This is a genomic window from Streptomyces sp. NPDC050085 (assembly GCF_044460595.1).
Classification (GTDB): Bacteria; Actinomycetota; Actinomycetes; order Streptomycetales; family Streptomycetaceae; genus Streptomyces.
This window is the reverse complement of the sequence record NZ_JBITJZ010000002.1, coordinates 299,409-412,864: the sequence shown is the minus strand read 5'-3', so window position 1 is coordinate 412,864 and position 113,456 is coordinate 299,409. Positions and strand designations below refer to the sequence as shown.

At 71.4% G+C, this 113,456-nt stretch carries 99 protein-coding genes, 1 tRNA gene and 1 pseudogene (1 of these 101 only partly in view); 49 read left to right on the top strand and 52 right to left on the bottom strand.

Features of this window, described 5'->3' with window-relative positions; genetic code table 11:
- Positions 1-17: 17 nt before the first annotated feature.
- Positions 18-2,210, bottom strand: coding sequence for a glycosyltransferase family 39 protein (locus ACIBUY_RS10210; protein WP_399152333.1), 2,193 nt, complete (start codon positions 2,208-2,210; stop codon positions 18-20).
- Positions 2,211-2,370: 160 nt separating this feature from the next.
- Here ACIBUY_RS10210 and ACIBUY_RS10205 point away from each other — a divergent pair, with 160 nt between their 5' ends.
- Positions 2,371-6,111 (top strand): ABC transporter ATP-binding protein, encoded by a 3,741-nt coding sequence (locus tag ACIBUY_RS10205; RefSeq protein ID WP_365563858.1) that lies wholly within the window; start codon positions 2,371-2,373, stop codon positions 6,109-6,111.
- Positions 6,112-6,162: 51 nt separating this feature from the next.
- Here ACIBUY_RS10205 and ACIBUY_RS10200 read toward each other — a convergent pair whose 3' ends face one another.
- The gene (locus ACIBUY_RS10200; RefSeq protein WP_365563860.1) at positions 6,163-6,639 is read right to left on the bottom strand and encodes a hypothetical protein; all 477 of its coding nucleotides are present in this window, start codon (positions 6,637-6,639) and stop codon (positions 6,163-6,165) included.
- 203 nt (positions 6,640-6,842) lie between these two features.
- Here ACIBUY_RS10200 and ACIBUY_RS10195 point away from each other — a divergent pair, with 203 nt between their 5' ends.
- Positions 6,843-7,256, top strand: coding sequence for a hypothetical protein (locus tag ACIBUY_RS10195; RefSeq protein WP_399152332.1), 414 nt, complete (start codon positions 6,843-6,845; stop codon positions 7,254-7,256).
- Positions 7,257-7,346: 90 nt separating this feature from the next.
- On the top strand, positions 7,347-8,744 hold the full coding sequence (locus tag ACIBUY_RS10190; RefSeq protein ID WP_365563862.1) for a S28 family serine protease: 1,398 nt from the start codon (positions 7,347-7,349) through the stop codon (positions 8,742-8,744).
- A gap of 96 nt (positions 8,745-8,840) precedes the next feature.
- Here ACIBUY_RS10190 and ACIBUY_RS10185 read toward each other — a convergent pair whose 3' ends face one another.
- From ACIBUY_RS10185 to ACIBUY_RS10175, 3 genes are all read right to left on the bottom strand, one after another.
- On the bottom strand, positions 8,841-9,449 hold the full coding sequence (locus ACIBUY_RS10185; protein ID WP_365563864.1) for a hypothetical protein: 609 nt from the start codon (positions 9,447-9,449) through the stop codon (positions 8,841-8,843).
- A 138-nt stretch (positions 9,450-9,587) separates the two neighbouring features.
- Positions 9,588-11,501, bottom strand: a complete 1,914-nt coding sequence (locus ACIBUY_RS10180) for a glycoside hydrolase family 3 protein (protein WP_399152331.1) — start codon at positions 11,499-11,501, stop codon at positions 9,588-9,590.
- A gap of 546 nt (positions 11,502-12,047) precedes the next feature.
- Complete coding sequence (locus tag ACIBUY_RS10175) at positions 12,048-12,959, bottom strand: LysR family transcriptional regulator (protein ID WP_365563868.1); 912 nt, start codon at positions 12,957-12,959, stop codon at positions 12,048-12,050.
- A 121-nt stretch (positions 12,960-13,080) separates the two neighbouring features.
- Here ACIBUY_RS10175 and ACIBUY_RS10170 point away from each other — a divergent pair, with 121 nt between their 5' ends.
- A complete protein-coding gene (locus ACIBUY_RS10170; protein ID WP_399152330.1) occupies positions 13,081-14,046 on the top strand; it encodes an EamA family transporter in 966 nt (321 codons plus the stop codon).
- Here ACIBUY_RS10170 and ACIBUY_RS10165 read toward each other — a convergent pair.
- Together ACIBUY_RS10165 and ACIBUY_RS10160 are read right to left on the bottom strand one after the other, a co-directional pair.
- Positions 14,030-14,830 (bottom strand): sugar phosphate isomerase/epimerase family protein, encoded by an 801-nt coding sequence (locus tag ACIBUY_RS10165; RefSeq protein ID WP_365563872.1) that lies wholly within the window; start codon positions 14,828-14,830, stop codon positions 14,030-14,032. The two genes, ACIBUY_RS10170 and ACIBUY_RS10165, sit on opposite strands and share 17 nt — an antisense overlap.
- Positions 14,831-14,933: 103 nt before the next feature.
- Positions 14,934-15,869 carry a GNAT family N-acetyltransferase gene (locus ACIBUY_RS10160; protein ID WP_399152329.1) on the bottom strand — a complete coding sequence of 312 codons (936 nt, stop codon included), beginning with the start codon at positions 15,867-15,869 and terminating at the stop codon, positions 14,934-14,936.
- 359 nt (positions 15,870-16,228) lie between these two features.
- Between ACIBUY_RS10160 and ACIBUY_RS10155 the strand changes: the two genes are divergently transcribed.
- Positions 16,229-17,656, top strand: coding sequence for an alkaline phosphatase family protein (locus tag ACIBUY_RS10155; RefSeq protein ID WP_399152328.1), 1,428 nt, complete (start codon positions 16,229-16,231; stop codon positions 17,654-17,656).
- A gap of 7 nt (positions 17,657-17,663) precedes the next feature.
- Here ACIBUY_RS10155 and ACIBUY_RS10150 read toward each other — a convergent pair whose 3' ends face one another.
- The 6 genes from ACIBUY_RS10150 to ACIBUY_RS10125 all read right to left on the bottom strand — a co-directional run bounded on the left by ACIBUY_RS10150 (position 17,664) and on the right by ACIBUY_RS10125 (position 21,795).
- A complete protein-coding gene (locus tag ACIBUY_RS10150) occupies positions 17,664-18,050 on the bottom strand; it encodes a DUF6294 family protein (protein WP_365563880.1) in 387 nt (128 codons plus the stop codon).
- Positions 18,051-18,111: 61 nt separating this feature from the next.
- Positions 18,112-18,444 carry a hypothetical protein gene (locus ACIBUY_RS10145; protein ID WP_399152327.1) on the bottom strand — a complete coding sequence of 111 codons (333 nt, stop codon included), beginning with the start codon at positions 18,442-18,444 and terminating at the stop codon, positions 18,112-18,114.
- Positions 18,435-18,821, bottom strand: a complete 387-nt coding sequence (locus ACIBUY_RS10140) for a hypothetical protein (RefSeq protein WP_399152326.1) — start codon at positions 18,819-18,821, stop codon at positions 18,435-18,437. Before ACIBUY_RS10140 ends, ACIBUY_RS10145 begins: the two co-directional genes overlap by 10 nt.
- Positions 18,822-18,914: 93 nt before the next feature.
- A complete protein-coding gene (locus tag ACIBUY_RS10135) occupies positions 18,915-19,724 on the bottom strand; it encodes an inositol monophosphatase family protein (protein ID WP_399152325.1) in 810 nt (269 codons plus the stop codon).
- A 36-nt stretch (positions 19,725-19,760) separates the two neighbouring features.
- Positions 19,761-20,483 carry a hypothetical protein gene (locus tag ACIBUY_RS10130; protein ID WP_365563888.1) on the bottom strand — a complete coding sequence of 241 codons (723 nt, stop codon included), beginning with the start codon at positions 20,481-20,483 and terminating at the stop codon, positions 19,761-19,763.
- Between the two features lie 262 nt (positions 20,484-20,745).
- A complete protein-coding gene (locus ACIBUY_RS10125) occupies positions 20,746-21,795 on the bottom strand; it encodes a LacI family DNA-binding transcriptional regulator (RefSeq protein WP_365563902.1) in 1,050 nt (349 codons plus the stop codon).
- A gap of 153 nt (positions 21,796-21,948) precedes the next feature.
- Between ACIBUY_RS10125 and ACIBUY_RS10120 the strand changes: the two genes are divergently transcribed.
- From ACIBUY_RS10120 to ACIBUY_RS10110, 3 genes are read left to right on the top strand one after another with little or no spacing between them, the layout of a single operon-like run.
- Complete coding sequence (locus ACIBUY_RS10120; protein WP_365563905.1) at positions 21,949-23,106, top strand: Gfo/Idh/MocA family oxidoreductase; 1,158 nt, start codon at positions 21,949-21,951, stop codon at positions 23,104-23,106.
- A complete protein-coding gene (locus tag ACIBUY_RS10115; protein WP_399152324.1) occupies positions 23,103-24,260 on the top strand; it encodes a dihydrodipicolinate synthase family protein in 1,158 nt (385 codons plus the stop codon). The genes ACIBUY_RS10120 and ACIBUY_RS10115 overlap by 4 nt, the downstream gene beginning before the upstream one ends.
- Positions 24,261-24,262: 2 nt before the next feature.
- Positions 24,263-25,090, top strand: coding sequence for a sugar phosphate isomerase/epimerase family protein (locus ACIBUY_RS10110; RefSeq protein ID WP_365564015.1), 828 nt, complete (start codon positions 24,263-24,265; stop codon positions 25,088-25,090).
- Between the two features lie 55 nt (positions 25,091-25,145).
- On the opposite strand, the gene ACIBUY_RS10105 is transcribed toward ACIBUY_RS10110, so the two are convergent.
- The 6 genes from ACIBUY_RS10105 to ACIBUY_RS10080 form a co-directional block, all read right to left on the bottom strand.
- Positions 25,146-25,568 (bottom strand): DUF937 domain-containing protein, encoded by a 423-nt coding sequence (locus tag ACIBUY_RS10105; protein WP_365563911.1) that lies wholly within the window; start codon positions 25,566-25,568, stop codon positions 25,146-25,148.
- A 225-nt stretch (positions 25,569-25,793) separates the two neighbouring features.
- Positions 25,794-26,183: a D-ribose pyranase gene (rbsD, locus tag ACIBUY_RS10100; RefSeq protein WP_399152323.1), complete on the bottom strand. Its 390-nt coding sequence runs from the start codon at positions 26,181-26,183 to the stop codon at positions 25,794-25,796.
- Positions 26,180-27,079 carry a ribokinase gene (locus ACIBUY_RS10095; protein WP_365563916.1) on the bottom strand — a complete coding sequence of 300 codons (900 nt, stop codon included), beginning with the start codon at positions 27,077-27,079 and terminating at the stop codon, positions 26,180-26,182. Before ACIBUY_RS10095 ends, rbsD begins: the two co-directional genes overlap by 4 nt.
- A gap of 126 nt (positions 27,080-27,205) precedes the next feature.
- Complete coding sequence (locus ACIBUY_RS10090) at positions 27,206-29,149, bottom strand: substrate-binding domain-containing protein (RefSeq protein WP_365563919.1); 1,944 nt, start codon at positions 29,147-29,149, stop codon at positions 27,206-27,208.
- Positions 29,139-30,683, bottom strand: coding sequence for a sugar ABC transporter ATP-binding protein (locus ACIBUY_RS10085; protein WP_365563922.1), 1,545 nt, complete (start codon positions 30,681-30,683; stop codon positions 29,139-29,141). Before ACIBUY_RS10085 ends, ACIBUY_RS10090 begins: the two co-directional genes overlap by 11 nt.
- Positions 30,680-31,780 carry a LacI family DNA-binding transcriptional regulator gene (locus ACIBUY_RS10080; RefSeq protein WP_365563924.1) on the bottom strand — a complete coding sequence of 367 codons (1,101 nt, stop codon included), beginning with the start codon at positions 31,778-31,780 and terminating at the stop codon, positions 30,680-30,682. Before ACIBUY_RS10080 ends, ACIBUY_RS10085 begins: the two co-directional genes overlap by 4 nt.
- Positions 31,781-31,893: 113 nt before the next feature.
- Between ACIBUY_RS10080 and ACIBUY_RS10075 the strand changes: the two genes are divergently transcribed.
- The 3 genes from ACIBUY_RS10075 to ACIBUY_RS10065 all read left to right on the top strand — a co-directional run bounded on the left by ACIBUY_RS10075 (position 31,894) and on the right by ACIBUY_RS10065 (position 34,068).
- Entirely contained in the window at positions 31,894-32,190 is a 297-nt protein-coding gene (locus ACIBUY_RS10075; protein WP_399152322.1) for a hypothetical protein, read from the top strand.
- The gene (locus ACIBUY_RS10070; protein WP_365563928.1) at positions 32,187-32,759 is read left to right on the top strand and encodes a hypothetical protein; all 573 of its coding nucleotides are present in this window, start codon (positions 32,187-32,189) and stop codon (positions 32,757-32,759) included. The genes ACIBUY_RS10075 and ACIBUY_RS10070 overlap by 4 nt, the downstream gene beginning before the upstream one ends.
- A gap of 223 nt (positions 32,760-32,982) precedes the next feature.
- Positions 32,983-34,068 carry a serine hydrolase domain-containing protein gene (locus ACIBUY_RS10065; protein ID WP_399152525.1) on the top strand — a complete coding sequence of 362 codons (1,086 nt, stop codon included), beginning with the start codon at positions 32,983-32,985 and terminating at the stop codon, positions 34,066-34,068.
- A 3-nt stretch (positions 34,069-34,071) separates the two neighbouring features.
- On the opposite strand, the gene ACIBUY_RS10060 is transcribed toward ACIBUY_RS10065, so the two are convergent.
- The 3 genes from ACIBUY_RS10060 to ACIBUY_RS10050 form a co-directional block, all read right to left on the bottom strand.
- Complete coding sequence (locus ACIBUY_RS10060) at positions 34,072-34,731, bottom strand: DUF5701 family protein (protein ID WP_399152524.1); 660 nt, start codon at positions 34,729-34,731, stop codon at positions 34,072-34,074.
- Positions 34,732-34,875: 144 nt separating this feature from the next.
- Complete coding sequence (locus tag ACIBUY_RS10055) at positions 34,876-35,091, bottom strand: DUF4287 domain-containing protein (RefSeq protein WP_399152321.1); 216 nt, start codon at positions 35,089-35,091, stop codon at positions 34,876-34,878.
- A gap of 117 nt (positions 35,092-35,208) precedes the next feature.
- Positions 35,209-36,003: an aminoglycoside adenylyltransferase domain-containing protein gene (locus ACIBUY_RS10050; protein WP_399152320.1), complete on the bottom strand. Its 795-nt coding sequence runs from the start codon at positions 36,001-36,003 to the stop codon at positions 35,209-35,211.
- An 85-nt stretch (positions 36,004-36,088) separates the two neighbouring features.
- Between ACIBUY_RS10050 and ACIBUY_RS10045 the strand changes: the two genes are divergently transcribed.
- Both ACIBUY_RS10045 and ACIBUY_RS10040 read left to right on the top strand, forming a co-directional pair.
- Positions 36,089-38,347, top strand: coding sequence for an ATP-dependent RecD-like DNA helicase (locus ACIBUY_RS10045; protein ID WP_399152319.1), 2,259 nt, complete (start codon positions 36,089-36,091; stop codon positions 38,345-38,347).
- Positions 38,348-38,546: 199 nt separating this feature from the next.
- Positions 38,547-39,836 (top strand): citrate synthase, encoded by a 1,290-nt coding sequence (locus tag ACIBUY_RS10040; RefSeq protein ID WP_365563941.1) that lies wholly within the window; start codon positions 38,547-38,549, stop codon positions 39,834-39,836.
- Positions 39,837-40,309: 473 nt separating this feature from the next.
- On the opposite strand, the gene ACIBUY_RS10035 is transcribed toward ACIBUY_RS10040, so the two are convergent.
- The 3 genes from ACIBUY_RS10035 to ACIBUY_RS10025 all read right to left on the bottom strand — a co-directional run bounded on the left by ACIBUY_RS10035 (position 40,310) and on the right by ACIBUY_RS10025 (position 43,947).
- Positions 40,310-42,535 carry a heavy metal translocating P-type ATPase gene (locus ACIBUY_RS10035; protein WP_399152318.1) on the bottom strand — a complete coding sequence of 742 codons (2,226 nt, stop codon included), beginning with the start codon at positions 42,533-42,535 and terminating at the stop codon, positions 40,310-40,312.
- Positions 42,536-42,598: 63 nt separating this feature from the next.
- Positions 42,599-42,913: a heavy-metal-associated domain-containing protein gene (locus ACIBUY_RS10030; RefSeq protein WP_365563946.1), complete on the bottom strand. Its 315-nt coding sequence runs from the start codon at positions 42,911-42,913 to the stop codon at positions 42,599-42,601.
- 89 nt (positions 42,914-43,002) lie between these two features.
- The gene (locus ACIBUY_RS10025; protein ID WP_365563948.1) at positions 43,003-43,947 is read right to left on the bottom strand and encodes a PrsW family intramembrane metalloprotease; all 945 of its coding nucleotides are present in this window, start codon (positions 43,945-43,947) and stop codon (positions 43,003-43,005) included.
- A gap of 76 nt (positions 43,948-44,023) precedes the next feature.
- Between ACIBUY_RS10025 and ACIBUY_RS10020 the strand changes: the two genes are divergently transcribed.
- The 3 genes from ACIBUY_RS10020 to ACIBUY_RS10010 all read left to right on the top strand — a co-directional run bounded on the left by ACIBUY_RS10020 (position 44,024) and on the right by ACIBUY_RS10010 (position 50,049).
- Positions 44,024-45,238, top strand: a complete 1,215-nt coding sequence (locus tag ACIBUY_RS10020) for a cation:proton antiporter (protein ID WP_365563951.1) — start codon at positions 44,024-44,026, stop codon at positions 45,236-45,238.
- A gap of 56 nt (positions 45,239-45,294) precedes the next feature.
- Entirely contained in the window at positions 45,295-46,335 is a 1,041-nt protein-coding gene (locus ACIBUY_RS10015; protein WP_399152317.1) for a zinc-dependent alcohol dehydrogenase family protein, read from the top strand.
- A gap of 102 nt (positions 46,336-46,437) precedes the next feature.
- Positions 46,438-50,049 (top strand): ABC transporter ATP-binding protein, encoded by a 3,612-nt coding sequence (locus tag ACIBUY_RS10010; protein WP_399152316.1) that lies wholly within the window; start codon positions 46,438-46,440, stop codon positions 50,047-50,049.
- A gap of 22 nt (positions 50,050-50,071) precedes the next feature.
- Here ACIBUY_RS10010 and ACIBUY_RS10005 read toward each other — a convergent pair whose 3' ends face one another.
- From ACIBUY_RS10005 to ACIBUY_RS09995, 3 genes are all read right to left on the bottom strand, one after another.
- A complete protein-coding gene (locus ACIBUY_RS10005) occupies positions 50,072-50,269 on the bottom strand; it encodes an AlpA family transcriptional regulator (RefSeq protein ID WP_046731498.1) in 198 nt (65 codons plus the stop codon).
- A gap of 392 nt (positions 50,270-50,661) precedes the next feature.
- Positions 50,662-51,690 carry a helix-turn-helix transcriptional regulator gene (locus tag ACIBUY_RS10000; protein WP_365563959.1) on the bottom strand — a complete coding sequence of 343 codons (1,029 nt, stop codon included), beginning with the start codon at positions 51,688-51,690 and terminating at the stop codon, positions 50,662-50,664.
- A 12-nt stretch (positions 51,691-51,702) separates the two neighbouring features.
- Positions 51,703-52,593: a sugar phosphate isomerase/epimerase gene (locus tag ACIBUY_RS09995; RefSeq protein WP_365563962.1), complete on the bottom strand. Its 891-nt coding sequence runs from the start codon at positions 52,591-52,593 to the stop codon at positions 51,703-51,705.
- 155 nt (positions 52,594-52,748) lie between these two features.
- On the opposite strand from ACIBUY_RS09995, the pseudogene iolC reads away from it, so the two are divergent.
- The 5 genes and pseudogenes from iolC to mmsA form a co-directional block, all read left to right on the top strand.
- Positions 52,749-53,699, top strand: a pseudogene (gene iolC, locus ACIBUY_RS09990) (5-dehydro-2-deoxygluconokinase); the annotation flags it as partial.
- 447 nt (positions 53,700-54,146) lie between these two features.
- The gene (locus ACIBUY_RS09985) at positions 54,147-54,926 is read left to right on the top strand and encodes a deoxyribose-phosphate aldolase (protein WP_399152523.1); all 780 of its coding nucleotides are present in this window, start codon (positions 54,147-54,149) and stop codon (positions 54,924-54,926) included.
- 39 nt (positions 54,927-54,965) lie between these two features.
- The gene (gene iolB, locus ACIBUY_RS09980; RefSeq protein ID WP_399152315.1) at positions 54,966-55,790 is read left to right on the top strand and encodes a 5-deoxy-glucuronate isomerase; all 825 of its coding nucleotides are present in this window, start codon (positions 54,966-54,968) and stop codon (positions 55,788-55,790) included.
- A complete protein-coding gene (gene iolD, locus ACIBUY_RS09975) occupies positions 55,787-57,721 on the top strand; it encodes a 3D-(3,5/4)-trihydroxycyclohexane-1,2-dione acylhydrolase (decyclizing) (RefSeq protein WP_365563966.1) in 1,935 nt (644 codons plus the stop codon). The genes iolB and iolD overlap by 4 nt, the downstream gene beginning before the upstream one ends.
- Positions 57,722-57,751: 30 nt before the next feature.
- Positions 57,752-59,269 carry a CoA-acylating methylmalonate-semialdehyde dehydrogenase gene (gene mmsA / locus ACIBUY_RS09970; protein ID WP_365563968.1) on the top strand — a complete coding sequence of 506 codons (1,518 nt, stop codon included), beginning with the start codon at positions 57,752-57,754 and terminating at the stop codon, positions 59,267-59,269.
- A gap of 58 nt (positions 59,270-59,327) precedes the next feature.
- Here the strand turns inward: mmsA and ACIBUY_RS09965 are convergent, their stop codons facing one another.
- Positions 59,328-60,833 carry an endonuclease/exonuclease/phosphatase family protein gene (locus tag ACIBUY_RS09965; protein WP_399152314.1) on the bottom strand — a complete coding sequence of 502 codons (1,506 nt, stop codon included), beginning with the start codon at positions 60,831-60,833 and terminating at the stop codon, positions 59,328-59,330.
- Between the two features lie 420 nt (positions 60,834-61,253).
- Between ACIBUY_RS09965 and ACIBUY_RS09960 the strand changes: the two genes are divergently transcribed.
- Complete coding sequence (locus ACIBUY_RS09960; RefSeq protein ID WP_365563970.1) at positions 61,254-62,648, top strand: APC family permease; 1,395 nt, start codon at positions 61,254-61,256, stop codon at positions 62,646-62,648.
- Between the two features lie 10 nt (positions 62,649-62,658).
- Here ACIBUY_RS09960 and ACIBUY_RS09955 read toward each other — a convergent pair whose 3' ends face one another.
- A complete protein-coding gene (locus ACIBUY_RS09955) occupies positions 62,659-63,102 on the bottom strand; it encodes a GNAT family N-acetyltransferase (protein WP_399152313.1) in 444 nt (147 codons plus the stop codon).
- A 147-nt stretch (positions 63,103-63,249) separates the two neighbouring features.
- On the opposite strand from ACIBUY_RS09955, the gene ACIBUY_RS09950 reads away from it, so the two are divergent.
- The 3 genes from ACIBUY_RS09950 (at position 63,250) to ACIBUY_RS09940 (ending at position 68,861) form a co-directional block, all read left to right on the top strand.
- Positions 63,250-65,964: an alpha/beta fold hydrolase gene (locus ACIBUY_RS09950; protein ID WP_399152312.1), complete on the top strand. Its 2,715-nt coding sequence runs from the start codon at positions 63,250-63,252 to the stop codon at positions 65,962-65,964.
- On the top strand, positions 65,961-66,839 hold the full coding sequence (locus tag ACIBUY_RS09945) for an ABC transporter permease (RefSeq protein ID WP_399152311.1): 879 nt from the start codon (positions 65,961-65,963) through the stop codon (positions 66,837-66,839). Before ACIBUY_RS09950 ends, ACIBUY_RS09945 begins: the two co-directional genes overlap by 4 nt.
- Before the next feature lie 390 nt (positions 66,840-67,229).
- Positions 67,230-68,861, top strand: a complete 1,632-nt coding sequence (locus ACIBUY_RS09940) for a von Willebrand factor type A domain-containing protein (RefSeq protein ID WP_399152310.1) — start codon at positions 67,230-67,232, stop codon at positions 68,859-68,861.
- A 73-nt stretch (positions 68,862-68,934) separates the two neighbouring features.
- On the opposite strand, the gene ACIBUY_RS09935 is transcribed toward ACIBUY_RS09940, so the two are convergent.
- On the bottom strand, positions 68,935-69,705 hold the full coding sequence (locus tag ACIBUY_RS09935; RefSeq protein WP_399152309.1) for a class I SAM-dependent methyltransferase: 771 nt from the start codon (positions 69,703-69,705) through the stop codon (positions 68,935-68,937).
- A gap of 49 nt (positions 69,706-69,754) precedes the next feature.
- Positions 69,755-70,648 carry a sigma-70 family RNA polymerase sigma factor gene (locus ACIBUY_RS09930; protein ID WP_365563985.1) on the bottom strand — a complete coding sequence of 298 codons (894 nt, stop codon included), beginning with the start codon at positions 70,646-70,648 and terminating at the stop codon, positions 69,755-69,757.
- 115 nt (positions 70,649-70,763) lie between these two features.
- Here ACIBUY_RS09930 and ACIBUY_RS09925 point away from each other — a divergent pair, with 115 nt between their 5' ends.
- Entirely contained in the window at positions 70,764-71,225 is a 462-nt protein-coding gene (locus tag ACIBUY_RS09925; protein WP_365563988.1) for a carboxymuconolactone decarboxylase family protein, read from the top strand.
- A gap of 12 nt (positions 71,226-71,237) precedes the next feature.
- On the opposite strand, the gene ACIBUY_RS09920 is transcribed toward ACIBUY_RS09925, so the two are convergent.
- Positions 71,238-71,750 carry a hypothetical protein gene (locus tag ACIBUY_RS09920; RefSeq protein WP_365563990.1) on the bottom strand — a complete coding sequence of 171 codons (513 nt, stop codon included), beginning with the start codon at positions 71,748-71,750 and terminating at the stop codon, positions 71,238-71,240.
- Between ACIBUY_RS09920 and ACIBUY_RS09915 the strand changes: the two genes are divergently transcribed.
- Positions 71,749-71,958 (top strand): hypothetical protein, encoded by a 210-nt coding sequence (locus ACIBUY_RS09915; RefSeq protein ID WP_399152308.1) that lies wholly within the window; start codon positions 71,749-71,751, stop codon positions 71,956-71,958. The two genes, ACIBUY_RS09920 and ACIBUY_RS09915, sit on opposite strands and share 2 nt — an antisense overlap.
- Positions 71,959-72,055: 97 nt before the next feature.
- Here ACIBUY_RS09915 and ACIBUY_RS09910 read toward each other — a convergent pair whose 3' ends face one another.
- Positions 72,056-73,267: an acyl-CoA dehydrogenase family protein gene (locus tag ACIBUY_RS09910; protein WP_399152307.1), complete on the bottom strand. Its 1,212-nt coding sequence runs from the start codon at positions 73,265-73,267 to the stop codon at positions 72,056-72,058.
- Positions 73,268-73,287: 20 nt separating this feature from the next.
- The gene (locus ACIBUY_RS09905; RefSeq protein ID WP_365578734.1) at positions 73,288-73,755 is read right to left on the bottom strand and encodes an SCP2 sterol-binding domain-containing protein; all 468 of its coding nucleotides are present in this window, start codon (positions 73,753-73,755) and stop codon (positions 73,288-73,290) included.
- 108 nt (positions 73,756-73,863) lie between these two features.
- Here ACIBUY_RS09905 and ACIBUY_RS09900 point away from each other — a divergent pair, with 108 nt between their 5' ends.
- From ACIBUY_RS09900 to ACIBUY_RS09880, 5 genes are all read left to right on the top strand, one after another.
- Positions 73,864-74,535, top strand: coding sequence for a TetR/AcrR family transcriptional regulator (locus ACIBUY_RS09900; RefSeq protein WP_365578736.1), 672 nt, complete (start codon positions 73,864-73,866; stop codon positions 74,533-74,535).
- Between the two features lie 111 nt (positions 74,536-74,646).
- Complete coding sequence (locus ACIBUY_RS09895; RefSeq protein WP_399152306.1) at positions 74,647-76,578, top strand: AMP-dependent synthetase/ligase; 1,932 nt, start codon at positions 74,647-74,649, stop codon at positions 76,576-76,578.
- A 59-nt stretch (positions 76,579-76,637) separates the two neighbouring features.
- Positions 76,638-77,375 carry a response regulator gene (locus ACIBUY_RS09890; protein ID WP_399152305.1) on the top strand — a complete coding sequence of 246 codons (738 nt, stop codon included), beginning with the start codon at positions 76,638-76,640 and terminating at the stop codon, positions 77,373-77,375.
- 124 nt (positions 77,376-77,499) lie between these two features.
- The gene (locus tag ACIBUY_RS09885; RefSeq protein ID WP_365578742.1) at positions 77,500-78,255 is read left to right on the top strand and encodes a sigma-70 family RNA polymerase sigma factor; all 756 of its coding nucleotides are present in this window, start codon (positions 77,500-77,502) and stop codon (positions 78,253-78,255) included.
- Positions 78,252-79,187 carry an SPFH domain-containing protein gene (locus ACIBUY_RS09880; protein WP_399152304.1) on the top strand — a complete coding sequence of 312 codons (936 nt, stop codon included), beginning with the start codon at positions 78,252-78,254 and terminating at the stop codon, positions 79,185-79,187. Before ACIBUY_RS09885 ends, ACIBUY_RS09880 begins: the two co-directional genes overlap by 4 nt.
- A gap of 29 nt (positions 79,188-79,216) precedes the next feature.
- Here ACIBUY_RS09880 and ACIBUY_RS09875 read toward each other — a convergent pair whose 3' ends face one another.
- From ACIBUY_RS09875 to ACIBUY_RS09855, 5 genes are all read right to left on the bottom strand, one after another.
- On the bottom strand, positions 79,217-80,533 hold the full coding sequence (locus tag ACIBUY_RS09875) for a peptidoglycan-binding protein (protein WP_399152303.1): 1,317 nt from the start codon (positions 80,531-80,533) through the stop codon (positions 79,217-79,219).
- A gap of 96 nt (positions 80,534-80,629) precedes the next feature.
- Positions 80,630-81,421, bottom strand: coding sequence for an ABC transporter permease (locus tag ACIBUY_RS09870; RefSeq protein WP_399152302.1), 792 nt, complete (start codon positions 81,419-81,421; stop codon positions 80,630-80,632).
- Complete coding sequence (locus ACIBUY_RS09865; RefSeq protein WP_399152301.1) at positions 81,418-82,479, bottom strand: ATP-binding cassette domain-containing protein; 1,062 nt, start codon at positions 82,477-82,479, stop codon at positions 81,418-81,420. Before ACIBUY_RS09865 ends, ACIBUY_RS09870 begins: the two co-directional genes overlap by 4 nt.
- Before the next feature lie 114 nt (positions 82,480-82,593).
- Positions 82,594-83,442, bottom strand: a complete 849-nt coding sequence (locus ACIBUY_RS09860) for a DUF4097 family beta strand repeat-containing protein (protein ID WP_365578752.1) — start codon at positions 83,440-83,442, stop codon at positions 82,594-82,596.
- A gap of 106 nt (positions 83,443-83,548) precedes the next feature.
- Positions 83,549-84,070 carry a hypothetical protein gene (locus tag ACIBUY_RS09855; protein WP_365578754.1) on the bottom strand — a complete coding sequence of 174 codons (522 nt, stop codon included), beginning with the start codon at positions 84,068-84,070 and terminating at the stop codon, positions 83,549-83,551.
- Positions 84,071-84,420: 350 nt separating this feature from the next.
- On the opposite strand from ACIBUY_RS09855, the gene ACIBUY_RS09850 reads away from it, so the two are divergent.
- Together ACIBUY_RS09850 and ACIBUY_RS09845 are read left to right on the top strand one after the other, a co-directional pair.
- A complete protein-coding gene (locus ACIBUY_RS09850; RefSeq protein ID WP_365578756.1) occupies positions 84,421-84,906 on the top strand; it encodes a DMT family transporter in 486 nt (161 codons plus the stop codon).
- A gap of 3 nt (positions 84,907-84,909) precedes the next feature.
- On the top strand, positions 84,910-85,413 hold the full coding sequence (locus tag ACIBUY_RS09845; protein WP_399152300.1) for a DMT family transporter: 504 nt from the start codon (positions 84,910-84,912) through the stop codon (positions 85,411-85,413).
- Here ACIBUY_RS09845 and ACIBUY_RS09840 read toward each other — a convergent pair.
- From ACIBUY_RS09840 to ACIBUY_RS09815, 6 genes are all read right to left on the bottom strand, one after another.
- On the bottom strand, positions 85,401-86,915 hold the full coding sequence (locus ACIBUY_RS09840) for a carotenoid oxygenase family protein (protein WP_399152299.1): 1,515 nt from the start codon (positions 86,913-86,915) through the stop codon (positions 85,401-85,403). The two genes, ACIBUY_RS09845 and ACIBUY_RS09840, sit on opposite strands and share 13 nt — an antisense overlap.
- A gap of 42 nt (positions 86,916-86,957) precedes the next feature.
- Positions 86,958-88,349, bottom strand: a complete 1,392-nt coding sequence (locus tag ACIBUY_RS09835; RefSeq protein WP_399152298.1) for a lipase family protein — start codon at positions 88,347-88,349, stop codon at positions 86,958-86,960.
- Positions 88,350-88,598: 249 nt separating this feature from the next.
- On the bottom strand, positions 88,599-89,153 hold the full coding sequence (locus ACIBUY_RS09830) for a GNAT family N-acetyltransferase (RefSeq protein ID WP_365578764.1): 555 nt from the start codon (positions 89,151-89,153) through the stop codon (positions 88,599-88,601).
- A gap of 30 nt (positions 89,154-89,183) precedes the next feature.
- Complete coding sequence (locus tag ACIBUY_RS09825; RefSeq protein WP_399152297.1) at positions 89,184-89,492, bottom strand: hypothetical protein; 309 nt, start codon at positions 89,490-89,492, stop codon at positions 89,184-89,186.
- A 5-nt stretch (positions 89,493-89,497) separates the two neighbouring features.
- Positions 89,498-90,049, bottom strand: coding sequence for a DUF5994 family protein (locus ACIBUY_RS09820; RefSeq protein ID WP_399152296.1), 552 nt, complete (start codon positions 90,047-90,049; stop codon positions 89,498-89,500).
- 335 nt (positions 90,050-90,384) lie between these two features.
- Positions 90,385-90,879: a DUF5994 family protein gene (locus ACIBUY_RS09815; protein WP_399152295.1), complete on the bottom strand. Its 495-nt coding sequence runs from the start codon at positions 90,877-90,879 to the stop codon at positions 90,385-90,387.
- Positions 90,880-91,247: 368 nt separating this feature from the next.
- Between ACIBUY_RS09815 and ACIBUY_RS09810 the strand changes: the two genes are divergently transcribed.
- The 5 genes from ACIBUY_RS09810 (at position 91,248) to ACIBUY_RS09790 (ending at position 94,798) form a co-directional block, all read left to right on the top strand.
- On the top strand, positions 91,248-92,234 hold the full coding sequence (locus ACIBUY_RS09810) for an acyl-CoA desaturase (RefSeq protein WP_365578770.1): 987 nt from the start codon (positions 91,248-91,250) through the stop codon (positions 92,232-92,234).
- Between the two features lie 58 nt (positions 92,235-92,292).
- Positions 92,293-92,682, top strand: coding sequence for a DUF5994 family protein (locus ACIBUY_RS09805; RefSeq protein WP_365578772.1), 390 nt, complete (start codon positions 92,293-92,295; stop codon positions 92,680-92,682).
- 10 nt (positions 92,683-92,692) lie between these two features.
- Positions 92,693-92,869 (top strand): hypothetical protein, encoded by a 177-nt coding sequence (locus ACIBUY_RS09800; protein ID WP_399152294.1) that lies wholly within the window; start codon positions 92,693-92,695, stop codon positions 92,867-92,869.
- Between the two features lie 274 nt (positions 92,870-93,143).
- Positions 93,144-93,410 carry a DUF6959 family protein gene (locus ACIBUY_RS09795; RefSeq protein WP_399152293.1) on the top strand — a complete coding sequence of 89 codons (267 nt, stop codon included), beginning with the start codon at positions 93,144-93,146 and terminating at the stop codon, positions 93,408-93,410.
- An 830-nt stretch (positions 93,411-94,240) separates the two neighbouring features.
- On the top strand, positions 94,241-94,798 hold the full coding sequence (locus tag ACIBUY_RS09790) for a nuclease-related domain-containing protein (RefSeq protein WP_399152292.1): 558 nt from the start codon (positions 94,241-94,243) through the stop codon (positions 94,796-94,798).
- A 105-nt stretch (positions 94,799-94,903) separates the two neighbouring features.
- Here ACIBUY_RS09790 and ACIBUY_RS09785 read toward each other — a convergent pair.
- Positions 94,904-94,976 (bottom strand) — tRNA-Arg (locus ACIBUY_RS09785).
- A gap of 540 nt (positions 94,977-95,516) precedes the next feature.
- Between ACIBUY_RS09785 and ACIBUY_RS09780 the strand changes: the two genes are divergently transcribed.
- From ACIBUY_RS09780 to argG, 5 genes are all read left to right on the top strand, one after another.
- Positions 95,517-97,160, top strand: a complete 1,644-nt coding sequence (locus tag ACIBUY_RS09780) for a dynamin family protein (protein WP_399152291.1) — start codon at positions 95,517-95,519, stop codon at positions 97,158-97,160.
- 5 nt (positions 97,161-97,165) lie between these two features.
- Positions 97,166-99,022, top strand: coding sequence for a YfjP family GTPase (locus tag ACIBUY_RS09775; protein ID WP_399152290.1), 1,857 nt, complete (start codon positions 97,166-97,168; stop codon positions 99,020-99,022).
- Between the two features lie 108 nt (positions 99,023-99,130).
- The gene (locus ACIBUY_RS09770; RefSeq protein WP_399152289.1) at positions 99,131-99,595 is read left to right on the top strand and encodes a single-stranded DNA-binding protein; all 465 of its coding nucleotides are present in this window, start codon (positions 99,131-99,133) and stop codon (positions 99,593-99,595) included.
- Positions 99,596-100,015: 420 nt separating this feature from the next.
- The gene (locus ACIBUY_RS09765) at positions 100,016-101,500 is read left to right on the top strand and encodes a TQXA domain-containing protein (protein WP_399152288.1); all 1,485 of its coding nucleotides are present in this window, start codon (positions 100,016-100,018) and stop codon (positions 101,498-101,500) included.
- 154 nt (positions 101,501-101,654) lie between these two features.
- Positions 101,655-103,100, top strand: a complete 1,446-nt coding sequence (argG, locus tag ACIBUY_RS09760) for an argininosuccinate synthase (protein ID WP_365578786.1) — start codon at positions 101,655-101,657, stop codon at positions 103,098-103,100.
- A 168-nt stretch (positions 103,101-103,268) separates the two neighbouring features.
- Here the strand turns inward: argG and ACIBUY_RS09755 are convergent, their stop codons facing one another.
- A complete protein-coding gene (locus ACIBUY_RS09755) occupies positions 103,269-104,996 on the bottom strand; it encodes a VanW family protein (protein WP_399152287.1) in 1,728 nt (575 codons plus the stop codon).
- Positions 104,997-105,210: 214 nt separating this feature from the next.
- Between ACIBUY_RS09755 and ACIBUY_RS09750 the strand changes: the two genes are divergently transcribed.
- From ACIBUY_RS09750 to ACIBUY_RS09735, 4 genes are all read left to right on the top strand, one after another.
- Positions 105,211-105,921, top strand: coding sequence for a hypothetical protein (locus tag ACIBUY_RS09750; RefSeq protein WP_399152286.1), 711 nt, complete (start codon positions 105,211-105,213; stop codon positions 105,919-105,921).
- Between the two features lie 279 nt (positions 105,922-106,200).
- Positions 106,201-107,865, top strand: coding sequence for an energy-dependent translational throttle protein EttA (ettA, locus tag ACIBUY_RS09745; protein ID WP_365578794.1), 1,665 nt, complete (start codon positions 106,201-106,203; stop codon positions 107,863-107,865).
- Positions 107,865-108,284 (top strand): thioesterase family protein, encoded by a 420-nt coding sequence (locus ACIBUY_RS09740; RefSeq protein WP_365578796.1) that lies wholly within the window; start codon positions 107,865-107,867, stop codon positions 108,282-108,284. Before ettA ends, ACIBUY_RS09740 begins: the two co-directional genes overlap by 1 nt.
- A complete protein-coding gene (locus ACIBUY_RS09735; RefSeq protein WP_365578798.1) occupies positions 108,281-108,970 on the top strand; it encodes a hypothetical protein in 690 nt (229 codons plus the stop codon). The genes ACIBUY_RS09740 and ACIBUY_RS09735 overlap by 4 nt, the downstream gene beginning before the upstream one ends.
- Before the next feature lie 27 nt (positions 108,971-108,997).
- Here the strand turns inward: ACIBUY_RS09735 and ACIBUY_RS09730 are convergent, their stop codons facing one another.
- Complete coding sequence (locus tag ACIBUY_RS09730; RefSeq protein ID WP_365578800.1) at positions 108,998-109,402, bottom strand: globin; 405 nt, start codon at positions 109,400-109,402, stop codon at positions 108,998-109,000.
- 79 nt (positions 109,403-109,481) lie between these two features.
- Between ACIBUY_RS09730 and ACIBUY_RS09725 the strand changes: the two genes are divergently transcribed.
- Entirely contained in the window at positions 109,482-110,441 is a 960-nt protein-coding gene (locus ACIBUY_RS09725) for a methyltransferase domain-containing protein (protein WP_399152285.1), read from the top strand.
- Between the two features lie 173 nt (positions 110,442-110,614).
- Here the strand turns inward: ACIBUY_RS09725 and ACIBUY_RS09720 are convergent, their stop codons facing one another.
- The 3 genes from ACIBUY_RS09720 to ACIBUY_RS09710 all read right to left on the bottom strand — a co-directional run.
- Complete coding sequence (locus ACIBUY_RS09720) at positions 110,615-111,850, bottom strand: FHA domain-containing protein (protein ID WP_399152284.1); 1,236 nt, start codon at positions 111,848-111,850, stop codon at positions 110,615-110,617.
- A gap of 97 nt (positions 111,851-111,947) precedes the next feature.
- On the bottom strand, positions 111,948-113,300 hold the full coding sequence (locus tag ACIBUY_RS09715) for a VWA domain-containing protein (RefSeq protein ID WP_365578806.1): 1,353 nt from the start codon (positions 113,298-113,300) through the stop codon (positions 111,948-111,950).
- Positions 113,301-113,370: 70 nt separating this feature from the next.
- Positions 113,371-113,456, bottom strand: the 3' end of a protein-coding gene (locus ACIBUY_RS09710) for a PP2C family serine/threonine-protein phosphatase (protein ID WP_399152283.1). It continues 1,237 nt past the right edge of the window; 86 of the gene's 1,323 nt are visible here — the last part of the coding sequence; the start codon falls outside the window, past its right edge — the gene reads right to left on this strand; the stop codon is at positions 113,371-113,373.

The window sequence follows — 113,456 nt, the reverse complement described above, 5'->3', positions numbered from 1 at the left end:
GGGCCCTTTTGAGTCGACTACTTCACGTCGGACGGGTCCAGTCGGTAGAGCGACGCGGAGTCGGAGGAGTCGGAGGAGTCGGACGAGGCCGAGGAGTTCGACGACGAGGTCTTGCTGTACTCGCTCGCCTTCACCGCCGTGCCGTGCTTCTTCACCCACGCGGTGACCGCGGAGCTGACGTCGTTGCCGCCGCCCATGCCGCCCATGCCGCCCCCGCCGACCTGGATGTAGTGCAACTGGCCGCTCTCCACCAGCTTTTCGAGCTTGGCGACCGTCATGCCCCGGTCCGAGCCGGTGAAGCCGTACATGGAGATGACCGGCTTCTTGGTGCTGAGGATGAGTTGCGCGGCGGACTGCGAATTGGATACCGCGAGCAGCCACTTGGCGCCGTCCTGGTGCTTCTCCAGGTACGCGATCAGGTCGCTGTCGACGCTGCCGCCCATACCGCCGCCCATACCGCCGCCCATTCCGCCGCTCATGCCACCTCCGCCCATGCCGCCGCCACCGGGACCGCCGCTCGTGCCGCCGCCGGGTGCCTCGCCGCCCGCCTGGCCGTCGGGCATCTCGCGGCCGCCGGGGAAGCCGCCGTTCCCGTTCGGGGGTGTGCCGCCGGGGAAGCCGCCGTTCCCGTTCGGGGGTGTGCCGCCGGGGAAGCCGCCGCGGCCGACGCCACCGCCTCCGCCGGGTCCCCCCATGCCGCCGCCCGTCGTGGGTCCGGCCGTCGGGTTCGTGCCGCCCATGCCACCGGCCCCGCCGGAGGAGAACGGCTCGGCGAAGGCGTACGCCGCCGGGCCCGCGACCGACGCGACGACCGCGGCCGTCACCGCCGCCGCGAACAGCCGCAGCCGCTGCCCCGATGCCGTACGGAAGACGAGCAGGCCCGCGATCGCGAGCGCCGTGACGACGGCGACGGCGATCCACAGCCAGGTGTTCCAGCCGGAGGCGCGGCGCAGCAGCACGACCGACCAGAGCCCGGTGACACCGAGCGCGACCGGCAGCACCCATGCCCACCGCTTGTCCGCGCGGAAGGCGCGCACGAGCAGCACGCCGCCGCCTCCGCACAGCGCCGCGATGCCGGGGGCGACCGCGGTCGTGTAGTAGGGGTGCATCGTGCCCTCGGCCGTGGCGAAGGTGACGTAGTGCAGGAGGAGCCAGCCGCCCCACAGGACGAGGGCGGCGCGCGTGAGGTCCGTGCGCGGGGCACGGCCGCGCAGCACCAGACCGGCGACGAGCGCGATCGCCGCGAACGGGATCAGCCAGGAGATCTGGCCGCCGAGGGTGTCGTTGAAGAGCCGGCCGAGGCCCGCGGCGCCGGAGAAGCCGCCGCCTCCACCGGGCATGCCGCCACCGTTGCCCTCGCCGCCGAGGACGCGGCCCAGGCCGTTGTAGCCCATGATCAGGTCCCAGGCGGAGCCGTCCGTCGAGCCGCCGATGTACGGGCGGTCGGACGCGGGGACGAGGGAGACGGCCGTCGCCCACCAGAAGCTGGAGACGGCGAGGACCACGGCGGCCAGCGCCAGGTTGCGGGCCTTCTTCGCCCAGCCGAGCCGGGACGCGTACAGGTACACGGCGAAGACCGCGGGCAGGGCGATGTAGCCCTGCAGCATCTTCGTGTTGAAGGCGAGGCCGAAGCAGGCCGCGGAGGCGAGCAGCGGGAGCAGCCTGTCGTTACGGGTGGCGCGCAGGGCGAGGGCCGCGCCGCCGACCATCAGGAGCACCAGGACGGTGTCCGGGTTGTTGTCCCGGTTGATCGCGACCGTGATCGGCGTCAGGGCGAGCACGAGGGCGGCGATCGCCGCGGCCGCGTGGCCCCAGACCCGCTTCACGGACGCGTGCAGGATCCAGATCGTGCCGAGCCCGGCCCCGATCTGCGGCAGCATCATCTGCCAGGTGCCGAAGCCGAAGATCCGGCAGGACAGGCTCATCACCATCAGCGCGAACGGCGGCTTGTCCACGGTGAGGAAGTTGCCCGCGTCGATGGACCCGAAGAACCAGGCCTTCCAGCTCTGGGTGCCGCTGTAGATCGCGGCGCTGTAGAAGCTGTTGAGGCCGTTCGACGACAGGTTCCAGGCGTACAGCACGGCGGCGAGCGCCAGGATTCCGAGCAGCGCGGGCAGCGACCAGCGCGGCGTGCGGTGCACGGTCGGCGCGGCCGTCGGCAGCGGCGGCGGGGCGGGAGCGTGGGGGAGCGGTTCGGTCGCAGAGGTCACCAGTGCACTGTGGGCGGGGCGGGTGGGTGCGGGCTGTGGCGAACCTGGGTGCCACCTGTGGATACCCGAGTCGGAGGCCCCCGATTGTTGCGGCGGGATGAAATCCGGACCGGCCCGCGTTGGGGCTTTCGGCAGGTAGAGCGAGCGGGAGGCGGCACAGGTGGCGGAGACACGGGGCTGGGCGAAGAGACTGTGGGGCTACGCCATGCGCCACCCCAAGGACGTCTTCCTCGCGCTCGGGGCCTCGCTCGGCGGCATGGCCGTCATGGCGCTCGTCCCGCTGATCACCAAGGTCATCATCGACGACGTCATCGGCGACCACTCCCGGTCCATGGGCGCCTGGGCGGGCATCCTCGTCGGCTCGGCCGTCGTCGTCTACGTGCTCACGTACATCCGCCGCTACTACGGCGGCCGCCTCGCCCTCGACGTCCAGCACGACCTGCGCACGGAGATGTACGGGACGATCACGAAGCTCGACGGGCGGCGTCAGGACGAGCTGTCCACCGGGCAGGTCGTCGGCCGCGCCACCAGCGACCTGCAGCTCATCCAGGGCCTGCTCTTCATGCTCCCGATGACCATCGGGAACGTGCTGCTGTTCGTCATATCCCTGGTGATCATGGCGTGGCTCTCGCTGCCGCTGACCCTCGTCGCGCTGGCCGTCGCCCCCGCCCTGTGGTTCATCGCCAAGCGCAGCCGCTCCCGCCTGCACCCCGCCACCTGGTACGCGCAGGCGCAGGCCGCCGCCGTCGCGGGTGTCGTCGACGGTGCCGTCAGCGGCGTACGCGTCGTGAAGGGGTTCGGGCAGGAGGAGCAGGAGACCGGGAAGCTGCGCGAGGTCGGGCGCAAGCTGTTCGCCGGGCGCCTGCGGACCATCCGGCTCAACTCGAAGTTCACCCCGGCCCTGCAGGCCGTGCCCGCTCTCGGGCAGGTCGCCATGCTGGCCCTCGGCGGCTGGCTGGCCGTGCGCGGGCAGATCACGCTCGGCACCTTCGTCGCCTTCTCCTCGTACCTCGCGCAGCTCGTCGGCCCCGTGCGCATGCTCGCCATGGTCCTCACCGTCGGACAACAGGCCCGCGCGGGTGTCGAGCGCGTCCTCGAACTCATCGACACCGAGCCGTCCATCGAGGACGGCACGAAGGAACTGCCCGCCGACGCGCCCGCGACCGTCGAGTTCGACGACGTCGCCTTCGAGTACGCGGGCAGCGACCGGCCCGTCCTCGCCGGACTCTCCTTCGAGATCCGCGCCGGTGAGACCCTCGCCGTCGTCGGGTCCTCCGGCTCCGGCAAGTCGACCGTCTCGCTGCTCCTGCCGCGCTTCTACGACGTCACGCACGGCGCCGTCCTCATCGGCGGCCACGACGTGCGCGAACTGACGCTGGACTCGCTGCGGGCCGCCATCGGTCTCGTACCGGAAGACTCCTTCCTCTTCTCCGACACCGTCCGCAGCAACATCGCGTACGGAGTGCCGGACGCGACGGACGAGCAGATCGCGGCCGCGGCGCGCGCCGCGCAGGCCGACCGGTTCATCGCCGAGCTGCCCGACGGGTACGAGACCAAGGTCGGCGAGCACGGCCTGACCCTCTCCGGCGGCCAGCGCCAGCGCCTCGCACTCGCCCGCGCCATCCTCACCGACCCGCGGCTGCTCGTCCTCGACGACGCCACCTCCGCGGTCGACGCCCGCGTCGAGCACGAGATCCACGAGGCGCTGAAGTCGGTCATGGCCGGCCGCACCACCCTCCTCATCGCGCACCGCCGCTCCACCCTGAACCTCGCGGACCGCATCGCCGTGCTCGACGGCGGCAAGCTCGCCGCCATCGGTACGCACGAGGAGCTCGAGGCCGAGTCCCCGCTGTACCGGCGGCTGCTGACCGACCCCGACGAGCTCGGCGGCGTCTCGCCCGGGCACGCCCTGCCGACCGCGCCCGCCGAGGAGGACACCTCCGTGCGGGCCGAGCTGGACGCCGAGTTCGACGCCGAGCGCGGGGTCACCCCCAGGCTGTGGACGGGCGACCGCGACCCCAAGACCGCCAAAGATCCAGCGCTCACCGGGATGCCCGCGACGCCCGAGCTGCTCGCGCAGGTGGACGCGCTGCCGCCCGCCCTCGACACCCCCGCCATCGACGAGGCACGGGCCGTCGCGGCCGAGGACTCGTACGGCCTGCGCAGGCTGCTGCGCGGATTCGGGGCGCCGCTGCTGATCAGCCTGGGCCTGGTCGCGGTGGACGCCGGGGTGGGCCTCCTGCTCCCCGTCCTCATCCGGCACGGCATCGACAAGGGCGTCTCGCAGCTCGCGCTCGGCGCCGTGTGGGCCGCGGCCGCGCTCGCGCTCGTCGCCGTGCTCGTGCAGTGGGTCGCGCAGATCGGTGAGACCCGGATGACGGGACGCACCGGCGAGCGGGTCCTCTACTCGCTCCGCCTGAAGATCTTCGCCCAGCTCCAGCGGCTCGGACTCGACTACTACGAGCGGGAGTTGACCGGCCGGATCATGACCCGCATGACGACGGACGTCGACGCGCTCTCGACGTTCCTGCAGACGGGCCTCGTCACGGCCTTCGTCTCCGTCGTCACCTTCTTCGGCATCATGGTCGCCCTGCTCGTCATCGACGTACAGCTCGCACTCGTCGTGTTCGCGACGCTGCCGCCGCTGATCGTCGGCACGTTCTTCTTCCGCCGCTCCAGCGTCAAGGCGTACGAGCTGGCGCGCGAGCGCGTCTCCGTCGTCAACGCCGACCTCCAGGAGTCGGTCGCCGGGCTGCGCATCGTGCAGGCGTTCCGGCGCGAGAAGGACGGCGGCGAGCGGTTCGCGGCCGGCAGCGACAGCTACCGCGCGGCCCGCATCCGCGGCCAGTGGCTGATCTCGGTCTACTTCCCGTTCGTACAGCTGCTGTCGTCGGTGGCGGCCGCGGCCGTCCTGATGGTGGGCGCGCACCGGGTCGACGCGGGCACGCTCACGACGGGCGCCCTGGTCGCGTACCTGCTCTACATCGACCTGTTCTTCGCCCCCGTGCAGCAGCTCTCCCAGGTCTTCGACGGCTACCAGCAGGCGACCGTCTCGCTGGGCCGCATCCAGGAACTGCTGCGCGAGCCCACCTCCACGAAGGCCGCGCGCGAGCCGCTCGACGTGCTGTCCCTGCGGGGCGAGATCGCCTTCGAGGACGTCGAGTTCGCGTACGGGACGGACGAGGCGGCGCTGAGCGACGTGGCCCTGCGCATCCCCGCCGGGCAGACCGTCGCCTTCGTCGGTGAGACGGGCGCGGGCAAGTCGACGCTGGTCAAACTGGTCGCCCGGTTCTACGACCCGACGGGCGGCCGGGTCACCGTCGACGGCACCGATCTGCGCGACCTCGACATCACCGCGTACCGGCACCGGCTCGGCGTCGTCCCGCAGGAGGCGTACCTCTTCCCCGGCACGGTCCGCGACGCCATCGCGTACGGCCGCCCCGACGCCACCGACGCGCAGGTCGAGGCGGCGGCACGGGCGGTCGGCGCGCACGAGATGATCGCGACCCTGGAGGGCGGCTACCTCCACGACGTCGCCGAGCGCGGCCGGAACCTGTCGGCGGGCCAGCGCCAGCTGATCGCCCTGGCCCGCGCCGAACTCGTCGACCCCGACGTCCTCCTGCTCGACGAGGCCACCGCCGCGCTCGACCTGGCCACCGAGGCCCAGGTCAACCTGGCCACCGACCGCCTGGCGGGCCGCCGCACGACCCTGGTCGTCGCCCACCGCCTGACGACGGCGGCCCGCGCGGACCGCGTCGTGGTGATGGACCACGGGCGGGTCGCGGAGGACGGGACGCACGACGAGTTGCTTCAACTGGGCGGGAAGTACGCCGAGCTGTGGCGCACGTTCATCGGCGAGGCAGAATCCGAAACGGAGGCTGCCGTCAGTACGTCGCCGTGATCAGTACGGCGTCGCGATCAGTACGTCGACGTGCTCAGTACTTCGACGTGCTCAGTACTTCGACGTGATGTCGGAGATCTTGCGGGTCTCCAGGTCCGAGCGCACCGTCAGGTACGTGTACCGCACGTGCTTGCCGGTGCCCCAGGTCAGCCGGACCGTCGAGCGCGTGTGGCCCATGCCGCTGTCGCCCGCGGTCACCTGCCAGGCGTGGGGAACATTCTGGGCGCGCAGAACACCGTCCGCATCGTTCTTCTTCTCCCAGTCGACGAGGCGCTTGCGCAGGGCCGGGGTCAGATAGAACTTCCTGAGCTGGGCCGCGAGCGCGTTGTCCCCGGGGGCACCTCCCTCTGCGGCGACGTCGATGTACGCGCCGTAGAAGTGTGCGACCCGGTCGTAGGCCGCGTCCGGGCCGCCGCTGCGGGCCGGGGCGCCGGACGGGCCGCCGTCGGCGGCCGCCGTGGGGACGGCGACGGCGGCGACCAGCAGACCGGCGGCGAGGAGATATTTGGCGTGCTGGGTGTGGCTCATGACGGGACCCGCCTTTCGCGTTCTGTCCTGTCTGTTCTGTTGTTGTCGACGCTGTTCTGTTGTCTTCGACGACGGGTGGACAGCCAGGGTTGTCCCAAACATGGCAAAGATGCGGTATCGGTGCAGGTCGTGGGGAACCGGTCGGGCCGTGTGCCGCGTCCGTTCATCAGTACCCTGGTGCCGACGTGACGGGAGGGCCCACAGTGGTAAGAGGTGAGGACGGCGGCATAGGCGGCGGCCTGCGACGGGTGTGCGCGCTCGCGCTGACCGCTCTGCTCGGATCCGCGCTGCTGGTCGTCGCGGGCCCCGGCGTCGGCGGCGCCCAGGCCGCGTCGCTCTGCGCGGGACACAAGGTCCACACCCTCACGTTCGCCACCGGCTCGACCGTCGTCTACCGCAACCGCGACTACCTCTGCGCCGTCACCCTCGCCAAGCGCCCCGGCCGCCGCCAGGTCATGTCGGTCAGCATCCAGGCCCGCGGCAGCCGCGCCGTCGTCGACTCCGGCAGCTTCACGCACCACGCGGGACCCGTCACCGTGCACGCCGGTCACCGCTGTGTCCGTCTGAAGGGACGAGTGGGGTCGAAATCGGTCAGTTCGGGCTGGATCTTGTGCTGACCTTGCGCTGAGCGAACAACAAGTGCCTCTGGTGGTACGCCTGTTGCTCCGATAGTTTCCGGGGCGTATTCGGGTCTCCAGGGAGGGTGCATGCGCAGGACGCTCAGATGGCTGTTGTCGCTCGTGGTGCTGATAGGCACGATGAGCGCGGCGGGAACCGCCGCGACAGCCGCCACGGCCGACACCGGCACGGACATCAAGGACAGGCTGCTCGCCGTACCCGGCATGAGCCTCGTCGAGGAGAAGCCGTACACCGGCTACCGCTACTTCGTCCTCAACTACACCCAGCCGATCGACCACAAGCACCCGTCCAAGGGCACGTTCCAGCAGCGCATCACCGTGCTGCACAAGGACGTCAGCCGCCCGACGGTCATGTTCACCAGCGGCTACAACGTCTCGACGAACCCGTCGCGCAGCGAGCCGACCCGGATCGTCGACGGCAACCAGGTCTCCGTCGAGTACCGCTTCTTCACCCCGTCCCGGCCGCAGCCCGCCGACTGGTCCAAGCTCACCATCTGGCAGGCGGCCAGCGACCAGCACCGCATCTACCAGGCCCTCAAGCCGATCTACGGCGCCAACTGGCTGACCACCGGCGGCTCGAAGGGCGGCATGACCGCCACGTACTACGAGCGCTTCTACCCGCGCGACATGGACGGCGTCGTCGCCTACGTCGCCCCGAACGACGTCGTCAACGACGAGGACTCGGCGTACGACACCTTCCTCGCCGACGTCGGCCCGAAGGACTGCCGCGTCGCCCTGCAGAAGGTGCAGCGCGAGACGCTCGTGCGCCGCACCGCCCTGGAGAAGAAGTACAAGGACTACCTCGCGGCGAACAACTACACCGTGAACACGGTCGGTTCGCTGGACAAGGCGTACGAGGCGACCGTCCTCGACCTCGTGTGGGGCTTCTGGCAGTACCAGCCGGAGTCGGCCTGCGCGGACGTCCCGGACGCGGCGACCGTCACCGACCAGGCGCTCTTCGACTACGTCGACGCCGTCGGCGGCTGGTCGTCCTACGCCGACCAGGGCCTGGAGCAGTACACGCCGTACTACTACCAGGCGGGCGTGCAGCTCGGCTCGCCCGACATCAAGCAGCCCTGGCTCGGCCACCTGTCGCGCTACGGCTACCAGCCGCCGCGCAACTTCGTGCCGCGCTCCATCTCCATGAAGTTCGAGCCGTGGGCCATGTACGACGTGGACAGCTGGGTGCGCCACCACGCCACGCGCATGCTGTACGTGTACGGCGACAACGACCCGTGGGGCGCGGAGCGCTTCCGCCTCGGGGCCGGCGCCCGTGACTCGTACGTACTGACGGCGCCGCACGCCAACCACGGCGCGAACGTGGCCGGTCTGACCGCCGACGACAAGGCCCTCGCCACCTCGCGGATCCTCGCGTGGGCCGGTCTTTCGGGCACGACGGCGAAGGCGCCGAAGGACGCGAAGCTCGACCGGCCGGAAACGGTACGGGAGTTCAGCCTGCGCCCGTGACCGTCAGGTCATGAGCACGCTGTGACGGAAGGGGGCCGCGCACCACGCGGCCCCCTTCATGCGTTCTGTCCACCGTCACAGCTCACAGCTCACAGCTCACAGCTTCTTCGCGCAGCCGACCGGTTCCGCCCCGCCCAGCGTCACGTAGAGCGCCGTCGACGGCGGGCACGCGGTGCGGGCGGTCGTCGCCGAGGCCACCCGGTACTGCGGGGCGCGCTCGCCCGAGCCGTCGCACGCGGTCTCGCGGACCTGGCCCCTGCCCGCGGAGTACACGCAGTCGCCGACGATCGTGCGCGGGCCGCCCCCGCCGCCGGGATCGCCCGGGTGCGGTGCCTCCAGATTGCGCATGCAGGCGTAGCCCTGGGCGATCGTCCCGTCGCCGTTCTCGTCGGACGCCGGCCGGTTCTCGCTGATGTGCAGCACGAAGTCCGTGGTCCGCGGGCACGCCGGGCCCTCCGCGGCGCTGCCCTCGAAGCGGGCCACGACCCGCGCGACAGCGCTCTCGCTGCCGCACGACACCTCGTCGAACGACGTACGCCCCCGGGAACTGCACTCGCCCACCGCGAGGAATATCGCCCCGTACCCGGACGGGGAGCGCAGCGGATTCGCCGACGAGGGCGACGAACCGCCCCCCGACCCCGACGAGCCCTGACATCCGACCAGCGCGAGCGCCAGCAACGACGCCGCGCACACCACCCCAACCATCCGCGCAAGCATGGCAATCCCCCCGATATACCCATCCAGCGTGACCCGCCGAGGCGGGCGCACGCCAGACGTGCAAGGGGCTTTGCGCCAGTTGGGGGTGGTGCGCCGGTAGTGCGGCGTACGCCCCCTACGGCCGGATCAGTACCGCAGGCCGTACCCGATCGGGTAGAGCACCTGCGTCGGGTCGTCGGCCTTCTGCACCGGCACGGGCAGCTTCCCTCGCGGGTCGACCCGCCCGGCGATCACCCGCACCGCGGCCCGCAGTTCGACATCGATCCAGGAGTACGCGGCCACGTGCGCGCCCGTGGACGGCAGTTGGGCGATGTCGTACGGATTCCGCATCGACAGGGTGACGACGGGGACGCCGGTCGCGGCGAGGGCGTTCACCAGCTTCTGCTGCGCGCTGCCCGCGGCCACGTTGTACGTCCCGATGAGCACGGCGTCCTTGCCCTTGGCCGCCGCGACCGCCTGGTCGATGACGGCCTGGGTGGGGGCGGTGCCGGTCGGCAACACCGTTGCCGCGAAGCCGAGTTCGGTCAGGGCGGCGCCGATGACCGTGGTCGGCGGACCGTCGCTGAGGGAGGGGGAGGCCGGGTTCGCGCCGAGCACGAGGACGTTCTTGTGGCGGCGCCTGGACAGCGGCAGCAGCCCGTCCTTGTTCACCAGGAGCGTCGTCGTGCGCTCGGCGATCCGGTCGGCCGCCGCCAGGTGCGCACGGGTGCCCACCGTGCGGTCGACGCCGCGATGGGTGACGTACGGATCCTTGAACAGGCCCAGCTTGGCCTTCATCCGCAGGATGCGCAGGATCGAGACGTCCAGGCGCTCCTCGGTCAGCTCGCCGCTGCGCACCGCGTTGAGCACGGCGTTCCAGGAGACGTCCAGGGTCGGCGGGTTGAGCAGCTGGTCGACACCGGCGTTCAGCGCGAGCACGGGCACGCGCTCGTCCCCGTACTTCGTGCGTACGCCCTCCATGCCGAGCGAGTCGGTGATGACGACGCCGTCGTAGCCGAGCTGTTCGCGCAGGATGCCGGTGAGGATGGGGCGGGACAGGGTCGCCGGGTCCTCGGCCGGGTCGAGGGCGGGCACGACGATGTGGGCCGTCATGATCGAGTCGATACCGGCGGCGATCGCCGCCTCGAAGGACGGCCGGTCCAGCTGCTCCCACTGCTCGCGCGTGTGCGTGATGACGGGCAGTCCGGTGTGGGAGTCGGTGGCCGTGTCGCCATGTCCCGGGAAATGTTTGGCAGTTGAGGCGATGCGGGCCGACTGATAGCCCTTGACCTGGGCGGCGACCATCTTCGCGACGGCCGTGGGATCCGCGCCGAAGGAGCGGACGCCGATCACGGGGTTGGCCGGGTTGACGTTGACGTCGGCGTCGGGCGCGTAGTCCTGGACGATGCCGATCGCCCGCAGTTCGGCCCCGGCGATGCGGCCCGCCTCGCGCGCGTCGGACGTCGAGCGGCCCGCGCCGAGGGCCATGGCGCCGGGGAACAGGGTGGCGGGCTTGCCGACCCGGTCGACGATGCCGTGTTCCTGGTCGGTGGCTATCAACAGCGGTATTCGGGAGGGGTTCTGGGCCCCGGCGGTCTGTATCCCGTTGCTGAGGTCGGCTATCTGGTGCGGGTCGCGGACGTTGTGCGCCCACGCGAAGTAGATGATGCCGCCGAGCTTGTACTTGGCGATCATCTCGGCGGCCGTGCGGACGCCGATCTCCTTGAGGTTGGCGTCGATGTCGGCCTGGTCGGGGGCGGTGGCCGAGTGGCCGTACACCCGCATCACGAAGAGCTGGCCGACCTTCTCCTCCAGGGACATCCCGGAGATGATCTTCCTGAGGGCTTTGTCGCTCGGGGCGGTGGCGGCAGCGGCCTGGGCGGGGTCAGAAGGGGCGGCCCGAAGGGCCTTCCTTGAAAGGGTGGTGGCGGGAGACGGGTGGGCACTCAGGGTGGCGGCGGCGACACCGGCGGTGGTGGCCGCGAGCAACGTACGTCTGGAGAGGTGTTCCACGTGCGCTCCGTCCGAGGGGAAGGGCTGAAGGAAACTTCCGAGGGTCATGAATATGGGGAAAGTTTCTGCCAGTCAAGGGAGTCGGCGCGGTGGACTTCGCGCGGCAAGGGCCGAGTGACGGGGCCGGTGGAGGGTTTCGCTGAAGGGGCCGTCACCGGCGCTGTTGGAGGGGGGCGCGCCGGTGACGGCGTGCTGCCGGCCGCGTGCGGCGGAGAGGGTGGTCAGCGTTCGCAGCCAGCAGCGAGGCCGACACCGCACTACGGAGACTCACCGGCAGCGTGCCCTTTGGACGGGGCTCGCCGCGCCCCGGTTCCCCTCATTTGAAGGTTCTGGGAAGTTGGTGTGGAGGGGGCGAGGAGGGGTTGGGGTGACGGGGGGCGCTGCCGTGCCGGGCCAACTCACCGTTGCCGGAGGGGATTTCGTCGGCGACTGCGGGCCGGTGGTCCTGCTTCGCGCAGTACCCCGCGCCCCTGAAGTGCAGGCGCTTCGCGCCGCATTTCCCCGAGATGCCGCAGGCATCTCCGGGGCGCGGGGCTGTGTCATCAGCGGCTCCGCCGCGGGGCGCGACCAGCCCCCACCGGCCCGCAGCCGGGGTCACTCCTGCAGTAGGCAGACGGATCCCTGGGCGCGCAGCGCGGCGATCGTCTCCACGATCGCCGGGCGACGCGAACTCCCGCTGCGCCACAACGCGTACAGCCGCCGCCGCGGCATCGGATCCAACCCCACCGCAACGACCCCCGCCGGCAAGGCCCCCCGCCCGAGCCGAGGGATCAGCGCAACCCCCAACCCCGCCGCGACCAGCGCGGTCAGCGTCGGATTCTCCTCGGCCTGATGCACGATGAACGGCTCGAACCCGGCGGAGCGCATCGTGCGGACGAGCCAGTCGTGGCACACCCGCCCCGGCGGCTGCGACACCCACCGCTCACCCCCGAGCTCCTCCCGCCGCACCGCACGACGTCCGGCCAGCGCATGACCGGCCGGCACCAGCAGATCGCACAGGTCGTCCCCGATCACGGCCTGTTCCACCCCGGCGGGGGCCGGCAGGGGAGCGATGTCCCAGTCGTGCGCGACGGCCAGGTCTACGGCGCCCTTCGCGACGAGGTCGACCGACAGGTGCGGGTCGACCTCGCTGAGGCGGGCGTCGAGCGCGGGGTGTCGGGCGGCGAGGTCGGCGAGCGCGGCGGGCAGCAGGCCGCGGGCGGCGGAGGCGAACGCGGCGATGGTGAGCCGCCCGGCGGGCACCCCGCGCCGCTCCTCGAGGCCGGTCTCGGCACGCTCCACGAGGGCCATCAACTCCCGTGCGGTGTCGGCGAGTTGGAGCGCCTCGTCGGTCAGTCGGACGCCCCGCCCCTCCCGCTCGAGCAGCACCGTCCTGGTCTCCCGCTCCAGCTTCGCTATCTGCTGCGAGACGGCGGACGGGGTGTAGCCGAGGGCGGCCGCGGCGGCGCCGACGGTGCCGTGGACGGAGACGGCGTGCAGAGCGCGCAGCCGCTGAAGGTCCAGCATCGCTTCCCCTCCTTCATGGGGCTGCATGAGGCCGCTGCGTAGCTTCATGTAGCAGTGCTACATCCAACCATGCAGCAATCTTCGCTGGTGCTACATGGTCGTACGGAGTGATCCTCGACGCATGAGACCTGCGCACACCGGACTCGCCGTCCTCGTCGCCGCCCTGTGGGGCGTGAACTTCGTCGTCATCGACATCGGCCTCGACCACTTCCCGCCGCTGCTCTTCTGCGCCCTGCGGTTCCTGCTGGCGGCGCTGCCCGCGGTGTTCCTCGTGGGGCGGCCGTGCGTGCCGTGGCGCTGGATCGTCGGGGTCGGACTCGCCCTGGGCGTCGGCAAGTTCGGGCTGCTCTTCATCGGCATGAACACCGGGATGCCTGCCGGTCTGTCCTCGCTGGTGCTTCAGGTCCAGTCGGTGTTCACGGCGCTGATCGCGTTCGCGTTCCTGGGTGAACGCCCGGGCCGGGTAAGGGTGTTGGGGATGGCGGTGGCGCTCGCGGGCATCGCGGTGGCGGCCGTGGACGAGGGCGGTTCGGGACCCCTTGGCGCCTTCGTGCTCGTCCTGGTCGCGGCCGCGTTCTGGGGCGTGTCGAACGTGCTGACCCGCAAGGCGTCGCCGCACGCCCCGTTCAACTTCATGGTCTGGTCGAGCGCGGTCCCGGTCCTGCCCCTGCTCGCGCTCTCCTTCGTCTTCGAGGGCCCGACGCGCGACGCCGACGCCCTGTCCTCCCTGGACCTGCCGGGCGTCGGCGCCATCGTCTTCGTCGCGCTCGTCTCCACACTCTTCGGCTTCGGTGCGTGGAGCCGCCTCCTCCAGCGCTACGCGGCCTCGACGGTCGCCCCGTACTCGCTCCTGGTCCCGGTGTTCGGCATGTCCTCGGCGGCGCTGTTCCTGGGGGAGCCGGTCAGCGGCTTGCGGTGGTGCGCGGGGGCGCTGCTGGTGGGAGGCGTGGCGCTGACGTCATGGAGCGCACCGAAGGGGCGCGGGGCCGTATCGATCAGCGGGGCCGCATCGATCAGCGGTTCCGCATCGATCAATGGTTCCGCATCGATCAGTGGTTCCGCCGCGCAACCTACGCCGACTCGTTGAGCAGCCGGGCCAAGTGCTCCCGCCCCGACCGCAACAACGCGGGAAGCGGCTCGGCCGACTCGTACCACCTGGCCTCGTACTCCCAGCACAACCACCCGTCCCACCCCTCGCGACTGAGCACCTCCACGCACTCGGCCAGCGGCAGCACCCCCGTCCCGAGCGCGAGCGGCGTCGTGTCGTCGGGCCCCGCGATGTCCTTGACCTGGACGTATCCGAGGTAGGGGGAGAGGGAGGCGTACGAGACCGCGGGCTGTTCGCCGCCGAGCCAGGTGTGCATGACGTCCCACAGCACGCCGACGTTGCGGTGCCCGACGGGGCCGACGACGCGGGATGCGGCGGCCCCGGTGCGGTGCGAGTCGTGGGTCTCGAGCAGGACGCGCACACCCCGGTCGGCCGCGTACTCGGCGGCCACCCCGAGCCGCCGGGCCGCCGTGGCGTCGGCCTCCTCCGGGCCCTGTTCGTCGCCGCCGCCGGGAAAGACGCGGACGAACGGGGCGCCCAGGTCGCGCGCGAGGTCCACCAGGGCGCGGACGTCGTCGAGCACGGGGCCGTCCTCGCCGGGCGCCGCCACCCGCGCGTACCCGGCGACGCCGAGCACCTCGACGCCGGCCGCCTTGAACTCGGCTGCCGCGTCGGCGCGTTGGGCCGCAGTCGTGCCGGGATGCAGCGGCTCCTCGGGGTGGGCGCGCAGCTCCACCCCGTGATAGCCGTGCTCGGTCGCGAGCCGGAGGACGTCGGCCAGCGGGAGGCCGGGGACACCGAGGGTGGAGAACGCCAGTTTCATGGGGCGGACCCTACCCGCGCCGCCGGATCTCTCACTCAGGAGATTGCTCGGCGGACCACTCAGGGGACTGCTCAGGGGATTACTCGGGGGGCTACGCAGGGGATCACTCAGGGGCTTGGTGAAGCGGCAGCCGCCAGTCCTGCCCGATGAGGTCGGCGCCGAACGACCGGTGCGGGGTCTCCCCGACGAGCACGAAACCGTGACGCTGGTAGATCGAACGGGCCGACTTGAGCACGTCGTTCGTCCACAGCACCAGCTCGCGGTAGCCGACCCCGCGCGCGAAGTCGATGACCGCCCGCACCAGCCGGTCACCGACGCCGAGCCCGCGCGCCTCCGGCTCCACGAGCAGCAGCCGAAGCCGTGCGGTGCCGGGCGCCTCGTCCCGTACGCACATCACGCACCCCACGGGACGCCCGTCCAGCTCGGCGATCCACACCCGCTCCAGGTACGGGTCGTGGTCCTGCGCGAAGTCGGCGACGATGCGGGCGACCAGTCCCTCGTAGTCCGCATTCCAGCCGAACTCGGCTGCGTACACCGCCCCGTTGCGCGCCACGATCCAGCCGAGATCACCGGGGCCCGGCTCCCGCAGCAGTACGTTCTCGGGGTGCGGGGCGGCGCGGCCGTCGCCCAGGATCTCGCGCACGGTGCGCAACGCCTCGGCGAGGCGCGTGCGTTCGGCGGGCGGCACCGTGGCGAGCAGCGTGCCGACCGATTCCCGCGAACGCTCGTCGAGCAGCTCGGCCGCGGTGCGCCCGCGGGCGGTGAGGGTGATGCGGCGGCGCCGCGAGTCACGCTCGGACGAGGCGCGCTCGACCAGTCCTTCGCGCTCGAACTTGCCGAGGATGCGGCTCAAGTACCCGGCGTCCAGGGAGAGTTGGGTGCGCAGGTCGGCGGCGTCCACCACCTCCGCGTGCGCCAGCTCGTACAGCACGCGCGACTCGGTGAGGGTGTACGGGGCGTACAGATGGCGGCTGTAGTCCAGCGCGCCGATGACGTTCGTGTAGAAGCGGTTGAAGGACCGGATGTCCTGCACGGTCATGGCCACCTCGCGACAGGGTTCGCCGGATCATGGATCGTTGACTCAGTCAGAGGTTGAAAGTGTCGCCAGCGTACGCCGAGCGCCGCCGCGCGTCCACGATTCGGACGTATCGGCGGCGGGCCCGGCGGTGGACCGGGCGGCGGACCCGGCGGCACCCGGGTCAAGTCCGTGTATGTGGCAGGTATAGCGCTTCGGGGGTGCCTCAAGGGCGGCCCAAGGGTTGGCCAAGTCATTGCCGTGCGTTGTCGGCCATTTCATCGGCGGCCCCCTCCGCCCCACGTCCGACTCCCACCAGAGTGGTCCCAACGGCCCGTCGCACACGGGCCGTTGGCATGCCCGACACTCCAGAGGGGACTCCCATGACCGAGCTGACCCGACGCAGACTCCTCGGCTCCGCGGCAGGCGCCGTGGGCGGCGCCGCGGCCCTCGCGCTGCTGCCGCCCAGCGTGCAGAAGGCGGTGGCGGCGGGCCCGCCCCGCAAGGGCTCGCTGCGCGACATCGAGCACGTGGTGATGCTCATGCAGGAGAACCGGTCCTTCGACCACTACTTCGGCACCCTCAAGGGCGTCCGGGGCTTCAACGACCCCCACGCACTGCGGCTGAGCACCGGCCGCTCGGTCTTCTACCAGCCCGACGCCCAGAACCCGAAGGGCTACCTGCTGCCCTTCCACCTCGACACGCACTCCACCAGTGCCCAGGCCATCCCCTCCACGAGCCACGCCTGGTCGGTCCAGCACGAGGCCTGGAACAACGGCGCGATGGACCAGTGGCTGCCCGCCCACCGCAAGGCCGACGGCGTCAACGGGCCCTACGTCATGGGCTATTACACCCGCAAGGACATACCGTTCCAGTTCGCCCTCGCGGAGACCTTCACCATCTGCGACCACTACTTCTGCTCGGTCTTCGGCCCGACCTGGCCCAACCGCCTGTACTGGATGACGGGCACCATCGACCCGGGCGGCACCCGGGGCGGCCCCATCCTCAACAACACGGCACCCACGCCGTACCGCTGGACGACGTACGCCGAACGACTGCAGGCCGCAGGCGTCAGCTGGAAGGTCTACCAGCAGGACGACGACTACGGCTGCAACATGCTGGAGCAGTTCGCGACGTTCAAGAACGCCCAGCCCGGCTCCGACCTGTACGAGCGAGGGGTGCGCCCGCAGCCGGAAGGCACCTTCGAGGACGACGCCCGCAACGACCGTCTCCCGGCGGTGAGTTGGATCATGCCGACGAGCTACCAGTCGGAGCACCCGGACTACCTTCCGGCGGCCGGTGCCGACTTCGTGGCGCAGAAGATCGAGGCGATCGCGTCCAACCCCAAGGTGTGGGCGAAGACGGCCTTCATCCTCAACTACGACGAGAACGACGGCCTGTTCGACCACGTGGCCCCGCCCACGCCGCCGACGGGCACGCCCGACGAGTTCGTCAAGGGTCTGCCCATCGGCGGCGGGTTCCGCGTCCCGGCGATCATCGTCTCGCCGTGGACGGTCGGCGGCTGGGTGGCGTCGGAGTCCTTCGACCACACCTCCGCTCTCCAATTCCTGGAGCGGTTCACGGGAGTCGAGGAGCCGAACATCACCGATTGGCGCCGCGACACCTTCGGCGACCTCACCTCGGCCTTCCGCTTCTCCCATGCCACGCACCGCCCGCCGCGGCTGCCGGACAACACGGCGGAGCAGCTGGAGCAGGCGAAGGAGGAGGTGGCGACGCTGCCGAAGCCGACGCTGCCCGGCGCGGACCAGTCGTTCCCGCACCAGGAGCGCGGCCGCCGCCCGCACGTGTGACGCGCGCTCAGCAGCTGTAGAACTGGACGGCTCTCTCTACGCGGCTCACCTCCCCGGGGTCGGTGGGGAACTGGATTCCCCAGTCGTAATGGGGAGAGGGGCCGCCCTCGCCGTCGTCCATCTCGGGGCTGTCGGCCCGGACACCGAAGATCTGATTGCCGAACTGGTCCTGGAATTCGAACCGGCAGTGCCAGATGTCACCGCTGTGCGTCTCGTCGGTCCAGGTGGTGCAGTTCCACGTGCCCGTACCGTCGTCGGACAGCACGATGCGGCCGTTGGTCTGATGGCAGTCGCCGTAACTCAGGTCGCCCCACGTGAATACCTTGGACGCGACGTCCAGCGCGGTCTCGACGTGGGCGGACAGGAATTCTCTCGGTTGGACGTCTTCTGTCATGCATACCTCCTGAAATCCGCGCTCTCCGCGCTCTCCGCGCTCTCCGCGCTCGTCACGTTCATCACGGACAAGTGAAGAGGCGGATGGAGCCGAAGGTGAGGGGCGGAATGTAGTCGGATTCGCCGAGGCCGTCCGCGATTTCGGTGCCGGTGCAGTCGGAGGCCCGGAAGACGCCCCAACTTCCCCACCCCGCACGGTTCCCGGCGGCGATGTTGTCCACGTGGTCCCGGAGCGAGGGCACCACACAGGTACCCGGGGTCACCCCGTCGCGATAGCTGGTCAGATTCCCGGACTTCACCCGCAGCGTGCAGGCCGTCTCCGCGCCGGAGGCGGCCGTCGACATGCCGAGGGTCAGCGCCAGCGCGAACGCGCCGGCCGTCATGGCTACTTGCATGCGTTCATCCTCAGAGAGGCGAAGAAGACCTCGTTCGGGCGGAAGTCCCGGTATCCGGACCCGAGCGCGACGAGCGAACCCTCGCAGTTCGGCGCGGAATACAGGGCCCATTCCGAACTGCGCGGATAGGACCCCACCCATTCCGCACTGCCCGCGCTGGTGCCCCGGCACTCACCGGTGACCATGTCGGGCGACACCCATTCGACCCCGCCGGAGAACCAGGTGAGATCACAGGTGAACGCGGAATGGGCAGGGGAGGCCGCGACGGTGAAAAGAACGGTGAGCCCGGCGGCGGCAGCGACAGATATCCGCCTTACCCGCCGCCGCAACCTTGTCGGGGATCGCTTTCTGATTTCCTCCTGATCGGTGTGGCGCATGCACCGAGTGTGGAGGAGGAATCGCAGGGGTGTGTATTCCCTGAAGGAGGTAATTGACAGGCGCACGGAAAGCGACTAGTCGGCCACGGGACTTCAGCCCTGCTTGCGAATGATCTTCAGCAACAGGGCATGCGTCTCCGCGTCGGCCGCCGCCACGAGGCCGTTCGCGCCGCTCAGTACCGGTTCGCCGTCGATCCCGCTCAGCACGCACCCGGCCGCCCGGCACAGTGCGATCCCGGCGGTGAAGTGGACGCTGTCGCGCAGGTCGCCGTCGGTGACGTACGCGGCTCTGCGCCCGGCGGCGACCCAGGCGACGGCCAGGGTGGTGGAGACGACGCGGGGTCGGAAGTGTGCGGCGAAGAGCGGGTCGGCGAGGAGGTGGGTGCCGCGGAAGGAGGGGGAGAGGAAAGGGGGATCGAGATTGACGTCGACGAGTCGGCTGCCGGGGGAGGGGACGAGTGCCGCGTCACCGTGACTGTCCCCGCGTCGCACGGCAGTACTCGTGCCATCGGTCCAGAACACCTCGCCGCTGAACGGGTCGGCCGTAGCGGCGGCGACGGTCTCTCCGCCCACCCGCAGGGCGACGTTCACCCCGACCAGCATGTTCTGGACGGCGTAGTTGAGCGTCCCGCACAGTGGGTCGACGAACCACCGCCGCGCGGCGGCACCTTCGCCACTCGCGCCGCTCTCTTCACCGACGACGGCGTCACCGGGTCGAGCGCGGCGGAGTACGGCGAGGATGGCCTCCTCGGCGGCGAGGTCGGCGGCGGTGGCGAAGTCGCCACCGCCCTTGTCGACCCGGTCGAGCGAGGCCCCGTACATCTCGCGCACCACGTCGGCCCCGGATCGGGCCGCGGATATGGCGAGTTGGGCGTCGCTCGACGCCACGTCGTTGATCGTCATGGCCGCAGCGTAGCCAAGCCCCGACCCGACCTGGCCTCAGTCGCCGTCGATGATCTGGTACAGGTAGATGATGTGGGAGTCGTCCTCCGGCATGGAGTTCACGTCGTCGGACTGGGCGTCGATCCGGAAGTAGAACTGGGGCGCCTTGGGCCCCTTGAGCTCGCCGCTGTCCTCCATCTTGACCAGCTGGTCGATGAACGCGTTGGCCTTCGGCGTCTTCGTGCCCAGGTCGCTGGCGAGCTTGCCGCCCACGACGACCTTCAGGTGGATGTCGTCGACGAGCACGTTCGTCGCGGCGCCGGTCGCACTGGACGGCACGAACTTGGGACCCTCGGCGCCGCACTCGTACATGCCGAGCACGACACCGAACACGGGGAACGGGCTCTCGCCGCCCATGTTGACGGACTCGATCGACCCGTAGGGCCCCTGCCCGCCGTGATCGCAGACCGAGCCGGTCGGCGGGGTCTGCCGGTCCGCGTAGTCCCAGTCGCCCTTGTCGTCCCCGCCGCTCGAACCGCCGTTGCCTCCACCGGAGTTGGCCTCGCCGCTCTTGATCGGGGCGGGCGTGCCGGTCTTGTCCGGCGCACTCGCGGACGGCGACGCACTCGTGGGCGCCGACGCGCTGGCGGACGGACTGGCCGAACTGCCCGCCTTCCCGTCGTCCTCGCTCGGCCCGCACGCGGTGGTCACGCTCAGCGCGGCCACGACGGCCACGCCCAGGGCGTACTGCTTCATGTTCCTGTTCATGTTCCCGCGCATCGCACGCATGGTCTTTCCCCCGATGTCAGCGCACGTGGTCATGCGCATGGTCAACGATCAATGCACCGGGAGTGTGCCCGCGGAACCCCCCACTCCGCACTGGCCGTACCGGATCGTTACGGATCACAGACAATGCCGAAGCCATGCCGTCGAGTACGGCAAGGGGGACCTCCCGGCGGCACCATCGCCACCAGGCCGATGGACAGGTTCAGCCGGACAGGTTCAGCCGGACAGGTTCAGCCGGACAGGTTCAGCGCGGCGCTCACTTCGTGCGCGGTGCGTCCGTCGACCCCCGCACCATCAGTTCCCCGTGCACCACGTCCACCCCGCCGGCCGGCGCCGGCTCCCGGCCCATCGCGATGCGGCCCGCCCGCGCCGCCGCCTCCGCCAGGGGGAGGCGGACCGTCGTCAGGGCCGGGACCGCGTCCACGCTGAAGGGGAGGTCGTCGAAGCCCGCCACCGAGACGTCCTCCGGGATGCGCAGGCCCGCCTCGCGCAGGGCCGCGCACGCGCCGAGCGCCACCGTGTCGTTCGCCGCGACGATCGCCGTCAACAGGGGCTGCCTGCGCAGGAGTTCACGCGTCGCCGCGTGCCCGGCGGCCCGGTCGTACGAGCCGTGTGCCACCAGGCCGTCCGACTCCGTCACGCCCGCGTCCGCGAGCGCCTCGCGGTGGCCCTCCAGGCGGTGGCGCGTCGTCGTGCGTTCCTCGGGGCCCGCCACGTAGCCGATGCGGCGGTGGCCGAGGGTGAGCAGGTGGTGGGTCAACTCCCGGGCGCCGCCCCGGTTGTCGAAGGTCAGTGCCACCGCGTCCGTCTCGGGCACCGGCGGCCGCCCGCACAGCACGACCCGGGTGCCCGCCTCCGACAGGCGCCTCAACTTGCTTGCCACGGCGGCCACATGGGCCTCGTCCTCGATCGCTCCGCCCGTCAGGACGACCGCCGCCGCGCGCTGGCGCTGCAACAACGTCAGATACGTCAGCTCGCGCTCCGGGGAGCCGCCCGTGTTGCAGACCACCGCGAGGCGCTCGCCGCCCGCCCGGCCGCCCGGGCCGACGATCTCGGACTGCACCGCGGACGCCATGATCCCGAAGAAGGGGTCGGCGATGTCGTTGACGAGGACGCCGACCAGGTCGGAGGTGGCCGCGGCGAGGGCGCTGGCCGGGCCGTTGAGGACGTAGTCGAGTTCGTCCACCGCCTTCAGCACGCGCTCGCGCGTGGCCGCGGCGACCGGATAGTTGCCGTTCAGGACGCGGGAGACGGTGGCGGGGGACACCTGCGCGCGGGCGGCCACGTCCGCCAGGGTCACGGTCATCGAGTCATCCTCGTATCCGGTCCGGTATCCGCTCTTGTCCGAGCGGCTGTGCAGAGGCTAGCTTCTTCTCACATAGAAAGCGCTTGCTACGCAGGATTCGGCAAGCGCTGATTCGCGTATGCCGCGTATGGGTGGCTGGACGAAGGGACAGACGTGACACGCAAGACGGTGCGCATCGCCATGAACGGTGTGACGGGGCGCATGGGCTACCGCCAGCACCTCGTCCGTTCCCTCCTCGCCCTGCGCGACCAGGGCGGACTCGACCTCGGCGACGGTACGGTGCTGTGGCCCGAGCCCGTGCTCGTCGGGCGCCGCGAGCACGCCCTGAAGGCCCTCGCCGCGAAGCACGGCCTCGACGAGGCGAACATCTCCACCGACGTGGACGCCGTACTCGCCGACGACAGCATCGACATCTTCTTCGACGCCGCGATGACCTCGGGCCGCGAGGAGGTCCTCAAGAAGGCGATCGCCGCCGGCAAGCACGTCTACACCGAGAAGCCGACCGCGACGGGCCTCGAGGGCGCGCTCGAACTGGCCCGGCTCGCCAAGGCCGCCGGGGTCAAGTCCGGCGTCGTCCAGGACAAGATCTTCCTGCCGGGCCTGCTCAAGCTGAAGCGCCTCATCGACGGCGGCTTCTTCGGCAAGATCCTGTCCGTGCGGGGCGAGTTCGGCTACTGGGTCTTCGAAGGTGACTGGCAGGAGGCCCAGCGGCCGAGCTGGAACTACCGCAGCGAGGACGGCGGCGGCATCGTCGTCGACATGTTCCCGCACTGGGAGTACGTCCTGCACGAGCTGTTCGGCCGCGTCGCCTCCGTGCAGGCGCTGATCACCACGCACATCCCGCAGCGCTGGGACGAGAACGGCAAGCCGTACGACGCCACCGCCGACGACGCCGCGTACGGCATCTTCGAGCTCGACGGCGGCGCGGTCGCGCAGATCAACTCCTCCTGGGCCGTGCGCGTCAACCGGGACGAGCTCGTGGAGTTCCAGGTGGACGGCACCGAGGGGTCCGCTGTCGCCGGGCTGCGCAACTGCCGTGTCCAGCACCGCAGTTCGACGCCGAAGCCGGTGTGGAACCCGGACATCCCCGCCACCTACTCCTTCCGCGACCAGTGGCAGGAAGTGCCCGACAACGCCGAGTTCGACAACGGCTTCAAGGCGCAGTGGGAGCTCTTCCTCAAGCACGTCTACACCGGCACGCCCTACCACTGGGACCTGCTGGCCGGCGCCCGCGGCGTCCAGCTCGCCGAGCTCGGCCTGCAGTCGTCCGCCGAGGGCCGCCGCATCGACGTACCGGAGATCACGCTGTGACGATCCAACTTCCCGACAGTGGTGGGGTGTTGAGGTCCTACGTACCTCGCGCCGAGCCTCTCGCCTTCGACACCGGTGCGCCCCTCTCCTCCCGCGTCGTCTTCTCCGCGGCCCACGTCGTCGCCGATCCGTTCGCCGACACGACCCCGGACTCGCCGGCCGCCGTCGACTGGGACGCCACCCTCGCCTTCCGCCGCCACCTGTGGTCGCACGGCCTCGGCGTCGCCGAGGCCATGGACACCGCGCAGCGCGGCATGGGCCTGGACTGGGCCGGTGCCGCCGAGCTCATCACGCGCTCCGCGGCCGAGGCGAAGGCGGTCGGCGGGCGCATCGCGTGCGGCGTCGGCACCGACCAACTGACCGGCCCCGCCCAGGACTTGGCGCAGGTGCGCGCCGCCTACGAGGAGCAGCTCGCGCTCGTCGAGGAGGCGGGCGCGCAGGCCATCCTCATGGCGTCCCGCGCGCTCGCCGCCGTCGCCCGGGGCCCCGAGGACTACCTCGAGGTCTACGGCCACCTGCTGCGCCAGGCCGCCGAGCCGGTCGTCCTGCACTGGCTCGGCCCCATGTTCGACCCGGCGCTCGACGGCTACTGGGGCTCCGCCGACCTGGACGCCGCGACCGAGACGTTCCTCGAGGTCATCGCCGCGCACCCGGACAAGGTCGACGGCATCAAGGTCTCCCTCCTCGACGCCCGGCGCGAGGTCGACCTGCGCCGCCGCCTGCCGAAGGGGGTGCGCTGCTACACCGGCGACGACTTCAACTACCCCGAGCTGATCGCGGGCGACGACCGCGGGTTCTCGCACGCCCTGCTCGGCGTCTTCGACCCGCTGGGCCCGCTCGCCGCCCAGGCGGTCCGCGTCCTCGACACGGGTGACGCGAAGGGATTCCGCGAACTCCTCGACCCCACCGTCGAGTTGTCGCGCCACCTCTTCCAGGCGCCGACCCGCTTCTACAAGACCGGCGTCGTCTTCCTGGCCTGGCTCTCCGGCCACCAGGACCACTTCACGATGGTCGGCGGCCTCCAGTCCGCGCGCTCACTGCCGCACTTCGCGCGCGCCTACGAACTCGCCGACGGCCTCGGCCTGTTCCCGAACCCGGAGCTCGCCGAGTCCCGCATGAAGAACCTGCTCGCCCTGTACGGAGTGACCGGATGACCGTGACCGCCGATCCGCGCTTCTCCATCAACCAGATGACCGTGAAGCAGCTCAGCCTGCCCGAACTCGTCGACGCCTGCGTCGAGTTGGGTGTCCAGCACGTCGGCACCTGGCGCGAGCCCGTCCAGGCGTACGGCGTCGAGGCCGCCGCCAAGCTGCTGAACGACGCCGGTCTCGCCGTCTCCACGCACTGCCGCGGCGGCTTCCTCACCGCCATCGACGCGGACGCGCGCCGGGCGGCGATCGACGACAACAAGCGGGCCGTCGAAGAGGCCGCCACCCTCGGCACGGACGTCCTGGTCCTCGTCTCCGGCGGGCTCCCGGCCGGCTCGTACGACCTGCACGGCGCCCGGGAACGGATCGCCGACGCGCTCGTCGAGCTCGGTCCGTACGCCGCCGAGCGCGGCGTGAAGCTCGCGATCGAGCCGCTGCACCCGATGTACGCGTCCGACCGCTGCGTCGTGTCGACCCTGGGCCAGGCCCTGGACATCGCGGAACGCTTCCCCGCGCAGCAGGTCGGCGTGTGCGTGGACACGTACCACATCTGGTGGGACGACCGGGCGCCCGCGCAGATCGAGCGGGCGGGGGCGCAGGGGCGCATCGCCACGTTCCAGCTCGCCGACTGGACCACGCCGCTGCCCGAGGGCGTGCTCAACGGGCGCGGGCAGATCGGTGACGGGGCGATCGACATGCGGGTGTGGCGCCGGTACGTGGAGGACGCGGGGTACTCAGGGCCCATCGAGGTCGAGCTGTTCAATGACGGGCTGTGGGCGCGGGACGGGCGCGTAGTTCTCGCGGAGACAGCGGGTCGATTCGCTCGGCACGCTTAGATCTGGCGGCCCCTTCGGCGCTGAGGTCCCGGGGCTCTGCCCCGGACCCCGCTCCTCAATCGCCGGAGGGGCTTGATTTGCGACCCGCTCCCCGCTTCGCCACCACCGCGAGCACGATGGGGATCAGCATCTCGATGCCCCGGGCCACGTTCGCCGCGGGCAGCCCCGTCTTCTTGGCGACGGCGTTCGCCACCGGCCGGCTCATCTTCGCCAGCACGCCCGCCATCAGCCCGCCGGAGGCCATCCCGCCGAGCCCGCCCAGCGTGGCGACGCCCTGCAGGGGTGGCTCCTGCGCGCTCTCCTCGGCCTCGGAGATCGCGCCGGAGAGCTCCGAGACGGTGCTGCCCACGACGCTCTGCGCACCGGCGGCGTCCGTGCCGAGCAGGCCCGCGAGCTCCTGCAGCTTGTCGTCGCCCAGCTCGGCGATGACGTCCTGCTCGAATGACGGGGACGTAGGGGACGTAGATTCTTCGCTCATGCCCCAAACGCTAAGGCTGCCCCGTTATGTCGGCACGCTGAAAATTCTTGAAAGAAATCCGCCCGGCCCCGTGCAACCTTTCCGGGGCGGGACGTGTCTAGCGTGCGTCAGAACTTTTGGAGGGGGATCTGGGGGGATCTGGGAAGTTCTGACGCAGGAGGGGGTAAGCCCGAGGGGCCCGGTCCGCGGACCGGGCCCCTCGCCGCTCCTGCACCCTGCGGGACCTCAGAAGAACACTCCGCAGCGCAGCAGCACGTTCGCGTAGGGCCGCGCCTCCCCGGTCCGTACGACGAGCCGCGCACCCGAGGTCAGCGCCTTCAGCTCCTCGTGCGTGACGAAGCCGAGGGACGGCACCCGCTCCTGGAGCAGACCGGCCGCCGCCGGGTTCGCCGAGCGCACCTCGCGGGCCGCGGTGCCGGACTCGACCACCAGCTCGTCGAGCAGCCCGTCGAGCACCTCGGCGAACGACGGCACCCCGGCCCGGAAGGCGAGGTCGACGACGCGCGGCCCGGGCGGGATCGGCAGCCCCGCGTCGCACACCAGGACCCCGTCCCCGTGCCCCAACTCGGCTATGGCGCCCGCCAGATGACGATTGAGGATGCCGGACCTCTTCACAGCGCGGCGACCTCGTCCGCGGTCGGGTACGACGCCTGGGCGCCCTCCTTGGTGACGGCGGCGGCGCCGACCCGCGCCGCGTAGGCCGCGGCCTCGGCGAGGGACTCGCCCGTGCCCAGCCGCCACGCGAGCGCCGCCGTGAAGGCGTCGCCCGCACCCGTGGTGTCCACGGCCTTCACCTTCACCGACGCCACCCGCTGCGAGCCCGCCGCGTCGGCGACGAGCGCACCCTCCGCCCCGAGCGTGACGACCACCGAACGCGGGCCGAGCGCGAGCAGCTGCCGCGCCCAGTCCTCGGGGGACGCCCCCAGGTCCGTACCGAGAATGACCTTCGCCTCGTGCTCGTTCACGATCAGCGGGTCGCACACGGAGAGCACCTCGTCGGGCAGCGGCGCGGGCGGCGACGGGTTCAGCACGAGCCGCGCCCCGTCGGCCAGCGAGCGGGCGACCTCGGCGACCGTCTCCAGCGGGATCTCCAGGAGCGTGGAGACGACGGGCGCGGCGGCGAACAGCTCGCGCGCGGCCCGTACGTCGTCCGGCGTCAGGCGGCCGTTGGCCCCCGGCGACACCACGATGCTGTTGTCGCCCGACGGGTCCACCGTGATCAGTGCGACGCCCGTGGGTGCCCCGCCGACCAGCACGCCGGACGTGTCGACGCCCGCCGACTCCATCGACTCGCGCAGCAGCGCGCCGTGCCCGTCGTCGCCGACCCGTGCGAGCAGCGCGGTGCGCGCGCCCAGCCTGGCGGCGGCGACCGCCTGATTGGCGCCCTTGCCGCCCGGGTGGACGACCAGGTCGGAGCCGAGAACGGTCTCCCCGGCACCGGGACGGCGCTCGACGCCCACCACCAGGTCGGCGTTGGCCGACCCCACGACGAGGAGGTCATACGTGCTCATGCTCAGCCCTTCTGCGTACATCACTCGTGCATCACCCGCACCCGTGCATCACTCGCACCTGTGCATCACTCGCACCCGTACATCCCCCGAAGATATGCCAACCCGGGACATGCCAACCGGGGCGGATCACTCGAAGTCGGCGGCGTTCTTCGACGTCACGACCTTCACCGGCACCTTCACGGCGTCGGCGATCTTCTTGCCCTGCGCGGCCCGCACCGCGTTCTGCACGGCGATCTCGCCGAGCTCGCGCGGCTGCTGCGCCACGGAGGCGTACATCGTGCCCGCCTCGACCGCCTTGATGCCGTCGGCCTCGCCGTCGAAGCCGATGACGGGGACGGACTTGCCGGCCTTCGAGCCGAGCGCCTTGATCGCGCCGAGGGCCATCTCGTCGTTGGCGGCGATGACGCCCTGGACGTCCGGGTGGGCCTGGAGCAGGTTCGACATCACGTCGAGCCCCTTGGTGCGGTCGAAGTCGGCGGGCTGCTGGGCGAGGACCTCGATGCCCGGGTAGGCCTTGAGGCCCTTCGCGAAGCCGGCCGCGCGCTCCCGGGCCGCGGACGTCCCGGCCTGCCCCTGCAGGATCACGATCTTGCCGGTGCCGCCCAGCTTCTCGGCCATCGTCTTCGCGGCGAGCTCACCGCCCGCGACGTTGTCGGAGGCGACGAGCGTGGCGACCTTCGCCTTCTCGACGCCGCGGTCGACGGCGACGACAGGCATGTCGGACGTGTTGGCGGCCTTCACCGAGTTGCTCGCTGCGGCCGAGTCCACCGGGTTGAGGATGATCGCGTCCAGGCTCGAACTCGTGAAGTTCTGCATCTGGTTGGCCTGCTGCGAGGCGTCGTTCTGGGCGTCGGTGACGGTCAGGTCCACGCCCAGCTTCTTGGCCTCGGCCTGGGCGCCCGCCCGGATCTGCACGAAGAACGGGTTGTTGAGCGTGGACAGCGAGAGCCCGATCTTCGGCTTGCCGGAGTCGGACGTACCGCCGTGCAGGAAGGAGGTGGCGCCCACGATCGCGACGGTGACGACCGCCGCGAGCCCGTACGTCGCCGCCTGCCTGCCCTTGTTGCCGCCGCCCCCGGTGGTGACGGGCGAGGCCCCGGCCTTGCGGCGCAGGGTGTCGAGCAGCACCGCGAGCGCGATGACGACGCCGATGACGACCTGCTGCCAGAACGCGGACACGGAAAGGAGGTTGAGGCCGTTGCGCAGCACCGCGAGGATCAGCGCGCCGATGAGCGTGCCGGACGCCTTGCCCGTACCGCCGGCCAGCGAGGCGCCGCCGATGACGACCGCGGCGATCGCGTCCAGCTCGTACCCGTCGGCGGCCTGCGGCTGCGCGGACGAGAGCCGGGAGGCGAGCACGATGCCCGCGGCGGCCGCGAACAGACCCGACAGCGCGTAGATGACGAGCTTCTGCTTCTTCACGCGCAGGCCGGAGAGCCGGGCGGCCTCCTCGTTGCCGCCGATCGCGTACATGGCACGGCCGATGTACGTACGACCGAGGACCACGGCGGCGACCAGACCCATCACGACCATCACGAGGACGGGCACCGGCAGCCAGCCGCCCAGCGTGTCACCGAGGTGCGAGACCGAGTCGGGGAACGGGATCGGCGAACCGTCGGAGATGACGAGCGCCAGACCGCGGCCCACCGACAGCATGGCGAGCGTCGCGATGAACGGCGGCAGTTTCCCGTACGCGATCAGGAAGCCGTTGACGAGACCGGCGACGATGCCCGTCGCGACGGCGAGGACGACGGCCAGCACGACCGGCACCCCGTGCTGGGTGGCGCTCCACGCCAGCACGGTCGCCGACAGCGCGGCCACCGAACCGACCGACAGGTCGATGCCCGCCGCGACGATCACGAAGGTGACGCCGAAGGCGAGGATGGCGGTCACGGCCGCCTGGACGCCGATGTTGAGCAGGTTGTCGGTGGTCAGGAAGTCCCCGGACAGCGCGGAAAGGGCGATGACGAGGACGATCAGGGCGGTCAGTGCGCCGTTGTCGAGCAGGAGCTTGCGCAGCGACGCGGCACCACTGGTGCCCGGGGTGCTCTTGAGCGTGTCAGTGGCCACGACGGGCCTCGCTTTCGTCGGTCGTGGAGGTGGTGTTGCTGACGGCGAGGGCCATCACGGAGTCCTGAGTGGCGTCGGCGGCATCGAGCTCACCGGCGATCCGGCCCTGTGCCATCACCAGCACGCGGTCGCTCATGCCGAGCACCTCGGGCAGATCGCTGGAGATCATCAGCACGGCGTGTCCGGCCGCGGTCAGTTCGTTGATGAGCTGGTAGATCTCGACCTTCGCGCCGACGTCGATGCCGCGCGTCGGCTCGTCGAGGATCAGCACCTTGATGTCGGCGAGGAGCCACTTGCCGATGACGACCTTCTGCTGGTTGCCGCCGGACAGCGTCCGCACGTGCTGGCCCAACCCGGCCATTCTGACGCCCAGTTGACCGGCGATGCGCTCGGCGGCCGTGTGCTGCGCGGTGCGGTCCACGAACCCGGCGCGGGTCGCGGAGCGCAGCGTCACCAGCCCCAGGTTCTCCTCCACCGACTGGTCGAGGACGAGGCCCTGGCCCTTGCGGTCCTCGGGGACGAGACCGACGCCGGCCGCCATCGCCGCGTTCACGTCGTGGCGGCGCAGGGGGCGTCCGGCGACCTCCACCGAGCCCTCGTCGTACGGATCGGCCCCGAAGACGGCCCGCACGACCTCCGTGCGCCCGGCTCCCACGAGCCCGGCGATGCCGACGACCTCACCGGCCCGCACCTCGAAGCTCACGTCATGGAAGACACCGCCCCGCGTCAGCCCCTCCACCTTCAGCAACGCGCCACCGGTGTCGGGTCGTTCCCGCGGGTACTGCTGCTCGATCGACCGACCCACCATGAGGCGCACGAGCTCGTCCTCGGGCGTCGAGGCCGGGACCTGTCCGACGCTGCGACCGTCACGGATGACGGTGACCCGGTCGCCGAGCGCCGCGATCTCCTCCAGGTGGTGCGTGATGAACACGACGCCGACGCCGTCCTCGCGCAGCGAGCGCACGATCGCGAAGAGCTTCTCGACCTCCTCCGAGGTGAGCACGGCCGTCGGCTCGTCCATGATCAGGACGCGGGCGTCCAGGCTCAGCGCCTTCGCGATCTCGACCATCTGGAGCCGGGCGATGCCCAGTTCACGGACACGAGCGCGTGGCGACACGTTCACGCCCACGCGCGCGAGGAGCGCCTCGGCGTCGGCCTCCATCCGCTTCCGGTCGATCAGACCGAAGCGGCGCGGCTGGCGCCCCAGGAAGATGTTCTCGGCGACGGTCAGGTCGGGGACGAGGTTGAACTCCTGGTAGATGGTGGCGATCCCGAGCCGCTCGGCCTCCTGCGCACCCTGAATGCGGACTTTTTCGCCGCCTACGTAGATGCGCCCTTCGTCGGGCGTGTACGCGCCGGAGAGCATCTTGATCAGCGTGCTCTTGCCGGCTCCGTTCTCGCCGAGCAGGACGTGCACCTCGCCGCGGCGCAGATCGAAGTCGACGCTGTCGAGCGCGACGACTCCGGGGAAGGTCTTGCGTATCCCTTCGATGCGCAGCAGTTCGTCGGGGCGTGGCTCCTCGGGGCTGCTCACTCGCTGCTCCTCTCCATTGAGGCCGTTGAGGTGGTCGAGGTGGTTGAGGTGGTCGAGGTGGTTGAGGTCTTTGAGGTCGTTAAGGCGGGCGGGTGCGGGGGTTCGCCGCACGACCGGCGTACGACGAGGTGGGCGGGGAGGGTGACCGACGCGGGAGTGCGCCCCTCGATGCGGTCCACGAGGGCACGCACGGCGGCCCGGCCGAGCTCGGCGGTCGGCTGGGCGATCGCCGTGACCGGCGGATCCGTGTGCACGAACCAGCGGATGTCGTCGAACGCGGCGAGCGCGACGTCGTGCGGAACGCGCAGCCCGCGCGCGCGGATCGCGTCGAGGGCGCCCAGGGCCATCAAGTTGTCGGCGGCGAACACGACTTCGGGCGGCTCGGGCAGGTCGAGGAACCCCTCGGTCACCCGCCGCCCGCTGTCCGCCTGGAAGTCGCCCTGTCCGATGTAGGCGTCCGGCAGCTCGAGCGCGTACGAGGCGAGCGCCTCCCGGAACGCGGCGACGCGCTCGCTGCCCGTCGTGGTGGCGGCCGGGCCCGCGATGATGGCGAGCCTGCGGTGCCCGAGCCGGTGCAGGTGCGCGACCAGGTCGCGGATGGCGGCGCGGCCGTCGGAGCGCACGACGGGCACGTCGACGCCGGGGATCCACCGGTCCACGAACACCATCGGCGTCCCGGCCCTGGCCGCGTCCAGCATCAGCGGGGAGCCGCCGTCGGTGGGGGAGACGAGCAGCCCGTCGATCCGCCGGTCGAGCAGGGTCCGTACGTGGTGGTCCTGGAGGTCGGGCCGCTCGTCGGCGTTCCCGATGATGACGCTGTAGCCGAGCGCGCGGGCCTCCTCCTCGACGGAGCGGGCCAGCTCGGTGAAGTACGGGTTCAGCACGTCGCTGATGACCAGGCCGAGGGTGCGGGTCTGGTCGGTGCGCAGGGAGCGGGCGACGGCGTTGGGCCGGTAGCCGAGCGACTCCACGGCGGCCAGGACGCGGGTGCGCGCGTCCGGGCTGACGGACGGGTGGCTGTTGAGGACCCGGGAGACCGTGGCGACGGAGACGCCGGCCGCGGCTGCGACGTCCTTGATGCTCGCGTTCGAAGACATCACAGACCACCTCCTTGTGGCTGCATGGAATCGATTACATCGATCGGTATGAGGGATTGGAATCGATTACACGGGTTGTCGGCAAGGGGGGTTCCGGTTGTCGTGACCGGATCGTGACCGACGGGGAGCGGGTGCGGGCGGGTGCGGGCGGGCGGGTGCGGGCGGGCGCGGCGGGTGCGGGGGAGTTGTCAGTGGGCCGTGGGATGGTGGACGGCATGGGTAACGAGGGACGGCGCCCCGGCACGGACGTGGTGGTGGACACGGCGGCGGGCACGGCGGCTGACATGTCGACGGGCGTGTCGGCGGGCTTGGTGGCCGACGTGACAGCCGAGATGGCGGCGGAGGGCATGACGGCGACGGCGGACGGCGTGACAGTCGAGATGGCGGCGGACAGGATGGTGGACAGGTGAATCACGCGCAGCTCACCGCTCTCGGCCGCGCCCTGCGCGTGCTCGGGGAGCACGGGCAGGAGATCACCGCGGACACGCCGCAGGACAAGCTCCACGAGTGGCGGGGCGATCTGAAGAGAGCCCTCGACCTCCTGGAGGACACGGCCACGGGCGCGGCGCCGACGACCCGCTGCGCCGAGCATCCGAACGGGGCGGTGGACGCCTCCGCCCCCGACCTCTGCCTGATCTGCGAGACCCGCCGCCGCAAGGCGCGCCGCTCGGAGTACGCGGGAGGGCCCGCCCGCCCGGATGCCGAGCAGCGCCCCGTGATGTCCCGCTACGGGACGCGGGAGGACCGCCCCCAGCCCCAGCAGCGCTGGCTCCCGGAGATGTGGAACGGGCAGGTGTGGCAGCTGTGCGGCACCCCGCGCCACGACCGGCGCGAGGCGGACCTGTACCTGGCCGCGCAGCGCCGCCGGCCGGACGCGGCGATGGCGTACCGCTTGGTGCACGAGTTCACGGACTACGAGGTCGTGCGGGTGTGGGGGACGCCGGTGAAGGTGGACCCGGAGCCGATGGGCGGCCTGTAGCGGGGCCTGTACGGGCGACCTGTAGGAGACCCGCGGTCCGACCGGGGGCTGTCCCCACCCGCGCCCGGGTGGCTGGCAGGATCGCCCCCCTTGATCATCCCGGGACATGCTGGGACCGGCACGAACCGCTGCCGATCGCCGTATTCCTCCCAGGAGTTGACCCGTGCGCGTGCAAGGACGCAAGCAGAGCCCGGCCCCACGACGGTCGCGCGGCCGCACCGCCATGGCGCTCGTCGGCCTCATGACGGCCGCCGCGCTCGCGCCGACCACCGTGTCGGCCGCCCCGCACCCGGACCCGGTGCAGCAGGGACTCGACGCGCTGGTGCGGTCCGACGGGGTCCCCGGCTCGCTGGCGAGCGTCACCGGCCGCGACGGCGGCACCCGCACCTACACCGCGGGCGTCGCCGACGTGACGACCGGCGAACCCGTGCCGCACGACGGGCAGGTGCGCGTCGGCAGCAACACCAAGACGTTCACGGCGGTGCGCGTCCTGCAACTGGTCGCCGAGCACCGCGTCTCCCTCGACGCCGGGGTCGACGACTACCTGCCCGGACTGCTGCGCGGCGACGGGATCGACGGACACCGCATCAAGGTGCGCCACCTCCTCCAGCAGACCAGCGGACTGCCCAACTACAGCGAGTACCTGGACGACGAGGTCCGCCCGTACACGCCCCGCGAACTCCTCGACCGCGCGCTGCGTCACCAGGCCCACTTCGCCCCCGGCGAGAAGTGGGAGTACAGCAACACCAACTACGTGGTCGCAGGCCTGCTCGTGGAGAAGGTCACCGGCCGCCCCCTCGCCGAGGAGCTGGAGCGGCACGTCATCCGGCGTGCGGGGCTGCGCCACACCTACTTCCCGGCCCCGGGCGAGACGGCGCTCAGGGAGGCCCATCCCAAGGGCTACTACCAGGACGCGCCGGGCACGCCCCTGGTCGACGCGACGGAATGGGACCCGTCCTGGGCCTGGGCCGCGGGCGAGCTGGTCTCCACCCCCTCCGACCTCGACCGGTTCTTCGGCGCCCTGCTCTCCGGCCGGCTGCTGCCCCAGCCCCAGCTCGCCCGGATGCGGCACACGGTCCCCGCCGGGTCCCCCTTCCCGGCCGGGGCCCGTTACGGCCTCGGGCTCGTGAGCACCCCGCTGTCGTGCGGCGGCGTCTCCTGGGGCCACGGCGGCAGCATGACCGGCTACGAGAGCCGGGTCGGCGTCACCGAGGACGGCCGCGCCGCGAGCGTCGCCGTCACGACGCAGCCGGGCCGTGCCACGCAGCAGCGGATGGAGAAGCTGGTGGACACGGCCCTGTGCCGGTGAGGCTCAGGCCCGGCCCGCCGCCGACCCGAAGCCCAGCCACGTGTGCCGGTTGCCCGCCCAGCACCAGCCGACCTTCGGGGCGTCGCGGCGCTCGCGGCCGTCCCGGCCCGTGCCGTTGCTGATCCAGATCGCCGGGGTGCGGGCGTCCAGCGTGCCGTTCGCCTTGCGCAGCCGGGAGCCGATCGTCATGAAGCACTGATTGCGCTCGAGGACCGCGGGCTGCTGGAGCACCCAGTGGATGCCCTCGGTCAGCAGCAGCGGGGTGCGGCCCCGCTCGGTGAGGGCGGGAAGGGCCTCGTCCGGGGTCCAGTTGGCCATGTCGTCGCCGCGGTCGACGGCGGAGAGCAGATGGAGCGGGCCGTCGGGGACGGTGATCCCGTCCAGCGGCGCGAACTCGTCGACGTCGTGCATGTCGACGACCACGAACCCGGCCTTGTCCTCGCGCTGCAGCAGCGGCGCCAGCGCGGAGGCGGGAGCCAGGTCCGGGTGGACGGTGAGCAGCGAGTCCTGCTCGCCCGCGTCCTCGGCCTCCTTGGCGAAGGCGCGCAGCGCGGCGGCGTCGAGCCCCGCGATCTCGTGCACGCCGAGCTCGATCAGGCGCTCGGCCTGGGCGGTCGGCGACGGAAGCGGGAACGGGGTGGCGGCGGTCGGGGCGTGGGTCACGGAACTCCCTGGGGTCGCGAGGTGCACGGGCGCGGCGTACGTACGGGTGCGTACGGGGGTGCGTACGGGGTGTGTACGAGGTGCGGTGTCTGTGCTCAACGGAGCAGCGTCCTTGTGAATTCCCTGTGCCGGGCCCGGTCCGGGTCACTTTTCGGACGTGGCCTCGGCGAGGGTGTGCGCCACCAGTGCGTTGGCGTGCCCGTGGCCGAGGCCGTGCTCGCTCTTGAGCCAGTTCACGAGCTCCATGTGCTTGGTGAGCGGGGAGGAGCGGATGAGCTCCTGCCAGTGGGAGACGGGTTGGCCGTACTTCTTCTCGATGGACGGGAAGTAGTTGGCGGGACCCTTGGGCGTGGTGGTCATGAGGTTCCTGTCATCCGGCGAGGCTGCGGCCTGCTATCTCAGTGGCCGTGTGTCTGTTGCCCGAGCGTCTGTTGCCTGAGCGTCTGTTGCCCGTACGACCGACGCCGCGTCGAAAAATCATCGGTCGGCCCGCCCCGGCACCGCCGCGGCCGCCGCGAGGTCCAGGAGCTCACCCATCAGCGCGGCCAGTTCGGGTGGCAGCGGCGTCTCGTCCCGCACCGCCTGGGTCCGCCGCCAGGCGAGCGCCGCCTCCAGCAGGGGACGCAGCCGCGGCCACCGCCCGGCTGCCCAGGCCGCGGCCTCGACCTTGTCGGCCAACTCCCCGGTCACCAGGGCGCGCAGGGCCCGGCACGCGGTCAGAGCGACGTACGCGTGACCTCCCCGGTGCCGCACCCGGGGCGCCCAACTCCGCAGCCCCGCAACGGAGTCGATCAAAGCCGCCCGCAGCTCATCGGCACCGGCCGGGGCCAGCGCCTCCCGCGCAGAGCGGCCCGCGAGCGTCAGGCTTGTCTCTCGTACGAGAGCCCGCGTCAGGGCCCAACGGGGCGCCACGCGCGCGGTGTGCAGCGGTTCGCCGGGGGCGAGCACGAGCAGCGGTTCCAGGAGGGCGCCGGACAGGGCGGCGGACGGCGCGTAGGTCAGATCGAGCCGATCACGAAAACCGGGGTGGGCCTGCAGGACCCGAGCGTGTGCGGCGTCCAACTCACCCGGATCGAGACCGAGTTCACCCGCCACACCGATCAGCACGTCCACATCACTGATCCCGCGCTCGAACGCCCCCGTGGCCACGGATCCGTACAACCAGACGCCCACCATCCGCTCACCCACGACCGGCGCGACGCCCGTCAGCAGATCGGGCAACAGCCGCCGCACACTCACCGGCAACGCCGCCGCCCCACTCGTCTCGCTCATGCCGGGAACTGTAGGCCCGGCCGCCACAGGCCCGGGAACCGCAGGCGCCGCCCCCGATGTCAGAGCCTCCCGCTACCGTCGGATCATGGCGAAGGAGCAGGCGGCGGCCGCGCGGCCCATGGCGACGATCGAGGGGGTCCTCGAGCGGATCACGTACGCCAATGAGGAGACCGGGTACACGGTCGCGCGGGTCGACACCGGCAGGGGCGGTGGGGATCTGCTGACCGTCGTCGGGGCGCTGCTCGGGGCGCAGGCGGGGGAGTCGCTGCGGATGGAGGGGAGATGGGGGTCGCATCCGCAGTACGGCAAGCAGTTCACCGTGGAGAACTACACGACGGTGCTGCCCGCGACCATCCAGGGCATCCGGCGCTACCTCGGGTCCGGGCTCGTCAAGGGGATCGGGCCGGTGTTCGCCGACCGCATCACACAGCACTTCGGGCTCGACACCCTCGACATCATCGAGCAGGAGCCGAAGCGGCTGATCGAGGTGCCGGGGCTCGGGCCGAAGCGGACGAAGAAGATCGCGGACGCGTGGGAGGAGCAGAAGGCCATCAAGGAGGTGATGGTGTTCCTGCAGAGCGTGAACGTGTCGACGTCCATCGCCGTGCGCATCTACAAGAAGTACGGCGACGCGTCCATCGGCGTCGTGAAGAACCAGCCGTACCGCCTCGCCTCCGACGTCTGGGGCATCGGCTTCCTCACCGCCGACCGCATCGCCCAGTCCGTCGGCATCCCGCACGACAGCCCCGAGCGCGTCAAGGCCGGTCTGCAGTACGCCCTTTCGCAGTCCACCGACCAGGGGCACTGCTTCCTGCCCGAGGAGCGGCTCATCGCCGATGCCGTGAAGCTGCTCCAGGTCGACACGGGGCTCGTCATCGAATGCCTCGCCGAGCTCGCCCTGCCCGACGAGGACTCCGGTGAGGTCGGTGTCGTACGGGAGCAGGTTCCCGGGGAGGACGGGGAGCTCGTCACCGCCATCTACCTCGTCCCCTTCCACCGGGCCGAACTGTCGCTGTCCGCCCAGCTGTTGCGGCTGCTGCGCACCGGCGACGACCGGATGCCCGCCTTCCGCGACGTCGCCTGGGACAAGGCGCTGGCCTGGCTCGCGGGGCGCACGGGCGCCGAGCTCGCGCCCGAGCAGGAGGAGGCCGTCAAGCTCGCGCTGACGAAGAAGGTCGCCGTGCTGACGGGCGGGCCGGGCTGCGGCAAGTCGTTCACCGTGCGCTCGATCGTCGAGCTGGCCCGCGCGAAGAAGGCGAAGGTCGTGCTCGCCGCCCCCACCGGACGCGCCGCCAAGCGGCTCGCCGAGCTGACCGGGGCCGAGGCGTCCACCGTGCACCGACTCCTTGAGCTGAAGCCGGGGGGCGACGCCGCGTACGACAAGGACCGGCCCCTCGACGCGGACCTGGTGGTGGTCGACGAGGCGTCGATGCTGGACCTGCTGCTCGCCAACAAGCTGGTGAAGGCCGTGCCGCCCGGCGCGCACCTGCTCTTCGTCGGGGACGTGGACCAGTTGCCGAGCGTCGGGGCCGGGGAGGTGCTGCGCGACATGCTCAGCGACGACAGCCCGATTCCCGACGTGCGGTTGACCCGCATCTTCCGCCAGGCCCAGGAGTCGGGCGTCGTCACGAACGCCCACCGGATCAACTCCGGTACGCAGCCCCTGACCCAGGGCCTCAAGGACTTCTTCCTCTTCGTGGAGGAGGACACGGAGGAGGCGGGACGGCTGACCGTCGATGTCGCCGCCCGTCGGATTCCGGCCAAGTTCGGCCTCGACCCGCGGCGCGACGTCCAGGTCCTCGCCCCGATGCACCGCGGCCCGGCCGGCGCGGGCACGCTCAACGGACTGCTCCAGCAGGCCATCACGCCGGGCCGCCCCGAGCTCCCCGAGAAGCGGTTCGGCGGCCGCGTCTTCCGCGTGGGCGACAAAGTCACTCAGATCAGAAACAACTATGACAAAGGGGCTAACGGTGTCTTCAATGGGACCGTCGGCGTCGTCACCTCCCTCGATGCCGACGAGCAGAAGCTGACCGTCCGCACCGACGAGGACGAGGAAGTCCCGTACGAATTCGACGAACTCGACGAGCTGGCGCACGCCTATGCCGTCACGATCCACCGCTCGCAGGGCAGTGAATATCCGTGCGTGGTGATTCCGCTCACCACGTCGTCGTGGATGATGCTGCAGCGCAATCTCCTCTACACCGCGGTCACCCGCGCCAAGAGGCTGGTGGTCCTGGTCGGTTCGCGAAAGGCTCTGGCCCAGGCGGTGCGCACGGTTTCGGCGGGCAGACGCTGTACTGCGCTCGGTTTCCGGCTGGCTGGTGGGCAGACCCGGCCCGTTTGATCGATCAAACGAGTCGCAAAGGTCACACAGCACTTCCGGAACCGGGGCGAAGGGGGCAGGATGAGCAGGTTGGCGGCACTCAGTGCCGCCAATAGGCCCAATGGTCGACCCCGAGTGCACTCTGCTGGGCCAAGTGGGGGATGGTAGAGACAGTCAGGGCACCTCGAAGAAGAGGCACTACGTCGGTGAGGGACGAGACGTGAGCGACAACTCTGTAGTACTGCGGTACGGCGATGGCGAGTACACCTACCCGGTGATCGACAGCACCGTCGGCGACAAGGGCTTCGACATCGGGAAGCTCCGGGCCCAGACAGGACTGGTGACCCTCGACAGCGGATACGGCAACACCGCCGCCTATAAATCCGCGATCACCTACCTGGACGGCGAAGAGGGCATCCTTCGCTACCGCGGCTACCCGATCGAGCAGCTGGCCGAGCGTTCCACCTTCACCGAGGTGGCCTACCTGCTGATCAACGGCGAGCTCCCCACCGTCGACGAGCTCGCGACGTTCAAGAACGACATCACGCAGCACACCCTGCTGCACGAGGACGTCAAGCGCTTCTACGACGGCTTCCCGCGTGACGCCCACCCGATGGCCATGCTGTCGTCCGTGGTCTCCGCGCTGTCCACCTTCTACCAGGACAGCCACAACCCGTTCGACGAGCAGCAGCGCAACCTGTCGACGATCCGCCTGCTCGCCAAGCTTCCGACGATCGCGGCGTACGCGTACAAGAAGTCGGTCGGCCACCCGGTGGTCTACCCGCGCAACGACCTCGGCTACGTCGAGAACTTCCTGCGCATGACCTTCTCGGTGCCCGCCGCCGAGTACGAGCTGGACCCGACGGTCGTCTCCGCGCTCGACAAGCTCCTCATCCTGCACGCGGACCACGAGCAGAACTGTTCGACGTCCACCGTGCGCCTGGTGGGCTCCTCGCAGGCGAACATGTTCGCGTCGATCTCGGCGGGCATCTCGGCCCTGTGGGGTCCGCTGCACGGTGGCGCCAACCAGTCGGTCCTGGAGATGCTCGAGGGCATCCAGGCCTCCGGCGGCGACGTCGACACCTTCATCCGCAAGGTGAAGAACAAGGAAGACGGCGTGAAGCTCATGGGCTTCGGGCACCGCGTCTACAAGAACTTCGACCCGCGGGCGAAGATCATCAAGGCGGCGGCGCACGACGTCCTCTCGGCGCTCGGCAAGAGCGACGAGCTGCTCGACATCGCGCTGAAGCTCGAAGAGCACGCGCTGGCCGACGACTACTTCGTCGAGCGCAAGCTCTACCCGAACGTCGACTTCTACACCGGCCTGATCTACCGGGCCATGGGCTTCCCGACCGAGATGTTCACGGTCCTGTTCGCCCTCGGCCGCCTGCCGGGCTGGATCGCCCAGTGGCACGAGATGATCAAGGAGCCCGGGTCGCGCATCGGCCGCCCGCGCCAGATCTACACGGGCGTCGTCGAGCGGGACTTCGTCCCCGTCGAGGCCCGCTGAGCGAGCTGGACAGCTGAGCACGTACGGAACGGTGAACAGCTGAGTAAGCAAGCGGAAAGCGCCCCGCTGTCGGTCCCCCCACGGGCCGGCAGTCGGGGCGCTTTCCTTTTCCCGGTGCGGATTCCCCCCACGGGATCCGGCCGGGCGTCTGTGGCCGCGTCGGCCGCCGGAACACGTACGTACGGGAGGGCCGCTCAAGCTCCCCGGTGCACGTGCCCCGGCCAACGCAGTCGGGTCCGTCCCCCAAGACGGTCCCGCTCGATACAAAAACGCCCCCCAAGACGTTTCTGCATCGCCTCCTTAGACTCACGAGACCTGCAAAGGGTTACGTTCAGATCCGTGTGATCTGCGTCTCTTGCATATGTCCCGTGTGTACGCAAGAGGCCCGATATGTAGATGTGAGCCTCTGACGTGAGAGTGCTGCAATTGTGCCGTGTGGATTACGTGAAGGTCCAGGTCTGGCCGGGTGTTCCCTAGATGAATCTGCGCAGGCGCAGGCTGTTGGTCACCACGAAGACCGACGAGAAGGCCATGGCGGCGCCCGCGATCATGGGGTTGAGCAGGCCGCATGCGGCCAGGGGCAGCGCGGCGACGTTGTAGCCGAAGGCCCAGCAGAGATTGCCCTTGATGGTGGCGAGGGTGCGCCGTGAGAGCCGGATCGCATCGGCCGCGACCCTCAAGTCGCCCCGGACGAGCGTCAGATCGCCCGCCTCGATCGCCGCGTCCGTGCCCGTGCCCATCGCGAGACCGAGGTCGGCGGTGGCGAGCGCAGCCGCGTCGTTGACCCCGTCACCGACCATCGCGACGCCCCGGCCCCCGGCCTGCAGGCGCTTGATCACCTCGACCTTGTCCTGCGGCAGGACCTCCGCGACGACGTCCTCGGGGGCGATGCCCACGGCGCGGGCGACCGCGTCGGCCGCGGCCCGGTTGTCGCCGGTCAGCAGGATGGGGGCGAGCCCGAGGGAACGCAGCTCGGCGACGGCCTGCGCGCTGGTGTCCTTGGGGGTGTCCGTGACGGTCAGGACACCGCGTGCCGCCCCGTCCCAGGCGACCAGGACCGCCGTGCCGCCCTCGGCCTCCGCGGCCTGCCGGGCGGCGGTGAGCGCGGGCGGCAGCGCGGTACCGGCGTCGGCCAGCAGCCGCTCCCGGCCGACGAGGACCGTGCGGCCCTCCACGGTGCCGCGCACGCCGAGACCCGGGACGCTCGCGAAGGCGGTGACCGGCGGCAGGGTGCCCGCACGGTCGGCGGCGGCCGCTGCGACGGCCCGGGCCACGGGGTGTTCGGACGCGTGCTCCACGGCGCCGGCCAGGCGCAGCAGGTCCTTCTCGTCGACGCCGTCGGCCGCGTGGACACCGGCCAGCGCCATCCGGCCGGTGGTGACGGTGCCGGTCTTGTCGAGGACGATCGTGTCGACCTTGCGGGTGGACTCCAGGACTTCGGGGCCCTTGATGAGGATGCCGAGCTGGGCGCCGCGTCCGGTGCCGACCATGAGGGCCGTGGGCGTGGCGAGGCCGAGGGCGCACGGGCAGGCGATGATCAGCACGGCCACCGCCGAACTGAAGGCCGCCGTGGCGTCGCCGGTGACGAGAAGGCGTACGGCCAGGGTGGCGAGGGCGATCGCGATGACCACCGGGACGAACACGGCGGAGACCCGGTCGGCCAGGCGCTGCACCTCGGCCTTGCCGGTCTGGGCGTCCTCGACGAGCCCCGCCATGCGGGCGAGCTGGGTGTCGGCGCCGACGCGGGTGGCCTCGACGACGAGCCGGCCCCCGGCGTTGACGGTCGCCCCGGTGACGGTGTCGCCGACGGTCACGTCCACGGGGACGGACTCGCCGGTGAGGACGGAGGCGTCCACGGCGCCGGCGCCCTCGACGACCCTGCCGTCGGTGGCGATCGTGTCCCCGGGACGTACGACGAAGCGGTCACCGATGGTCAACCGGTCGGCGGGGACGCGTACTTCCGTGCCGTCCGCGGTGAGCAGGGCGACGTCCTTCGCGCCGAGTTCGAGCAGCGCGCGCAGCGCGGCGCCCGCGCTCCGCTTGGCCCGGGCTTCCAGGTAGCGGCCGAGGAGGATGAAGGTGGTGACGCCCGCGGCGACTTCCAGGTACGTGTGCGCGCCCTCGGGGCCGAGGAACAGGGCCCACAGGCTCCAGCCGAACGCGGCGAGCGTGCCCAGCGATACGAGGGTGTCCATCGTGGCGGCGCCGTGCCGGGCGTTCGTCCAGGCGGCCTGGTGGAACGGGTGTCCGCCCCAGGTCACCACGGGTGTGGTCAGGGTGAGCGCGAGCCATTGCCAGCCGGTGAATTGCAGGGCGGGGATCATGGCCAGGAGGATCACCGGGGCGGTGAGGATCGCGGAGATCTTCAAACGCCGGCTACTCGCCGTGGGGGCTTCCGTGGAGTCGCCGACTGCTGCGCCGTCGTGGCTGGTCGCGCTCCGCGGGGCAGCCGCTGATTGATACAGCCCCGCGCCCCTGGACGGCTCGGCGGTGTATCCCAGCCTGGTGACCGTCGCGATCACGGTGTCCAGGTCGATCTCAGGGGCGTACGTGACCTTCGCCTTCTCCGTGGCCAGGTTGACCGACGCCGTCACGCCCTCGATGCGGTTGAGCTTCTTCTCGATGCGGGCGGAGCAGGAGGCGCAGGTCATGCCGCCGATGGCGAGGTCGATCTCGGTGGGAGGCAGTGCGTCCGTCATGGTGATGTCGAGGGTACGGCGGTGGGGCCGGGGGAGTGCCCCGGCCCCGGTGTCCGCAGGAGGTCAGGCCTTGCCGACGAGCTCGTAGCCCGCCTCGTCGACCGCGGCGCGGACCGCTTCCTCGTCGAGCGGGGCCGCGGAGACGACCGTGACCTGGCCGGTGGCGGCGACGGCCTTGACCGAGGCGACGCCCGCGAGCTCGGAGATCTCGCTGGAGACGGCGCCCTCGCAGTGGCCGCAGGTCATGCCCTTCACCTGGTAGACGGCGGTGACGGCGCCCTCGGCCGCGGGGGCGGCGGCGTCGGTGTGGCAGGCCCCGCCGCAGCAGGATCCGGCCGACTCTTCGCCGATCTGGGGGAGCTCGGTCTGGGCGCTCATGTCGTTCTCCTTGGTGGCAGGGCCGTGGACGGGTCATGGCGGGTCACCGGGTTCCCCCGGCCCCTCCTGACGCAATCGACTCTATACCCCTAGGGGGTATTTTTCCAAGACGGGTCGCGGCGGGCGAGCGAGCGGGCCCAGGCCAGGCCGAGGAGGGAGACCAGCACCAGGCCGCCCACGGAGAACAGGGTGAACAGGTGCTTCTGGGTGTCGGTGGGCTGGGGGATGTAGCCCTGGGCGAAGAGCGCCCGGTCCAGGCCGGTGCCGCTGATGCGGGCGACCAGCCAGATCGCGATGCCGTGCATGGAGTCCCACAGGGCGTGCAGGAGTGCGACGCCGAGGTAGGTGAGGATCACGGGGCCGGTGAAGCGGAAGCGCCCGTTGGGCCTGCGGAAGGAGAGGAGCGCCGCGCCGGAGATCGCCGTCCACAGGCCGTGGCCGAAGGGGGCCAGGAGGCCGCGCAGCACTTCCGTCTCCAGGAGCGAGCGCAGGTCGATGCCCTTCATGGTGACCGCCGCGTTGAACGCGTAGCCCGCGCTCTCGAAGGCCGCGAAGCCGAAGCCGACCGTGGCGCCCAGGACCAGGCCCGCGCGCAGGCCGTGGATGCGGGGGTAGCGGTGCAGGACGTACATGAGGGCGAGGAGCTTGACGGCTTCCTCGATCAGGCCGACGCCGACGAACATCCACACCGAGGGGTGCAGGAGGTAGTACTCCATCACCGAGGCGCCGAGCACGCCGAGGATGCCGCCGACCAGGAAGCAGCCCAGGATCAGGTTCACGCCCAGGTCGCGGCCGTGCCGCTCGTACGCCCACAGGACGAAGACCGCGGGTACGAGGAAGCTGCCGAGCAGGATGAGGGTGGGCAGGAGGGTGGTGTTCTTGGTGGCGTACGTGACCAGTGCCGTCAGGACCCACAGGGCCAGGCCGCCCCACAGGCAGCGCTTCCACAGGCCCGGGCGGATCTGCGGGCCCGGCGGCGGGGGCTGCTGGGGGATGCGGGCCTGGGGTGCCCCGGGGGGCTGGGGGTGCGTCACGGCGGGTCCCTCTGACTTCCCTCGAACTGGCAACAGGTGGGGGAGATTTGCCGGAAGTTTATGGTAAGCACCCGATATGTCGCAGTCCGGAACGCTCATTCTGATCATGGCCATCGCGGTCCTCGCGCCCCTCCTGGCCTACGGGGCGAGCCGCTGGCTGCCGGTGCCGCTCGTCATCTTCGAGATCCTGCTGGGCATCGTGGTCGGGCCCGACGTGCTGGGGTGGGCGAGCGCGGGGGACGTCATCGACGCCCTGTCGCAGCTCGGGCTCTCGATGCTGATCTTCCTCGCCGGGTACGAGATCGACTTCGACAAGATCCGCGGCGACACCCTCAAGCGCTCCGCTCGGGCCTGGGTGATCTCGCTCGCCGCCGGGCTCGTGCTCGCGTTCGCGCTGAGCGGGTGGTCGTACGCGAAGGGCGTCTACATCGGCACCGCCCTCACCAGCACCGCCCTCGGCACGATCCTGCCGGTGCTGCGCGACTCGGGGGATCTGCACTCGCGGTTCGGGTCCGTGATGATGGCGGTCGGCTCCGTGGGCGAGTTCGGGCCGATCATCGCGATGGCGCTGCTGCTCAGCGGCCGCTCGGCGCTCGATTCGGCCCTGCTGCTCGGTGTCTTCGCGGCGATCACCGCGGGCGCCGTGTTCTGGGCGATGCGGCCGCGGCCGCCGTGGTTCTCCCGGGTCATCGCCAAGACCCTGCACAGCAGCGGCCAGTTCGCGGTGCGGCTCGTGGTGCTGCTGCTCGCGCTGATGCTGGGGGCCTCGCAGGCGCTCGGCGTGGACGTGCTGCTCGGGGCGTTCGCCGCGGGCATGGTCGTCCGCCTCGTGCTGCACGGGGCCGCGCCGGACAGCGCGCACGAGGTCGTGGGCAAGGTGGAAGCGATGGGGTTCGGGTTCCTGGTGCCGATCTTCTTCGTCGTCACCGGCATCGAGTTCGACCTGCGGGCGCTGCTCGGCGGCGGGCGGGCGCTGATCCTGCTGCCCGTGTTCCTGGTCCTGTTCCTCGTGGTGCGCGGCCTGCCGGTGTACGCCCTCGCGCCGCGCGACCTGGGCGTACGCGACCGGCGCGCACTGACGCTCTTCGCGTCGACCGCGCTGCCGCTCGTCGTCGCCATCACCACCATCGGCGTCGACGACGGGGTGCTGCACACCGACGAGGCGGCGGCGCTCGTCGGGGCCGCGATGCTGTCCGTCCTGCTGTTCCCGCTCGCCGGTCTGAAGCTGCGTGCGGCCAAGGGGGAACGGGTGCGGCCGGACGGGCCGCGGCAGGGCGCGGAGTCGTGGTGACGGCACGGCTACCGTGGAGCCGTTGATCGTCTCGGTCGGAAGCGGGGTGGTGGCGGATGCGTGCCGTCGTGTTCGAGCGGTTCGGGGAGCGGGCCGAGGTGCGCCGGGTGCCGGATCCGGTGGCCGCGCCGCACGGGGTCGTGGTGCGGGTGGAGGCGACGGGCCTGTGCCGCAGCGACTGGCACGGCTGGATGGGCCACGACCCGGACATCGCGCTGCCGCACGTGCCCGGGCACGAACTCGCCGGGGTCGTCGAGGAGGTCGGCGCCGAGGTGCGCGGGTGGCGGGCCGGGGACCGGGTGACGGTGCCGTTCGTGTGCGCGTGCGGCAGCTGCGCGGCGTGCGCGGCCGGGGACCAGCAGGTGTGCGAGCGGCAGACGCAGCCCGGGTTCACGCACTGGGGCTCCTTCGCCGAGTACGTCGCTCTCGACCACGCCGAGGTGAATCTGGTGGCGGTGCCGGACGGGATGGCGTTCGCGACGGCGGCGGGGCTCGGCTGCCGGTTCGCGACCGCGTTCCGGGCCGTCGTGCAGCAGGGCAGGGTCGCGGCCGGGGAATGGGTCGCGGTGCACGGGTGCGGCGGGGTCGGCCTGTCCGCCGTGATGATCGCGGCGGCGTCCGGCGCGCGGGTGATCGCCGTCGACATCGCACCCGGCGCGCTCGAACTGGCCAGGAAATTCGGGGCCGTTGCGTGCGTGGACGCGGCGGCGGTCGACGATGTGCCGGGCACGGTAAGGGAGTTGACGGGCGGGGGTGCACATCTGTCGGTGGACGCGCTGGGCTCCGCGGCGACGTGCGCGGCGTCCGTGCGGGGGCTGAGGCGGCGCGGGCGGCACGTCCAGGTGGGTCTGCTGCCGGTCGATCCTGTCGTTCCGATGGGGCATGTCCTGGCGTGGGAGCTGGAGGTGATCGGCAGCCACGGGATGGCCGCGCACACGTATCCGGGGATGCTGGAGCTGGTGCGGGGCGGGGTGCTGCGGCCCGACCTGTTGGTGACGTCGACGATCTCGCTGGAGGAGGCGCCGGGGGCGCTCGCCGCCATGGGGACGGCGCCCGGGGCAGGAGTGACGGTCATCGAGCCACGCTCCGGCGGGTGAGGCCCGAGTGCCGGGGGCGGCGCTGAAATTGGGTTGCCCGTAGCGCGTACACGCTGTGAGGCTGCTTCGGTTTGGAGCGGCGCGCGGCGAAGGGGCAGCAGGATGTCGGACAAACGACAGGACGGCTGGCTGCGCAGGTTCGCCGCGATGTGCTGGGCCCGGCCCGGTGCCGTCGTCCTCGCCTGCCTCGGCGCCGTCGCCGGCGTCCTGCTCACCACCGCGACCCCACTGATCATCCGCCGGGTCGTCGACGACGTCATCGACACCGGCCGTGCCTCCGCCGCGCCCTGGATCGCCGTCCTGCTCGCCGTCGCCGCCGCCCAGTTCGGGGCCTCCTGGCTGCGCCGCTGGTGGGCCGGCACCGTGCAGTGGGGCGTCGAGCGCGACCTGCGGCTGCTGCTGCACGACGCCATCCAGCGGGTCGACGGGCGCCGCCTCGACCGGGTCCGCTCGGGCGACGTCCTCAGCCGCGCCGTCAACGACGTCGCCGTGGTGCGCGAACTCACCGGCTCGCTGCCGCTCCTCGTGCAGAACGGGCTGACGCTGCTCTTCACCCTCGGCGTGATGTTCGTCCTGTCGCCGCTGCTGGCCTGCGTCTCCCTCGTGGCCGCCCTGCCGATGGGCGTCATCGCGCGCCGCTCGCGGGACCGCATCTACCCCGCCGACCGGGCCGTCCAGGAGCGGACGGGCGAGGCGTCCGAGGCCGTCGAGTCCAACATCGCGGGGGTCCGCGTCGTCAAGGGCTTCGCGCAGGAGGACGCCGAGACCGACCGCTACGTAGGCCTGGCCCGCGGGCTGTTCGCCGCCCGCGTCCAGCGCCGCTACCTCGCCGCCCGCTACTCCGGGCTGATCGGTGAACTGCTGCCGGGCGCCGCCCGGTTCGGCGTGATCCTGCTCGGCGGCCTGCTCGCCGTCCGCGGCGACATCACGCTCGGCACCTTCGTCGCCTTCACCACCTATCTGGCCGCCATGATGGGCCCGCTGCGGATGATCTCCAACATGGTCGGCGAGGCCCAGGAGGCCCGCTCGGGACTGGTCCGCATCTTCGAACTCGCCGATGCGGAAAGCGAGGTGACGGACCGTCCGGACGCCCGCCCGCTGCAACCGGGACCGCTGGCCGTCGCCTTCGAAGGCGTCACCTTCGCCCACGCCCCCGACGCCGCCCCCGCCCTCGACGGGCTCGACCTCACCGTCGCCCCCGGCGAGACCCTCGCCCTCGTCGGCGCCTCCGGATCCGGCAAGTCGACGGTCACCGCACTCCTGGCCCGGCTCTACGACCCCGACGAGGGCGCCGTCCGCGTCGGCCCCGCCGGCGCCCTCACCGACGTACGGGAACTGACCCTCGACTCCTTGCGCGGCGCCCTCGGCATCGCCTTCGAGGAGAGCCTGCTGTTCTCCGGGAGCGTGCGCGACGCCATCCGCTTCGGCCGGCCCGACGCCACCGACGCCGAGGTGCGCGCCGCCGCCGAGGCCGCCCACGCCGACGGCTTCGTGCGAGCCCTGCCCGACGGCTACGACACCGTCCTCGGCGCCCAGGGCATGTCGCTCTCCGGCGGCCAGCGCCAGCGCCTCGCACTCGCCCGCGCCCTGCTCACCGACCCGCGCATCCTCGTCCTCGACGACGCCACCTCAGCGGTGGACCCGAAGGTCGAGGCGGCCATCCACACGTCCCTGCGGGGCCAGTTGGCCGACCGGACCGTGCTGCTCGTCGCCCACCGCCGCTCCACCCTGCGCCTCGCGGACCGCATCGCCGTCCTGGACGCGGGCCGCGTCCTGGACACCGGGACGCACGACGAGCTGGTCGGCCGCTGCTCCCGCTACCGGGCGCTGGTGCTCGGGGAGCGCGAGGAGACGGCGGCCGTCGAGGCCGCACCCATGACGGCGGCCCCGGCCGGCGGCGAGGACGTGCCGCCCGTCCCCGAGCTCGCTCCCGACGTCGACGAGTCCCGCGCCCGCGCCGCCGACCCCGACTTCACCCTGCGCCGCCTGCTGCGCCCCTACCGCTCCCGGCTGCTCGCCATCGGCGCCATGCTGATCGCCGACACCGCGCTGCTGATGCTCGCGCCGCGGCTGGTGAGCGCCGCCATCGACCGGGGGGTGCGGCAGCACGACGGCCTCGCGCTCACTGCCATCGCCTTCGCGCTGCTGGCCACCACGGTCGCCAACTGGCTGGTGTTCACAGGGGAGATGAGGGTCATCGCGCGCACCGGCGAGCGCGTCCTGTACGAGCTGCGCGTCAAGATGTTCGCCCATCTGCAGCGGCTCGGCCTCGACTACTTCGAGCGCGAGTCCGGCGGCGCGGCCGTCACCCGGATGGTCAGCGACGTCGCCGCGATCGGCGACTTCCTCCAGCACGGCCTGCTCGACTCCGCGGTGAGCGCCATGCTCCTCGTGGGCGTGGTCGTCATGATGGCGACCCTCGACCCCGGACTGACCCTCACGGTCCTGGCGATCGTTCCCGTCCTCGCCGCCGCCTGCTGGTGGTACGCGCGCGTCTCCAAGCGCCAGTACGACCTCAGCCGCACCCAACTCGGCCTGGTCAACGCCGCGTTCCAGGAAGCCGTCGATGGCGTGCGGGTGACGCAGGCGTACCGCAGGCAGACCCGGAACGCCGCGCACTTCTCCGCCCTGGCCGAGGAACAGCGCACGCTCCAGATGCGCTCGCAGCGCTACTTGGCCCTGTTCTTCTCCACCGTGGAGTTCCTCTCCGACGCCACCACCGCCCTCGTCCTCGGGGTCGGCGCGTGGCGCGTGGCGCACGACGCGGTGGGCGCCGGCACGGTCGTCGCCTTCCTCCTCTACGTCGGCCTGGTCTTCGGCCCGATCCGCAACGCCTCGCAGCTCCTCGACAGCTACCAGCGGGCCCGCGTCGGCCTCGGCCGCTGCCGCGAACTGCTGCGCGAGCGCCCGACGGTGACCGAGCCGCGCACCCCGATGCCGCTGCCCGCCTTCGGCGGCGCCGGCCGGATGCGCGGCGAGGTGGTGCTGCGCGATCTGCACTACACGTACGCGGACGGCGCCAAGCGCGCCCTCGACGGCGTGACCGCGACGATCGAACCGGGACAGACGGTCGCCGTCGTCGGCGAGACGGGCTCGGGCAAGTCGACGCTGCTCAAGCTCGTCGCGCGGATGTACCTGCCGACGCGGGGCGCCGTCGAGATCGACTCGGTGGACCTGCGGGACCTGGACGGCGCCGCCTACCGCAGCCGGATCGGCCTGGTCCCGCAGGAGCCGTACCTGTTCGGCGCGACCGTGCGGGAGGCCATCGCGTACGGCCGCCCGGGCGCCTCGGAGGACCAGGTGCGGGCCGCGGCCGCGGAGGTCGGCGCCGACCGGATGATCGCGGGCCTGTCGGACGGCTACGGCTACCGGCTCAGCGAGCGCGGCCGCAATCTGTCCGCGGGCCAGCGGCAGTTGATCGCGCTGGCCCGGGCCTGTCTGGTCCGCCCCGACCTGCTGCTGCTCGACGAGGCGACGGCGGCGCTCGACCTGGCCACGGAGGCGGCGGTCGGCCGGGCGGTGGCGGCCGCGACCGCGGCGCCCACGACGATCGTCATCGCGCACCGCCTGACGACGGCCGCCCGCGCGGACCGCGTCCTGGTCCTGGACGGCGGCCGCCTGGTGGAGAGCGGCCCGCACGCGTCACTGGTCGCGGCAGGCGGCCCGTACGCGGCGCTCTGGTCGGCGTACGACGACGGCGTGATCCCGGCGTAGGGCCGCCTCTGCGGTCGGGCCCTCAGTCTCTGCGCCCCCGGTTGCCGGGCCGTGAGGCCACCCACGCGCGCACGGTGTCGGCGTACCAGTACGGCTTGCCGCCCTCCACGTGGTCCGGCGGGGGCAGGAGGCCGTGCTTGCGGTACGAGCGGACGGTGTCGGGCTGGACCCGGATGTGCGCGGCGATCTCTTTGTACGACCAGAGCCTGCGGTCGGTCATGAGTGGCTCCTCCCTGGCGGGTGTCGCGACGGCGGCTCGGGGGTGGCCGCCGGCGATCACTCACCCTGTGCCCGGAGAACGACGTGCACCGAGGTGAAGGGAGGGCCTGTGTGACCCCTGTGACGCAGAACCCGCGTATGCCTGACATGTGTGACAGGAAGGGGGCGTTTGTGACGTGAGTGATGCAAACGGGGCGCGTTGCGGGCGCATACACCGGCGCGCGCACGGATAAGAGGGCGCAGGCAAGAGCGGGCAAGAGGGGGACAAGAGAGGGCAATAGGGGGCAAGAGGGCGCCGGGTTCGCGGACCCCGGTGGGCCGGGCCTGCTGCGCCAGGCCCGGCCCACCTTCCCCGCATCCCCCCGTCGGGTGGCCCGAGGGGACAAGGGTGCCTCAGCGAATACGGCCGGTCTTGGAGAAAGACGCACTGCTCGTACGCCCGTCACGCCGCAGGACCAGGCTCGTCGCCTCCCCGGCGAGCCGGTCGGTGGCGGGGGGACCGTCGGGGTCGATGCGCAGGCCGCGGGCGAGGGCGAACTCGCGCGGCGTGCACCCGGTCATCGCCTTGAACTCCCCGCTCAGGTGCGCCTGGTCGTAATAGCCGCAGGCCGCGGCGGTCTCGGCCTGGGTGCTGCCCGCGACCAGCATCCGCCGGGCCCGCTGCAACCGCAGCACCCGCGCGGCCGCCTTCGGGCTCAGGCCGATCTGCTCCCGGAAGCGGTTCTCCAAGTGCCGTACGCTCCAGCCGACTTGATCGGCGAGCCGGGCCACGGGTACGGAGCCGCCGCTGTGCGTGAGCGCGTACCAGGCGTGCACGGTGCCGCTCGCGCACCGGGGTCCCGATGCGAGCCAGCCGCCCAGCGTCTCGTCGAGCAGCCGGAAACGGGCCCGCCAGCTCGTCAACTCGCCCAGCGAATAAGAGAGTTGTGCCACAGCCGCATTGGGGAGTGCTCCCAGCTCGTCCGGATGCAGACGCCACCCGCTCAGCTCGTGCAGGGCGGTGCCGAACATCGTGAAGGCGGCCCACGGCGTCAACAGCACTTCCACCCCGGCCAGTTGACCGTCGTGCTCGCCGAGGACCGGGGTGGTGGTCAGCCCCGACAGGACGGACGACAGCTCGACGCTGCGCAGCCCGGTGGGGCGGTCCCCGCCGGCGCTCCCGTCCTTGCCGACGCCCACCCAGCCGCCGGTGGCCTCCGTGATGCGGATCGCCCCGTGGAAACCGAGCATCAGCGTCACCGCGCCGATCGGCGCCTCCAGGCGGGCGCGCGGACCCGGGAAGGCGAGCCGGAAGCCGCGGTAGCCGATGACGCCGGGGCGCAATCGGGCGTGCGGGCGCGCGGACGCCGTCTCCCAGGTGCCGTTCGGGCAGCGGGCGGGACGGATGACGGACCGTGAGGTACTCGTGGCGCGAGATCTCATCCGTCGATACTGCTACACGCCGCACGACCTCAGATAGCCCCGTGTACGCCGGGCAATCGGCAGCGGTTGCTCCGGTTCGCACGGATACATGTCCTGCTCGACGATCGCGAACAGCTCCACGCCGAGCCGCCCGGCGGCGGCGAGGACGGGCTCCAACTCCGGTACTCCACGCGGAGGTTCGCACATGACGCCCTGCGCGACGGCGGGCCCGAAGGGTGTCCCGTTCTCCCGTACGCCCGCGAGGACGGCCGGATCGACCTGCTTGAGGTGCAGATAGCCGATGCGCTCCCCGTACGTCTCGATCAGCTTGACGCTGTCGCCGCCGCAGTACGCGTAGTGCCCGGTGTCCAGACACAGCGACACGAGGTCCGGGTCGGTGGAGTCGAGGAAGCGGGCGACGTTCTCCTCGGTGTCGATGTGCGTGTCGGCGTGCGGATGGACGACGACCCGAAGCCCGTACCGCTCACGGACCTCGTGGGCGAGCCGCTCCGTCTGCGCGGCCAGCTGCCCCCACTGCTCGGCGCTCAGCGTGGCGTCCTCGATCACCTCGCCCGTCTTGTCGTCGCGCCAGAAGGACGGGATGACGACCAGATGGCGGGCGCCCATGGCCTGGGTGAGCGCGGCGATGGAGGAGACGTGCTCCCAGGTCCTGTCCCAGACGGCGGGGCCGTGGTGCAGCCCGGTGAACACGGTGCCCGCGGACACCTTCAGCCCGCGCCGCGAGGTCTCCTCGCCCAGGACCCGCGGATCGGTCGGCAGATAGCCGTACGGCCCCAGCTCGATCCACTCGTACCCGGCCTCTGCGACCTCGTCGAGGAAGCGCTGCCAGGGGGTCTGGCGCGGGTCGTCGGGGAACCAGACGCCCCAGGAGTCGGGGGCGGAGCCGATACGGATGGTCGTCATGGGACCAGCCTTGGGGCCGCCGGAGAACACTGTCAAGGCATGGTCCGAATGTCCGGACAAAATGTTGACAGGGAGGTGGGGCCGGGACCAGATTTGGCAGAGGCCGTCCCGCCGAACAGCGCCGTCGAAGGGAACTCCGCATGGCCCGCAGGGAGCTGGAGCTCGACCTGATCACCATGGGCCGGATCGGGGTGGACCTGTATCCGTTGCAGGCGGGCAGAACCCTGGCGGACGTGACGGCCTTCGGGAAGTTCCTGGGCGGATCCTCGACGAACGTGGCGGTGGCGGCGGCGCGGCTCGGCTTGCGGACGGCCACGATCACCCGGACGGGCCGGGACCCCTTCGGGGAGTATCTCCGGTCCCAGCTGCGGGAGTTCGGGGTCGACGCGCGCTGGGTGACGCCGGTCGATGGCCTCCCCACCCCCGTCACCTTCTGCGAGATCTTCCCGCCGGACGACTTCCCGCTGTACTTCTACCGGCGGCCCAAGGCGCCGGACCTCGAGATCACCGCGGACGAGCTCGACCTGGACGCGATCGCGGCCGCGCGGCTCTTCTGGATGACCGGTACGGGGCTGAGCGCCGAGCCCAGCCGGACCGCGACGCTGACCGCGCTGGCCCACCGGGCGGGCGCCTCCGGCGACACCGTCTTCGACCTCGACTGGCGTCCCATGTTCTGGTCGGATCCCGAGGAGGCGCGTCCCTACTACGCGGAGGCGCTCCGGCACGCCACGGTGGCCGTCGGCAACGTGGACGAGGTCGAGATCGCCACGGGGGAGCGTGAACCGGTCGCCGCGGCACGGGCGTTGCTCGCACACGGCCTGCGTCTGGCCGTGGTGAAGCAGGGGCCGAGGGGAGTCCTGGCGATGACGTCGGACGGGGAGACGGCGGAGGTGCCGCCGCTGCCGGTGGAGGTGCTGAACGGGCTCGGGGCGGGCGATGCGTTCGGCGGGGCCCTGTGTCATGGGCTGTTGCGGGGCTGGGAGTTGACCCGGGTGATGCGGTACGCGAACGCGGCGGGGGCGATCGTGGCGTCGCGGCTCGAGTGCTCTTCGGCGATGCCGGTGGGGGAGGAGGTGGAGGCGGCGTTGGCTGCGGGGCGGGTCGTAGGTGGTGACCCTGGGTGTGACGTACCGACCGGGGTCGGGCTGGGCCCTTGTTGTATCGCGCACCCGGCGCTCGGGTGCCGCCTTGCCCACCCTGCCGCCCCAGGCGGCAGACTGCCCAAGGCGGGGGTGCCCCCGCAGGACACCGCAGGCACCCAACCCGGGACGCCGCGCCGTAGGCGCTTGAGCGACGGCGACCGGAGCCCGGCCGAGGAGGTACCCCGGCACGGCCCCGCCCCACGACGAAAGCAACAGCGCACTGACCCGGCCGAGTTCCAGCAGCACGGCCCCGCCCCACGATCAGACCGGCTGCGCAACGACCCGGCCGATCCCCTCACCCCGGATCCCCGTTCCCTCGCGAGGCTTCGTGCTCGGCAGCCCGAGGCCATCGACGACGCCGCCGCGCGCAGAACCCGGCGGGCGCTGCTCCCCACCGCCGACGCCCGCCTCATGATCGTGGCCGCCGACCACCCCGCCCGGGGCGCGCTCGCCGCCGGAGAGCGGGGGTTCGCCATGGCCGAGCGGAGGGACCTGCTCGCCCGGCTCTGTCTCGCTCTGTCCCGCCCCGGCGTGGACGGCGTCCTCGCCTCCGCCGACGTACTCGACGACCTGCTCCTCCTCGGCGCCCTCGACGGCAAGGTCGTCATCGGCTCCATGAACCGCGGCGGCCTGGCAGGAGCCGCCTTCGAGCTCGACGACCGGTTCACCGGATACACTCCGGGCGCCCTGCACGACAGAGGCTTCGACGCCGGGAAGCTCCTGCTGCGGATCGACTACGACGACCCGGGCGAGGGCTCCGTACGGACCCTGGAAGCCGCCGCGCGCGCCGTCGACGCCATGGCCGCCCACCGCCTGCCCGTGTTCGTCGAACCGTTCCTGACACACCGCGACCCCGAATCCGGCCTGCTGCGCAACGACTTGAGCCCGGACGCCGTCATCCGCTCCATCGCCGTCGCGGCGGGCCTGGGCGGCACCTCCGCCTACACCTGGCTGAAACTCCCCGTCACCGACGACCCCGACGCGATGGCCCGCGTCATGGAGACCTCCACGCTGCCCGCCGTGCTGCTCGGCGGCGACATCAAGGACGGCGACCAGGACGCCGCGTACGAGAAGTGGCGCAGCGCGCTCCAACTGCCCACGGTCCAGGGCCTGGTGGTGGGAAGGTCGCTGCTGTACCCGGCGGACGGGGACGTGGCGGCGGCGGTCGACACGGCTGTCGGCCTGTTGTAACCCGCACCGATCCAGAACGCGAGGAGGGAAAGTACAGGGATGAGCCACCTCCCCAACGGCGCCGCGGCGGACGGCCCGTACGCCCTGCGCATCGACCCGGACAGGACGGGCCTGCCCGCATGGTCCCGCGCGGCACTGCGCATCCTCGAACTGGCGCCCGGCGGGCGGCACTCGTTCGACACCGGCGAGAGTGAATGGATCATTCTCCCGCTCACCGGCGGTTGCTCGGTGGATACGGAAGGGCGGATCATCGAACTGCTGGGCAGGGACAGTGTGTTCAGCGGCGCGAGCGACTTCGCGTACGTCCCGCGCGGAAGCCGCGCAGAGATCGCCTCCGGTGCGGGAGGCCGCTTCGCCCTGGCAGGAGCGAAGTGCGGACGACGACTCCCCGTCCGCTACGGACCCGCGCCGGAGGTTCCCGTCGAGGACCGCGGCAGCGGCAGGAGCGCACGCCAGGTGCGCAACTTCGCCGCCGCGGACACCTTCGACTGCGACCAGCTGATCGCGGTCGAGGTGATCACGCCGGGCGGCAACTGGTCCTCGTACCCACCGCACAAGCACGACGAGCACCGCCCGGGCGAGGAGTCGGAGCTGGAGGAGATCTACTACTTCGAGATCGAGGCCGGCCGGCACACGGACGGCTACGGATACCAGCGCGTCTCCCCGTCCCGCCCCGGCGGCACCGACCTCCTCGCCGAGGTCCGCACCGGCGACGCGGTCCTCGTCCCCGACGGCTGGCACGGCCCGTCGATCGCCCAGCCGGGGCACGCCATGTACTACCTGAATGTGATGGCGGGACCGGGACAGGAGCGGGAGTGGAAGATCTGTTTCCACCCCGACCACGCGACGGAGGGATACCGATGACCCCGACGACTGCCGACACCAGCACCGACACCAGCACCGGCACCGGAACCACACGCCTCACCGTCGCCCAGGCCCTCGTCCGCTTCCTGTCCCGCCAGTACGCGGAGCGCGACGGCACCCGCCACCGCCTCATCGGCGCGACCTGGGGCATCTTCGGCCACGGCAACGTGGCGGGCCTGGGCCAGGCACTGGTCCAGTACGCGGACGAGATGCCGTTCCACCAGGGCCGCAACGAGCAGGCGATGGTGCACGCGGCGGTCGGCTACGCGCGCCAGAGCGGCCGCCTGTCGACGCACGCCGTGACCACGTCCATCGGCCCGGGCGCCACGAACCTCGTCACCGGCGCCGCCCTCGCCACCATCAACCACATCCCCGTACTCCTGCTGCCCGGCGACGTGTTCGCGACCCGTCCCGCCGACCCGGTGCTCCAGCAGCTCGAAGTGCCGTACGCGGGAGACGTGTCGGTCAATGACACGCTCCGCCCGGTGTCCAGGTACTTCGACCGGATCACGCGGCCCGAGCAGCTGATCCCCGCCGCGCTGCAGGCGATGCGCGTCCTCACCGACCCGGTGGACACGGGCGCGGTCACCCTCGCCCTTCCCCAGGACGTGCAGGCGGAGGCGTACGACTGGCCGGAGGAGTTCTTCCGCGAGCGGGTCTGGACGGTCCGCCGCCCCCAGCCCGACGCCATCGAACTCGCCGCGGCGGCAAGGGCGTTGAAGCAGTCCCGGCGCCCCCTGATCGTCGCGGGCGGCGGCGTGCGGCACAGCGGCGCGCAGGGCGCGCTGCAGGCGTTCGCGGAGGCGACCCGCATCCCGGTCGCCACCACCCAGGCCGGCAAGGGCGCCCTGCGCCACGACCACCCGGCGGACGTCGGCGGCATCGGCCACACCGGCACCGCCACCGCGAACGAACTGGCCCGCACCGCCGACCTGGTGATCGGCGTGGGCACGCGCTACACGGACTTCACGACGGCCTCGTCGACCCTGTTCACCCACCCCGGGGTCCGCTTCCTGAACCTCAACATCGCCCCGTTCGACGCCCACAAGCTGGCGGCGCTGCCGCTGGTCGCCGACGCGCGCGAGGGCCTGGACGCCCTGCGCCGGGCGGTCGGCGCGCTGCGGGCGGAGCCCGCGTACGTCACCGAGTACACGGACGACAAGGAGCGCTGGGAGCACCGCGTCGATGCCTGCTACACGGCGTCCGACGATCTCGTACGCCCCACGCAGGCCCAAGTCCTGGGCGTACTCGACGAGTTGGTGACGGGCGACGACATCCTCATCAACGCGGCGGGCTCGCTCCCGGGCGATCTGCACAAGCTGTGGCGGACCCGTTCCCCCGACCAGTACCACGTCGAGTACGGCTACTCCTGCATGGGCTACGAGATCCCGGCCTCGATCGGTGTCACCCTCGCCGCGCCGGGCCGGCCGGTGTGGGCGCTGGTCGGCGACGGCACGTATCTGATGATGCCGACGGAGATCGTCACCGCCGTGCAGGAGAACGTACCGATCAAGGTCGTGATCCTGCAGAACCACGGGTACGCGTCCATCGGCGGGCTCTCCGCGTCGGTCGGTGCCGAGGGCTTCGGCACGCAGTACCGGTTCCCGTCGGCCGACGAGGACGGCGCCGGCGGCACGTACACGGGGCCGCCGCTGCCCGTGGACCTCGCGGCGAACGCCGCCAGCCTCGGCATGGCCGTGCACCGGGCGAAGACGGTCCGTGAGTTGCGCGAGGCGCTCGCCGCGGCGCGCGCCGAGACCCGCCCCACATGTGTCTATGTGGAGACGGAAACCGCAGACACAGTGTCGGGCCCGCCCCCGGCGCAGGCGTGGTGGGATGTGCCCGTGGCCGAGACGGCGGACCGTGCGTCCACGCTCAAGGCCCGCGAGGAGTACGACCGGCGCGTCACCGCTCGACGCCGCCACCTCTGAGAAGCACGTAGACGTCACAGGAGTTGCCCCATGTCTGACACGAAGTTGGTCCACCACTGGATCGGCGGCAGGCCCGTCAAGAATGGGGCGGGCGCCTCGGGCAATCACGGCCCGGTGACCGACCCGGCGACCGGCGCCGTCACCACCCAGGTCGACTTCGCTTCCGTCGAGGAGGTGGACGCGGCGGTCGCCGCCGCCAAGGCCGCGTACGTGACGTGGGGCCAGTCCTCGCTCGCCAAGCGCACCGAGATCCTCTTCCGCTTCCGTGCGCTGCTCGACGCCAACCGCGACGCGATCGCCGAGCTGATCACCGCCGAGCACGGCAAGGTGCACTCGGACGCGCTCGGCGAGGTGGCGCGCGGCCTGGAGATCGTCGACCTGGCCTGCGGCATCAACGTGCAGCTGAAGGGCGAGCTGTCGACGCAGGTCGCCAGTCGCGTGGACGTGTCCTCGATCCGCCAGCCGCTCGGCGTCGTGGCGGGCATCACGCCGTTCAACTTCCCGGCCATGGTGCCGATGTGGATGTTCCCGCTCGCCATCGCCTGCGGCAACACCTTCGTCCTGAAGCCGTCGGAGAAGGACCCGTCGGCGTCGATGAAGATCGCCGAGCTGCTGTCCGAGGCCGGTCTTCCCGACGGCGTCTTCAACGTCGTGCACGGCGACAAGGTGGCCGTCGACCGCCTCCTCGACCACCCGGACGTGTCGGCCGTCTCGTTCGTCGGCTCGACCCCGATCGCCCGCTACATCCACACCACGGCCTCGGCGAACGGCAAGCGCGTCCAGGCCCTCGGCGGCGCCAAGAACCACATGCTGGTGCTGCCCGACGCCGACCTGGACGCGGCCGCGGACGCCGCGGTCTCGGCCGCGTACGGCTCCGCCGGTGAGCGCTGCATGGCCATCTCCGCGGTCGTGGCCGTGGGCTCGGTCGGCGACGAACTCGTCGCGAAGATCAAGGACCGCGCCGAGAAGATCAAGATCGGCCCCGGCAACGACCCCACGTCCGAGATGGGCCCGCTCATCACGGCCGTCCACCGCGACAAGGTCGCCTCGTACGTCGAGGGCGCGGCGGCGGAGGGCTGCGAGGTCGTCCTCGACGGCACCGGCTACACGGTCGAGGGCCACGAGAACGGCCACTGGATCGGCCTCTCGCTCCTCGACCGCGTCCCGACGTCCGCCAAGGCGTACCAGGACGAGATCTTCGGCCCGGTCCTGTGCGTGCTGCGCGTCGACACGTACGAGGAGGGCCTGGCCCTCATCAACAACTCGCCGTTCGGCAACGGCACCGCGATCTTCACCCGCGACGGCGGCGCCGCCCGCCGCTTCCAGCTGGAGGTCGAGGCCGGCATGGTCGGCGTGAACGTGCCGATCCCGGTCCCCGTCGGCTACCACTCCTTCGGTGGCTGGAAGGACAGCCTCTTCGGCGACCACCACATCTACGGCAACGACGGCACGCACTTCTACACCCGCGGCAAGGTCGTCACCACGCGCTGGCCGGACCCGTCCGAGGCCCCCACGGGCGTGGACCTGGGCTTCCCGCGCAACCACTGATCAGCGGGCAGGTGAAAGCCCCCTGGCCGTACGGGCCGGGGGGCTTTTTCCGCTCACCTCATGCGGCGGGCAGGGCGATGGTGCCGTAGAGCGTCCAGTGGTCGGACGAACCGTGTGTGGCGGAGACCGCGCAACTCGTGAACGGGGCGGTCTTCGGCGCGAAGATGTAGTCGATCTTCATCGTCGGATCGCCCGTACCGTCCGGACCCGAGGCGACGGCCGTGGCAGGGCCGCTGCGGGAGCTGTTCAGGTCGCCGAGCTGCGCGCACTCGCGGTACGACGCGTACATGTCCTTCAGGGCGCTGCGGTCGTGATCGCCGCCGTCGGCGCCGGTCGAGTCGGGGCTCACCGAATTCAGGTCACCGCCGAAGACGGGGCGGTAGCCGGCGGGGGCGGCGCGGACGATGCCCATGAACTCCCCGGCCTGGATCTTCCGGTACTCGGCCTCCGGATCGTCGTAGCCCGCACCGGCGCTGAAGTGGGACGTGCACACGTGCAGCGCGCGCTCGGGAAGGTCGGCGCAGAGCGCAGGGCGCTGCTCGGCCTTCGTGCTGTTCGCGGCGTCGCCGAACGAGACGGGAGAGCTGAGGGTGTAGCCCTGGTAGGACGTGTTGGAGTCCGGCACGGCCAGGGCCACTCCGAACGATCCGCGGTCGAGGTGGTCGGGGCCCGCCTTGGCGCATTCCTTCTGTGCCAGCACGCCCTTGAGGACCGGCGCACCGAGCTCGCCGATGACGTACTGGGTCGGTGCGAAACGCACGTCCCAGCCGCGGCCGGTGCGCTGCTCAAGGGCTTCCTCGACCGGCTTCGCGTGCTTCTCGCAGAACTCCTGGAAGAAGATCACGTCGGGCAGGGCGCCGCTGCCCGGCTGCGGCAGCCGGTCGACGACGGCCGCGCTCACCTGGTCCTTGCCGGCCAGGTTGGCGTCCCAGCAGTGGTCCACGTTGTTGTTGGCGCAGACGTTCCAGGTCATGACGTTCAGCTTTGAGGCGGGCGCGGCGGCGGGGGACGGCGTGCCCCCGGAGGTGCCTGCCTGGCCCTGCGGGACCAGCGTGAACCGCTCCCAGCTGCCGACGGTCGTGGCCCGGACCCGGAGCTTGTCACCGCCCTCGGCCGTGTGCTCGACGCTGATGTACTTTCCGCTGTCCGCCGACTTCAGCGCGAACTGACCCGGCCCGTCGGACTCCCGGGATTCGACGACGAACTGCTCGGTGATGTCGATGTCGCCGCCCTTGGCCTGCATCAGACCGTCCGACGCCGGCACGGTCGACGCGAAGAAGCCCGTCGACTCGGAACGCAGCGCGATGTTCTTGCCGGCGTGGTTGGTGTGCACCGTGAAGCGCTCCCACGAACCGACCTTCTCCGCCTGTGCCGTCATCTGTCCGCTGTTGTTCGGATCGGCGGTCACGTACAGCCCATTGGCCTCGGACCTCAACGCGTATCGCGTACCCGCCGACTTGGCGACATTGGCCTGGTCCGCGGAGACCGTCGCCGCCTGGGCGGGCGTCGCGGGCAGGACGGATATCCCGAACGCCACCGCCAGCACGCCGAAGAGCACTGCCATTGCTCGTCGCACTGCACCATCTCCAGTTGTGAAGCTCCTGTGGGTCGGTGGAGTGTAACGACCTCCTGGTGTCCGGACTGCGGACGAATTTCGGCGAAGTTCGGGGCTCCGGCTGCGGTTCCCGTACGTAGGGGATGAAACGGGCGGCGTAAGAGTCTCGGGTTACTTGCCTGCGATACCAAGGTCAACAAGCGGATGAACCAATCAGAACTCGGCCAACTTTGCGAACAGGTAAAGAAGCGCTGTCAGTTGAGGTGTGCGGCGGTGCGGATTTCGCAGGGAAACGGGCGTTGACGTTCCGGATACGCGCGGGGTTCCATGACGCGCCGGGAGCGGACACGAGGACCACCAGCACAGCCTTCGGAGGCGATAGCGCTCCCGCCCGAACCACCTGCCGCACGAGTCGATCGGAACCGCTTCATGACCGACACGCTTCGCCCCGCCGTCACCGCCCCCGAGACGGCGGCAGCACCTGAAGGCTCTCCCCAGAAGCTCAAGCGTTCCATCGGCGTCGTCGGCGGCACCCTGCTCACGCTGTCGTGCGTGACGCCCGCCTCCACGCTCTTCGTCGTCGTGCCCGACCTGTTCGGCAGCCTCGGCACGGCGACGGCCCTCACCATCGCCATCGGCTCGCTGCTCTGCATCGGCGTCGCGTTCTGCTACTCGGAGCTGGGCACCCTCATCCCCAGCGCGGGCGGCGAGTACGCCATGGTCTCCACGCTCGCGGGCCGCCTCGCCGGCTGGCTGGTCTTCGTCCTGTCGCTGCTGGTCGTGATGATCGTGCCCCCGGTGATCGCCATGGGCACCGCCGACTACCTGGCGCCCCTCGTCCACCTCGACCCGTCGATCGCGGGCGCGGGCGTGATGCTGCTCGCCACCCTCGCCGGACTGCTCGACCTGCGGGCCAACGCCTGGATCACCGGCGTCTTCCTCGTCCTGGAGGTCATCGCGGCGGCCGTCGTCGCCGTCCTCGGCTTCACGCACTCCGAGCGCGGCGCGGGCGCGCTCGTCTCCATGGACGTCGCGGGCGCGAACGGCCACACGGACACCGTCACCGCGATGCTCGTCGTCTCCGGGCTCGCCATCGCCCTCTTCGTGACGCAGGGCTTCTCCACCGCCGTGTACCTCTCCGAGGAGCTGGAGAACCCCCGCACGTCCGTCTCCCGCACGGTCCTCGCCACGCTCGCCATCTCCACGGTGATCATCCTCGTCCCCGTCGTCGCGATCACCATGGGCGCCGCCGACTTGCAGACCCTCACCTCCGGCGACATCAGCGGCATGGTCGAGGCCTGGTCGAACTCCGCGGTCGGCACGTTCGTCTCGCTCTGCGTCGCGCTCGCCATCATCAACGCGGGCATCGTCATGGTCATCCAGAACTCCCGCGTCCTGTTCGCCTCGGCCCGCGACAAGGCGTGGCCGTCGCCGGTGAACAAGGGCCTGTCCAAGCTCGGCCGCTTCGGCTCCCCGTGGGTGGCGACGCTGCTGGTGGGCGTGCCGGGCGCGGCACTCTGCTTCGTCAACCTCGACACCCTGTACGGCGTGACCGGCGTCTCCGTCACCGGCATGTACCTGCTCGTCGCGGTCGCCGCCCTGCTGGCCCGCCGCGGCTCGCACCGCGACCGGCCCGCCTGGCGCATGCCGCTGTGGCCCGCGGTCCCGGTGGTCCTGATCGCGGTGATGGCGTACATCCTGAGCCAGCAGGAGGTCTCCTACCTCCTGTGGACGGGCGGGATCACGGCGGCGGCGACGGTCTACTGGGCGCTGTACCTGCGCCCGCGCCCGGACACGCGCTGGCTGATCGAGGTGCCCGAGTAGGTCTCCGGGGTCAGGTGAAGTCCCAGGTGATCACCCGGCACGGCCCCTCGTCGGTGCCGCCCGCACTGCGGTACGCCGCGAGCGCCACGTCGTTGTCCGTGTCCACCCCGACCCACATGTCGTAGCAGCCCAGCTCGGCGGCGAGATCGGCGAGCGTACGGATCAGGGCGCGCCCGATCCCGCGCCGCCGGTACGCCTCGTCGACCGCCAGCTCGTAGAGGAACATCTCGCGGCCCTTGTCGGGATGGACGGTCTCCACCCCGCTGATGAACCCGATGGGCCGGGCGCCGTCCGGTGCGTCGTCCGATGTGTCGTCCGATGTGTCGTACGCCAGATACAGGTGGTGGCCCGGCGCGGACAGGAAGTCGCGGGCGGCGTCCGGGCGGGTGGGGGAGTCGAACAGGTCGCCGGCCGCGACGAGTTCGGGGACGGTGGTGGCTCGCTCGATGCGCATGGCTCATTGAACCCGGGAGGGATGGGAAAACGACCCTCTCCTACCGCATCCGCGGTATGCGAAGGGCGAACCGTACTCCCCGGGAAGGTCCTCGATTCCAACTGGAGGGGTGCGGTCACTGTCAGTGGTGGCACCTACCGTTGACGCATGGATCTACGACTGGGTGCGTGGCGCGAGCGGGTGCGGGGCGGGCCGCGGCGGTGGGGTGCCGTCGCGGCGGTGCTCGTGGTGCTCGTGGGAGCGGGGACCTGGTCGGTGGCGGCCGCCGCTTCGGGGAAGGCGCCTGCCGTGCAGCGGCAGGACCGGATGCTGCCGATGGGCGGGGGCGTGCGGCTCGACACCTCGTACTTCACGGCGGGCGACGGCCGCGACAAGCGCCCCGCTGTCCTGATCGGGCACGGCTTCGGCGGCAGCAAGACCGATGTGCGCGGCGAGGCGGAGAAGCTCGCGAGAGACGGGTACGCGGTGCTGACGTGGTCGGCGCGCGGCTTCGGGAAGTCCACGGGAAAGATCGGGCTGAACGATCCCAAGCGCGAGGTCGCCGACGTCTCGCGGCTCATCGACTGGCTGGCGCAGCGGCCGGAGGTGCAGCTCGACAAGGCGGGCGACCCGCGCGTGGGCGTGACCGGCTCCTCGTACGGCGGCGCGATCTCGCTGCTCGCCGCCGCGTACGACCGGCGGGTCGACGCGATCGCCCCGCAGATGACGTACTGGAACCTCGCGGACGCCCTGTTCCCCGACGGGGTGTTCAAGAAGCTGTGGAGCGGGATCTTCTTCACCACGGGCTCCGCGGAGATCGGCGCGCGCACCAGTGAGGCGGGTCTTCGCTGCGGCGGGTTCGAGCCGGAGCTGTGCGCCATGTACCAGCGGGTCGCCGTGTCCGGGCAGCCGGACGACGCGGCGCGCGAGCTGCTCGAGAAGCGCAGCCCGTCTGCGGTCGGCGACCGCATCAAGGTGCCGACACTCATCGCGCAGGGCCAGACGGACTCGCTGTTCCCGCTCGGCCACGCCGACGCCATGGAGAAGCGGATCAGGGCCAATGGCGCCCCAGTCGACGTCGACTGGTTCGCGGGCGGGCACGACGGCGGCGACCGGGAGACCGACCGGCTCACCGGGCGCGTGACCTCCTGGTTCGACCGGTATCTGAAGGAGGACAAGGGCGTCGACACCGGGCCCGCGTTCCGTGTCACCCGCACCGGGGGCGTCGACTCCACGGACGGCGCGGCGACCCTGCGCGGCGCGAGCGGCGACGCGTACCCGGGGCTGCGCGGCGAGGACCGGGTGGGAGTGCCGCTGAAGTCCGCCACCGAGACGTTCCAGAACCCGCCGGGCGGCGGCCCCCCGTCGATCTCCGCGGTCCCGGGCCTCGGCTCCGTCTCCTCCCTCGCCTCCCTCGGCCTCGGCGTCTCCCTCGACTTCCCCGGCCAGTTCGCGCGCTTCGACTCGGCGCCGCTCACCAAGGCCGTCCGGATCACCGGCTCGCCGACCGTGACGGCCCACGTGAAGTCCTCCACCGGCACGGCCGTCCTCTTCGCGAAGGTCTACGACCAGGGGCCCGGCGGCGCGCGCGAGGTGCTGCCCTCCCAGCTGGTCACACCGGTGCGGGTGACCGGCGCGGGCGGCGACGGCAAGGACGTCACCCTCACCCTCCCGGCCATCGACCACGACGTGCAGAAGGGCCACAAGCTGCGGCTCGTCCTGTCCGCGACGGACCTCGGATACGCGTCCCCGGCGCAGCCCGCGACGTACCAGGTGTCGGTCACCGGACCGCTGAGCCTGCCCACCGCACCCGACGTGAAGACCGCGGCGGCGCCGCTGCCCGGCTGGGTGTGGTGGCTGCCGATCGGCGCGGTCGTCGTCGCGGCGGCCCTGCTGCTCACGGCCCGCAGGCGCACCAGCGCGCCCGCGCCGGACCCGGCACTGGCCGAAGTCCCGCTCCAGATCACGGACTTGAGCAAGCGGTACGCGAAGTCGACCGACCGGTACGCGGTCCGTGACCTGTCCTTCCGCGTCGAGAAGGGCCAGGTCCTCGGCCTGCTCGGGCCGAACGGGGCGGGCAAGACCACGACCCTGCGCATGCTCATGGGCCTCATCCGCCCCGACGCCGGGGAGATCCGCGTCTTCGGCCACGCGATCCGCCCGGGTGCCCCGGTGCTGTCCCGCGTGGGCGCGTTCGTCGAGGGCGCGGGCTTCCTGCCGCACCTCTCGGGCCGGGAGAACCTGGAGCTGTACTGGAAGGCCACCGGGCGGCCCCCGCAGGACGCGCACCTGGACGAGGCGCTGGAGATCGCGGGCCTCGGCGACGCCCTGGCCCGCGCCGTCCGCACGTACTCCCAGGGCATGCGCCAGCGCCTGGCCATCGCGCAGGCCATGCTCGGCCTCCCGGACCTCCTCATCCTGGACGAGCCGACGAACGGACTCGACCCGCCGCAGATCCGCGAGATGCGCGAGGTGATGATCCGGTACGCGCGAGCGGGACGCACCGTCATCGTCTCCAGCCACCTCCTCGCCGAGGTCGAGCAGTCCTGCACCCACCTCGTCGTCATGGACCGCGGCCGCCTCGTGCAGGCGGGCCCGGTCGCGGACATCGTCGGCTCGGGCGACACGCTGCTCGCGGGTCTGGCCGGGGAGGTCTCCGAGCCGCTCCTTGAGAAGGTCGGGGCGCTGGAGGGGGTGGAGTCGGCGTCCCGGGTGGACGAGGGCCTGCTGATCAGACTGACCGGCACCGACTCCGCTGACGCCGACCCCGCGGCCCGGCTCCTCGCCGACCTGGTGCGGCTCGACGTACCGGTGAAGTCGCTCGGCCCGCACCGGCGCCTCGAGGACGCGTTCTTGACACTGATCGGAGGGACCCCGGCATGACGGGCACGACGACGACCCAGGGCACCGAGGTGCCCGAGCTCGCCGCGGGCTACCGCCCCGGCCGCACCCTCCCGCTCCGCGTCGAGCTGATCCGGCAGGTGAAGCGGCGCCGCACCCTCGTCATGGGCGCGGTCCTTGCGCTGCTGCCGTTCGTGCTGGTCATCGCCTTCGCCGTCGGCGGCGACCCGGCCGGGCGCAACGGGCAGGTGACGCTGATGGACACGGCCACGGCCTCGGGCGCGAACTTCGCGGCGACGTGCCTGTTCGTGTCCGCGGGCTTCCTCCTCGTCATCCCCGTCGCCCTGTTCTGCGGGGACACCATCGCCTCCGAGGCGAACTGGTCGAGCCTGCGCTATCTCCTCGCCGCCCCCGTGCCACGCGCCCGCCTGCTGTGGTCCAAGCTGACCGTCGCGCTGGGCCTCAGCCTCGGCGCGATGGTGCTGCTGCCGGTCGTCGCGCTCGGCGCGGGCACGGTCGCGTACGGCTGGGGGCCGCTCGACATCCCGACGGGCGGCTCGCTGCCCGCGGGCACGGCGGCGCAGCGGCTGCTGATCGTGATCGCGTACGTCTTCGTCTCCCAACTGGTCACCGCCGGGCTCGCGTTCTGGCTGTCGACGAAGACGGACAATCCGCTCGGGGCGGTCGGCGGCGCGGTCTTCCTGACCATCGTCGGCAATGTCCTGGACGCGGTCACCGCGCTCGGCGACTGGCGCGACTTCCTGCCCGCGCACTGGCAGTTCGCCTGGGCCGACATGATGCAGGAGCGGCCGGAGTGGAGCGGGATGATCCAGGGGGCGGCGGTGTCGGTGGCGTACGCGGTGGTGCTGTTCGCGCTGGCGTTCCGCGGCTTCGCGAGAAAGGACGTGGTGTCCTAGGGCCTGTCTCTCAGATCCCTCCGTCCGCCCGGAGGGCGGGCCCTGCGGCGTCTGGTGCGTGCTCTCGGCTTGCCGGGGGCCGACCCTCGTACTGGATGTACTTGGGTCTGCGCCCGGTGAGGCGAGAGTGCGTGCCAGGCGTCGCGGGGCAGGAGGGATCTGAGAGACAGGCCCTAGCGGCGCGCGGTGCCGCCGTGCGTTCGGTCACGGGGACGTCTCCGCAGACGCGCGTAGATCATGCCGGGGTCTCCGGAGGATCACCCACCGGTCTCAACTGCCGCCTGCCGTAACCCCTTTGAGGCCAAGGCGCAACCACTCGGGACGAACACTCGCCCGCCCTCCCACGTCACAGTCACACAGGACGGTGACGAGGGATCGGGAGGGCGGGGCATGAAGGCACGGATGAGGGAGCGGGGCGGGGCGCTGCTGGCTGCGGCGCTCGTCGGCGGGCTGCTGCTCACGGGATGCAGCGGGGACGGCGTCGGGACGGCGAACAAGGCGGACGCCCCGGCGGGCGGTTCGGGCGGCAACCACGGAAAGGGCTCGGGCGGCTCGAACGGTTCGAACGGCTCGGGCGGTTCGGGTGGCTACACCGGGGGAGGACCGGAGGCGTCGGCCGTGGCCCCGGACGAGGACGGCGCGGAGGAACGCGGCGGCCGCGACTACCGCTCCACGTTCGCCCTCGACGTCGACACCGCGTCGTACGGCTACGCCTGCCGCACGCTCGCCGGGGGTGCGCTGCCGGACCCGTCGACGGTCCGCCCCGAGGAGTTCGTCAACAGTTTCCGGCAGGGCTACGAGCGCCCCGAGGGCAACGGCTTCTCGGTGTCCGTGGACGGCGCCCGCACCGGCGACGAGGGCGACGAGAGCGGTGACGGTGACGACGGCTGGCGCCTGATGCGGGTGGGTCTGGCGACGGCCCAGGCCCCGGCGGACGGCGAACGGGCGCCCGCGGCACTGACGTTCGTCGTCGACATCTCCGGTTCGATGGGCGAGCCGGGCCGCCTCGACCTGGTCAAGAAGTCCCTGTCGACGCTCACCGACCAGCTCCGCGCGGACGACTCGATCGCACTGGTCACGTTCTCCGACGAGGCGAAGCGGGTGCTGCCGATGACGCGGCTCGGCGCGCCGGGCGGCGAGACGCGGGACGACGTCCAGGACGCCATCGACACCCTGGAGCCGACCGACTCCACGAACCTCGACGCGGGCATCCGCACCGGCTACGCCACCGCGGTCAAGGGCGTACGCCACGGCGCGACCAACCGCGTCGTCCTGCTCTCCGACGCCCTCGCCAACACCGGCGACACCTCGGCCGACGGCATCCTGGAGCGCATCGGGGACGCCCGCCGCGAGTACGGCATCACGCTCTTCGGCGTAGGAGTGGGCAGCGACTACGGCGACGCGCTGATGGAACAGCTCGCCGACAAGGGCGACGGCCACACCACGTACGTCTCCACCGAACAGGACGCGCGCAAGGTGTTCGTCCAACAGCTGCCCAGGAACGTGGAGTTGAAGGCGCGCGACGCCAAGGCGCAGGTCGCCTTCGACCAGGACACGGTCGCGGACTTCCGCCTCCTCGGCTACGACGACCGGCGCGTCGCCGACGACGACTTCCGCAACGACCACGTGGACGGCGGCGAGGTGGGCCCCGGCCACACGGTGACGGCCCTCTACGCGGTCAAGCTCCGCTCCGGGGCCGAGGGGCACGTGGCCACGGCGACGGTCCGCTGGCTCGACCCGCACGACCGTACGCCGCACGAGGAGTCCGGCGACATCACGGCCTCGTCCTTCACCACGGACCTGTGGTCGCAGGACACCCCGACCCGCCTGAGGGTCGACGCGGTGGCGGCCTACCTGGCCCACCGCCTCGGCACGGGCGCCGACGTGGCCTACCCGGGCGAGCCGAGCCTGGAGGAACTGTCGTCCCGGGCAAGGGAGTTGGCCCGCTCGGTGGAGGACGACGACGTACGGGCCCTGGCGGACGCGGTGCGGCAGGCCGAGCAGTTGAAGTTCGCGGACTGACGGACTGACGGACTGACGGACTGACGGACTGACGGACTGACGGACTGACGGACTGACGGACTGGCGGGGAGGTTCAGGCGCGGGCCCGGGTGAACACGGCGACGTCGTAGCGCTCCAGGACGGGCAACGGCCGGTCGGGCGCTTCGCGTTCGGCCGCGGCCTCCAGCCGGCCCAGGCCCTCGTGGAACTGTTCCGGCGTGAGGTACGTGAACTTCGACGGGGGCCGGTCGACCAGGCGGGTGTGGTACTCGCCGAGGCTTGCCGTCACGGGCTGGGCGAAGGACGTGACGCCGTCCACGGTGAAGCCCGCCGTCGTGAAGGCGGTGACGACCTCGTCCTCGCCCGGGAAGCGGGACGCGTCGATCGTCCGCAGGGCAGGCCAGTAGTCGTAGACGACCGCGTCGAGGCGCTCGCGGAACGTCGTACGGACGATCACCTTGCCGCCCGGACGCACGATGCGGGTCAGTTCGCGTGCCGCCCGCGGCCGGTCGGGTAGGTGGTGGATCACGCGGGAGAGCAGCGCCGCGTCGAACGAGGCCGCGGGGGCGGGCACTTCCTCGGCCGTGCCCGACGCGTACCGCACGCCGGGGTGCGGGTGGTGGCGTCGGGCCTCGGCCAGCATGGCTTCGGAGGCGTCCACGGCAAGGACGCGGGCACCTTCCACCCAGCGGGCCAGCGCCGCGGAGAACATGCCCGTCCCCGCGCCGATCTCGATGAGGGACGGCGAGGGGACTCGTACGTGGGAAGCGATCAACTCGATCCAGGCGCGCAGGGACTGCTCCGGCATCTCATTGCCGCGCTCGTAGGAACCGGCCAGCCGCTCGTCGTCGTAGACACGGGTCATACCGGCCGATCCTGACGCAGGGCCCGGGCCACGACAAGACGGCAGGATCTCAGGCGGGCCGTCCCTCCGGCAGTTCCACCGCCGCCAGCCTGGCCGGGTCCGCCACGACCCTGATCTCCGTGATCCGGTCGCCGGTGACGGTGAACGCGACGAGGGAGAGCGGGGTGCCGTCGGCGCGCCAGGCGATGATGCCGGGCAGGCCGTTGACGAGAACGGCGACGCCCTGCACCGCGGCCGACGCGGAAAGCCGGGCGCCGGCGGCCACCTTGGTCGCGCCCAGGGTGACGACCACGCCGTCGGGTGTCTCCACCGTGCGTTTGACATCGGGGTCGAGGACCCTCAGCAACCCCTCGAAGTCCCCCTCGCGCGCCGCCGCCAGGAACGCGTCGACCACCCGCCGCTGCTCCGGCCCGGCCGCGGTCCGCCGCTCGGTGGCCTGCACCTTCCTGCGGGCGCGGCTGGCCAGCATCTTGGTGGCGGCCGTGGACTTGCCGAGGATCCGGCCGATCTCGTCGAACGGCACCGCGAACAGATCGTGCAGCACGAACGCGAGCCGCTCGCTCGGCCCCAGCGAGTCGAGCACGACGAGCAGCGCGAGCCCGACGGCGTCGGCGGCCAGCGCCTCTTCCTCCGGAGCGGGAGCCATGCCTTCATCGAGGGTCACCACGAGGTCGGGCACGGAGTCGTCGTAGGGCGCCTCGGGCCGGGACCGGCGGGAACGCAGGACGTCGAGGCTGATCCGGCCGACGACGGTGGTCAGCCAGCCGGGCAGGTTCTCGATGGCCGCCGCGTCCTGGCGCGAGAGCCGCAACCAGGCCTCCTGGACCACGTCCTCGGCGTCGGCGTGCGACCCGGTGACGCGGTGGGCGACCGCGCGCAGTCGGTCACGCTGCTCCTCGAAGGTCGCGGCCACCGGGTCGGTGGAGGTGGGGCTGTCGCACATGTTGTTACCTTCCTCGGATCCGCTCCGTCATGGGTGATGACGGGCCCGAAGGGGCCCAGGTAACAGCCCCGTGACCCATGCCCGTGAACCGGGCCCCATGAAGGAGCAGACCCCGATGGAAACACGTACCGCCCGTATCCAGCAGAGCGCCCCGAACCCCGACGTCACCACCGCCGTCCAGCACCTCTTCAAGGCGATCCATGCGGGCGGCGTCGACCCGCGCCTGCTGTCGCTGATCCACCTCCGCGCGAGCCAGATCAACAGCTGCAGCCCCTGCGTCCACTCCACGCTCCAGGCCGCGAAGAAGGCGGGCGAGACCGAGGAGCGCCTGTTCAACGTGGTCGCCTGGCGCGAGACGCCCTTCTACACCGACGCGGAGCGCGCGGCACTCGCCCTGACGGAGGCGGCGACCCGGCTCCAGGACGGTGCGCCGGGAGTGACGGACGAGATCTGGAACGAGGCCGCCGAGCACTTCAGCGAGGAGCAACTGTCCTCGATCATCCTGGAGATCGCCCTGACCAACTTCTTCAACCGCATCAACCGCACGACGGGGGAGCAGGCCGGAAAGACCTGGTAGCCGCCGTCCGGGTCAGCCGCCCCGTCGTACGTCCCCGCACGCCACCTCGGGGTTACCGCCATAGGGGTCGAACGTCGTCCTCGTACCGGAGACGTCACCCGACAGGCACAACTGGCCGCCCATGAAGCGCAGGTCGACGGTGAAGCGGACCGCGTTCCCCGCGCGCTTCGGTCCTTCGAGCACGTCGTCGTAGTAGCCGAGGCGGCGCAGTACCGCGCCGACCTGCTGTGGCGTCGGGTCGGCGGTCGCGTGCAGGGCCTTGCTGATCCGGCGCCCGTGCTCACGCGCCTCGCACTTCTCGACCGGGCTCAACTCGACCTCCTTCTCGGCGAGGTCCGGGTCGCGGGGCTCGTCGGCGGACGGCGGGTCCTGGGCGACGGGGAGCGAGGGGAGGGGCCCGTCACTGGCGTCGCGCGGCTCTCCCGTGACGGGTTCGTCCGGCTCGTCCGGCTCTTCCGCCCCTGCTGCGGGCTTCTCGTCCTCCGCCGAGTATTTCTCGCACGGCTCGGCGACCTTGTTGAGCATGGTGACGTACGCGAAGAACTCCGGGCTCCCCGTCTCGTCGTCCTCGGAGGGAGACGCTGAGGGAGACGCTGAGGGAGATGCTGAGGGGGCCGCGGAGAGGGCCGCGGCCGCCCTCGCGCTCGTGCCGGCATCCGTCTTCTCGGACCCGCAGGCAGTGAGGGCGGTCGCCCCCAAGGTCGTCAACACCACCGCGCACAAGGCTCGTTGAGCCGGGATTCTTCTCATGGCCGCAGTGTCGACCGGGCGGGTGGCCCGGGCATGAGTACCGGTACTCATGCCCGGGCCACCCGTCTACTCAGGCCCGCTCAGCGGATCTGCCGGCCCGAGATCGCCCGCGCGATGACGAGCCGCTGGATCTCACTCGTCCCCTCGAAGATCGTGTAGATCTTCGCGTCCCGGTACATCCGCTCCACGGGATGCTCCCGGCTGTACCCGGCCCCGCCGAGCACCTGGATCGCCTTCTCGCTCGCGGCGACGGCCAGTTCACCCGCCCGGAGCTTGGACATCGAGCCCTGGCCCGCGTCGAAGACCTTGTCGTTGCGGGCCATCCACGACGCCTGCCAGATCAGCAGCCGGCACGCCTCGATCTCCGTACGCAGGTCCGCGAGGGCGAACGCGATCGCCTGGTTCTCGATGATGGGGCGGCCGAACGCCTCCCTCTCGCCCGCGTACTCCAGGGCGTACTCGTACGCCGCGCGCGCGATGCCGAGTGCCTGCGCGCCGACCGTCGGGCGGCTCACCTCGAACGTCGACATCGCGGCCTGGCCCTTGGCGCGGCCGCCCTCACGGGCCCGCGCGAGCCGTGCGTCCAGCTTCTCCTTGCCGCCGAGCAGGCAGTGCCCCGGAACCCGTACGTCGTCCAGGAACACATCGGCCGTATGCGACGCCCGCAGCCCCAACTTCCTTATCTTCCGGGCCCCTTCGAGCCCCGGCGTGCCCGGCGGCACGATGAACGCGGCTTGCCCGCGCGAGCCGAGCTCGGGGTCCACGGAGGCGACGACGACGTGTACGTTCGCGATGCCGCCGTTGGTGATCCAGGCCTTCTGGCCGGCCAGCACCCACTCGTCCTTCGCCTCGTCGTAGCGGGCGCGGGTGCGCATCGCCGCCACGTCGGAGCCCGCCTGCGGCTCGGAGACGCAGAACGCGGCGACCTTCGGGTCCGCCTCGTCGCCGAAGCACTGCGGCACCCACTCCGCCAGCTGGTCGGGGGTGCCGGAGGAGAAGATCCCGGCGACCGCGAGCGACGTGCCGAACAGGGCCATGCCGATGCCCGCGTCGCCCCAGAAGAGCTCCTCGTTGGCGATCTGGAGCGAGATGCCGCTGGGGTCGCCGAACATCTCGGCCAGCGACTCGAACCCGTACAGGCCGATCTTCGCGGCCTCCCGGATCACCGGCCAGGGCGTCTCCTCGCGCTCGTCCCACTCGGCGGCCGCGGGCCGCACCACGTCGGCCGCGAAACCGTGCACCCAGTCGCGCAACTCCCGCTGATCTTCGTCCAGTTCGAGAGAGAAAGCCATGACGGAACCGAATCCCTCCCCTACGCCTTGGGAATGTCGAAGTAGCGGGTCAGGCCGGAGGCGAGCGCGAGGTCGCCCGCGAGCTTCACCTTGCGCATCATGAACATCGTGACGGGCGAGGAGTTGCCCGACACCAGCTTGAGGAAGTCGGCGTCGCCCATGACGAGCGTGACGCGCGGGTCGGCGTTCGAGCGGCCCTCGGTGACCGTGCACGTGCCGCCGGAGATGTGCGTCTCGTAGACCGCCTCCTCGTTGTCGCCCTGCGGCGTGATCTTCCAGCGGATCAGCGCCTCCAGCGAACCGGCGACGTCCGGCTTGAACTGCCGCTCCATGCGCCCGAAGACCTCCTTCAGGACGCGGGCGCGCAGCGTGGTGTCCTGCGCGATCTCGTTGATCTCCTGCGCGGACAGCCCCTTCACGATCCGCGCGAACTCCTCGGGCTGGACGCTCGCGAAGTCGAGGGCCGCGATCTCGTCGGCACCGCTCATGGACTCACTCCCTTACGGATGACTTTACGGATGGCCTGACGAATGACCTTACCGTTGAGTAAACTTACTAATTGGTAAGGTTACGGCGAGGTAGGTAGGCTGACAAGAGTGACGGGGACATCGGGAGTGGGCGCGGACGGCCGCCGCAAGCGCGTGCCCCGGCACGTGCGCGAGCAGCAGATCATCGACGTGGCCGTGCAGGTCTTCGCCAAGCGTGGCTACCACGCGGCGTCCGTGGACGAGATCGCCGAACTCGCCGGAATCTCCAAGCCGATGGTGTATCTGTACCTCGACTCCAAGGAAGGGCTGTTCCTGGCGTGCCTGCGCCGGGAGGCCGACCGGCTCGTCAGCGCCTTCCAGGAGGCCGCGCGCGGCGCCGGGGCCGCGCCCGAACTCCGGTTGTACGCGGGCCTGTCGGCGTTCTTCGCGTTCGTCGCCGCGCACCGCGACAGCTGGGTCGTGCTGCACCGGCAGGCCTCCGAACTGAGCGAGGCGATCGCCGCGGCCGTGGGCGAGGCCAGGCGTGCGGTCATGGCCGAGGTCGCGGGCCTGGTCAGGGACGGCATCACCGACAGCGGCCGGGGTGCTCGGCTCGGCGACGAGGACGCCGACTTCGTCGCCCATGCGCTGGTCGGCGCCGCGGACTCGCTCACCGACTGGATGGAGCGCAACCCCGCCGAGTCGCCCGAGGGCATCACCCTGCGGCTGATGAACATGGTGTGGGTGGGCATGCGGGACGTCCTCGACGGCAAGGCGTGGCTGCCGCCGCACCCGGCATGAGACTGTGCGCGACCCATTGAATTTTCCTTACGCGTCGGTAAGTTGACTCATGAGTAAGTCTGAGTGAGTCCTCGTGTGTTCGAGCCAGCCGCCGCGCGACCGGGAGCCGTCATGGGCGTACGCAAGGATCTGAAACGGGCCAGGAAGCGAAGCGATCTCGCCGACCGCGCCAGGGTCGAGCTCGTCAGGGACGAGCGGGGAGTGGTCCGCGAGGCCCGTACCGCAGCGCTCGCCGCGCCCCCGGCCGACGGGTCCACGCCCGCCGACATCCCGTTCGTCAACGCCGAGCAGGAGCCGGGCACCGTCGTGCTGCGCAGGAAGGAGGCGGGCCAGTGGAAGCCGGTCACCGCCGCCGCCTTCGCGCGTGAAGTGACCGCCGCCGCCAAGGGGTTGATCGCGGCCGGGCTCGCACCCGGCGGCCGCGTCGCGCTCATGTCGCGCACGCGCTACGAGTGGGAGGTCCTCGACTTCGCGATCTGGGCGGCCGGCGGTCAGACCGTGCCGATCTACGCCACGTCGTCGCCCGACCAGATCGAGTGGATCGTGCGGGACTCGGGCGCCGGGATGCTGATCGTCGAGACGCCGGAGAACGCGGTCGCCGCCGAGGCCGGACTCGCCGCCCTGACCGAGGCGGACCGGCCGCGGATCTGGCAGCTCGACGAAGGCGCCCTGCTCGAACTCGCCACGCAGGGACGGGAGATCAGCGACGAGGAGGTCGCCAAGCGGCGCGCCGCGCTGACCCCCGACACCATCGCCACCGTCTGCTACACCTCCGGGACCACCGGGCGCCCCAAGGGCTGTGTGATCACCCACGGGAACCTGTACGCGGAGGCCGCCAACACCGTCGAGCTGCTGCACCCCATCTTCAAGGCGATCACCGGGCAGGCCGCCTCCACCCTGCTCTTCCTGCCGCTCGCGCACATCCTCGGCCGCACGATCCAGGTGGCGTGCCTCCTCGCGCGGATCGAACTGGGGCACTGGCCGAGCATCAAGCCGGACGAGCTGCGGCCCGAACTCCGGGCATTCCGGCCGACGTTCGTGGTCGGCGTGCCCTATCTCTTCGAGAAGATCCACGACACCGGCCGGGCCACCGCCGAGAAGATCGGGCGCGGCGCCTCCTTCGACCGGGCCGACCGGATCGCGGTCACGTACGGCGAGCGGAGCCTCGCGAAGTTCCTGGAGGGCGGCAAGGGCCCGGGGTTCGGCCTCGCGCTCGCCGCCGGGCTCTACGACGTGCTCGTCTACCGCCGCGTCCGCAAGGAACTCGGCGGCCGCCTGCGCTACGCCATCAGCGGCGGCTCGCCCCTCGACAAGGGCCTCAACCTCTTCTTCTACACCGCGGGGATCGTGATCTACGAGGGGTACGGCCTGACCGAGACGACGGCCGCCGCCACCATCACCCCGCCGCTGCGGCCCCGGCCCGGCACCGTCGGACTGCCCGTGCCCGGCACCACCGTGCGCATCGCCGACGACGGGGAGGTGCTCATCAAGGGGCCGATCGTCTTCGGCTCGTACTGGCACAACCAGGAGGCGACCGACGAAGTCCTCGACGCGGACGGCTGGTTCGCGACCGGGGACCTCGGCGCGCTCGACGACGACGGCTATCTGACCATCACCGGGCGCAAGAAGGACATCCTCGTCACCAGCGGCGGCAAGAACGTCTCCCCGGCCGTCCTCGAGGACCGGCTGCGCAGCCGGTCGCCCGTCGGCCAGTGCATCGTGGTCGGCGACAACCGCTCCTACGTCGCCGCCGTCATCACCCTCGAACCCGAGTCCGTCGCCCACTGGCTGAGCGTGCGCAAACTGCCCGCCGACACCCCGATGTCGGAGGTGATCCGCGATCCGCGGATGACCGCCGCCGTGCAGAAGGCCGTCGACTTCGCCAACGAGGCCGTCTCGCGCGCCGAGTCCATCCGCAAATTCACGCTGGTCGAGGGCGAGTTCACCGAGGACAACGGGCTGCTCACCCCGTCCCTGAAGATCAAGCGCAAGGCCGTCATGGCGGCCTATGAGCGGGAGATCGAGGAGCTCTACGGCGCCTGACCCCGCACGGGTCCGGGTCCGTCCGTTCTGATGGGTTTTGATCCGTAAGATCAACTTCCATGACTACATGCTCACATGGGGCGGCGATCGCGGGCACGGCTGCGGCGGTGACCGTGCTCGTCGTCGACGAGGAGCCGGTCGTCCGTGCCGGACTGCGCGCCCTGCTCGACGAGGCCGGGGACATCGCCGTGGTGGGCGAGGCGGGCGACGGGGCCGAGGCGGTGAGTGCCGCGCGCACCCTCGGCCCGGACGTGGTGCTGCTCGACCTGGGCCTGTCCGGGCGTACGGGCATCGACGGGTTCGACACGACGGCGCGCCTCGCCCGCGGCGCCCCCGCGCCCCACGTCCTCGTCCTGGCCCCGCGCGCCACGGGCGGCGGAGACGGCGGGGGTGACGGGGGCGACGCGGTGCTGCGGGCGCTGGAGGCGGGCGCCGCGGGCTTCGTGCTCAAGGCATCGGGGCCGGGCGAACTGGCCGCCGCCGTAAGGGCCGTGGCCTCAGGCGCCGGGGTGCTGTCGCGGCCGGTGCTGCGCCGCCTCGCCGCCCGTTCGGCCGCCCGGCGCGCGGTCGCCACCGGGGAGCGGGTCCGCCGCGTCGACGAGCTCGGCGAGAGCGAGCTGCGGGTGCTCGCGCTGGTCGGGTCGGGGATGAGCAACCGCGAGATAGGCGAGGCGCTGCACCTGTCGGTGACCAGCGTCAAGACGTACGTCTCGCGGATCCTGCGCCGCCTCGAGCTGGGCAATCGCACGCAGGCGGCCATCCTGGCCCATGAGTTGGGCCTCGCCGTTGCGCGCTGATCGTCCAAAGTTGACCGTATTTGCCTACTTTAGTTTGTCTTTGTGTGTCGCCTTGCGGCATGTCGTCGCCCGTTCACCGGAACGCTGAGTTCCGGCAGTTCGGGGGCCGTCGAAGGGTGAGGACGTGCAAGGCGACGACGACGCCCGGCTGTGCGAGCGGGTCCGGGCAGGGGACACACGGGCGTTCCGCGTCCTGTGGGAGCGGCACGCACCGTCGGCCGCGCGACAGGCGCTGCGCCACACGCGAGGGAGCGCGGCCGACGCCGAGGACGCCGTGTCCGAGGCGATGCTCGCGCTGCTCCAGGCGCTGCGCGGCGGCCGCGGGCCGGTCGGGAACGTGCCCGGCTACCTCGCCGTGTCGGTCCGGCGGGCCGCCGTGCGCGCGGCCGTCCGCCGCCGCAGGGAGATCCCGCTGGGCGACAGCCGCGATCTGCCGGCGCCGCCGGTGGCGTACGGGGGCGGCGGCCAGGGGCATTCCTGCCCCGCCGTCGGCCGGTTCGACGCCGAGCAGGCGCGGGCCGCGTACCTCGCACTGCCGGGGCGGCGGCGGCTCGCCCTGCGCCTGTTCGCCCTGGAGGGCCGCAGCGCACGGGCCGTCGCCACGCTGCTCGGGGTGAGCCCGGCCGCCGCGTCCTCCCTCGTGCACCGCTCCAGGGAGTCGCTGCGCAGCGGGTTCCTGCGCCGCCACGCGCGGCCCGCGAACGCCGAGTGCGCGAAGGTCGTGGACCGCGTCGTCGCGTCCCTGCGCGGGCGGCCCGTCAGCCGGTACGGGGAGAAGGTCGCCGCCCATCTGTACGGGTGCGCCGACTGCCGTGCCGCCCGGCGCCATCTGCACGACGTCAACTCCACCCTGCCAAGCCGTGTCCGGGAGGCGCGATGACCCCGCAGAACCAGGGCGACGGGCCCGTCGAGCGCACCGGGCGCTCGCTGCCCGGGCGGCCCGTCGCGCTCGTCGGGCTCGTCGGGCTCGCCGCCATGGCGTACGGCTGCTGGCTGCTCGGCTGGACCCCGCGGTTCGTCGCGGACTTCCTCGAACTGCCGCGGCCCCCGCGCGCCGGCACCGCCGACCGCGCGGGCCAGGGCGCGCTCGTCGCGGGCTCCGGGGCCCTCGCCGTGCTCGCCTTCGGGGGTCTCACCAGGTGCCGCGCGGGCGGCAGTTGGGTGCTCACGCTCTGCGGCCGCTACCGCGGCACCGTCCGCCGCACCGGCCTGCGCTGGATCAGCCCGCTGATGCTGCGCCGCCGCGTCGACGTACGGCTGCGGCACTGGCGCAGCGAACCCCTGGCCGCCGTGGACGCGCAGGGCACGGCGCTGCGCGTCGAGGTCATGGTGGTGTGGCGGGTGCGGGACACGGCGCGGGCCCTGTTCGCGGTCGAGGACCACCTCCGCTATCTGCGCGAACAGATCGAGGCGGCCCTGGCGCGCGTGCTGTCGCAGCTGCCCGCCGACTCCTTCCACGAGTTCCGTGAGGGCCGGGAGGCGAGTCCCACGCTCCGCGACACCGAGTCGGTCGGCGCCGAACTGACCCGGCTGCTCGGCGCCGAGTGCGCCCGCGCGGGCCTCGAGGTGTTCTCGGCGCAGCCGGTCAGGATCGAGTACGCGCCCGAGGTCGCCGACGTCATGCGGCGCCGCCGGATCGCCGCCCTGGAGGCCCGGCACCGGGCCGGTGTCCTCGCCGGGGTCGTCGACTCGGTCCAGGACACCGTCGAACGGCTCACGGGGAGGGGCCTGGTCGAGCTCGATGACCATGAACGCAACGCCCTGGTACGGGAGTTGACGGTCGCCTTCGCGACCGCCGACCCCTCTGCCTAGACCCCCTGCCGCTACTTGGCGAACAGGAGCTACTTGGCGAACAGGCGCTGCCAGGTCGCCGGCCCCGGATACCCGTCCGCATTCCCGCCGCGCCAGCCCTGCGCCCGCTGGAACGCCTCCACGGCCCGCCGGTCCGCCTCCGACCAGCGCGGCCCCGGCCCCTGCGCGTAGGGGCGGCCGTACCCCTTCTTCACCAACTGCCGCCCCAGCGTGGTGACATGGGCGTTCGACTGGCCGGGGCGGAAGAAGCCCCGGCCGGGAAACGCCGGAGTCCTGCTGCCGGACCCGCTGCCCGATCCATCGCCCGAACTCCCGCCCGAACTCCCGCCGATGTCACGCCCCTTGCCCTCCACCAGGTACCGCCAGGTCGCGGGCCCCGGTATGCCGTCCGCGTCCCTGCCGGACCAGCCCTGCGCCCGCTGGAAGGCCTGCGTCGCCCGCCGGTCGGCCTGCGACCAGCGCGGCCCCGGACCCGACGTGTAGAACTTCGCACCGCCCCGCTGTACGAGCATCTTGCCGAGCCGGGTGACGTGGGCGTTGTTCGCACCGGGCCCGAAGGCGTGCGTACCGGGGAACCGGGCCGACGAACCGCCACCGCCCCCGCCGCCCGAACTCCCGTCCTCCACCACGTACTTGTAGCGGTACGGGACGTAGCTGCTCGAGTGGTTCCAGTACGCGTACGGGGTCGTCTGCTTGCGCGTGTGCGGGCGCGTCTGCTCGTACGCGAGGTACTTCGTGCGGGACGCGTCCGCCCAGCCGCCGAAGATCGTGACGTGCGAGCCCGCCGTCGGGTTCGCCGGGTTGTGGAACAACAGCATGTCGCCGGGCCTGAGTTGGGACTTGCCGATGCGCGTCCCGTACGCGGCGAGGCTGCCCGTCCACTGATTGCTGCCGAGCCCCCACGCCATCGACACGAAGCCCGAGCAGTCCTTGCGGTAACCCTGGTAGTAGCCGCTCATGCTGTACGGGACCCGGGCGTCCACCCAGGTCTGCGCGCGGGCCAGGATCTGCGCCCGGGTGAGGTGCAGCGGCGCGGATGTCGTACGGGCCGCCGCCTGCGCCGCGAACAGCGGGCCGGGCGCGCCCTGCCCCGGCTGCTCGCCCTGCCCGGCCGGTGCGCGGTCGACCGCGGGCGCGACCCGGGCGACCCGCGGTGTGGCCGCCTGCGCGGTGCCCGCCGCGGACAGGGTCACCGCCCCGAGCGCGGCGACGGCGGCCACCCGCGCGGCGGGCCGGGCCCCGCATCCCGCCCGCAGGTCGGCCGCCCGGGCCCGCGCGCAGCCCGCGCAGGCGCACAGCGCCAGGGTCGCCGGATCGTCGATCTCGTAGAAAACCGGTGTGCTCACATCGCCCTCCAAGTGTGCTTGCACCAGGAGGAGCGACGTGAGCCCCGGACATTGCGCGTTTCGCGTGGATCGCTCAGTGATTGTTGGTGCTGTTGCTCAGTGAATGCTGGTGCTGTTGAACTTCGCGGCCGACCAGCGGTAGCCGAGGATCGCGAGGCCGACGCACCAGGCGAGGGCGATCCACCAGCTGTTGCCGATCTCGGTACCGAGGAGGAGACCCCGGAGGGTTTCGATGGCCGGGGTGAAGGGCTGGTACTCGGCGATCGGCTGGAACCAGCCCGGCATCGAGTCGAGGGGCACGAAGGCGCTGGACAGCAGCGGGAGCAGGACCATCGGCAGCGCGTTGTTGCTGGCCGCCTCCGGGTTCGGGCTGATCAGGCCCATGCCGACGGCGATCCAGGTGAGGGCCAGGGCGAACAGGGCGAGCAGGCCGAAGGCGGCCAGCCACTCCAGGACGGTGGCGTCGGTGGACCGGAAGCCGATGGCCACGCCGACCGCCCCGACCAGGACCACGCTCATCAGGCACTGGACCACGCTGCCGACCACGTGCCCGATGAGGACGGAGCCGCGGTGGATCGCCATGGTGCGGAAGCGGGCGATGATGCCCTCGGTCATGTCGTTCGAGACGGACACGGCGGTGCCGACGACGGTGCCGCCGATCGTCATCATCAGGATGCCGGGGACGATGTAGGCGATGTAGTCGGAGCGGTCCGCGCCGCTGCCGAGGCCCGTGCTCATCGCGTCGCCGAAGATGTAGACGAAGAGCAGGAGCAGCATCACCGGGGTGAGCAGCAGGTTCAGGGTGAGTGACGGGTAGCGGCGGGCGTGCAGGAGGTTGCGGCGCAGCATCGTGCTCGAGTCGCGCACGGCGAGGGAGAGGGCACTCATCGGACTGACTCCTTGGACTGGGACGGGGACGGGGACGGGGACTTGGCCTGAGGCTGGGACTGCGACTGCGACTGCGACTGGTTGGGGGCCTGCTTGTCGCCGGTGAGGGCGAAGAAGACGTCGTCGAGGTCGGGGGTGTGGACGGTGAGTTCGTCGGCCTCGATGCCGGAGGCGTCCAGCCAGTCGAGCAGGGAGCGCAGTTCGCGCTGGCTGCCGTCGCTGGGGATGGACAGGGCCAGTGCCTCGTCGTCCCGGGAGACTTCGCGCAGGGTATCGGCGGCGGACTGGTAGGCGGCGGGGTCGGTGAAGCGGAGGCGGATGTGGCCGCCCGGGATGAGCCGCTTGAGTTCTTCGGCGGTGCCTTCGGCGGCGATCTTGCCGTCGTTCAACACGGCGATGCGGTCGGCGAGTTCGTCGGCTTCGTCGAGGTACTGGGTGGTGAGGAAGACGGTGACGCCGTCGGCGACGAGTTCGCGGATGATGCCCCACATGTTGTGGCGGGAGCGCGGGTCGAGGCCGGTGGTCGGCTCGTCGAGGAAGATGATCCGCGGGTTGCCGACCAGCGTCATGGCGATGTCGAGCCGCCGCTTCATGCCGCCCGAGTAGGTCGAGGCGGGCTTCTTCGCGGCGTCGGTCAGGTCGAAGCGGGCGAGGAGTTCGGCGGCGACCCGGCGGCCCTCGGCCTTGGACAGGTGGTGCAGGTCGGCCATGAGGAGCATGTTCTCCTCGCCGGTGATGAGTCCGTCGACGGCGGAGAACTGTCCCGTCACGCCGATCGCGGCACGCACCGCCTGCGGGGCGCTGGTGAGGTCGTGCCCGGCGACCTGGGCCTGGCCGCCGTCGGCGGTGATGAGCGTGGAGAGGATCTTGACGGCGGTGGTCTTGCCGGCGCCGTTCGGGCCGAGCAGGGCGAAGACGGATCCGGTGGGGATGTGCAGGTCGATGCCGTCGAGGACGACCTTGTCGCCGTAGGACTTGCGCAGGTCGGCGGCGGAGACGGCGGCGGGGGGCTGCGGCCGGTCGCCCGACCTGGATGTGGACATGACAGAAGAAGGCATGGGGTCCTCCCTTTCGGAGGCTCGATACGCATAGGGCGGAGAGGGGAGGGAGGGGAGGGGAAGGAGAGAGGAAGCGGAGGGAGAGAAGGAAGCGGAGGAGAGGCGCCGGGCGGCTCAGGGGCGGGCGCGGCGGACCTCGATGTTGCCGAACTTCGTGCGGGCCCTGACCTCGATGGTGTCCTCGGTCTTCGCCGGGTTCTCGGACGCGGTCAGCGAGTTGATGACCTGGCCGGAGCCCGAGGTGACGTCGAGCCAGGCGGCCGTGCCCTCGCGGATGCCGACCTCGATGGCACCGTAGGAGGTCTCCAACTGGGCGACCCCGCGGGCGACTTCGAAGACCCGCAGGGTGCCGTGTGCGGTGGTGGCAGCGACGGAGCCCTCGGCCCGCTCGACCGTGATGTCGCCGTTGGCGCCGCTGACCCGCAGATCGCCGGTGATGTCGCCGACCGTCGTCGAGCCGTGGGAGTTCTTCAGGACGGCGGTGCCCTCGATGGTGCCGACGCGCAGGCTGCCGGAGCTGGTGGTGATCTCGGCGGCACCCTGGATGCGGTCCACGGAGATGGACCCGTGCGAGGCCGTCAGGTGCAGCGGCCCGGTCTCGTCGAAGCGGACGTCGCCCGACGAGGTCTTCGCCCGTACCTCGCCCAGCGGCCCCGTGCCGCGCACCTGGGTCCAGGCGCCGGTCACCTCCAGCTGCGAGTCCGCGGGCAGTTCGACCGTCACGTCGACGACGCCGGTGCGGCCCATGCCGAAGAGCGTGGCCTTGGGCGTCCTGATGTGCAGCGTGCCGTGGGTGAGGGCGACCTCGGTCTGCTGGGCCGTCTTGACGTCCCGGTCCTTCTTCGGGTCACGGGGCTGTACGTCGACGGTGGTGTCGGCGCGGTCGCCGGCCACGAACTGGATGGATCCGGCGTCGACGTGGGCGATGACCGAGATCGGCTGGGGAGTGTCGAAAGAAGGCATGGCTGTCCCGTCCTCTTGGCGCTTCGGGTGTCCCCGGCGGGGACGTGGAGGTGGAGGGTGGAGGTGGAGGTGGAGGGAGAGTGGTTCGGGCCGGGCGGGGGCGTGACTAGCGCACCCAGCCGGTGAAGCTCTGTCCGACGGTGCGCGGCTTCTCGGCCTGGCGGGGGCGCCCGCCGCCGTCGACCGCGGCCGACACGGCGCGCACCAGCCACGCGTTGACCGACAGGCCCTCGCGGTTCGCGGCCTCCTCGGCGCGGGCCTTGAGGTGGGCGGGCAGGCGCAGGTTGACGCGGGCGGTGCCACCCTCGTCGCCGGTCTCGACGTGCGCCGGGGCCGCCTGCTGCGGTTCGGGCTGCGGGCCCCGCGTCTCGTACGCGTGCTCGCTGGGCGGCAGCGTCACCACGAAGTCGGGGTCGAGCCCGCGCAGCCGTACGTCGACCGAGCCGGGTGCGAGGTCACGGGTGATCTCGCCCATCGCGTCGGAGAGTGCGTTGAGCAGGGTCAGTCGGGTCGCGGACTCCAGGGGAGCGGTGAGCCGCTCGGCCAGCTCGCGGGCTTCGTCGCCCCCGGCTTCGGCGGCCACCGCGAGTTCGCGGCGGAGACTGTCGACATACGGCGTGAGGTCCATGACGTCATAGTGGCACCATAATGGCGCCATGCGCAAGCGTGAAGGGGGCCGAGTGTGTGCGAGAGGGCTGGACTTCCTGCTTGACCTGCGTAAATGTCATGGCGTGCGGCGGGATCAATGTGGCGCCACGCTGCGCCGCGGCTCGCAGTAGCGCCCTGGTGACGCCATCTGGCGCCACGTGGTGCCAGATGGCATCACGTGGTGTCACGTGGGGCCAGAAGGCACCGTCGGCTGTTCTCGACGTTCTCGACGTTCTCGCCGCTCTCGCCGCTCCCGCTGCTCCTGCCGCTCCCGTGCGCTGCCACACTCCGTTCACGTGCCCGCAGCACTCGCTCCCTACGGTGGGTGGGATGACGGCAATGGGGCGCGGCGGCCGCAAGCACGCCGGTGACTGGGTGCTCGCGCTCGCGGGCGGCGTGCTGCTCACCCTCATGACCCGGTTCAACGCCGAGCTGGCCGCGCACTCGACCGCCGCCTACGCCTCCTGGATCGCGCACGCGCTCGGCGCCACGGTGGCGCTCGGCCTCGTCGGACTAGCGGCCCGCCGCGCGGTGGACCCGCCGGGGCCCGCGCCGCGCGCCCGCGCCCCGCTCTGGTTCTACCTGGGCGGCATCGCGGGCGCGCTCGTCGTGACCCTCTCGGCGATCGCCGTCAACAGCGGCCTGGCCCTCGCCGGCACCACCGCCCTGATGCTCACCGGCCAGATCCTCTTCGGTATCGCCTCCGACGCGTGGGGCCTGCTGCGCGTCCCGCGCCGCCGCATCACGGCCGTCGACGTCGTCTGCGCGGCGTGCGTCCTCGGCGGCAGCGTCCTGGTCGTCACGGGCGGTGCGTGAGCCGTGCTCCCGTACGTCCTCCTCGCCCTGCTCAACGGCGTCCTGATCGGCACCAGCCGCGCCGTCAACGGCCAACTCGCCACCCGGGTCGGCGCGTTCAGGGCCTCCGTCTGGAACCACGTCGTCGGCTTCGCGTTCCTGACCCTGTTCCTGCTCGGCGCCCTGGTGCTCGTCGGGCGGTGGCCGGGGCCGGGCGACGCCCCGCCCACCGCCTACCTCGGCGGCGTCTTCGGCGCCCTCTTCGTCGCGGTCAACAGCCATGTCTTCCCGCGCCTCGGCGCCATGAACGCCTCCCTCCTGGTGATCGGCGGCCAGGTCCTCTCGGCGGTCGTCCTCGACGCCGTATCGGAGCGCGCCTGGCCAACTCCCGTACGCCTCGTGGGTGTTGCCCTGGTCCTGACGGGCCTGGCGCTGCCCCGCCTGATGCGCGACAGGGTTCATCAGCCCGCTGAGCCCGCTGAGCCCGCTGAGCCCGCTGAGTCTGCCCGGTCCGGTCAGGCCGAGTGATCGGGGACCCAGTTCCCGTGGAACCCCACCGGCACCCGGACCGGCAGGTGCACCCGGGCCACGGGCTCGCCGCCGAGGTCCTGCGCGGCAAGGACCACGAGATCGGTGGCACCCCGGCCGGGATCGAAGACGTACGACAGCACCCAGCCGTCGTCCTCGCCGGTCCCGCCCGCCCGCGGCACGAACACGCCCTCGCCGACGTCCCCTTCGGGATGGAACCGGTGTACCTCGCTGCCGCCCCGCTCCAGGTCGAACTTGACGATGCCGACGCCGACCTGGGCCAGCTCGGGCGCGGGGGACGTCGGTGAGAGGAGATGCCGCTTCGCCCGGTCACCGGCGTAGCCGCCGTCCGGCTCGAGGACCCCGTAGCCGTACCGGTGCGCCCCGGTCTCGCGGCGCGGATCGATCCGCGGGAACTCCACGGCCCGCTCGTCGATGCCGTCCTCGCGCACCGTCCCGGCGGCGAGATCGACGGTCCAGCGCACCAGTCGCGGCGGCGTCTCGTCCGGGCCGTGACTGTCGCGCGTCGCGAACAGCCGGTCGTAGCGCACCAGATGGACGGTGATGACGCCGCCCCCGTCCTCCTCGTACGCGTTCATGGGATGGAAGACGAAGCACGGATCGACCTCCAGCCACCGCACGTCCTCGGCCCCGCCGTCCCGCGGCAGCACCCCGAGCCGCGGTGTCCGCTCGGGGTCCCACACGTACGGCAGCGAGGACGGAGAGGTGGCGACGTCCGCGTTGAACACGACGGGCAGGTCGTAGAGGAGGACGTACGAGGCGGTCAGCGAGAAGTCGTGCATCATCGGCCGCCCGTCCACGGGCACGTCCACCGTCTTGCGGACCCGTCCGTCCGTGCCCACCACCACGTACTGCACGTACGGGTACGCCCAGCAGTACGCCACCGCGTGCAGTTCCCCGCCGACCGGGTCGAGCGTGGTGTGCGCGGCGAATCCGCCCGGCAGCGTGCCCTGGAAGTCGTACGGTCCGATGGTGGCGAGGTCGCCGTCGAGCTCGTACGGCAGCGAGCCGCCCTCCACGGTGGCGAGGTAGCGGCCCGCGTAGTTCAGGATGTGCGTGTTCGGCGCGAAGTCGATGTCGAGGTGCCGGGGTCCGTGCACGGGCTTGTCGCCCAGCAGGGCGGCGGTCGCGTCGTTGCGCACCCACCGGTTGCGGTACCACTCGGCCCGCCCGTCGCGCAGCCGCACGCCGTGCACCATGCCGGGCCCGTTGAACCAGTGGTAGGCCGCCGGGTCGTCGAGGTTCAGGGGATTGGGCCCGTTGCGCAGGTACCTCCCGTCGAGCCCCTCGGGAAGGTGTCCGCTCACGGTCAGTTCGTGGGCGGTGACCTCTTCGGTGACGGGCGCGAACAGCCCCTGGAGATAAGGGTTTTCGGGCTGCCCCTGCAGCCCGCCCTGCTTCTTCTTACTGGCCATGACGGCCTCCTCGGCGGAGATGCGGCGGCGGCACTCCTGGGCGCCGCCGCCCGCACCCCACACCATCCAGCGGAACGGGAGCCGGGTCGAGCCCCCGTTCCGCCGGACTCAGCTCGCCGGTACCGGCTTCTCCGGGGCCAGGGAGTTGCCCGCCGGGATGCGGCCGCAGCTCGACGGCGCGGCCTTGCCCGCGAAGCGGTCGTTCAGCCAGACCAGCGCGACGGGCGCCCACGGCACGAAGGCGCCGACGTGGCTGAGTGCGTCGTACTGCTGGTACTTGATCGAGGTGTTGCCCGTCGCGCAGTACTGCCGCGCGAGGGACCGCACGTCGCCCGCGACCATGACGCCGTCGCCCGTGCCGATGCCGGGGAGGTTGCTGGTGGTGCCCTCGAAGATGCCGCCGTTGCCCTGCGCGATGAGGCCCGGGACGGTCGGGGTGGCCGCCGAACCGAGGTTGAGCTTGTTCACCGCCTCGACGAACTCGGGCACCGAGTTCGGGTTCGCGTACTTCGGCTGCGCGATCTTCTTCCACGTCAGGCCCGGGTACTGCCCGAGCGCGTTGGCGATCGAGGCGTGCTCCAGCTTGTCGTACACCTGGCGGCCGTAGTCGCTCATGTACTTGCGCAGGTCGATGTCGTACGCGCGGGCCGCCCCGATGAGCGCCATCGGCGCGACACCGGCCCAGACCGAACTGCCGTCCACGTACTTGAGGTTGTGCGCGGGTGCGACGAGCAGCCCGCCCTCGGCGAAGCCCACGAGGCGCCGGTTGACGTCCGGCGCGTAGCTCGGCGCGAGCACGGACGCCCAGTGCGTGGCGATGGCCCCGCCGGAGTAACCGAGCAGCCCGAAGCGGGTGTCGGCGTTCATCCCGGTCGCCCCGGAGCTGCTGGCGGCCCGCAGGGAGTCGAGCGTGGTCGTCCCGTACTCGGGCCCGGCCGCGAAGTCGGCGGTCTGCCCCTCGGTGTCCGGGACGATGACGTCGTAACCCTGGGCCAGGAACGGCACCAGGACGAGGGACTCGGCGTTCGGCAGCAGCGTGCCGAGGCTGACGCCGCCCGCGATCGCGCGGGACGGTCCGTGCTCGGGGTCGAGGGAGTCGTAGGCCGACTGGTACGAGATGGCCTTGCTGCCGTCGCCGCTCGCGCTGCGCACCACGGTGGTCACACCGGCACTCGGTCGCCCCTGGGCGTCGGTGGTGCGGTACAGCAGCTGGATCGCCGTCACCGGCGTCGGGATGCCGACGACGTGGTACGGCAGGGTCCGGGTCTTGAGCACGTCGCCGGGCGCGTACGAGGACAGGGGTCTGCTGCCGTCGTACGTATAGAAGCTGTCGGTGGAGGCCGCCGAACCCTGTGCGGGTGTCGCCGTAGCCGTGGCCGTGGCCGTGGCCGTGGTCGTGGGCGCGGGCGTTGCGGCGGACGCGTGCGCGGCGGGGACGGCGCTGAGGACCAGGGCGGCGAGCGCCGCGCCGGTCAACTGCCGGATGGTGGATTGGTGCATGACTCCCTCGGCTCGTGAATGGATCACGGGGATCACTGCTGGGCTACCGGCAAGTAGCCAGCCGGAAGTTACCAACAGGTAAGGGAGATGCCCAGGGTTACGACACAACTTCTGCGAGGGGCTCAGATGTTCGGGGGCCAGAGGGGCTACTAGAGGGGGCTGGGGGAGGGGGCTATGGGAGGGGGGCCGGGGGAGGGGGCTATGGGAGGGGGCTAGGGGAGCTCGGCGGAAGGCTGCGCGGGGGGTGCGTCACCGCACGGGCCAGCGAGCCCACACCTCGAGGCGCGACGCCTCGGCATCGGGCCCCGCCGCGGGCAGTTCCTTCCAGCCCCAGGCGCGGAGCAGTTCGGCGATCCCGGCCCCGGCCCCGGTCCTGTCCCGGTCGACGCCGGCCACCACCAGGTCCTGGGGGAGGCGGGCGAGCAGCAGCTCCCCGAGGCGGGTCGCGACACCGCGACGGCGGTACGCGGGCCGCACCATCAGCTCGGTGAGCGCGAACACCCGCCCGGACGCGGTGAGTTCCTCGGTCGCCGGTGTCACCTCGACCGGGAAGTCGGACCACCAGGCGCCGTCGCGCTCAAGGCGGTATCCGTACGCGCAGCCCACGAGCCCGATCGCATCGGCGACGGCCATGTCGAACCCCTCGTGCCGCACGTTCTGCTCGAAGACGCGCAGGAATCCGGTGCGGTCCCGGTACTCGGCCCCGGCGGCGCCGCGGTACGCGGTCACGTACACGTCGGCGACGGCCTCGCGCTGCTGCTCGGCCTGCCACCGGGTGAGCCTGCGCAGATACACCTCGGCCATCCGGACTCCTCGCTGGTGACGCGGCCCGGCTCAGCGGGCCTGTTGTTTGTGCGTGGTGCGGTCACGCCGGCGCCGCGCCGGGAACCGGCCGCGCCCTCCGTCACGGTGGTCGTGCCGCCCGGCCGGTACGGCCGGTACGGCAGGCGGGGTGGACGGGAGGGGCGGGATGGACGGGGCAGACGGGGTCGGCGGGGCAGGCGGCGGGCCGCCGTCGGCCGGCTCGGGACTGTAGGTACGCAAGGCGATCCTCTCGGCGTGCTGGGTGTTGAGGCGGTGGATCACGTACGCGGCGACGGTGATCAGGAGCAGGAAGGCGGCTGCGGTGAGCGCGGCGTCCATGACGATCACCGCACCGGGGCCATGGGGACGGCGTGGGTGGAGGTCGCCCCGCCCTCGTACTCCCACGACTCCTCGGCGTTCTGCGGCCGGTCGCCGACGGCGCTGTCGTGGCCCTGTGCGCTGTCGTGGCCGTGCGTGCTGTCGTGGCCGTGCCCGCTGTCGTGGTGGCGCGCGGTCTCGGCGGCGATGAGGGCGGTGGCGGTCAGCGGTGGCCCGTCCGGATCGCAGGCGGCGCTCATGAGCCGGGCCGCGCTCGCGTCATCCGTCTCGGGCGGGATCACGAGCAGGTCCCAGCGACCGGCACCGTAGGACAGCAACAGCAGCTTGTGCGGGTCGAGTTCGGGAGTGAACCAGCCGACCTTCATCACATGGTCGTGGACGGTCACCTTGCGCGGCACGACGGGCCAGTGCATCGGATTGACGGCGACGCGGGTGATACGGCCCCACAGCGGCCCGAGTACGTCCGCCAGGGCGGGCAGTTCGACGGCCAGGTCGCGCGAACGGGGCCACCAGGCGCCGTCGAGCAGACCTTTCCCCGTCGGGGACTTCAGGGCCACGCGGGCGGCGGACGACGGGGGAGGGACGGCGCGGGCGGAGGGGACGGAAGGGACGGAAGGGACGGAGGAGAGGGAGGGAACGGACGGGACGGAAGAGGCAGGCGGGACGGACGTGAGGGGTGGGACTGACGGGAGGGATGGGACTGACGGGAGGGACGCGGTGGACGTGGTGATCGCGATCATGATGCGAACCCGTCTTCGGAGCGGCACGACGGCCGCCACGATGTTGTCGCTCACCGAGGACGAGACCCGCGTGGATGCCGGAGTACGAAATGCCCTTGGTACCTTCCACGGTACTCCTGCGGCCGTGTTCGGCGGCGGGCCCGGCGCCGGGGTTATCCGGACGGATCCTCGGTCGCCATCAGGGCGGTTCCGGTGAGGCGGAGGGCGGGGTCGGCCGCCGCGGTCATCAGCCGGGCGGCCGCGTCGGCCTCGCTGCGCGGCGGGACGACGAGCAGGTCCCAGCGGCCAGCACCGTAGGAGAAGAGCCGGATGGTGTGCGGGTCGAGCCCGGACGCGTACCAACTGGCCGTCACCGTGTGCCCCGTCACGGGCAGCGTGCGCGGTTCGCGCGCCCAACTGCCGTGGTGGGACGCGATCCGCGTGACGAGACCGCGGGACGCGTCGAACACGTCGGTGAGCGCGGCCAGTTCGGCGGCCAGGTCATCGGTACGGGGCCACCACGCGCCGCACACCGGCCCCGGCGGAAAGGTCGGAGGCCGCAGGGTGATCCGGGCGGGCGGATAGGAACTGGGCGATCCATACGAACTGGGCGATGCATAGGAACTGGGCGATGCATAGGAACTGGGCGATCCGGCGGCTGCGTTCATGACGCAAGCCCTTCTTCGGGCCGCCATGGGAACGGCAGGACCCGGTGTAGTGGCGCACCGGAAGCGACGCCGAACGGAGTCGACGTACGAGGAGCACCCGGTGCTTCCAGCGTACGTCGCGCACGTTCCACGCCCGTCTCGGTCCCGGCCCGGTCCCGCTCCCCTTCTCAGTCCCCGTCCCCCCTCTCCGCCTCCGTCCCCCTCTCCGTCTCCGTCTCCGTCTCCGCCCGACAGGAGTACGGTGAAGGTGGCGAGGACGTTCATCTGCCGGTGCCCGACCACATGGAGCACTTCCCCCTCGCCGTCCCCATAGGGCCAGCCCCCGACCCCGGCCGCGCCATCCGCAACGAGGCCGAGGAGTCCGCCGCATGTCCCTGACGTCCACCACCCGCACGACCGAAGCCCGTCGGCCGGATTCCTACGACGGCAACTCGCCGTTCCCGCAGGAGAGTTCACCGCCGCCGCGCGCCGAAGGGGGCCGCCTGTACGTGACGGTGACGGCGCTGATCGTCGTGCTGCCGTTCGTGGCGCTCGGCGTCGGCGGCTGGCTGCTGTGGGGGCGTCTGATCCATCCCGCGGACATCGTGCTCGGTCTCGCCCTGTACGTGATCACGGGCCTCGGTGTCACGGTCGGCTTCCACCGCGGTCTCACGCACGGCGGCTACCGGGCCGTGCGACCGGTGCGCATCGCCCTCGCGGTGGCCGGGTCGATGAGCTTCCAGGGTGACGTCGTGGACTGGGTCGCCACGCACCGCCGCCACCACGCGTTCACCGACCGCCCCGGCGACCCGCACTCCCCGTACCGCTACGGAACGCATCTGCGCGGCCAGTTGCGCGGCCTGCTGCACGCGCACGTCGGCTGGCTCTTCCGCAACGACCCCACGCCGCCCGAGCGTTACGCGCCCGACCTGCTGGCCGACCGCGACATCCGCGCGGTCTCCCGCGCCTTCCCGGCGCTGTGCCTGCTCACCCTGGCCCTGCCGTTCGGCCTCGGCTGGGCGATCGGCGGCACCTGGCTGCACGCGACAACAGCCTTGCTCTGGGCGGGACTTGTCCGCATAGCCCTCCTTCACCACGTCACGTGGAGCGTCAACTCGCTGTGCCACGTGATCGGCGCGCGCCCCTTCCGCACCCGGCGCCACGACCGGGCCACCAACCTGTGGCCGCTCGCCCTGCTCTCCTTCGGCGAGAGCTGGCACAACCTCCACCACGCCGACCCCACCAGCGCCCGGCACGGCGTCGAGCGCGGCCAACTCGACCCGTCGGCCGCCGTCATCCGCCTCTTCGAACGCCTCGGCTGGGTCCACGACGTGCGCTGGCCGACCCGATCCCGCCTGGAGGCACACCGCGCCTGACACACAGGCACGCTCCAACGCACCATCCACGCAAGGCAGTCGGCAGGAGCCGCACATCATGACGCTCGCACCGCACCCCCCGCTACCCTCCCTGCCCCTCCTCCGGCTGGGCCTCGCACCCCACGCCGGGGTACCCCGAGCCATCGACGGAGCCTGGTGGCCGCGCTCGTACGACCTGCTCGCCGAACTCCCCACCCTACTCGGCGGGTTGCCCCGCACCTGGGGCCACATCACCAGCGTCCTGCTCAACGGGGCGATGTGGTCACCGACACCGGGCCGCATGCTCGTAGCCGGCCAGGTCGTCAGCCTGCACCGCCGCCTGGCACCCGGCACCACGCACACCGTCGTCCTGGTCGCAGCGGGCCACGGCCGCTGGGACCTCCTCGTCGTCCCCCCGGACACAACGGAAGAGACAGCAATCCCGATCATGCGACACGCGGTGGCCTAACTCCCGCGCCTTGGACGGCTGCTGGGGTCGCCCGCCGGGCGGGTCCGCCTCGGACGCGGACTTCTGGGCGGGCGAGCGAACCCGTAGCGACGTCGAGACAGACCTGTTCGGCACCGGCACCGGCAACGGCAACGGCACCGGCACCGGCAACGGCAACGGCACCGGCAACGGCACCGGCACCGTCTGAATGTGCGCTTGCTTTCTGGTCCGCCCGGCGGTTGCGACGACTGCACAGCCCCCTGCGGTCGACCGGAGCCATCGCTGTTCGCTGCCGCGGATGTCAGGTGGCGGGCGATCAGGCCGCGCCCGGTACGGCGTTGCCTCCGCTCCCACCAAATGAAGACGACTGCGGCCATCGTGGTAAAGGCGCCGAGTTGCAAGTGTTCACTAGGTGAGCCGGCGCCAGCGAGCGTTGCTGTCGGCGTCGGTGAACCAGAAGGAAACTGCGACGGAGAGTCCCAATGGAGCGGGTAGTAGCCGAGCTGTTCACCGATGCTGGCAACGACGCCGTGGTGCGTCTACCTGGCCGTCACTTTCCCGGAGTCCTGGTCCAGGGTGACGCTCTCAGCATCCTCTCCGCGGACGTCGCCGAGCTCGCCGAACTCTGCGCGGCCGGCGACCTGGAGGAGGCCCGCCAGGCGGCAAGCCTCCTCCAGGAGGAACTAGGGGCGAAGCTACGGCGCTACACCGATGCGCTCGACGCCCACGGAGAACGACGACCCTTCTGATCCGCGGCCCATGCGGAGCGGTCATCTACAGCCGTACCGGCCGCGATACGGCCTTCTGCGAATGTCGTCTCAAGCGAGCCTGATCGAGCCTGATCGCTGTGGTTGCGGTACTTCTCTGCTGTACAGCCGGGGCCCGGTGGGAACTACTGAGGACGCCGACGACGATGCCGGCGTTCCGACAGCTCCTTGGCCGCGATGATGAACGCAGCCATCCCCGCGCACATGGGCCAACTCGCGCCATCGTCGGTGACCTTGCCGAGGAGCCAGAAGCACAGAGTTGCCAAAGCCCACCATGCGATGAACCCCACGCTTGTCTTGAGCCGTGCACTTCTGCCACTCACGGACCAAAGGTAGTTGCATCTCGAGGTCGGTGGAACCGGCTGATCGGCACTCTTGCTCAGGGGCCGGTCGGCTGTTCCCATGGTCTCGGGTGACGAGCTGGGGGCGGGCTCATGAGCGAGTTGACGGTGAGGCCGTGGAAACGACACGGGCGGGATCGGCTCTACGTCAATCTGCCCGATGGCACCTCGGTTGCTTGGGCGGATCGGCTGACCAAGGAAGTCACCATCAAGGTTCAGACGTACCGGCATGAAGCCCTGGCACTGCTGCGACAGCACCTCGGGGACTCCATGACAGTACGCTCGCCGTCTGCGCGCCCTGGTTCCCGGCCCAATGCGGATACGACTGCCTCAAAGCCCCCGAAGCCAGGACCTCGCCCCGCTTCTTCTCACCCACAGCCGACTCCGCATTCACCGAAACTGCCACGGCTCACCGTCGCCGACGACCTGGCTCGGAATCCCCCTGGTGCTGGACTGATCGAAGCTACTGCCGTGCGTGGGCCGTCCGCGATGGCGCGGCTCTGGTCCAAGGTGCGACGGCAGTCCACTGACTGGGACCCTTACTACTCCGGTCTCGTCGGCGAACGTCGCGTAGGCCGCGAGCTGGAACGCCTCCGAAGCCAGGGATGGCACGTCCTGCACGGACTGCCGAACGGCAAAGGCGGGGACATCGACCACCTGCTCATCGGCGCCGGTGGCGTGTTCAACGTCAACTCCAAGCGCCATCCCGGAGCCTCGGTGTGGGTCGGCGACACCATGGCGAAGGTCAACCATGGGAAGCCGTACCCGTATGCGGTCGCGGCCAAGGCAGAAGCCGGTGCCGTACGTGCGGTCTTGGAGCGGTACTGCGGGTTCCCGGTGCCTGTCGAACCGGTCCTCGTCTTCGTGGATGTCGCCTCCGTCGACCGCGCTGCCACGCAGTACACCGTCCGCATCTACGAGGAACGACAGGTGTCCGCGCTCGGGCCGCTTACCGGGGCCTTCGCTCCTGAACAGGTAGCGCAGATCTACCAGGTTGCTCGGCACCGGCGGGTATGGATGCGCACGTGACGCTCGTCGGGGGTCGCCCATGAGTGCCGGGCTCCTGCGTGCCACCCGGCCCGGATAGACCCCCGACCAGCAAAAAGGCCCCGCCGAAGCGAGGCCGATGCGGGGCGCCCCCGGCAGGACTCGAACCTGCGGCCAAGCGCTTAGAAGGCGCCTGCTCTATCCACTGAGCTACGGGGGCCGGTGTGTGGCCGGCGGCTCGGACGGACGGACGTGGGGGAGATCCGTGACCTTGCCGGGGACAAGGATAGGGCTCCCGGGTCCCGGTCCTTGTTGCTTCGCCTCCGTTTCGCCTCCGTGGCTCTATGTGGAGGTTCAGTGAAGCGGAATTGATAATCGCAGGTGGGTACGAATCGCGCAGCGCTTTTGACGTCTCACGCCTCTGGTGTTGTGCACTCGTTATGCCTGCGCCCCCTGCCTCCCCTTCCGTCCCGCTGTGTGCTTCCTGTGCGGTATCAGCCGCCTTGTCGGTGTCTTGGTGGTCCTTGTCGAGCGTCCTGTCGGGTGTCTTGCCGGATCTCTCGTCTGATCTCTCGTCGGGTGTCTTGTCGGATGACTTGTCAGGTGTCTCGTTGGGTGGCTCGGCGGGTGTCTCCTTGGGTGCCCGGCGAGGGGCGTAGTGGGGTCGCGGTGGGGGCCGCGCCTGCCGACTGGTGTCTTATCGGCGCGCAGAGGCGGTCATATGCTTCAGAATGCCGCCAAAATTGGGCATTCTTCGCATGTGGTGACCTTGGACGTACGGCCTCAGCTGCTCGACGCACTTACCGCGCTGCGCGACCGTGTCGCCGCCGCGCGCTTTCCGCTCCCTCTCGCGGGGGCGCCACGCGCGCGTGCCAACCGCAGTGAGTTGCTCGCACAGCTCGACGACTATTTGGTGCCCCGGCTGCGGGCGCCCGAAGCACCGCTGCTCGCCGTGGTCGGCGGGTCCACCGGGGCGGGCAAGTCGACCCTGGTGAACTCGCTCGTGGGGCGCGTGGTGAGCGAGGCGGGCGTGCTGCGGCCGACCACCCGGACGCCCGTGCTCGTCTGCCATCCGGACGACCACCACTGGTTCTCCGGGATGCGCGTGCTGCCCGACCTCACGCGCGTGTGGGTGCCCCGGCAGGCGGAGGCGGGGGCCGATGACGACGTGGACGAGGATGAGTCGCTCGCGCCGCTGCTCGAGGACGGGGAGCGGGTGCTGCGGGTGGAGACCGCGGGGACCCTGCCGCGCGGGCTCGCGCTCCTCGACGCACCGGACGTCGACTCGCTCGTCGCCGAGAACCGGCTGCTCGCCGCCCGGCTGATCAGCGCCGCCGACGTGTGGATCATGGTCACGACCGCATCCCGTTACGCCGATGCGGTGCCGTGGCACCTGCTGCGTACCGCCAAGGAGCACGACGCCTCGCTGGTGACCGTGCTCGACCGGGTGCCCCATCAGGTCGTGGCCGAGGTGTCGCGGCAGTACGGCGCGCTGCTCGCCAAGGCGGGGCTCGGCGAGGTGCCCCGGTTCACCGTGCCCGAGCTGCCCGAGTCGACGGGCAACGGCGGGCTGCTGCCGGCGACCGCCGTCGCGCCGTTGCGCGCCTGGCTCACCCATCGCGCCCAGGACCCCGACGCCCGCGCCCTCGCGGTGACCCGCACCGCGCGTGGTGTCCTCGACTCGTTGCGCGTACGGATGCCGGAGCTGGCCTCGGCCGTCGCCGCCCAGTACGCCGCCACGGTCCGGCTCACTGCCGCCGTCGAGGACGCGTACGAGAGCGAGCACGCGCGCGTACGCACTCGGTTGCAGGCCGGTGGGGTGCTGTCCGGAGGGGCGCTGAAGCGGTGGCGCAGCTATCCGGTGGACTGCACCGCGGGGGAGCTCCTCGACTCGCTCGTCGAGAGCCTGGGTGCCTTGCTGGTGTGTGCCGTCACCGCCGCCGACGAGCGGATCGACGAGGCCTGGCGGCGTGAGCCGGGAGGCGGCGCCACGGAACTGGGCGCGCGCGACCCGCAGTTGGAGAGCGCCGAGCATCGCGTCGGGATGGCCGTACGCAGATGGCGGCGCGTCGTCGAGGAGTACGCCGAGGAGGAGGTGCGGGCCGTCGGCGACGCGCAGGGCTCCGCGCCGCCCGACCCCGAGATCGTCGCCGCGCTCGTCGCCACCGCCCTGCTCGGCGGGAAGCGCGCCAGGGCCGCGGGCGAGAACCTCGCCGAACGGATCGGCGCCCAGGGCGCCCTGCGCCTGCGCGACCGCGGCGGGCGACTGTTGAGCGAGTACCTGGACACCGTGCTCGGCGCGGAGCGCGAACGCCGGCTCGCGCCGCTGGACGCCCTCGGCGTCGGCCCCGAACCCCAGGCCGAACTGATCGCGGCCCTGTCGCTGCTGCAGAAGGAGAGGTGAGGGCGGTGACCGCCGTCACGGATCACACCGACGACACCGAAGGCACCGGGATCGGGACCGAGACCTGGGGCGACGGGCTCATCGCGCGTCGCGCCGAGGGGCGTTCGGACACCGAGACGCCGCAGGGGCTGCAGGCGTTGCAGACGCCGACGGATTCGGGAACGTACGACGGAGGACTCAAGCAGCGGCTCGACGCGCTGCGCGAACTCGTCGGGCTCTCGCGTACGCGGCTCGACGGGGCGACGCTCGCCGAGGCCGGGCGCGTGCTCGACGAGGCCGCGGCCCGGCGACGGCTCTCCGCGCGGCACACCGTCGTGGCCGTCGCGGGGGCGACCGGCAGCGGCAAGTCGACGCTTTTCAACTCCCTTGCCGGGGTGCCGCTTTCGGAGACCGGGCTGCGCCGGCCGACCACCTCGTCGCCGATCGCGTGCAGTTGGACGGACGGCGCGGCGGGGCTGCTCGACCGCCTTGAGATCCTGGGCCGTTCGCGGCGCAGGCCCCTGCAGCAGACCGACGGCAGCCTGGAGGGGCTCGTCCTCGTCGACCTGCCCGACCACGACTCGGCCGCACCCGAGCACCGCGCGCAGGTCGACCGGATCCTGGCCCTGGTGGACGCCGTCATCTGGGTCGTCGACCCCGAGAAGTACGCCGACGCCATGCTCCACGAGCGCTACCTGCGGCCCATGGCCGGGCACGCGGAAGTGATGTTCGTGGTGCTCAACCAGATCGACCGGCTGCCCGGCGACAGCGCCGAGCAGGTGCTCGACGACCTGCGCCGACTCCTCGACGAGGACGGCATCGCCCTCGGCGAGCACGGCGAACCCGGCGCCACCGTGCTGCCGCTGTCCGCACTGACGGGCGAGGGCGTGGGTGAACTGCGCGACGCGCTCGACCAGTTCGTCGGCGAGCGGCGGGCCGCCGCCCGGCGCATCGCCGCCGACGTCGACGCCGCTGCCGACCGGCTGCGCCCGGTGTACGCGGCCGGGCGGCAGATCGGGCTCAGCGAGGCCGCCCGCGAGGAGTTCACCGACCGGCTCGCCGACGCGGTGGGCGCCGCCGCCGCAGGCCAGGCGGCCGAACGCGCCTGGGCGCGCGGCGCCAACAAGGCGTGCGGCACACCCTGGCTCAGGCTCTGGCGGTGGTACGAGGCCCAGCGCGCCCTCGCTTCACCGGCCGCCGCCCCCTCGGCACCCGCCGAGGAGGAGGCCACGGCGCGCCAGCGCGTCGAACACGCGGTGCGGGCCGTGGGCGACGCCGCCGCGACCGGCCTTCCGGCCGCGTGGGGGCAGGCCGTGCGGGAGGCGGCGACGCGGGGCGCCGAGGGACTGCCGGAGGCGCTCGACGAGTTGGCGGTGAGTGCCGCCGGGTGTGACGTACCGAGGGGTGGGGCCGCGGGCGCGTACGGGAGGGGCAGCGGGAACGGAATCGGGAACGGAATCGGGAGCGGGAGCGGGAGCGGGAGCGGGAACGGGAGCGGGAACGCGAGCGGGACGCGTCCGCCGCGGCCCGGGTGGTGGCCGCTCGCCGTGCTTGTTCAGGCCTCCATGACGGTCCTTCAAATCCTGGGCGGGCTGTGGCTGTTGGGGCAGATCGTCGGTGTCTGCTCGCCCAATCTCGGAGTGCCGGTGCTGATGATGCTGGCCGGGATCGTGGGCGGTCCGTGCGTGGAGTGGGCGTGCCGGATGGCGGCGAAGGGGCCCGCGCGGCGGTACGGCCAGGACGCGGAACGGCGCCTGCGGGACGCGGCCGCGGCCTGCGGCAGGGCGCGGGTGCTCGACCCGGTCGCGGCGGAGCTGCTGCGGTACCGGGAGGTGCGGGAGCAGTACGTACGGGTGGCCGGGTTTTCCACAACCGGCCGGTAGGACACAGGCGTCGGCGGGGTTCGCGGCGCGGGGGCAGTCTGGGGATCGCGGCTCGGGGAGGGCTCGGGCCGCGATGTGGACGGGCGTGGACGGGGAGGGACGTACGACATGAACGAGACGCTGTTGACGGTGGTGGGGAACGTCGCGACGACACCGGTGTACCGGGAGCTGCCGACGGGGCCGGTGGCACGGTTCCGACTCGCGGTGACGCCGCGCCGCTTCGATCCGGTGCAGAACGCGTGGGTGGACGGGCACACGAACTTCTTCACGGTGTGGGCCAGGGGGCCGCTCGGGGCCAACGTGCAGGGCTCGGTGTCGATCGGTGAACCGGTGATCGTGCAGGGCCGGTTGAAGGTGCGCGACGAGGAGAGGGGAGGGCAGCACTGGACGTCGGCGGACATCACGGCGACGGCGGTCGGGCACGATCTGTCGCGCGGTACGTCGGCGTTCCGCCGTGCGACGAGGCGGACGGGCACCGCTCCGGAAGCTCAACAGGCAAGGGACGAGCCGTCGTTCGAGATCGAGCCGCAGCCACAGCCGGAGCCCCAGCCGGAGCCGGAGCCCGTGGGGTGAGTGTGGGGGTGAGTGGCCGTGATGGATCGACGAGCAGCCCAGTTCGTCGGCGGTGTCGGCGGTGTCGGCGGTGTCGGCGGTGTCGGCGGTGTCGGCAGCGTCGGCGGTGCCGCTGGTGTCGCCGGGATTGGCGATAACGATTGCGAGTCGGATCGGGCCCCGGGCGACACCTCAGGGGTTCCTGACAAGTCGCCTACTTAGGATGCCGGGCGTAGCTCAAAGGGCTTCGGGGGCTTCGTGAGGTTGACGGGGCTTCAGAGGTCAACCGGATCCAGCCGGATCCAGCCGGATCGCTCTGGTTGCTCCTGATCGCTCTGGTTCGCTCTGGTTCGCTCCGGTTCGCATTCGCTTCGCATGCGCATCGATTCTGCGGCGGGACACACCCCCACGTGCACCACGTCCCGCCTGAAGGGGAATGACGTGTTTTCTGTGTTCTCGCGGGCCGTGTCTTCGGTGTGCGCACGAGGCACGCGCCGCGGCCGGGGCGCCGCTCGCGTCGCCGCGGCGACGCTGGTGTCGGGGCTCGTGGTGACCGGGGCGATATCCGGCACCGGGACGGCCTTCGCGGACGACGGTTTCAAGGAGCAGGGCGGCGCGAGCGCCACGATCGGTGGCCTCGAGACGTACGGGGCGGCCGTGATCCATGACGGCGGGCGCGACGAGACGGTCTCCGCGGGCCTGTTCCGGATGACCGTCGAGGGCGGCGGGATGCTGCAGACGTACTGCATCGACCTGCACAACCCGACCCAGACGGACGCCCGTTACCAGGAGACGCCCTGGAGCGGCACGTCACTGAGCGGGAACGGGGACGCGGGGAAGATCCGCTGGATCCTGCAGAACTCCTACCCCCAGGTCAACGACCTCGCGGACCTCGCCCGCAAGGCCGGTGCCGGGAGCCTCACCGAGCAGGACGCCGCGGCCGGCACCCAGGTGGCCATCTGGCGCTACTCGGACCAGGCCGACGTCGACGCGGTCAGCCCCGCCGCCGAGAAGCTCGCGGACTACCTGCACAAGAGTGCCCGTGAACTCGCCGAGCCGGGCGCCTCGTTGACGCTGACCCCGCGGGCGGTCTCGGGGCGGCAGGGGGAGCGGATCGGCCCGGTCACCGTGCACACGAACGCGGACGCGGTGACGGTGACGCCACCCGCCGAAGCGGCCGCGGACGGAGTGACGGTCGTCGACAAGAACGGCAGGCCGGTCACCTCGGCGAGCGACGGCAGCCGGCTCTTCTTCGACGTGCCCAAGGACGCCGCGGCGGGTTCGGCGGAGCTGACCGTGCAGGCCTCGACGACCGTGCCCGTCGGGCGTGCCTTCACCTCCGAGACGCGCAGTCAGACGCAGATCCTCGCGGGCTCCAGCGAGTCGACGGTGTCCGCGACCGCGTCGGCGGTCTGGGCGAAGAAGGGCGCCGTGCCCGCGCTGTCGGCGCGGAAGAACTGCGCGAAGAGCGGCGTGGACATCACCGCGGTGAACAAGGGGGACGAGCCCTTCACGTTCACGCTGATGGAGACCCGGTACACGATCCCGGCGGGGGCCTCGCGGACGGTGACGATACCGCTGCAGGAGGACCAGGCGTACGACTTCACGATCACGGGACCGCACGGCTTCGAGAAGCGGCTGCGCGGGGTCCTCGACTGCCGCACGGTCGCGGCGGCGGTCGCCTCGGGCGGCGGACTGACCACGCAGACGACGACGCAGCCGAGCCCGGCGTCGGTGGGCGGCACGGGCGCGGAGGGCGCGAACGGCACGGACCTGGCCGAGACGGGCGCGTCGAACGCGACGCCGACGATCGTGGGGGTCGCGGTGCTGCTGGTCGTGGTGGGCGGTGTGGTTCTGGTGCTGGTCCGCAAGAAGAAGGCGCCGGACGAGGCGACCGAGGCGACCGAGGCGACCGAGGGGGAGTGAGGCGACCGTGGGGGAGTGAGCGCCTTTCTGGGCCCGGGCCTGGGCCTGGTCTGGGCCTGGCCTGGGCCTGCTTCTGAGGGTGGGACGCACATCACTTCCCGCATGGGCATGCAACCCCTTTGCATGATCATGCGTGATGATGCATACTCTTCCTATGTCCAAGGTCCTCACCTCTCTCCCCGTCGGCGAGCGCGTCGGCATCGCCTTCTCGGGTGGCCTCGACACCTCTGTCGCGGTCGCGTGGATGCGTGACAAGGGCGCCGTCCCCTGCACCTACACGGCGAACATCGGCCAGTACGACGAGCCCGACATCGAGTCGGTCCCCGGTCGTGCGCAGGCGTACGGTGCCGAGATCGCCCGCCTGGTCGACTGCCGCGAGGCGCTCGTCGAGGAGGGGCTCGCGGCGCTCACCTGCGGCGCGTTCCACATCCGCTCGGGCGGTCGCGCGTACTTCAACACCACCCCGCTGGGCCGCGCCGTCACCGGCACGCTCCTGGTCCGCGCGATGCTCGAGGACAACGTCCAGATCTGGGGCGACGGCTCGACGTACAAGGGCAACGACATCGAGCGGTTCTACCGCTACGGCCTCCTGGCCAACCCGAACCTGCGGATCTACAAGCCGTGGCTCGACGCGGGCTTCGTGGCCGAGCTCGGTGGCCGCAAGGAGATGTCGGAGTGGCTGGTCGCGCATGACCTGCCCTACCGGGACAGCACGGAGAAGGCGTACTCGACCGACGCCAACATCTGGGGCGCCACCCACGAGGCGAAGACGCTGGAGCACCTGGACGTCTCGCTGGAGACCGTCGAGCCGATCATGGGCGTCAAGTTCTGGGACCCCTCCGTGGAGATCCCCACCGAGGACGTCACCATCGGCTTCGACCAGGGCCGCCCGGTCACCATCAACGGCAAGGAGTTCGCCTCCGCCGTCGACCTGGTGATGGAGGCCAACGCGATCGGCGGTCGGCACGGCCTCGGCATGTCCGACCAGATCGAGAACCGGATCATCGAGGCCAAGAGCCGCGGTATCTACGAGGCGCCGGGCATGGCCCTGCTGCACGCCGCGTACGAGCGCCTGGTCAACGCGATCCACAACGAGGACACCCTCGCCCAGTACCACTCCGAGGGCCGGCGTCTCGGCCGCCTCATGTACGAGGGCCGCTGGCTGGACCCGCAGGCCCTGATGATCCGGGAGTCGCTGCAGCGCTGGGTCGGCGCCGCCGTCACCGGCGAGGTCACCCTGCGGCTGCGGCGCGGCGAGGACTACTCGATCCTCGACACCTCGGGCCCGGCGTTCAGCTACCACCCGGACAAGCTCTCCATGGAGCGGACCGAGGACTCGGCGTTCGGCCCGGTCGACCGGATCGGCCAGCTCACGATGCGGAACCTGGACATCGCCGACTCCCGCGCGAAGCTGGAGCAGTACGCGGGCCTCGGTCTGCTCGGCTCCGGCGAGTCCGCGGTCGGCGCCGCACAGGCCGCCGCCACCGGTCTGATCGGCCCGCTGCCCGAGGGTGGCGCCCAGGCCATCGCCTCCCGCGGCGAGGCCTCCGACGAGGACGCGGCGCTCGACCGGGCGGCGATGGAGTTCGGCACGGACTGACGGCTGTCTGACGCCTGTCTTGCAGAGACCTGTCTTACAGACACCTGTCCGACACCTGGCTCGGACAGGGCAAGGGCCCGCCCGGCGTCTCGTACGCCGGGCGGGCCCTTGCCGTTGTCGCCGTGTTCCGTTCCGCGCGGGGGCAGGAGCAGGGATCAGGAGCAGGGATCAGGAGCAGGTGACCTCGTCGCGCGGCGTGTAGTGCGTACGGAACGGTTCGCGCTTGACTTCCTTGCCGTCCTGGACGAAGACGCGCTGGACGGTGACGTCGAAGCCCTCGAGCGGGGTCTGTGCCTCGCACTTGTCGCCGGGGGCGCCCTCGCGCTTCTTCGGCTGGACGATGTTCTCGCGCGGGCCCTTCTCGGACTTGATCTCGTCGTACTTCTTCGTGCCGAGGAACGTCACCGTGATCGAGGTGTCGGTGGCCTTGGTCCGGATGTAGATGGCGTTGCCGGTGTCGTTGTTGAAGCGCAGGTCCAGGCTGCCCCAGGCGACGGTGGCCTCGCGGCCCTCGGGGTAGCGCTCGATGTAGAACGAGTGCGCGCCGTACTCGACCGGCTTGACGCCCGCGAAGTACATCGCGTTGAACATGGTGGTGGCCACGGCGGAGACGCCGCCGCCCGCGGCCTTCTCGTACACCCCGTTGTTGATCATGATGCCGTCGACGAAGCCGTTCTCCTTCGTGCGTTCGCCGACCGTCTTGTTGAAGCTCCACTCGTTGCCGGGCAGGACGACGGAGCCGTTGATCAGCTCGGCCGCGCGGCCGATGTTCGTGACGCGGTACGGGGCGGACGGGAAGTCGACCGTGAACTCGGAGATCTTCTCCTTGATGCCGAGGTCGTCGACGTTGGTCCGGGTGATCTTGGGCTGCTGCGTCGTGACCTTCACCGGTCCGGTGCGCTGCTGCTCGCCCGACTTGGTGAGCAGCGGCAGGACCGCCTTGCCGAGGTCGTCGGTGGCGAGGGTGTGGCCCGCCGTGCCGTCCTTCGTGACGACGGCGCGCGAGTCCTGGATGCCGATCTGTGCCTCGGTGACCTTGTTCGTCACGGTGGCGAGCTTCCGTGCCATCGCGGGGTCGGCGCGCAGGCCCTTGGCGTCGAGGCGGGGCGCGAGCTCGCCGTCCTTGCCGGGCTGCAGGGTGAGGTGGCGGCCGAGGAGGGCGGGTTCGACGGTGATGCGCTTGCCGTCGGCGGTGAGGGTGACCGGGCCCGACATGGCGGGGCGGGCGACGTTCTTGAGGGCCCGGTCGGTCTGCTCCTTGCCGACGGCGGGCGCGGTCGTGTTGACGGGCAGCTCGGGGGCCTGCGCGTCGGCGTCGCCGAGGAAGGCCTTGCCGAGCGTGTCCACGGAACGGTCGACGTCCAGGCGTACGCCGTCCTGCGGGGCGGTGGCGCGGGGGGTGCCGTTCTCGAAGGCGATCGCGCCGTTGCGCGGGGCCCGATCGTGCTGCTTGGCGGCCGCGGCGAGGGCCGTGCGGGCCTTGTCCTGGTCGACGGTGACGGCGGGGTCGACCTCGCCGCCGTCGCCGGAGAAGAGCTTGCTGAAGACCGCGACCGGGTTGTGGCCGGGGTGGGCGGCCCGCTCCGCGGTGGCCCTGCTGTCGAGGGAGAGGCCGGCCGTGCGCGGGTCGACGTCGGCGTCCTGGCCGGCGATGCGCACCTTCACGGTCTCGCCCGCGCGCTTGCCGAGCTGGGCGTCGAGCTTGGCCGCGGCGTCGCTCGTGCTCAGGCCGCCGATGTCCACGCCCCGCACGGTCGTGCCCGAGGGGATGTCGCCGCCGGCCAGGCCGAGGGCCACCAGGTAGGCGCCGCCCAGGCCGACGCCCGCCACTGCGGTGACAAGGGCGGCCCGGGGTATTCGGCGGCCGCTGCGGCTGCTGGCGGTCGGTCGGCGCATGGGCACTCCTGAGTCGAAACTGCTGGAAGCTGAAATGGTACGTATAGGCGATAAGCCGGGCATATGACGCAGGTCACGTGGGGTTACGTGAGGTGAAACATGGGCGAGAGCCTCGAATGTTGCGCAGTCCACACCTTTGAGCAGGTCTATTCGGCCGAGGTATCTGTGACATTGGGGGGTATGCCCCCCTTACCACCCCAGGAAGGCTCCCGCCATGGGTGAGCACAGAGCGCCGCGACGCCGGCGCCGGACCAAGGCCCGCTTCACCGCCGTGGGCCTGACCGCCGCGGCGGCGGGCGTCGCGCTGTGGCTCGCGCTGAACCCCTCCGGGGGCGGCTCGGCGCAGGCCACGTCGACGGCCTCCATGGTTCCCGCGTCGGTCGCGCAGACGGCGCACTCCGGGCTGGTCAAGCAGTCGACGGCCGCCGAGAACAAGGCGCGACAGGTGCGACAGGAGCAGTCCGACGCGGGGTCGTCCGAGTCCCCCGGCTCCGAGAAGGCACAGTCGACCCCCGAGAAGCCGCAGTCGACCCCCTCGGAATCACGGGCGAACCCTTCGGAATCCCAGTCGACCCCCTCGGAATCCCAGTCGACGACGACAGCGCAGGCCGTCTACGACGACGACCTCGACGGTTGGGTCAAGCAGGCCCTCGCCGTCATGGACGAGCACGACATCCCGGGCACGTACGAGGGGCTGCGCAGCGCGGCGCTGGAGAAGTCCGACGGTCGCCCCGACGCGGTCGCGATCACGGACCGTTCCTTGAAGGACGGCACACCACCCGTCGGCCTGCTCCAGCTCGACCGGGCCGCGTTCGCCGAGTACCACGTCGCGGGCACGGCGCAGAACATCCTCGACCCGGTCGCGAACCTGGTCGCGGGCGCCAACCGGGCGGCGGCGCAGGGGGCTCCGCTCACCGGGGCGTGAGCCGTACGAAAGGAAGCGCCAAGTAGGTTCTCGGGCGCCGGTCGGCGGCGACCGGCAGTTCTTCGCGCGAGCGCTGCGGGCGGCGACCGTCTACGAGTGATCCGGAGCCCGCGCAGCCAAGATGCGCTCGCAGAACCCCCAGTTCAGGGCCGCAGGCCGATACGGGTTTCCCCCGCGGGGTGGCCGTCAGGCAAGATGGGGTGTATCTGCCCTCACGCGGTGGAGCCGCGTCATGCGGGGCCTTTGCTGCGACACACTTCGACTGCCGGACGGTTTCTCTTGGCTGAGTTCATCTACACCATGCGCAAGACGCGCAAGGCGCACGGCGACAAGGTGATTCTCGATGACGTCACCCTGAACTTCCTGCCGGGGGCGAAGATCGGCGTCGTCGGTCCGAACGGTGCCGGCAAGTCGACCGTGCTCAAGATCATGGCGGGCCTCGAGCAGCCGTCGAACGGTGACGCGTACCTCTCGCCCGGCTTCAGCGTCGGCATCCTCATGCAGGAGCCGAAGCTCGACGAGTCGAAGACCGTTCTGGAGAACGTGCAGGACGGCGCCGCCGAGATCATGGGCAAGCTCCAGCGCTTCAACGAGGTCGCCGAGCTCATGGCCACCGATTACTCGGACGCGCTCATGGAGGAGATGGGCAAGCTCCAGGAGGACCTCGACCACGCGAACGCGTGGGACCTCGACGGTCAGTTGGAGCAGGCCATGGACGCCCTGGGCTGCCCGCCCGGCGACTGGCCCGTCACCAACCTCTCCGGTGGTGAGAAGCGCCGCGTCGCGCTCTGCAAGCTGCTCATCGAGGCGCCCGACCTGCTGCTCCTCGACGAGCCCACCAACCACCTCGACGCCGAGTCCGTGAACTGGCTGGAGCAGCACCTGGCCCAGTACAAGGGCGCCGTCGTGGCCGTCACCCACGACCGGTACTTCCTCGACAACGTCGCGGAGTGGATCCTCGAGCTCGACCGCGGTCGCGCGATCCCCTACGAGGGCAACTACTCGACCTACCTCACCAAGAAGTCCGAGCGGCTCAAGGTCGAGGGCAAGAAGGACGAGAAGCGGCAGAAGCGGCTCAAGGAAGAGCTCGAGTGGGTGCGGTCCAACGCCAAGGGGCGTCAGGCCAAGTCCAAGGCGCGCCTTGCCCGTTACGAGGAAATGGCCGCCGAGGCCGACAAGATGCGCAAGCTGGACTTCGAGGAGATCCAGATCCCGCCGGGCCCGCGCCTGGGCAGCATCGTCGTCGAGGTCGAGAACCTCAGCAAGGCCTTCGGCGAGAAGGTGCTGATCGACGACCTCTCCTTCTCGCTGCCGCGCAACGGCATCGTCGGTGTCATCGGTCCGAACGGTGCCGGTAAGACCACGCTGTTCAAGATGATCCAGGGCCTCGAGACGCCGGACTCGGGTTCGATCAAGGTCGGCGACACCGTCAAGATCTCGTACGTCGACCAGGGCCGGGCCAACATCGACCCGAAGAAGACCCTGTGGGCGGTCGTCTCCGACGAGCTCGACTACATCAACGTCGGGCAGGTCGAGATGCCGAGCCGGGCGTATGTCTCCGCCTTCGGCTTCAAGGGCCCCGACCAGCAGAAGCCGGCCGGTGTGCTGTCGGGTGGTGAGCGCAACCGCCTCAACCTCGCGCTGACCCTCAAGCAGGGCGGCAACCTGCTGCTCCTCGACGAGCCGACGAACGACCTCGACGTCGAGACCCTGAGCAGCCTGGAGAACGCGCTGCTCGAGTTCCCGGGTGCGGCCGTGGTCGTCTCCCACGACCGCTGGTTCCTGGACCGAGTGGCCACGCACATCCTCGCGTACGAGGGTGAGTCCAAGTGGTTCTGGTTCGAGGGCAACTTCGAGTCGTACGAGAAGAACAAGATCGAGCGGCTCGGCGCCGACGCGGCCCGTCCGCACCGCGCCACCTACAAGAAGCTGACCCGCGGCTGATGGCTCGCCACGTATACGCCTGCCCCCTGCGCTGGGCGGACATGGATGCGTACGGCCACGTCAACAACGTGGTCTTTCTTCGGTACCTCGAAGAAGCGCGCATCGACTTCCTGTTCCGCCCGGACAAGGACTTCCAGCAGGGGTCTGTCGTGGCGCGCCATGAGATCGACTACAAGCGGCAGTTGGTGCACCGGCACGCGCCGGTCCGCATCGAGCTGTGGGTGACGCAGATACGGGCCGCTTCGTTCACGCTCTCCTACGAGGTGAAGGACGCGGACGAGGTGTACGTGAAGGCCTCGACCGTCATCGTGCCGTTCGACTTCGAGGCTCAGCGGCCCCGGCGGATCACCGCCGAGGAGAAGGAGTTCCTGGAGGAGTACCGGGACGATGCGGACGGCGCGGGGGCCCTCGCGGCATGAGCGCGTCCGTGCTGTTCTTCGCCGACGCCGGGGAGGCGGCGGACCTCGCCGCCTTCCTCGGTCGGCTGCTGCACTACGACAAGGCGGCCGCCGTACGGCTGCAGGCGCAGGCCGGTGGGCAGGCGCTCGCGGTGTTCGGGCGGCCGCCGTCGTTCGAGGTGCTCGCCATCCGCACGGCGCGGCTGCTCAAGCCGTACGAGAACGGGATCGACGACGCGCTCGATGTGACCGTCTCCGCGGGGGAGTTGCTCGACTCCGTGGACGAGGGCGCGTCAACTGCCGTGGTCCCGGCGGCCGTTACCGGTCCGCCGTGGGCCGGGGTGCTGCCGCCCCGGGGCGGCTGGGAGCGGCTCGAGGGGTTCCCCGACGCCGACGCGCTGCGCGGGCTCGTACGGGCCGCTGTCGGTGAATTCCGGGCGCGGGTCGAGGAATTGGCCCCCGACGCGCGGACGCGGGCCGAGCTCGACCGCATCGGCCGGGAGATCTGGTCGCGGGAGATCGCGGGCAGCGGGGTGCCGGTGCGGATCGCGCACGCGGCGGCCTCACTCGGGTTCCTGCGGGGCGCGTCGGTGGATCTGCTGACCGCCGGGGCGTGGGCCCGCCTGCGTACGGCCTATGGGTCCGTCGCCCTGCGGCGTGCCGACTCCGGTGCGGGCCTGGGCGGGCTCAGCGTCAGTCCCGCCTGAGAGCCCGCCCCTGAGGTGCGCGGCGGCTCAGCCCGCCGTGTTCACCATCGACGCCGCCGCGTACGTCAGGTAGTTCCACAGCGTCCGCTCGTGCTCCTCGGGCAGGGCGATCTCGTCGACCGCGTCCCGCATGTGCTTCAGCCACGCGTCGTGCGCCGCCCGGTCCACCTGGAACGGGGCGTGCCGCATCCGCAGCCGCGGGTGCCCCCGGTGGTCGCTGTACGTACGCGGGCCGCCCCAGTACTGCATCAGGAACAGCACGAGCCGCTCCTCGGCCGGGCCCAGGTCCTCCTCCGGGTACATGGGACGCAGCAGCGGGTCCTGTGCGACGCCCTCGTAGAAGCGGTGCACCAGGCGGCGGAAGGTCTCCTCGCCGCCCACCTGCTCGTAGAACGTCTGCTCCTGAAGCGTGTCGCGCGGGATCTCAGTCACCCGTCCATGGTCTCAGACGCGCCCCGGACGGTGCGGCCGAGGACTTGGGCCCTAGGACCCGGGGCTGCACAGTGGAGGCATGGGCGTGAGCGACGACGTGGAGGTGCTCGCCGCCGGCGCGCGGGCCGCGCTCGTGCGCGAGATCGAGGAGAGCGGCGTCTGGGAGGCCGACTTCACGTGGCGGGACGTGTTCGCGCGCGTGCCGCGCCATCTCTTCGTGCCGTACTACTTCGTGGGCGTCCCCGGCGGTTACGAACGGCTGTGGGGCGGGCATCCCGACCCCGAACGGCGCGGGCGGTGGCTGCGCGGTGCGTACGCGGACCAGCCCCTGGCCACCCGGCTGCGCGACGGGGAACTCGTCTCCTCCAGCAGCCAGCCCTCGCTGATGGCACGGATGCTGGTGGAACTCGACGTGCGAGAGGGGAACCGGGTCCTGGAGATCGGCGCGGGGACGGGGTACAACGCCGCCCTGCTGGCCGACCGGCTCGGCGACGACCTCGTCACCACCGTGGACCTCGACCCCGAGATCACCGAGTCGGCGCGGGCGCATCTCGCTGCCGCGGGGTACCGGCCCGCCGTCGTCACCGGGGACGGGGTGCGCGGGTGCCCGGAGCGGGGCCCGTACGACCGGATCGTCGTGACGTGCGCGCTGCGCTCGGTGCCGGCCGGCTGGCTCGGGCAGTGTCGGCCGGGGGCCCGGGTCCTCGCGCCGGTGTCGACGGGGCTGCTGGCGCTGACCGTGCGGGACGCGGGGTTCGCGGAGGGCCGGTTCCTGGAGACCTCGGCGTACTTCGTGGCGTTGCGGGGCGGGGCACGGGCCCGGGTGGGCGAGGCCGCCCTGCGGGTGCGGGACGACTCGCTCAGGTTCTTCCTGACCCTGACGGCGGGGGTGCTCGAACCGGATGAGGCGCGGGCCGTGTGGGAGCAGGAGGGGCGGCCGGGGCGGGAGCGGTTCGGGGTGACGGTGCGGAGGGCCGGGCAGTGGGCCTGGCTGGACGATCCGGCCGGGCCCTATGCGTGGGCGCTGCCCGACGCCTAGGCGTCCGGCCGGGTGCGCGGTGTTCGCGACTGCGCCCCTGAGATGGCGCACGAAGTGCGCATCTCAGGGGCGCGGGGAACTGCGCGATCAGCCACGACGCACCGTCGGTCGTCCGGGTCGTCCGGGTCGTCAGGGTCGTCCGACAAGGGCAACCCGGCAGATGCGACGTCCGCTCAACCCCGGTGGATCGTGATCGTCGTCCACGCCCCGACGTGCACCCGGTCACCGTCCTGCAGCGGCACCGGAACGAACGGCTGGATGGGCTCCTCGCCGCCGTTGACCGTCGTGCCGTTCGTCGAGTTCTGGTCGACGACCGCCCACGTGCCGTCCGGCTGCTGCACGAGCACCGCGTGGGAGTGCGAGACGCCCGGGTCCTCCGGCGGCACCGACAGGTCGATGTCGGGGGTGTCACCGGTGGAGTGGCGGCGGCGGCCGATCGTGATCTGGTTGCCGACGAGCTGGCGCTGCTGCTCGGGCGAGTACGCGGGCAGGTTCAGGCCCGACGCCTCGGGGCCGCTGCGCTGCATCATCGCCATGAAGTAGTCGCGGTCGGGGCCGATCGTCGCGGACCAGGACAGCGGGGCCTGCGGCTGCTGCGGCGGGTACTGCTGCTGCGGAGGCTGCTGCTGGTACGGGGGCGCGGTCGTCGACGGCGCCTGCGAGGACGGCGGGGAGATCACCCAGTCGTCACCGTTCGTCCCACCGGGACCGGGACCACCGGGGCCGGGACCACCGGGGCCGGGGCCGCCGGGACCGCCACCGAAGGACGGGTTCGACGGGACGGGCGGCGGACCCTGCGGGTCGGCGTACGGCGGCGGCGCGGGCGGGCCCGGCTGCATCGGCGCGGGCGCCGGCGGCTGCTGCTGGAACGCCTGCGGGACGCCCCCCGTGCCGTTCGGACCCGGCGGCGGGAACGGGGACGGGCCCGAGGGCTCACTGCCGAACGGGTTCGGCGGGATCGGCTCGGCGGGCCGGTTGACCTGAGAGGGGCGCGAGCCCTGGTACTCGTACGGGTCGGCGCTCTGCGGCGGCTGCTGCTGGAAGCGCAGCGCCGGGTTCGGCCCCTGAGGACTGCCGGGGCCGCCGGGTCCGCCCGGTCCGCCCGTGGTGGGCAGCGGCGGGTTCGGAGCGGCCGGGGTGTACGACGTCGCCGTGTTCGTGAGGAAGTTCCAGCGGCACTCCTCGCAGAACGGGGCGCCGCCCTCGCGCGGCGTCCGGCACTGCGGGCACAGCTCCGGAGCCCCGCCCATGCCCTGCGGCTGCCGCGGCGGGTACTGCTGCTGCGGGTAGCCGTAGCCGGCGGCCGGCGGCGGCGGAGGGGGCGGGGGCACGGCACCGGCCATGCGGTGACCGCAGACCTCGCACCAGTCGTCGGAACCCGACTGGTGTCCGTTCGGGCAGGTCGGCATGTCGGCGCTTCCCCCTCTCCTTCGCACGTACTCGTATTCGTACGCCAGTAAGTCTGAGCTGTTGGTTCTGCTGTTGGTTCTGCTGTTGGTTCTGCGGTTACTTCTTGACGCGAACCGTCTTGGTGGACCGGGTCTCGAGAGTCATCTCGTCGGCCTCCGCGACCTTCGCCTTCAATCGAACAGTACCTTCCGCGGCATCCACCACGTCCACCACCTTCGAAAGCAGTTTCGCCGTATCGGCGTTTCCCGAGAGTGCCGCGAGCTGCACCGCACGGCCGAGTTTCGCGGTGGCCCCGTCCGCATCGCCCGCTTTGCGTGCGTCCAGGCCCTGCTGGATGACCTGGGCGAGTTCGGCCTGGCCCGTGTAGTGCGCCACCTGCGGGTTGATGGACGTAGAGGCGGCCATGTCGTCCGTCCACACGGCGCGGACGAGGCCCTGCGACAGGGTCTGCGCGGGGCCGTCCCCTTGGGGGATCACCAGGGAGACGCGGGCGGCCAGCATTTCCTGGCCCAGGTCGGCGTGCGGGACCTGGACGCACACGTGGTAGTCGCGGGACTCGTCGCCCCAGGAGCCGGTCGGGTAGTCCCCGGCGCGGGGGCCCGCCTCGGTGCGGCGCTCGGTCAACTCCTCGACGGTGGGCGCCACTTGCTTGACGAACTTGATCTCGGAGCCGAGCGGGGTCCACAGCCGCAGCGCCACGTCCGCGACCTCCTTGCCCATCGCCGTCTCCATCATCTGCGTGAAGTCGGCCGCCAGGTGCGCCGGGTCCGCGACGATGTCGGCGGTGCCGAGCAGCGCCGAGGCGATGCCTGTGACTTCCTTCACTTCCCAGTCCGTGCCGACGCCGCGGGCGTCACAGGTGAAGCGGCCCGCCGTCGCGTCCAGGGTCGTACGGAGGTCTTCCGGCGACTCGTGCTCGTTGCGGCCGTCGGTGAGCAGGATGCCGTGGCGCACCGAGGACGCGGGGACCTCGGCGGAGGACAGCAGGCGGTCGGCCAGGCGCAGCCACGTGCCGATCGCGGTGCCGCCGCCCGCGGAGAGCTTGCGCAGCGCCTGCTTGGCCTGGTCGCGGGTGGTCGGATCGGCGACGGCGAGGCGGCCGCCGCCCGGGTAGACCTCCTTGGCGACGTGCGTGCCCGCGATCACCGCGAAGTGCACGCCGTCGCGCAGGGTGTCGATCGCGGCGGCCGAGGCCTCGCGGGCGCCCCGCATCTTCGTCGGCGGATAGTCCATCGAGCCGGAACAGTCGACCATCAGCGCCACCGCGGCGTCCGGGCCGCCCCCGCTGCCGTACAGGTGCGGGGCGCCCACCGCGCTGCCGATGGTGCCGCCGCCCGTGGACGTCACGGTGACGATCGCGTTGACCTCGCGGCCGCCCTCGGGCAGGTACTCGTTCTGATAGACGTCCACCGAGAACGACGGGACGTTCGACTTCGAGAAGTTGGCCATGGTGACAAGTCCCCCCTGCTGTGTTTACCCGGGGGACAACCCCCGGACCCCCGGCCGGACATGAGTCCGCCTAGGCCGATCCTGCCCCTGACGGCGGGACCGGGAACGGCAGCACCGCCACTGTTACGTTGTCGTGGCCCCCACCGTCCAGGGCGT

Excerpts from the sequence above, each read along its gene's own strand:
- ACIBUY_RS10200 (WP_365563860.1), bottom strand. The coding sequence starts at position 6,639 with ATGAGCCACACCCAGCACGCCAAATATCTCCTCGCCGCCGGTCTGCTG.
- ACIBUY_RS10190 (WP_365563862.1), top strand. The coding sequence starts at position 7,347 with ATGCGCAGGACGCTCAGATGGCTGTTGTCGCTCGTGGTGCTGATAGGC.
- ACIBUY_RS10185 (WP_365563864.1), bottom strand. The coding sequence starts at position 9,449 with ATGGTTGGGGTGGTGTGCGCGGCGTCGTTGCTGGCGCTCGCGCTGGTC.
- ACIBUY_RS10180 (WP_399152331.1), bottom strand. The coding sequence starts at position 11,501 with ATGACCCTCGGAAGTTTCCTTCAGCCCTTCCCCTCGGACGGAGCGCAC.
- ACIBUY_RS10175 (WP_365563868.1), bottom strand. The coding sequence starts at position 12,959 with ATGCTGGACCTTCAGCGGCTGCGCGCTCTGCACGCCGTCTCCGTCCAC.
- ACIBUY_RS10170 (WP_399152330.1), top strand. The coding sequence starts at position 13,081 with ATGAGACCTGCGCACACCGGACTCGCCGTCCTCGTCGCCGCCCTGTGG.
- ACIBUY_RS10165 (WP_365563872.1), bottom strand. The coding sequence starts at position 14,830 with ATGAAACTGGCGTTCTCCACCCTCGGTGTCCCCGGCCTCCCGCTGGCC.
- ACIBUY_RS10160 (WP_399152329.1), bottom strand. The coding sequence starts at position 15,869 with ATGACCGTGCAGGACATCCGGTCCTTCAACCGCTTCTACACGAACGTC.
- ACIBUY_RS10155 (WP_399152328.1), top strand. The coding sequence starts at position 16,229 with ATGACCGAGCTGACCCGACGCAGACTCCTCGGCTCCGCGGCAGGCGCC.
- ACIBUY_RS10150 (WP_365563880.1), bottom strand. The coding sequence starts at position 18,050 with ATGACAGAAGACGTCCAACCGAGAGAATTCCTGTCCGCCCACGTCGAG.
- ACIBUY_RS10145 (WP_399152327.1), bottom strand. The coding sequence starts at position 18,444 with ATGCAAGTAGCCATGACGGCCGGCGCGTTCGCGCTGGCGCTGACCCTC.
- ACIBUY_RS10140 (WP_399152326.1), bottom strand. The coding sequence starts at position 18,821 with ATGCGCCACACCGATCAGGAGGAAATCAGAAAGCGATCCCCGACAAGG.
- ACIBUY_RS10135 (WP_399152325.1), bottom strand. The coding sequence starts at position 19,724 with ATGACGATCAACGACGTGGCGTCGAGCGACGCCCAACTCGCCATATCC.
- ACIBUY_RS10130 (WP_365563888.1), bottom strand. The coding sequence starts at position 20,483 with ATGCGCGGGAACATGAACAGGAACATGAAGCAGTACGCCCTGGGCGTG.
- ACIBUY_RS10125 (WP_365563902.1), bottom strand. The coding sequence starts at position 21,795 with ATGACCGTGACCCTGGCGGACGTGGCCGCCCGCGCGCAGGTGTCCCCC.
- ACIBUY_RS10105 (WP_365563911.1), bottom strand. The coding sequence starts at position 25,568 with ATGAGCGAAGAATCTACGTCCCCTACGTCCCCGTCATTCGAGCAGGAC.
- ACIBUY_RS10095 (WP_365563916.1), bottom strand. The coding sequence starts at position 27,079 with ATGAGCACGTATGACCTCCTCGTCGTGGGGTCGGCCAACGCCGACCTG.
- ACIBUY_RS10080 (WP_365563924.1), bottom strand. The coding sequence starts at position 31,780 with ATGTCTTCGAACGCGAGCATCAAGGACGTCGCAGCCGCGGCCGGCGTC.
- ACIBUY_RS10065 (WP_399152525.1), top strand. The coding sequence starts at position 32,983 with ATGGCGCTCGTCGGCCTCATGACGGCCGCCGCGCTCGCGCCGACCACC.
- ACIBUY_RS10055 (WP_399152321.1), bottom strand. The coding sequence starts at position 35,091 with ATGACCACCACGCCCAAGGGTCCCGCCAACTACTTCCCGTCCATCGAG.
- ACIBUY_RS10050 (WP_399152320.1), bottom strand. The coding sequence starts at position 36,003 with ATGAGCGAGACGAGTGGGGCGGCGGCGTTGCCGGTGAGTGTGCGGCGG.
- ACIBUY_RS10045 (WP_399152319.1), top strand. The coding sequence starts at position 36,089 with ATGGCGAAGGAGCAGGCGGCGGCCGCGCGGCCCATGGCGACGATCGAG.
- ACIBUY_RS10035 (WP_399152318.1), bottom strand. The coding sequence starts at position 42,535 with ATGACGGACGCACTGCCTCCCACCGAGATCGACCTCGCCATCGGCGGC.
- ACIBUY_RS10030 (WP_365563946.1), bottom strand. The coding sequence starts at position 42,913 with ATGAGCGCCCAGACCGAGCTCCCCCAGATCGGCGAAGAGTCGGCCGGA.
- ACIBUY_RS10020 (WP_365563951.1), top strand. The coding sequence starts at position 44,024 with ATGTCGCAGTCCGGAACGCTCATTCTGATCATGGCCATCGCGGTCCTC.
- ACIBUY_RS10015 (WP_399152317.1), top strand. The coding sequence starts at position 45,295 with ATGCGTGCCGTCGTGTTCGAGCGGTTCGGGGAGCGGGCCGAGGTGCGC.
- ACIBUY_RS10010 (WP_399152316.1), top strand. The coding sequence starts at position 46,438 with ATGTCGGACAAACGACAGGACGGCTGGCTGCGCAGGTTCGCCGCGATG.
- ACIBUY_RS10005 (WP_046731498.1), bottom strand. The coding sequence starts at position 50,269 with ATGACCGACCGCAGGCTCTGGTCGTACAAAGAGATCGCCGCGCACATC.
- ACIBUY_RS10000 (WP_365563959.1), bottom strand. The coding sequence starts at position 51,690 with ATGAGATCTCGCGCCACGAGTACCTCACGGTCCGTCATCCGTCCCGCC.
- ACIBUY_RS09995 (WP_365563962.1), bottom strand. The coding sequence starts at position 52,593 with ATGACGACCATCCGTATCGGCTCCGCCCCCGACTCCTGGGGCGTCTGG.
- ACIBUY_RS09985 (WP_399152523.1), top strand. The coding sequence starts at position 54,147 with ATGATCGTGGCCGCCGACCACCCCGCCCGGGGCGCGCTCGCCGCCGGA.
- iolB (WP_399152315.1), top strand. The coding sequence starts at position 54,966 with ATGAGCCACCTCCCCAACGGCGCCGCGGCGGACGGCCCGTACGCCCTG.
- iolD (WP_365563966.1), top strand. The coding sequence starts at position 55,787 with ATGACCCCGACGACTGCCGACACCAGCACCGACACCAGCACCGGCACC.
- mmsA (WP_365563968.1), top strand. The coding sequence starts at position 57,752 with ATGTCTGACACGAAGTTGGTCCACCACTGGATCGGCGGCAGGCCCGTC.
- ACIBUY_RS09965 (WP_399152314.1), bottom strand. The coding sequence starts at position 60,833 with ATGGCAGTGCTCTTCGGCGTGCTGGCGGTGGCGTTCGGGATATCCGTC.
- ACIBUY_RS09960 (WP_365563970.1), top strand. The coding sequence starts at position 61,254 with ATGACCGACACGCTTCGCCCCGCCGTCACCGCCCCCGAGACGGCGGCA.
- ACIBUY_RS09955 (WP_399152313.1), bottom strand. The coding sequence starts at position 63,102 with ATGCGCATCGAGCGAGCCACCACCGTCCCCGAACTCGTCGCGGCCGGC.
- ACIBUY_RS09950 (WP_399152312.1), top strand. The coding sequence starts at position 63,250 with ATGGATCTACGACTGGGTGCGTGGCGCGAGCGGGTGCGGGGCGGGCCG.
- ACIBUY_RS09945 (WP_399152311.1), top strand. The coding sequence starts at position 65,961 with ATGACGGGCACGACGACGACCCAGGGCACCGAGGTGCCCGAGCTCGCC.
- ACIBUY_RS09940 (WP_399152310.1), top strand. The coding sequence starts at position 67,230 with ATGAAGGCACGGATGAGGGAGCGGGGCGGGGCGCTGCTGGCTGCGGCG.
- ACIBUY_RS09935 (WP_399152309.1), bottom strand. The coding sequence starts at position 69,705 with ATGACCCGTGTCTACGACGACGAGCGGCTGGCCGGTTCCTACGAGCGC.
- ACIBUY_RS09930 (WP_365563985.1), bottom strand. The coding sequence starts at position 70,648 with ATGTGCGACAGCCCCACCTCCACCGACCCGGTGGCCGCGACCTTCGAG.
- ACIBUY_RS09925 (WP_365563988.1), top strand. The coding sequence starts at position 70,764 with ATGGAAACACGTACCGCCCGTATCCAGCAGAGCGCCCCGAACCCCGAC.
- ACIBUY_RS09915 (WP_399152308.1), top strand. The coding sequence starts at position 71,749 with ATGGTGACGTACGCGAAGAACTCCGGGCTCCCCGTCTCGTCGTCCTCG.
- ACIBUY_RS09920 (WP_365563990.1), bottom strand. The coding sequence starts at position 71,750 with ATGCTCAACAAGGTCGCCGAGCCGTGCGAGAAATACTCGGCGGAGGAC.
- ACIBUY_RS09910 (WP_399152307.1), bottom strand. The coding sequence starts at position 73,267 with ATGGCTTTCTCTCTCGAACTGGACGAAGATCAGCGGGAGTTGCGCGAC.
- ACIBUY_RS09905 (WP_365578734.1), bottom strand. The coding sequence starts at position 73,755 with ATGAGCGGTGCCGACGAGATCGCGGCCCTCGACTTCGCGAGCGTCCAG.
- ACIBUY_RS09895 (WP_399152306.1), top strand. The coding sequence starts at position 74,647 with ATGGGCGTACGCAAGGATCTGAAACGGGCCAGGAAGCGAAGCGATCTC.
- ACIBUY_RS09890 (WP_399152305.1), top strand. The coding sequence starts at position 76,638 with ATGACTACATGCTCACATGGGGCGGCGATCGCGGGCACGGCTGCGGCG.
- ACIBUY_RS09880 (WP_399152304.1), top strand. The coding sequence starts at position 78,252 with ATGACCCCGCAGAACCAGGGCGACGGGCCCGTCGAGCGCACCGGGCGC.
- ACIBUY_RS09870 (WP_399152302.1), bottom strand. The coding sequence starts at position 81,421 with ATGAGTGCCCTCTCCCTCGCCGTGCGCGACTCGAGCACGATGCTGCGC.
- ACIBUY_RS09865 (WP_399152301.1), bottom strand. The coding sequence starts at position 82,479 with ATGCCTTCTTCTGTCATGTCCACATCCAGGTCGGGCGACCGGCCGCAG.
- ACIBUY_RS09860 (WP_365578752.1), bottom strand. The coding sequence starts at position 83,442 with ATGCCTTCTTTCGACACTCCCCAGCCGATCTCGGTCATCGCCCACGTC.
- ACIBUY_RS09855 (WP_365578754.1), bottom strand. The coding sequence starts at position 84,070 with ATGGACCTCACGCCGTATGTCGACAGTCTCCGCCGCGAACTCGCGGTG.
- ACIBUY_RS09850 (WP_365578756.1), top strand. The coding sequence starts at position 84,421 with ATGACGGCAATGGGGCGCGGCGGCCGCAAGCACGCCGGTGACTGGGTG.
- ACIBUY_RS09840 (WP_399152299.1), bottom strand. The coding sequence starts at position 86,915 with ATGGTGTGGGGTGCGGGCGGCGGCGCCCAGGAGTGCCGCCGCCGCATC.
- ACIBUY_RS09835 (WP_399152298.1), bottom strand. The coding sequence starts at position 88,349 with ATGCACCAATCCACCATCCGGCAGTTGACCGGCGCGGCGCTCGCCGCC.
- ACIBUY_RS09830 (WP_365578764.1), bottom strand. The coding sequence starts at position 89,153 with ATGGCCGAGGTGTATCTGCGCAGGCTCACCCGGTGGCAGGCCGAGCAG.
- ACIBUY_RS09825 (WP_399152297.1), bottom strand. The coding sequence starts at position 89,492 with ATGGACGCCGCGCTCACCGCAGCCGCCTTCCTGCTCCTGATCACCGTC.
- ACIBUY_RS09815 (WP_399152295.1), bottom strand. The coding sequence starts at position 90,879 with ATGAACGCAGCCGCCGGATCGCCCAGTTCCTATGCATCGCCCAGTTCC.
- ACIBUY_RS09810 (WP_365578770.1), top strand. The coding sequence starts at position 91,248 with ATGTCCCTGACGTCCACCACCCGCACGACCGAAGCCCGTCGGCCGGAT.
- ACIBUY_RS09805 (WP_365578772.1), top strand. The coding sequence starts at position 92,293 with ATGACGCTCGCACCGCACCCCCCGCTACCCTCCCTGCCCCTCCTCCGG.
- ACIBUY_RS09795 (WP_399152293.1), top strand. The coding sequence starts at position 93,144 with ATGGAGCGGGTAGTAGCCGAGCTGTTCACCGATGCTGGCAACGACGCC.
- ACIBUY_RS09770 (WP_399152289.1), top strand. The coding sequence starts at position 99,131 with ATGAACGAGACGCTGTTGACGGTGGTGGGGAACGTCGCGACGACACCG.
- argG (WP_365578786.1), top strand. The coding sequence starts at position 101,655 with ATGTCCAAGGTCCTCACCTCTCTCCCCGTCGGCGAGCGCGTCGGCATC.
- ACIBUY_RS09755 (WP_399152287.1), bottom strand. The coding sequence starts at position 104,996 with ATGCGCCGACCGACCGCCAGCAGCCGCAGCGGCCGCCGAATACCCCGG.
- ACIBUY_RS09750 (WP_399152286.1), top strand. The coding sequence starts at position 105,211 with ATGGGTGAGCACAGAGCGCCGCGACGCCGGCGCCGGACCAAGGCCCGC.
- ACIBUY_RS09740 (WP_365578796.1), top strand. The coding sequence starts at position 107,865 with ATGGCTCGCCACGTATACGCCTGCCCCCTGCGCTGGGCGGACATGGAT.
- ACIBUY_RS09735 (WP_365578798.1), top strand. The coding sequence starts at position 108,281 with ATGAGCGCGTCCGTGCTGTTCTTCGCCGACGCCGGGGAGGCGGCGGAC.
- ACIBUY_RS09725 (WP_399152285.1), top strand. The coding sequence starts at position 109,482 with ATGGGCGTGAGCGACGACGTGGAGGTGCTCGCCGCCGGCGCGCGGGCC.
- ACIBUY_RS09720 (WP_399152284.1), bottom strand. The coding sequence starts at position 111,850 with ATGCCGACCTGCCCGAACGGACACCAGTCGGGTTCCGACGACTGGTGC.
- ACIBUY_RS09715 (WP_365578806.1), bottom strand. The coding sequence starts at position 113,300 with ATGGCCAACTTCTCGAAGTCGAACGTCCCGTCGTTCTCGGTGGACGTC.